Origin of the sequence: Actinoplanes sandaracinus, assembly GCF_030009775.1 — a bacterium.
GTDB lineage: Bacteria > Actinomycetota > Actinomycetes > Mycobacteriales > Micromonosporaceae > Actinoplanes > Actinoplanes sandaracinus.
Genome location: NZ_JASCTH010000020.1, coordinates 1 through 115,343, shown reverse-complemented (window position 1 = coordinate 115,343; position 115,343 = coordinate 1). Strand labels below are relative to the sequence as shown.

General features: G+C 71.6%; 89 protein-coding genes and 1 pseudogene (1 of these 90 running past the window's edge). 38 read left to right on the top strand and 52 right to left on the bottom strand.

Going from position 1 to position 115,343, the window contains the following annotated elements; all coding sequences use genetic code 11:
• Positions 1–1,752, top strand: the 3' portion of a protein-coding gene (locus QLQ12_RS28435) for an HAD-IC family P-type ATPase (protein ID WP_282763613.1). The gene continues 756 nt to the left of window position 1, outside the view; 1,752 of the gene's 2,508 nt are visible here — the last part of the coding sequence; its start codon lies off the left edge, out of view; the stop codon is at positions 1,750–1,752.
• 55 nt (positions 1,753–1,807) lie between these two features.
• Here the strand turns inward: QLQ12_RS28435 and QLQ12_RS28430 are convergent, their stop codons facing one another.
• Positions 1,808–2,386: a GNAT family N-acetyltransferase gene (locus tag QLQ12_RS28430; protein ID WP_407651601.1), complete on the bottom strand. Its 579-nt coding sequence runs from the start codon at positions 2,384–2,386 to the stop codon at positions 1,808–1,810.
• A gap of 216 nt (positions 2,387–2,602) precedes the next feature.
• Between QLQ12_RS28430 and QLQ12_RS28425 the strand changes: the two genes are divergently transcribed.
• The 5 genes from QLQ12_RS28425 to QLQ12_RS28405 all read left to right on the top strand — a co-directional run bounded on the left by QLQ12_RS28425 (position 2,603) and on the right by QLQ12_RS28405 (position 7,845).
• Complete coding sequence (locus QLQ12_RS28425) at positions 2,603–2,956, top strand: hypothetical protein (RefSeq protein ID WP_282763612.1); 354 nt, start codon at positions 2,603–2,605, stop codon at positions 2,954–2,956.
• Positions 2,957–3,064: 108 nt separating this feature from the next.
• Entirely contained in the window at positions 3,065–3,631 is a 567-nt protein-coding gene (locus QLQ12_RS28420; protein WP_282763611.1) for an RNA polymerase sigma factor, read from the top strand.
• On the top strand, positions 3,628–4,701 hold the full coding sequence (locus tag QLQ12_RS28415; RefSeq protein ID WP_282763610.1) for a hypothetical protein: 1,074 nt from the start codon (positions 3,628–3,630) through the stop codon (positions 4,699–4,701). The genes QLQ12_RS28420 and QLQ12_RS28415 overlap by 4 nt, the downstream gene beginning before the upstream one ends.
• A 135-nt stretch (positions 4,702–4,836) precedes the next feature.
• Positions 4,837–5,067 (top strand): hypothetical protein, encoded by a 231-nt coding sequence (locus QLQ12_RS28410; protein ID WP_282763609.1) that lies wholly within the window; start codon positions 4,837–4,839, stop codon positions 5,065–5,067.
• 318 nt (positions 5,068–5,385) lie between these two features.
• The gene (locus QLQ12_RS28405; protein WP_282763608.1) at positions 5,386–7,845 is read left to right on the top strand and encodes an ATP-binding protein; all 2,460 of its coding nucleotides are present in this window, start codon (positions 5,386–5,388) and stop codon (positions 7,843–7,845) included.
• Between the two features lie 112 nt (positions 7,846–7,957).
• Here QLQ12_RS28405 and QLQ12_RS28400 read toward each other — a convergent pair whose 3' ends face one another.
• From QLQ12_RS28400 to QLQ12_RS28385, 4 genes are all read right to left on the bottom strand, one after another.
• Positions 7,958–8,770: a siderophore-interacting protein gene (locus tag QLQ12_RS28400; protein ID WP_282763607.1), complete on the bottom strand. Its 813-nt coding sequence runs from the start codon at positions 8,768–8,770 to the stop codon at positions 7,958–7,960.
• A 17-nt stretch (positions 8,771–8,787) separates the two neighbouring features.
• Positions 8,788–10,527 (bottom strand): ABC transporter ATP-binding protein, encoded by a 1,740-nt coding sequence (locus tag QLQ12_RS28395; protein WP_282763606.1) that lies wholly within the window; start codon positions 10,525–10,527, stop codon positions 8,788–8,790.
• The gene (locus QLQ12_RS28390; protein WP_282763605.1) at positions 10,524–12,197 is read right to left on the bottom strand and encodes an ABC transporter transmembrane domain-containing protein; all 1,674 of its coding nucleotides are present in this window, start codon (positions 12,195–12,197) and stop codon (positions 10,524–10,526) included. The genes QLQ12_RS28395 and QLQ12_RS28390 overlap by 4 nt, the downstream gene beginning before the upstream one ends.
• 326 nt (positions 12,198–12,523) lie before the next feature.
• Complete coding sequence (locus QLQ12_RS28385; RefSeq protein ID WP_282763604.1) at positions 12,524–13,171, bottom strand: hypothetical protein; 648 nt, start codon at positions 13,169–13,171, stop codon at positions 12,524–12,526.
• A 161-nt stretch (positions 13,172–13,332) separates the two neighbouring features.
• On the opposite strand from QLQ12_RS28385, the gene QLQ12_RS28380 reads away from it, so the two are divergent.
• Positions 13,333–14,223 (top strand): TAXI family TRAP transporter solute-binding subunit, encoded by an 891-nt coding sequence (locus tag QLQ12_RS28380; protein ID WP_282763688.1) that lies wholly within the window; start codon positions 13,333–13,335, stop codon positions 14,221–14,223.
• Here the strand turns inward: QLQ12_RS28380 and QLQ12_RS28375 are convergent.
• The 4 genes from QLQ12_RS28375 to QLQ12_RS28360 all read right to left on the bottom strand — a co-directional run bounded on the left by QLQ12_RS28375 (position 14,213) and on the right by QLQ12_RS28360 (position 18,540).
• Positions 14,213–15,589 (bottom strand): sensor histidine kinase, encoded by a 1,377-nt coding sequence (locus QLQ12_RS28375; RefSeq protein ID WP_282763603.1) that lies wholly within the window; start codon positions 15,587–15,589, stop codon positions 14,213–14,215. The genes QLQ12_RS28380 and QLQ12_RS28375 overlap by 11 nt on opposite strands.
• A 102-nt stretch (positions 15,590–15,691) precedes the next feature.
• Entirely contained in the window at positions 15,692–16,351 is a 660-nt protein-coding gene (locus QLQ12_RS28370; protein ID WP_282763602.1) for a response regulator transcription factor, read from the bottom strand.
• A 252-nt stretch (positions 16,352–16,603) separates the two neighbouring features.
• Positions 16,604–18,076, bottom strand: coding sequence for an alpha-amylase family protein (locus tag QLQ12_RS28365; RefSeq protein WP_282763601.1), 1,473 nt, complete (start codon positions 18,074–18,076; stop codon positions 16,604–16,606).
• A gap of 41 nt (positions 18,077–18,117) precedes the next feature.
• Complete coding sequence (locus QLQ12_RS28360) at positions 18,118–18,540, bottom strand: cupin domain-containing protein (RefSeq protein ID WP_282763600.1); 423 nt, start codon at positions 18,538–18,540, stop codon at positions 18,118–18,120.
• A 158-nt stretch (positions 18,541–18,698) separates the two neighbouring features.
• Here QLQ12_RS28360 and QLQ12_RS28355 point away from each other — a divergent pair, with 158 nt between their 5' ends.
• Positions 18,699–19,967, top strand: coding sequence for a pyridoxal phosphate-dependent aminotransferase (locus QLQ12_RS28355; protein ID WP_282763599.1), 1,269 nt, complete (start codon positions 18,699–18,701; stop codon positions 19,965–19,967).
• 194 nt (positions 19,968–20,161) lie between these two features.
• Positions 20,162–20,734, top strand: a complete 573-nt coding sequence (locus QLQ12_RS28350; RefSeq protein ID WP_282763598.1) for a hypothetical protein — start codon at positions 20,162–20,164, stop codon at positions 20,732–20,734.
• A gap of 9 nt (positions 20,735–20,743) precedes the next feature.
• Here the strand turns inward: QLQ12_RS28350 and QLQ12_RS28345 are convergent, their stop codons facing one another.
• Positions 20,744–22,756 (bottom strand): ATP-binding protein, encoded by a 2,013-nt coding sequence (locus tag QLQ12_RS28345; protein WP_282763597.1) that lies wholly within the window; start codon positions 22,754–22,756, stop codon positions 20,744–20,746.
• A gap of 192 nt (positions 22,757–22,948) precedes the next feature.
• On the opposite strand from QLQ12_RS28345, the gene QLQ12_RS28340 reads away from it, so the two are divergent.
• Entirely contained in the window at positions 22,949–24,112 is a 1,164-nt protein-coding gene (locus QLQ12_RS28340; RefSeq protein WP_282763596.1) for a S8 family peptidase, read from the top strand.
• Between the two features lie 47 nt (positions 24,113–24,159).
• Here QLQ12_RS28340 and QLQ12_RS28335 read toward each other — a convergent pair whose 3' ends face one another.
• The gene (locus QLQ12_RS28335) at positions 24,160–24,591 is read right to left on the bottom strand and encodes a YybH family protein (RefSeq protein ID WP_282763595.1); all 432 of its coding nucleotides are present in this window, start codon (positions 24,589–24,591) and stop codon (positions 24,160–24,162) included.
• 102 nt (positions 24,592–24,693) lie between these two features.
• Between QLQ12_RS28335 and QLQ12_RS28330 the strand changes: the two genes are divergently transcribed.
• Together QLQ12_RS28330 and QLQ12_RS28325 are read left to right on the top strand one after the other, a co-directional pair.
• A complete protein-coding gene (locus QLQ12_RS28330) occupies positions 24,694–26,820 on the top strand; it encodes an ATP-binding protein (protein ID WP_282763594.1) in 2,127 nt (708 codons plus the stop codon).
• Positions 26,821–26,900: 80 nt separating this feature from the next.
• The gene (locus tag QLQ12_RS28325) at positions 26,901–28,397 is read left to right on the top strand and encodes a glycosyltransferase family 39 protein (RefSeq protein WP_282763593.1); all 1,497 of its coding nucleotides are present in this window, start codon (positions 26,901–26,903) and stop codon (positions 28,395–28,397) included.
• Between the two features lie 84 nt (positions 28,398–28,481).
• Here the strand turns inward: QLQ12_RS28325 and QLQ12_RS28320 are convergent, their stop codons facing one another.
• The 8 genes from QLQ12_RS28320 to QLQ12_RS28285 form a co-directional block, all read right to left on the bottom strand.
• Positions 28,482–29,075, bottom strand: a complete 594-nt coding sequence (locus QLQ12_RS28320) for a nucleoside/nucleotide kinase family protein (RefSeq protein WP_282763592.1) — start codon at positions 29,073–29,075, stop codon at positions 28,482–28,484.
• The gene (locus tag QLQ12_RS28315) at positions 29,072–29,944 is read right to left on the bottom strand and encodes a sulfurtransferase (RefSeq protein WP_282763591.1); all 873 of its coding nucleotides are present in this window, start codon (positions 29,942–29,944) and stop codon (positions 29,072–29,074) included. The genes QLQ12_RS28320 and QLQ12_RS28315 overlap by 4 nt, the downstream gene beginning before the upstream one ends.
• Positions 29,941–30,678: an ABC transporter ATP-binding protein gene (locus QLQ12_RS28310; RefSeq protein WP_282763590.1), complete on the bottom strand. Its 738-nt coding sequence runs from the start codon at positions 30,676–30,678 to the stop codon at positions 29,941–29,943. Before QLQ12_RS28310 ends, QLQ12_RS28315 begins: the two co-directional genes overlap by 4 nt.
• The gene (locus tag QLQ12_RS28305; protein ID WP_282763589.1) at positions 30,671–31,420 is read right to left on the bottom strand and encodes an ABC transporter permease; all 750 of its coding nucleotides are present in this window, start codon (positions 31,418–31,420) and stop codon (positions 30,671–30,673) included. The genes QLQ12_RS28310 and QLQ12_RS28305 overlap by 8 nt, the downstream gene beginning before the upstream one ends.
• Positions 31,417–32,430 (bottom strand): ABC transporter substrate-binding protein, encoded by a 1,014-nt coding sequence (locus tag QLQ12_RS28300; RefSeq protein ID WP_282763588.1) that lies wholly within the window; start codon positions 32,428–32,430, stop codon positions 31,417–31,419. The genes QLQ12_RS28305 and QLQ12_RS28300 overlap by 4 nt, the downstream gene beginning before the upstream one ends.
• Positions 32,431–32,523: 93 nt before the next feature.
• Positions 32,524–34,785 (bottom strand): FdhF/YdeP family oxidoreductase, encoded by a 2,262-nt coding sequence (locus QLQ12_RS28295; protein WP_282763587.1) that lies wholly within the window; start codon positions 34,783–34,785, stop codon positions 32,524–32,526.
• A 73-nt stretch (positions 34,786–34,858) separates the two neighbouring features.
• Entirely contained in the window at positions 34,859–36,061 is a 1,203-nt protein-coding gene (locus tag QLQ12_RS28290) for a hypothetical protein (RefSeq protein WP_282763586.1), read from the bottom strand.
• 29 nt (positions 36,062–36,090) lie between these two features.
• A complete protein-coding gene (locus QLQ12_RS28285; RefSeq protein WP_282763585.1) occupies positions 36,091–36,285 on the bottom strand; it encodes a hypothetical protein in 195 nt (64 codons plus the stop codon).
• A gap of 81 nt (positions 36,286–36,366) precedes the next feature.
• Between QLQ12_RS28285 and QLQ12_RS28280 the strand changes: the two genes are divergently transcribed.
• A complete protein-coding gene (locus QLQ12_RS28280) occupies positions 36,367–37,380 on the top strand; it encodes an SDR family NAD(P)-dependent oxidoreductase (RefSeq protein WP_282763584.1) in 1,014 nt (337 codons plus the stop codon).
• Here the strand turns inward: QLQ12_RS28280 and QLQ12_RS28275 are convergent.
• Positions 37,334–37,912, bottom strand: coding sequence for a TetR/AcrR family transcriptional regulator (locus QLQ12_RS28275; protein ID WP_282763583.1), 579 nt, complete (start codon positions 37,910–37,912; stop codon positions 37,334–37,336). The two genes, QLQ12_RS28280 and QLQ12_RS28275, sit on opposite strands and share 47 nt — an antisense overlap.
• A 179-nt stretch (positions 37,913–38,091) precedes the next feature.
• Between QLQ12_RS28275 and QLQ12_RS28270 the strand changes: the two genes are divergently transcribed.
• Entirely contained in the window at positions 38,092–38,940 is an 849-nt protein-coding gene (locus tag QLQ12_RS28270) for a hypothetical protein (RefSeq protein WP_282763582.1), read from the top strand.
• 79 nt (positions 38,941–39,019) lie between these two features.
• Here the strand turns inward: QLQ12_RS28270 and QLQ12_RS28265 are convergent, their stop codons facing one another.
• The 9 genes from QLQ12_RS28265 to QLQ12_RS28225 all read right to left on the bottom strand — a co-directional run bounded on the left by QLQ12_RS28265 (position 39,020) and on the right by QLQ12_RS28225 (position 50,208).
• A complete protein-coding gene (locus tag QLQ12_RS28265) occupies positions 39,020–39,316 on the bottom strand; it encodes a MoaD/ThiS family protein (protein WP_282763580.1) in 297 nt (98 codons plus the stop codon).
• The gene (locus QLQ12_RS28260) at positions 39,313–40,428 is read right to left on the bottom strand and encodes a WD40/YVTN/BNR-like repeat-containing protein (protein WP_282763579.1); all 1,116 of its coding nucleotides are present in this window, start codon (positions 40,426–40,428) and stop codon (positions 39,313–39,315) included. Before QLQ12_RS28260 ends, QLQ12_RS28265 begins: the two co-directional genes overlap by 4 nt.
• Before the next feature lie 152 nt (positions 40,429–40,580).
• Positions 40,581–42,101: a methyl-accepting chemotaxis protein gene (locus QLQ12_RS28255; RefSeq protein ID WP_282763578.1), complete on the bottom strand. Its 1,521-nt coding sequence runs from the start codon at positions 42,099–42,101 to the stop codon at positions 40,581–40,583.
• A gap of 70 nt (positions 42,102–42,171) precedes the next feature.
• The gene (locus tag QLQ12_RS28250; RefSeq protein ID WP_282763576.1) at positions 42,172–43,152 is read right to left on the bottom strand and encodes a Ppx/GppA phosphatase family protein; all 981 of its coding nucleotides are present in this window, start codon (positions 43,150–43,152) and stop codon (positions 42,172–42,174) included.
• Between the two features lie 8 nt (positions 43,153–43,160).
• On the bottom strand, positions 43,161–43,829 hold the full coding sequence (locus tag QLQ12_RS28245; RefSeq protein ID WP_282763575.1) for a response regulator: 669 nt from the start codon (positions 43,827–43,829) through the stop codon (positions 43,161–43,163).
• Between the two features lie 52 nt (positions 43,830–43,881).
• Positions 43,882–46,302, bottom strand: coding sequence for a DUF4118 domain-containing protein (locus QLQ12_RS28240; protein WP_282763574.1), 2,421 nt, complete (start codon positions 46,300–46,302; stop codon positions 43,882–43,884).
• A 6-nt stretch (positions 46,303–46,308) separates the two neighbouring features.
• A complete protein-coding gene (locus tag QLQ12_RS28235) occupies positions 46,309–48,093 on the bottom strand; it encodes a hypothetical protein (RefSeq protein WP_282763573.1) in 1,785 nt (594 codons plus the stop codon).
• A 129-nt stretch (positions 48,094–48,222) separates the two neighbouring features.
• A complete protein-coding gene (locus QLQ12_RS28230; RefSeq protein WP_282763572.1) occupies positions 48,223–49,527 on the bottom strand; it encodes a hemolysin family protein in 1,305 nt (434 codons plus the stop codon).
• Positions 49,528–49,593: 66 nt separating this feature from the next.
• Positions 49,594–50,208, bottom strand: coding sequence for a TetR/AcrR family transcriptional regulator (locus QLQ12_RS28225; RefSeq protein ID WP_282763571.1), 615 nt, complete (start codon positions 50,206–50,208; stop codon positions 49,594–49,596).
• Positions 50,209–50,335: 127 nt separating this feature from the next.
• Here QLQ12_RS28225 and QLQ12_RS28220 point away from each other — a divergent pair, with 127 nt between their 5' ends.
• The 9 genes and pseudogenes from QLQ12_RS28220 to QLQ12_RS28180 all read left to right on the top strand — a co-directional run bounded on the left by QLQ12_RS28220 (position 50,336) and on the right by QLQ12_RS28180 (position 60,871).
• Complete coding sequence (locus tag QLQ12_RS28220; RefSeq protein ID WP_282763569.1) at positions 50,336–51,901, top strand: CocE/NonD family hydrolase; 1,566 nt, start codon at positions 50,336–50,338, stop codon at positions 51,899–51,901.
• 524 nt (positions 51,902–52,425) lie between these two features.
• Positions 52,426–53,829: a serine/threonine-protein kinase gene (locus tag QLQ12_RS28215; protein WP_282763568.1), complete on the top strand. Its 1,404-nt coding sequence runs from the start codon at positions 52,426–52,428 to the stop codon at positions 53,827–53,829.
• A gap of 364 nt (positions 53,830–54,193) precedes the next feature.
• Positions 54,194–55,174, top strand: coding sequence for a 3-oxoacyl-ACP synthase III family protein (locus QLQ12_RS28210; RefSeq protein ID WP_282763567.1), 981 nt, complete (start codon positions 54,194–54,196; stop codon positions 55,172–55,174).
• Complete coding sequence (locus tag QLQ12_RS28205; protein WP_282763566.1) at positions 55,171–55,908, top strand: glycosyltransferase family 2 protein; 738 nt, start codon at positions 55,171–55,173, stop codon at positions 55,906–55,908. The genes QLQ12_RS28210 and QLQ12_RS28205 overlap by 4 nt, the downstream gene beginning before the upstream one ends.
• Before the next feature lie 10 nt (positions 55,909–55,918).
• Entirely contained in the window at positions 55,919–57,424 is a 1,506-nt protein-coding gene (locus QLQ12_RS28200; protein WP_282763565.1) for an AMP-binding protein, read from the top strand.
• Between the two features lie 106 nt (positions 57,425–57,530).
• A complete protein-coding gene (locus tag QLQ12_RS28195) occupies positions 57,531–58,292 on the top strand; it encodes a glycosyltransferase family 2 protein (protein ID WP_282763564.1) in 762 nt (253 codons plus the stop codon).
• 202 nt (positions 58,293–58,494) lie between these two features.
• Positions 58,495–59,715 (top strand): cytochrome P450 family protein, encoded by a 1,221-nt coding sequence (locus QLQ12_RS28190; RefSeq protein ID WP_282763563.1) that lies wholly within the window; start codon positions 58,495–58,497, stop codon positions 59,713–59,715.
• A 204-nt stretch (positions 59,716–59,919) separates the two neighbouring features.
• Positions 59,920–60,486 (top strand): annotated as a pseudogene (locus tag QLQ12_RS28185) (NAD-dependent epimerase/dehydratase family protein); the annotation flags it as partial.
• 193 nt (positions 60,487–60,679) lie between these two features.
• The gene (locus tag QLQ12_RS28180; RefSeq protein ID WP_282763562.1) at positions 60,680–60,871 is read left to right on the top strand and encodes a hypothetical protein; all 192 of its coding nucleotides are present in this window, start codon (positions 60,680–60,682) and stop codon (positions 60,869–60,871) included.
• Here the strand turns inward: QLQ12_RS28180 and QLQ12_RS28175 are convergent.
• The 4 genes from QLQ12_RS28175 to QLQ12_RS28160 all read right to left on the bottom strand — a co-directional run bounded on the left by QLQ12_RS28175 (position 60,835) and on the right by QLQ12_RS28160 (position 67,940).
• On the bottom strand, positions 60,835–62,013 hold the full coding sequence (locus tag QLQ12_RS28175) for a M20 family metallopeptidase (protein WP_282763561.1): 1,179 nt from the start codon (positions 62,011–62,013) through the stop codon (positions 60,835–60,837). The genes QLQ12_RS28180 and QLQ12_RS28175 overlap by 37 nt on opposite strands.
• Before the next feature lie 105 nt (positions 62,014–62,118).
• A complete protein-coding gene (locus tag QLQ12_RS28170; RefSeq protein ID WP_282763560.1) occupies positions 62,119–63,489 on the bottom strand; it encodes a hypothetical protein in 1,371 nt (456 codons plus the stop codon).
• A 133-nt stretch (positions 63,490–63,622) separates the two neighbouring features.
• Positions 63,623–65,371 (bottom strand): aa3-type cytochrome oxidase subunit I, encoded by a 1,749-nt coding sequence (gene ctaD / locus QLQ12_RS28165; protein WP_282763559.1) that lies wholly within the window; start codon positions 65,369–65,371, stop codon positions 63,623–63,625.
• Between the two features lie 643 nt (positions 65,372–66,014).
• Entirely contained in the window at positions 66,015–67,940 is a 1,926-nt protein-coding gene (locus QLQ12_RS28160; protein ID WP_282763558.1) for a DNA polymerase IV, read from the bottom strand.
• 521 nt (positions 67,941–68,461) lie between these two features.
• Here QLQ12_RS28160 and QLQ12_RS28155 point away from each other — a divergent pair.
• Entirely contained in the window at positions 68,462–70,582 is a 2,121-nt protein-coding gene (locus QLQ12_RS28155; protein WP_282763557.1) for a sigma-70 family RNA polymerase sigma factor, read from the top strand.
• A gap of 146 nt (positions 70,583–70,728) precedes the next feature.
• Here QLQ12_RS28155 and QLQ12_RS28150 read toward each other — a convergent pair whose 3' ends face one another.
• Complete coding sequence (locus QLQ12_RS28150; protein WP_282763555.1) at positions 70,729–71,211, bottom strand: hypothetical protein; 483 nt, start codon at positions 71,209–71,211, stop codon at positions 70,729–70,731.
• 96 nt (positions 71,212–71,307) lie between these two features.
• Between QLQ12_RS28150 and QLQ12_RS28145 the strand changes: the two genes are divergently transcribed.
• Entirely contained in the window at positions 71,308–72,549 is a 1,242-nt protein-coding gene (locus QLQ12_RS28145; RefSeq protein WP_282763554.1) for an NYN domain-containing protein, read from the top strand.
• A 99-nt stretch (positions 72,550–72,648) separates the two neighbouring features.
• On the opposite strand, the gene QLQ12_RS28140 is transcribed toward QLQ12_RS28145, so the two are convergent.
• Positions 72,649–73,197, bottom strand: coding sequence for a TetR/AcrR family transcriptional regulator (locus tag QLQ12_RS28140; RefSeq protein WP_282763553.1), 549 nt, complete (start codon positions 73,195–73,197; stop codon positions 72,649–72,651).
• A 172-nt stretch (positions 73,198–73,369) separates the two neighbouring features.
• Here QLQ12_RS28140 and QLQ12_RS28135 point away from each other — a divergent pair, with 172 nt between their 5' ends.
• Entirely contained in the window at positions 73,370–75,565 is a 2,196-nt protein-coding gene (locus QLQ12_RS28135) for a glycoside hydrolase family 3 C-terminal domain-containing protein (RefSeq protein ID WP_282763552.1), read from the top strand.
• Positions 75,566–75,567: 2 nt separating this feature from the next.
• Here QLQ12_RS28135 and QLQ12_RS28130 read toward each other — a convergent pair whose 3' ends face one another.
• Positions 75,568–75,942 (bottom strand): response regulator transcription factor, encoded by a 375-nt coding sequence (locus tag QLQ12_RS28130; protein ID WP_282763551.1) that lies wholly within the window; start codon positions 75,940–75,942, stop codon positions 75,568–75,570.
• A 185-nt stretch (positions 75,943–76,127) separates the two neighbouring features.
• Between QLQ12_RS28130 and QLQ12_RS28125 the strand changes: the two genes are divergently transcribed.
• A complete protein-coding gene (locus QLQ12_RS28125) occupies positions 76,128–76,361 on the top strand; it encodes a hypothetical protein (protein WP_282763550.1) in 234 nt (77 codons plus the stop codon).
• Positions 76,362–76,563: 202 nt separating this feature from the next.
• Positions 76,564–78,387: an anthranilate synthase family protein gene (locus tag QLQ12_RS28120; protein ID WP_282763549.1), complete on the top strand. Its 1,824-nt coding sequence runs from the start codon at positions 76,564–76,566 to the stop codon at positions 78,385–78,387.
• A 94-nt stretch (positions 78,388–78,481) separates the two neighbouring features.
• On the opposite strand, the gene QLQ12_RS28115 is transcribed toward QLQ12_RS28120, so the two are convergent.
• Both QLQ12_RS28115 and QLQ12_RS28110 read right to left on the bottom strand, forming a co-directional pair.
• Complete coding sequence (locus QLQ12_RS28115; RefSeq protein ID WP_282763548.1) at positions 78,482–80,089, bottom strand: Na+/H+ antiporter; 1,608 nt, start codon at positions 80,087–80,089, stop codon at positions 78,482–78,484.
• A gap of 51 nt (positions 80,090–80,140) precedes the next feature.
• A complete protein-coding gene (locus QLQ12_RS28110; RefSeq protein ID WP_282763547.1) occupies positions 80,141–81,160 on the bottom strand; it encodes a fatty acid desaturase family protein in 1,020 nt (339 codons plus the stop codon).
• 502 nt (positions 81,161–81,662) lie between these two features.
• On the opposite strand from QLQ12_RS28110, the gene QLQ12_RS28105 reads away from it, so the two are divergent.
• Complete coding sequence (locus tag QLQ12_RS28105) at positions 81,663–81,935, top strand: hypothetical protein (protein WP_282763546.1); 273 nt, start codon at positions 81,663–81,665, stop codon at positions 81,933–81,935.
• Between the two features lie 88 nt (positions 81,936–82,023).
• Here the strand turns inward: QLQ12_RS28105 and QLQ12_RS28100 are convergent, their stop codons facing one another.
• On the bottom strand, positions 82,024–84,651 hold the full coding sequence (locus QLQ12_RS28100) for an MGH1-like glycoside hydrolase domain-containing protein (protein ID WP_282763545.1): 2,628 nt from the start codon (positions 84,649–84,651) through the stop codon (positions 82,024–82,026).
• Between the two features lie 203 nt (positions 84,652–84,854).
• On the opposite strand from QLQ12_RS28100, the gene QLQ12_RS28095 reads away from it, so the two are divergent.
• On the top strand, positions 84,855–86,780 hold the full coding sequence (locus QLQ12_RS28095) for an amylo-alpha-1,6-glucosidase (protein ID WP_282763544.1): 1,926 nt from the start codon (positions 84,855–84,857) through the stop codon (positions 86,778–86,780).
• Between the two features lie 58 nt (positions 86,781–86,838).
• Positions 86,839–88,308 (top strand): GGDEF domain-containing protein, encoded by a 1,470-nt coding sequence (locus QLQ12_RS28090; RefSeq protein ID WP_282763543.1) that lies wholly within the window; start codon positions 86,839–86,841, stop codon positions 88,306–88,308.
• 52 nt (positions 88,309–88,360) lie between these two features.
• Here QLQ12_RS28090 and QLQ12_RS28085 read toward each other — a convergent pair whose 3' ends face one another.
• Both QLQ12_RS28085 and QLQ12_RS28080 read right to left on the bottom strand, forming a co-directional pair.
• Positions 88,361–89,038, bottom strand: a complete 678-nt coding sequence (locus QLQ12_RS28085) for a response regulator (RefSeq protein WP_282763542.1) — start codon at positions 89,036–89,038, stop codon at positions 88,361–88,363.
• Complete coding sequence (locus QLQ12_RS28080) at positions 89,035–90,633, bottom strand: sensor histidine kinase (protein ID WP_282763541.1); 1,599 nt, start codon at positions 90,631–90,633, stop codon at positions 89,035–89,037. The genes QLQ12_RS28085 and QLQ12_RS28080 overlap by 4 nt, the downstream gene beginning before the upstream one ends.
• A 214-nt stretch (positions 90,634–90,847) precedes the next feature.
• Between QLQ12_RS28080 and QLQ12_RS28075 the strand changes: the two genes are divergently transcribed.
• The 3 genes from QLQ12_RS28075 (at position 90,848) to QLQ12_RS28065 (ending at position 93,346) form a co-directional block, all read left to right on the top strand.
• Entirely contained in the window at positions 90,848–91,288 is a 441-nt protein-coding gene (locus tag QLQ12_RS28075; protein ID WP_282763540.1) for a DUF1707 SHOCT-like domain-containing protein, read from the top strand.
• 111 nt (positions 91,289–91,399) lie between these two features.
• A complete protein-coding gene (locus QLQ12_RS28070; protein WP_282763539.1) occupies positions 91,400–92,221 on the top strand; it encodes a metal-dependent hydrolase in 822 nt (273 codons plus the stop codon).
• Between the two features lie 3 nt (positions 92,222–92,224).
• On the top strand, positions 92,225–93,346 hold the full coding sequence (locus tag QLQ12_RS28065; RefSeq protein ID WP_282763537.1) for a hypothetical protein: 1,122 nt from the start codon (positions 92,225–92,227) through the stop codon (positions 93,344–93,346).
• Between the two features lie 36 nt (positions 93,347–93,382).
• On the opposite strand, the gene QLQ12_RS28060 is transcribed toward QLQ12_RS28065, so the two are convergent.
• Positions 93,383–94,567, bottom strand: a complete 1,185-nt coding sequence (locus QLQ12_RS28060) for a zinc-dependent alcohol dehydrogenase (RefSeq protein ID WP_282763687.1) — start codon at positions 94,565–94,567, stop codon at positions 93,383–93,385.
• A gap of 1,689 nt (positions 94,568–96,256) precedes the next feature.
• Here QLQ12_RS28060 and QLQ12_RS28055 point away from each other — a divergent pair.
• Positions 96,257–96,955 (top strand): helix-turn-helix domain-containing protein, encoded by a 699-nt coding sequence (locus QLQ12_RS28055; protein WP_282763535.1) that lies wholly within the window; start codon positions 96,257–96,259, stop codon positions 96,953–96,955.
• Positions 96,956–97,231: 276 nt separating this feature from the next.
• Here QLQ12_RS28055 and metH read toward each other — a convergent pair whose 3' ends face one another.
• From metH to QLQ12_RS28010, 9 genes are all read right to left on the bottom strand, one after another.
• Positions 97,232–100,909, bottom strand: a complete 3,678-nt coding sequence (gene metH, locus QLQ12_RS28050) for a methionine synthase (RefSeq protein WP_282763686.1) — start codon at positions 100,907–100,909, stop codon at positions 97,232–97,234.
• A 78-nt stretch (positions 100,910–100,987) separates the two neighbouring features.
• On the bottom strand, positions 100,988–102,652 hold the full coding sequence (locus tag QLQ12_RS28045) for a bifunctional 3'-5' exonuclease/DNA polymerase (protein WP_407651599.1): 1,665 nt from the start codon (positions 102,650–102,652) through the stop codon (positions 100,988–100,990).
• A 113-nt stretch (positions 102,653–102,765) separates the two neighbouring features.
• Positions 102,766–103,671 (bottom strand): carbohydrate ABC transporter permease, encoded by a 906-nt coding sequence (locus QLQ12_RS28040; protein WP_282763533.1) that lies wholly within the window; start codon positions 103,669–103,671, stop codon positions 102,766–102,768.
• 11 nt (positions 103,672–103,682) lie between these two features.
• Positions 103,683–104,582, bottom strand: a complete 900-nt coding sequence (locus QLQ12_RS28035; RefSeq protein WP_282763531.1) for a carbohydrate ABC transporter permease — start codon at positions 104,580–104,582, stop codon at positions 103,683–103,685.
• A 22-nt stretch (positions 104,583–104,604) separates the two neighbouring features.
• Positions 104,605–106,038: an N-acetylglucosamine/diacetylchitobiose ABC transporter substrate-binding protein gene (gene ngcE / locus QLQ12_RS28030; protein ID WP_282763529.1), complete on the bottom strand. Its 1,434-nt coding sequence runs from the start codon at positions 106,036–106,038 to the stop codon at positions 104,605–104,607.
• Positions 106,039–106,053: 15 nt separating this feature from the next.
• Entirely contained in the window at positions 106,054–106,911 is an 858-nt protein-coding gene (locus QLQ12_RS28025; protein WP_282763528.1) for a carbohydrate ABC transporter permease, read from the bottom strand.
• Positions 106,911–107,885: a carbohydrate ABC transporter permease gene (locus tag QLQ12_RS28020; protein ID WP_282763527.1), complete on the bottom strand. Its 975-nt coding sequence runs from the start codon at positions 107,883–107,885 to the stop codon at positions 106,911–106,913. The genes QLQ12_RS28025 and QLQ12_RS28020 overlap by 1 nt, the downstream gene beginning before the upstream one ends.
• Positions 107,886–107,959: 74 nt before the next feature.
• Positions 107,960–109,273 carry an extracellular solute-binding protein gene (locus QLQ12_RS28015; protein WP_282763526.1) on the bottom strand — a complete coding sequence of 438 codons (1,314 nt, stop codon included), beginning with the start codon at positions 109,271–109,273 and terminating at the stop codon, positions 107,960–107,962.
• 36 nt (positions 109,274–109,309) lie between these two features.
• Positions 109,310–110,308 (bottom strand): MurR/RpiR family transcriptional regulator, encoded by a 999-nt coding sequence (locus QLQ12_RS28010; RefSeq protein WP_282763524.1) that lies wholly within the window; start codon positions 110,306–110,308, stop codon positions 109,310–109,312.
• Positions 110,309–110,778: 470 nt separating this feature from the next.
• On the opposite strand from QLQ12_RS28010, the gene QLQ12_RS28005 reads away from it, so the two are divergent.
• Together QLQ12_RS28005 and QLQ12_RS28000 are read left to right on the top strand one after the other, a co-directional pair.
• Entirely contained in the window at positions 110,779–111,315 is a 537-nt protein-coding gene (locus tag QLQ12_RS28005) for a hypothetical protein (protein WP_282763522.1), read from the top strand.
• Positions 111,312–111,884, top strand: coding sequence for a hypothetical protein (locus QLQ12_RS28000; RefSeq protein WP_282763521.1), 573 nt, complete (start codon positions 111,312–111,314; stop codon positions 111,882–111,884). Before QLQ12_RS28005 ends, QLQ12_RS28000 begins: the two co-directional genes overlap by 4 nt.
• Positions 111,885–111,913: 29 nt before the next feature.
• Here QLQ12_RS28000 and murD read toward each other — a convergent pair whose 3' ends face one another.
• Positions 111,914–113,266, bottom strand: coding sequence for a UDP-N-acetylmuramoyl-L-alanine--D-glutamate ligase (murD, locus tag QLQ12_RS27995; protein ID WP_282763519.1), 1,353 nt, complete (start codon positions 113,264–113,266; stop codon positions 111,914–111,916).
• Positions 113,267–113,355: 89 nt separating this feature from the next.
• On the opposite strand from murD, the gene QLQ12_RS27990 reads away from it, so the two are divergent.
• Complete coding sequence (locus tag QLQ12_RS27990; protein WP_282763684.1) at positions 113,356–114,645, top strand: hypothetical protein; 1,290 nt, start codon at positions 113,356–113,358, stop codon at positions 114,643–114,645.
• Positions 114,646–115,343: the final 698 nt, after the last annotated feature.

Genomic DNA, 115,343 nt, shown 5'->3' with positions numbered 1-115,343 from the left:
CTGTCCGGCCTGGTGCCGTACGGGCTGTTCTTCCTGATCGCGCTCGCCTACACCGCCGGCGCGGTGCGGATCGCCCGCACCGGGGCGCTGGTGCAGCAGGTCAACGCCGTCGAGTCGGTCAGCAATGTGGACGTCGTCTGCACCGACAAGACCGGCACCCTGACCACTGGCCAGCTGACCTGCGAGGAGGTCGTCCCGCTCGGCGGCCACCAATACAACGAGTCCGCGGAGGCGCTGGGCGGGCTCGCGCACAACGCCACCAGCCCGAACCTGACCGCCCTGGCGCTCGCCGCGGCGCTGGGCGGGCCGGTCTGGCGGGTCCGCGACGAGGTGCCGTTCTCGTCGTCGTCGCGCTGGTCGGGAATGGTCGCCGAGGAGGGCGTCTGGGTGCTGGGCGCACCGGACGCGCTGGCCGGCCGGCTGCGGCAGCCGGTCCCGGTCGGTGAGGTCGCCGACCGGGCCGGGCGCGGGCTGCGGGTGTTGCTGCTGGCCCGGCCCGAGGATCCGGAGGCGGGGCTGCGCGACGCGGCGGGACGGCCGGAGCTCCCGATGCTGGAGCCGGTCGCGCTGGCCGTGCTCGCCGACGAGCTGCGCGACGACGTCGTCGAGACGGTCGCCCGTTTCCACGCCGACGGGGTGGAACTCAAAGTGCTGTCCGGCGACGATCCGCGCACCGTCGCCGCGATCGCCACCCGGGCCGGCATCGCCACCGGCGAGCCGGTACCCGGCCGTGACCTGGACGATCTCGACGATCCGGCTCTGGACCGGGTGGTGGCGAGGACCAGCGTGTTCGGCCGGGTCGCACCGGAGCACAAGGAACGCATCGTCCACTCGCTGCGCCGTCAGGGCCGTTACGTGGCGATGATCGGCGACGGGGTCAACGACGCCCGCGCCCTCAAACAGGCGCACGTCGGGATCGCCATGCGCAGCGGCAGCCCGGTCACCCGCGACGTCGCCGACATCGTGCTGGTCGACGACAACTTCTCGGCGCTGCCGCCGGCCCAGCACGAGGGCCGCCGGATCATCAACGGCATCGGCATCTCGCTCTACGTCTTCCTGGCCCGGGTGGCCAGTCAGGGCCTGGTCATCCTGGCGGTCACCATGCTCCAGCTGGGTTTCCCGTACTCCCCCACGCAGGTCGGGCTGACCATGTTCACCGTCGGCATCCCGACGATGTTCCTCACCTTCTGGGCCCGGCCCACCCGCCCGGACCCGCACATGCTGCGCAACCTGGTCCGGTTCGTGGTCCCCGCGTCGGTGGTGACGGCGACCTTCGGCACCGCGATCTACACGGCGCTCTACGACATGATCACGCACGGGTTCACCTCGGGCCGGACCCCGGGCCGGATCATCGACGAGTTCGAGAAGTACACCGGCCTCCAGTACGGCACGGACGCCGACTTCGCCACCGCCGCGGCCACGATCCTGGCGCAGACCGGCCTGTCGACGTTCTTCTGCTTCGCCTCGTTCCTGCTGATCAGTTTTCTCGCGCCGTACTCGCGGGCCTTCGCGGCGTGGACCCCGCCGACCGGCGACCGGCGGCCCGCGTGGCTGGTGATGGGGTTGATGGTGCTGTTCAGCGCGGTCCTGTGCGTACCGGTGCTGTGGAACTATTTCGGTCTGATGGGGCCGTCGAAGCCGGTGTTCCTGGTGGTCCTGCCGGCCCTGATCCTCTGGTACGGCACCCTGACGCTGGTCTTCCGCTTCCGCCTCTTCGACCGGCTGCTCGGCCTCGACGAACCCCGCGACTGAGAGGCGGGCGGCGGCGGGTGGGTGTGCTCCGCTCGCGGCACGCGCCGCTACCGCGTCACTGCTTCATGATCCAGAGGGGTACGGGCGCGCTCAGCTCGCACACCACCTCCCAGCCCGCCCCACGGTAGATCTCCACGTTCTTCGGGGTGCTCGTCTCCAGGATCGCGGGCAGCCCGTCCTCGGCGGCCCGGCGCAGCCCCTCGGCCATCACCGCGCGTCCCCAGCGGCGGCCGGCGCTCGCCGGGTGGGTGCCGAGCACTCCCAGGTACCAGAACGGCTCCCGCGGCAGGGCCGCGTGCACGGCGTCGTCGTACTCCCGCATCCGCGCCCGGGCGTCGGCGGGCAGGTCGATCTCCTCCGGCGGGGTGTCGCTGCCGGACGGTGGCTCCCAGATCGCCGTGGCGGCGCCGCCGTCGATCGTCCAGACGGATTCCCGGTTCACACGCTTGTCGAAGAGGTGGCCGAAGAAGGCCGCCGCGTGCCTCGGATAGTCCTCGGGGAACAGGAACCGCAGCACCGGGTCGGCGGGAAACGCCGCTACCAGCGAGTCGACGATGCGCCTACGGTCCGCCGGGGTGGCCACAGTGATCTCAGGAGCCGTCACGTCCCGGACTGTACTGCTCACCCTACCCATCCTAGGAGACTAGGTGCCCGCGGGTCCGCCTGGCGGGACGTCGTCCATTCTCGACCTCGCTCAGCCACGGAAACGGTTCTACCGGCTCGCCGCGGACCGGGTGGAAGCCGCCCGGGTCGCCGTCGGCGCCCCGCCGAGAAGCGAGCGGGCGCCCTCCGGCCGCGATTCGGTTTCCTCGCCACGCCCAGCGTCTGCTCGGCCGCGACCCCGGCGCCGATGAGCCGCCAGCACTGGATCGCCCTGGTCAAAGCAGAATCGATCATCCTGCTGTACGCGGTGCTCGGCGTCTGGGCGGTCCAGCTGCAAATCAACCCGCGGTACGTGGACGAGTTCACCATCGGCATCTGCGTGACCGCCGGCCTCCTCATGCTGTGGCAGGTTCCGCGCTACTACGTCGACCGCGTCTCCCTCACCAACAAGCGCCTGATCTGGTGCGCGGCGTGCTCCGAGGAGATGTACGAACCGCAGGCCGTCGAAGCCCGCCTCACGCCGCCGACCGGCGAGGAGGAGGAGGAGGCGCGGGCCGAGCCACGACGACCCCGCCGGCACACCCGCCTGGCTGGACCGTGAGAAGTAACGTACGGGACGTTCACCGGCCGCGCCCAGCGTCGGCATCCGGATCTCCGGCCGCAGAAATTCGGCTGTCACGATCCGCGCTCGACCGGACATGGAGAAGACGTGAGTTCCGGAACCGAGCACGAAACCCGATTCCGGCGCGTCTACGCGGACAACTTCGAGCCGCTGCTGGCCTACGCCATGCGACGTGTCGACGAGAATGAGGACGCGGCCGATGTCGTGGCCGAGACGTTCCTGGTCGCTTGGCGGCGCGTCGATGAGATCCCACCCGGCGACGAGGCCCGGCTGTGGCTGTACGGCGTCGCCCGCCGGGTGCTGTCCAACCATCATCGCGGCGGGGTGCGCCGGGAGCGGTTGGGTGAGCGGCTACGGCAACGACTGCGGGCCGCCGTCTCGGTGGACCCGGGCAACGAGGTGCCGCAGCGTCTGACTATTCGTGACGCGCTGGCCAAGCTGGGCGATCTGGACCGGGAGGTGCTGATGCTGACCTTCTGGGAGGGGCTGGAGCCGCGCGAGGCGGCGGCGGTCCTGGAGCTCGATTCGACGGTGGTCCGGACCAGGCTGTCGCGGGCCCGCACCAGGATGCGCAATCTTCTCGGTCACGATCTCGGTACACGCGGACATGTATTCGACGTCATGGCCACACGCACCCCGAAGGAGGCCCGATGACTGACGAGAACCTCGACCAGAGGATTCGCAACGCCGACATCTACCGACCCGGCATCATCGGCGACCTCGACGGGCCCGCACAAAGCCTCCTGGAGGAGATCATGTCTGAGCCGACTCTGAAGAGCGTCGCCGAAGCCCCGGGCCGGCGTTCCCGCACACGTCGCGGCATTCTGGGCGGGCTCGTCGGGACGGGCGTCGCGGCCTCCGTCCTGGCCGGCGCCGTCGCCGTTTCGGCCCTGAAGAACGACTCCGTCGACGTCCAGGCCGCCCCCGTGCCGGGCTCGTCCGCCACCGAGCAGGCGTACCCCGCCATGGTGCTCAAGGCGGCCGAAGCCAACCCGCGGCTGCTCATCGACGAGCCGGGCTGGAAGGCGACCACCGTCTACGGGTTCGCCAAGGACGAGGGCACCATCGCCTTCACCAAGGGCGAGCTGCAGCTGGAGATGAACTGGTACCCGGCCAAGCATTACGCCGGCTTCCGCAAGGACCGGCTGGAGGTCAGCAAGCCGGAGCCGGTGAAGGTGGCCGGTGCGACGGGCGACCTGATCACCTACAGCGGCACCGACTTCGCGGCGCTCCTCCCGCCGCGCGAGTCGTCCTACGTCGAGCTGCGCACCGGCGGCAAGTGGACGCGGGCGGAGTTCGACCGGATCCTGGACCGCATCATCCGGGCCGACGTGCGTACCTGGCTGGCCGCGCTGCCGGCCGACATCGTCACGCCGGAGAAGGTGCAGGACCAGGCCGCCAAGGTGCTGGCCGACATCCCGCTGCCGCCCGGGTTCGACAAGAGCGCACTTGACGGCCTCGGCACCAACGAGCGCTACCACTTCGGCGCCGAGGTCACCAGCCTGGTGGGCTGCGGATGGATCACCGAGTGGAACCGCGCGAAGAAGGCCGGCGACGCCGCCGCCGTCAAGAAGGCCACCGATGCGCTGCTCAGCAGCCGCAACTGGAAGATCCTGAAGGAGATGGAGGCCGAAGGCGACTGGCCGGAGGTCTTCTGGGAGACCGCCGAGGGCGTCACCAAGGGCAAGAACGTCGGGTACGAGGACGCGATCGGCTGCAAGTAGCCGATCGGCTGCAAGTAGCAACGGGCCTCAGTGGACACGGGGCCGACCCGGGACGACTGCCACCCATACGATAGGGACATCCGGCCTCGGGACACTCGGACGCCCAGGCCGACTGTTGCGGAGAGGTAGGAGGTCGTGATCAACGCCGAGTCGGGTGGCGATGCCTCGGGGCGGCCACGCGAGCGGGAGACGCGGGCTGAGCAGCGCGCCGGTCATGTCAGGGACATGCGGCTGCTCGGCGTCGTGGTGGGCGGCGCCGTGGTGTTCGCCGGTGCGGGCTCATGGACAGCGGTGCTGGTAGGCGTGGGTTTCACGCTGCTCTATGGCTGGATCGTGGGCCGGCTGCCCGACCACATGTACCGCTGACATCCACCCGGCACGGCCGGTCGACGAGCCACCACAGCTCAGATCGCGAGCGGTGAGTCGCAGTCCCGGATGGGATGCCGCCGGGCTATACCTCCTACCGATCATTGACACCCACTGCGGGTGTGAGCGACACCCGCAGTGGGTGTCAGATCTCCGGAGCACCCCACGACCGGGACGGGGCTGTCCGTCCCACCGGGCCGGCCACGGCGGGGCCGGGCACGGCGGGGCCGGGCACGGCGGGGCCGGGCACGGCGGGAGCAGGGCAGGACGGAGACCGGCGGCTCAGTGGTGGCCCCGGGTTGCCGAACGGTCTCAGTGATGGTGCAGAACAACGATCTGATCTCCGCGCCGGAGAGCACACTGCGGGCCGAGCGTGACGAGGCGTTGCGGGCCGCGTCACAGCTCCGGGCGGTGCTGGACGGCGCGCACGACGCCTACGTGTCGATGGACTGCGGCGGCCGGATCACCGCCTGGAACCGGGCGGCCGAGCACCTGTTCGGCTGGGCGGCCCACGAGGTGGTGGGCCGCCGGGCCACCGAGCTGATGATCCCGCCGCGGCTGCGCCAGGCACACGAGCAGGGCATGGCCCGGGTACGCCGGACCGGGGTCTCCCAGTTGGCCGGGCGCCGGCTGGAGCTGACCGCGGTCGATCGGAGCGGCCGCGAGTTCCCGATCGAGATGACCATCCAGGTGCAGTACGAGCCGGCCGGGCCGGCATTCCATGCGTTCCTGCACGACATCACCGCGCGGACCACCGCCCGCAGCGAGTTGCGGCAGGAGCGGGCGTTCCTGCAGGCGCTGCTGAACAGCCTGGACACCGGGGTGGCGGCATGCGGCGGCGACGGGCGGCTGGCCCAATTCAACCCGGCGATGCGGGAGATCCACGGGCTCGGGCAGCGGCCGGTCGGCCCGAGTGAGTGGAGCCGAACCTACCACCTGTACGAGCCCGACGGGTGCACCCCGTTCGATCCGGAGCGGCTGCCACTGGCCCGCGCCTACGCCGGCGAGGCCGTCCAGCACGAGGAGATGATGGTGTGCCCGCCGGGCCGGCCGCCCCGCCGCTTCCTGGCCAACGCCCGGCCGATCGACACTCCCGACGGGCGGCGCCTCGGCGCGGTCGTCGCCATGCACGAGATCACCGAGACGCACCGGGCCGAGATGTTGCGGCGCTGCCGGCTCGCGGTCGTCCAGGCGCTCGCCGAGGCGGTCTCGGCCCGCGACGCCGCCGTCGCGGCGGTCACCGCCGTCGCCACCGAGCTGTGCTGGGCGTGCGCCGAGTACTGGGAGGTCGACGAGGAGCAGAACCAGATCGTCCGGGTCAGCTCCTGGAGCCGGCCGGACACCGCCCTGGCCGAGTTCACCTCCGGTGAGCCGCTGTCGTTCGGCATCGGCCAGGGGCTGCCCGGAGCGGTGTGGAAGAGCGGCACCGACATCTGGAGCAACGACCTGCCGCACGAACTGACCGAACCGGGCCGGCTGCCGCTCGGGCACCGGCTCGGGCTGCGTGCCGCGATCGGCATGCCGGTGCACAGCGGACCGGGGGTGGCCGGTGTGCTGGCGTTCTTCATCGACACCGGGGTGACCCGCGACGACGACATCCTGGCGATGCTGCGTGACATCGCGGCCCGGATCGGCCGGTTCGTGGAACGCCGCCGCGCCGAGGACCTGACGCTGGCCCTGGCCGCCGCCCGCCGCGACTTCAGCCGAGTCGTCGAGCTGGTCAACGACTGCGTCTGGAGCGTGCGGTTCGAACCACCGGACAACCTGCACGTGGTCTACATCAGCCCCGGCGGGGACAACGTCTTCGGCGGTCCCCTGCCCCCCGGCGAGACCCTGCCCACCATGATGGCCGAACGCATCGTTCCGGAGGACCGGCCGCAGTTGCGGCACTACGGCGACGAGCTGACGGCCGGGCGGCCAGCCGAGTTCGAGTGCCGGGTGATCGGTTACGACGGCGTCATCCGGTGGGTCTGGTGCCGCGGGTTCCCGCGCGACGAGGACGGCGTCCTCTACGTCGACGGGATCACCACCAACGTCACCGAACGGCGCGAACTGGCCGACCGGCGGGAGGCGCTGCTGGCGCGGGAGCAGGAGCAGGTACGCCGCCTGCAGGATCTGGACCGGATGAAGGACGAACTGGTCGCGGTGGTCAGCCACGAGATGCGCAACCCGCTGGCGATCATCGCCGCCTACACCGACTCGCTGCTGGAGGAGCCGGAGTTCGCCAGCCGGACCGAACTGGCCGCCATCGAACGCACCAGCGCCCACCTGGTGCACCTGGTCGATGACCTGCTCGACCTGGCCCGGTTCGAGAGCGGGCCGGCCCTGCTCGACCAGCGGCCGCTGCGCCTGGACCGGCTGCTGTGCCAGGCCGTCGAGGAGCACCGGCTCACCGCGGCGGTCACGCTGGTCACCGAGATCGGCGCGCTGCCGGAGGTGTCCGGGGAGTCGGCGCGGCTGCGACAGGTGCTGGACAACCTGCTCTCCAACGCGATCAAGTACACGCCGACGGGTGGCACCGTGACGGTCAGCGCGTACGCCGACCACGAGACGGTGACGATCGACGTGACGGACACCGGCATCGGCATCCCCGCCGAGCAGTATCCGCAGCTCTTCACCCGCTTCTTCCGGGCCAGCACCGCCGTCGACCGCAAGATCAAGGGCACCGGGCTGGGGCTCGCGGTCACCAAGGCGATCGTCGAGGCGCACCGCGGGACGATCACGGCGGCGCCCGGGCCGGGCGGCGGCACCCGGTTCACCGTGACGCTGCCCCGGTGAGGCCCGAACCCGTCCCGGCCACACCGGCACGGTGCGGCAGCGAGACGGGGGCAGCGGCACTGAGGGGTAGCGGGATTGAGGGGCAGCAGGACGGAGGGCCAGCGCGCGACGGTCACATGGCGGCGTGGCCGTGCCGCCAGTAGCCGATGAAGTCGATGTTGTTCTTCGGCACGTTCCGCTCCTCGACCAGGTGCCGACGGCCGCCGGTGACCAGCGCGGACTCGCCGACGAGGTAGGCGTACACCGATCCGGCGGGCAGTTGCGCCGCCCGCAGGGCCGCCAGCGCCAACCGGCCGGGCACCCCGTCGTCGCCGTCGCGGGCCACCCAGCGCAGGTCGACGCCCGGCGGCACCCGGAAATCCTGCCGGTCCTCCGATGTCGGCACCTCGACGATCGCCACACCTTTGGCGTCCTCGGGAAGCGACTCGCAGACGCCGGCCACCGCGGGCAGGCCGGTCTCGTCGGCGACCAGCAGGGTCCAGTCGTGCTCGGCCCGCGGGTTGTAGCCGACGCCCTGGTCGAGCAGACCGGCCTGGTCACCGGGGTTGGCGGCGAGGGCGAACGCGCTGGCCGGGCCGCTGTGCCCGTCGGCGTCCACGTGCACGACGAAGTCGACGTCGAGACCGTCCGGCCGGTACGCGCGAACCGTGTAGTTGCGCACGTAGGGCCGCTTCGGCTTGGCGGTGGCCAGGTACTGCGCGTACCACAGCATGCCGGAGGTGCGGGTCGGCAGCTTGAGGGTGTCCTGGCCGGGGCGGGGCAGGAAGAGCCGGAACCACTGGTCGAAGCCGAGCGGGGTGAACCGGTCGAGCCCGTCGCCGCCGAGGGTCACGCGGACCACGTTCGGCGAGATCCGCTCGCTCTTGGTCACCTCGAGGAGCAGAACGTGGGGATCGACCGGCTTACGGAGTTTGAACGTCGCCATAGTTAGGCAAACCTAACCTAAGGGCTCCAGGCAGTCCAGAGACGGGCGTATCTGCCGTCAGCGCGCAGCAACTCCTCGTGCGTGCCCTCCTCCGCCACCCGCCCGTGGTCCAGCACCAGGATCCGGTCGGCGCCGGCCGCCTGGGTCAGCCGGTGCGCGACGATCAGCGTGGTCCGGCCCTCGGTGGCGGCCGCCGCGGCGCGGTCGAGCTCTCGGGCGCCCGCGCTGCCGGCCTCCGCGGTGGCCTCGTCCAGCACTGCCACCGCCGGGCCGGCGAGCAGCAGCCGGGCCAGGGCCAACTGCTGCGCCTGGGCGGCGGTGAGCCGGTGACCGCCCTCGCCGACCTCGGTGTCCAGCCCGTCCGGCAGGGCGCCGAGCCAGCCGGTCGCGCCGGCCCGGTCCAGCGCCTCGGCGATCTCGGCGTCGGTCGCCGACGGGCGGACCAGCCGCAGATCCTCGGCGAGCGGCCCGGCGAAGACATGGACCTCCTGGCTGACCAGGGCGATCCGGCGGCGGGTCCGCTCCTCACCGAGATCGGTCAGGGGTACGCCGCCGAGCCGTACCGTGCCGGCGGCCGGCGCGATGATGCCGGCCGCGATGGCGGCGAGGGTGGTCTTGCCGGCCCCGCTGGCCCCGACCAGCGCCACCCGCTCACCGGGCGCGATTCGCAGCGTCACATCGGCCAGCACCGTCGGCCCGCCGTCGTAGTGGTGCTCGGTCACCACCACTTCGAGACCGCTGTCGGCCGGCTCGGCGACGTCCGCCAGCGCGGCGGGCACGGGCAGCGTCGCCACGCCGATCATGCGGGCCAGGGCGGCGTTGACCTGCATCACCGTGTCCGACTCCATGAGCAGGACGCCGATCGGGTTGAACAGCCGGTGGAAGTAGAGCGCCGCCGACGTGGCCGCGCCCACCGTCGCGAGGTTGTGACGGACCAGCAGGAACCCGGCGATCAGGACCGCGGCGAGTCCCAGGTATTCGGCCCGGTTCATCCGCGAGCTGAACCGGGTGTAGAGCCGGAACACCTCCAGGGACAGGTCCCGGGCGGCGGCCGAACGGTCCGCGATCCGGCTCACGTGGGCCGGCTCGATCCGGTACGCCCGGACCGTCGCCGCCCCGTGCAGCGCCCCCGCCATCGCCTGTGCCCGCTCCCCCGCCGCGATCCGCTCCCGCGCGTAGTAGGGCGCCGACCGGGGCAGATACCAGTGCAGGGCCAGCACATACCCGGGCACGGCGGCCAGCCCGGCCAGCCCGAGCCGCCAGTCCAGCGCGAACAGCCCGGCGACGGTCAGCACCACCGACAGCAGTGAGCCGGCCAGGACCGGGCCGCTGCCGTTGAGAGCGTTCGCGACCAGCGCCACGTCGTCGCCGGCCCGGGCCACCAGGTCACCGGTGCCGGTGCGCTCCAGGGTGGCCGACGGCAGGTGCAGCGCCCGGTCCAGGACCCGCTCGCGGAGCCGGGCCACCACGGTCTCGCCGAGCCGCGCGGCCACCGCCGCGCCGGCCGCGGTCAGCAGCCCGCCGACGATCGCGGCCGACGCGATCACCGCGGCGTGGGTCAGCACCCGGCCGGCGCCGGCGCCGGCGATCACGTCGTCGACCAGGCGGCCCAGCACCCATGGCGCCACCAGGCCGGCGGCCGCCGATCCGACCAGCAGCGCCGCCGCGACGGCGCTGAGGCGGGGCAGCTTCGCGAACTCGGCGCCGAAGGCCCGCCAGGTCTGCCGGGTCCCGGCGACGGGAAGGAGGTCACTCATCGGAGCACCGCCGCACGGTAACGCTCGTCGGTCGCGACGAGCCGGTCATGGGTTCCCTCGGCGACGACCCGGCCGCCGTCCAGCACCGCCACCCGGTGCGCGGCCCGCAGCAGCGCGGGGCTGCTGGTGACCACCAGGGTGGCCCGCTCCGGCCCCTTCCGGGCGCCGGCGAGCCGGTCGGCGATGAGCCCTTCGGTGACCGCGTCGACCGCCGTCGTCGGGTCGTGCAGCACCAGCACCGGCGGGTCCGCGGCCAGGGCCCGGGCCAGCGCGATCCGCTGCCGCTGGCCGCCGGAGAGGTTCGCGCCGCGCTCGACGAGCTCGTGGTCGAGCCCGGCGGTCAGCACGTCCTCGGCGGCGGCCGCCTCGGCGGCGGTCAGCACGGCGGAGTCGGGCAGGTCCCCCGAGGTGTCGATGTTCTGCCGCAGCGTTCCGGCGAACAGGGTGACGTCGTGCTGCTCCACCAGCACCACACCGCGGGCCGCCTCCAGCGTCAGCTCCTCCAGGGGCACGCCGTCGATGTGGAGGGTCCCGCGGTAGTCCGCACGGGACACCGTCGCGGCGAGCAGGGCCAGCAGCTCGCCGGCGTCCCGGGGCGAGACGGCGAGCACGGCCAGCATCTCCCCGGCCTCCAGCCGCAGACAGAGGCCGTCGAGTCCGCCGTACCCGATCCGGTCGAGGGCGACCCGCGACGGCGCCGGAACCGGCGTGCCGGCCGTGCCCGGATCCACCATCGGCGCCGCCTCCAGCACCCGGGCGACCCGCCGGCCTGAAGCCTTCGCCGAGGCCCACTTCCGCACGCAGAAACCGAGCAACTGCACCGGCTCGGCGATGAACTGCGCCAGCCCGACCACCGCGACCAGCTCACCCACGGTGATCCGGCCCTGCAGCGCGAACCAGCCCGCGACCCCGGTGATCAACGCGAGCAGCAGCCCGTTCACCGTGGTGGTCAGGCCGAGATGCAGCCCTTTCGTGTCGGCGGCCCGCAGCGTGTCGGTCAGCGCTCGACCGCTCGCGGCGGCGTAGCGGCGTGCCGCGTGGTGTTGCGCGCCGAGGCCGCGCAACACCCGCAGGCCGCTCACGAGATCCACGGCCAGGGCGGTGGTGGCGGCCAGGGCCGCCTGCTGGGCCTCACTGCGGCGGCTCATCATCGGCGCCAGCGACTGCAGACCCAAAACCACCAGGGGTACGCCGAGGAGCACGCCGAGGCCGAGAAGCGGCTCCACGACGATGAGCGCCACCGCGGCCACCGTGAGCGCCGTGCCGGCCGCCATCGTCAGCGCGCCCGCGCGCACCACCTCCGCCGCCTGCTCGGTGTCCGAGGCGGTGACCGACAGCAGTTCCCCGTCCCGCAGGCCGGAGCGCTGCCCGCGCGGGTCGAGGGCCCGGCCGGCGATCTCCACCCGCATCAGGTGGGCCTCGTGCTCACCGGCCGCGTTGCCGAGCCGCGCGCCCATCCGCCAGGCGAACGCGAGCACGGTGAACAGCACGGCCAGCGCGGCGAGGGAGATCAGCAGGGCGCCGGTGTCCGAGGTCGCGACCGCCCGGTCGATGATCAGGCCGATCGCGACCGGCACGAGTGCCTCGGCGGTCTGGTGCAGGCAGAGCAGCGCCACTCCGGCCACGATCCGGCGCCGCTGGCGCTGGAGGGCCCGTCTCAGAACGGTCATGGCCTGCTTTCCGGACGCGGCGAGCTGGTCAGGACGGTGTCCGTCCGGCCGGCGAGCCGGATGCCGGCGCCGGCAGGGGCGCCCGGGACGGCCGGATGAACCCGGCCGGGCGCACCGCGGGAGGATTCTTCCATAGACGAGTGCCGATGTGCGTGAGGGCGGCCGGGGTAGCGGGCGCGCCGCCCGCCCCCGCACGGGTCAGGACGGCGACGGGCCGGGCCGATCCCCCGCATGCGTCACCACCCCTCTCGAAAGAAGGACAGGCTAACCTGACTCGCCGCGCTCGCTCCCGGGGCACCGTGCGCCGGGCGTACCCCCGCCTGGTCTCAGCAGAGCGCGCCCGCCCGCAGCCGCAGGCGAGGCGGCGTCGCGGGAAGCGCGGCCGCCTCGTCCACGGCGACGGTGACCACCAGGCAGCCCGGACGCCGGGCGACCTCTGCGGTGACCCCCATCAGCCGGGCCGCCCGCACCAGCACCGCAGCGATCTCCTGATCACGCAGCGTCACCCAGAGCAGATGGCCGCGCCGGCGCTGGCCGGCCGCCAGCAGCGCCGCACGCCAGGCGGCCTGTGCCATGATGAGCCGCTGCACGTGCCGCGGAGAGGAGGCGCCGAGTTGCTCGGTGCCGAGCAGCGCCTGCCGGCCCTGACGCCACGCCGCCGCCAGCATCAGGCTGGTTGCGAGGCGCTGCGATTCGGGTACCAGTACGCGATGCACCTCGTAGCGGCGGCGCCCGCCCCCGATCCTGATCTCGCGCGCCGCCTCACAACCGAGCCCCTCCAGCAGATAGACCAGTCGATCCGCCGCGTCCTCCCGGTCGAACTCGGCCAGCGCCTCCCCGGCTCGCGGGACCGGCGCGGGCAGTGACTGCCGCTGAGGGCGAGTGGGTTCCACACACTCCACCAGGCAGGCCGACTCGAACGCGCTCGGGAGCGCGTCGGCGAGGACGACCGTCCGTATCGAAGTCTGGTCCATCGGCTTCTCCCCTCCGGCGGTTATCCGACACCGTGGCTGATCGGCCGTTCGGCCGGTACACCTGCGGCGCAGACTTGAGGGAAACTTGCGCGGACCGGGCCGTCCCGCGTGGGGAAACAAAGGTGACCGTTCGAAGCAGCCGCCGTGCGGCACTCGCCGGGATGGTCGCGATGCTGACAGTCACAGCGTGTGGCGGCGGCACTGCGCAGAAGCGCCGTGTGCGCATCGCCACCGGCAGCCCCACCGCGGTCTACCACGCCATCGGCAGCGCCATGAGCGAGCTCATCGAGCGGGAACTGCCGGGCATCGAGGCGAGCGTGCTGGCGACCGCGGCCTCGGCCGAGAACATGGAACTCGTGTCCCGTGGCGACGCCGAGATCGGGTTCGCCCAGGCGGACGTGCTCGTCACCGGCGGTGAGCCGGCACCCGCGCTGGTCGCGCTCGCCCGGGTCTACGACGACCTGCTGCACCTGGTGGTCCGCGCGGACAGCCGGATCTCCACCCTCGAAGACCTCAAGGGCAGAAGGGTGTCGGTCGGCGCCCGCGGCTCCGGAACCACCGTCACCGTGGGCCGCCTCCTCGCCGCCGCCGGCATGCCCGACGCCGTCCAACGGCGCGAGCTCAGCCTCGACGACTCGATCCTCGGGCTGGAACGCGGCGAGATCGACGCCTTCTTCTTCTCCGGCGGGCTGCCGGTGACCGGCATCAAACAGCTCGGCGACGACGTCGGCATCCGCATCGTCGACCTGGCGAGGTGGGCCGGTGACCTGCGCCGGGCCTACAGCGACGTGTACGTGGTGCGGGACGTCCCGGCCTCGGCGTACTCGCTGCCGCCGGTCGCGACGATCGCGGTGCCGAACCTGCTCGTGGTGTCGCGGACGATGCCGGAGGACCTGGCGTACGACCTGACCCGGCTGCTGATGGAACGCCGTGGGGACCTGGCCGCCGCCCATCCGGCAGCCGAGCGCCTCGAACTGCGGGCGGCGATCGCCACGTCGCCGGTGCCGCTGCATCCGGGGGCGGCGCGGTACTACCGCTCGGTCAAACCCTGAACCAGATCGTCGCCGCCAGGCCCTTGCTCTCCGCGTTCTCCGAGCTCGAGGCGGGGCTCAGGGTGAAACGACCGCCCGAGGCCTCCACCAGCACGGTGACGATGGACAGGCCGAGGCCGGCGCCGTCGACGTTCTGCGCGTCCGGTGCGCGCCAGAACCGTTCGGTGGCCTGCCGGCACTGCTCCTCGGTCATTCCCGGGCCGGTGTCACGGACCGTCACCTCAGCGCCGCCGTCGCGGGCCTCCAGGGTCACCTCGACCCGGCCGCCGGGCGGCGTGAACTTCAGCGCGTTGTCGATCAGAGCGTCCAGCGCCTGGTCCAGCGCGGTGGCGACGAGCCGGGCCGGCACCGGCTCCCCCGGCAGTGCGGCGACCAACTCGACGTCACGGCGAACGGCCAGCGGTTGCCAGGCCTTGACCCGGTCGGCCGTCAGCGCGGTGGCGTCGGCGACCTCGATGCGGTGCCGGCCACGCTCGGCACGGGCCAGCGCGAGCAGGCCGTCGAGCACGTCGGCGAGCCGATCGGTCTCCTCCAGGGCGAACTCGTGGTCGGCGCGCAGCTCCTCGTCCTCCAGCCGGCTGCCCAGGTCCTCGATCCGCAGCCGCAGCACGGTCAGCGGGTTCCGCAACTGGTGACTGGCGTGCGCGACGAACGAACGCTGCCGCTCCATCGCCTCGGCTACCGCGTCCGCCATCTCGTTGAAACTGGCCGACAGCCGCCGCAACTCGGGCGGCCCCAGGCCCGGCTGCACCCGGGCCGCGCTGTCCCCGGCGGCGATCTCGTGCGCGGCGGCGTCCAGCCGGGTCACCGGCCGCAGCACCCAGCCGGCCAGCCGGTGCGCGGTCGTCAGGCAGGCCGCCACCGCCAGCACCCCCACGAGCGCCAGCACCAGCCAGACCGAGAACACCGTGCGGCGGCTCCGGTCCGTCGGCGAGACGGTCAGCACCACTCCCAGCACGGCGCCGCCGTCACTGATCGGCACCGCCACGACCAGGGGGTCACGCACCCACGGCCACAACGTCTCCGGCGATCCCACCTGGTGCCCGGCGAGCGCGCCCCGGACAGCGGCGGCCCGGTTCGCCGGCGACGCGCCGAACTCGCTGAGAATCCGCTGGTCCTGATCGACGAGCAGGGTGCCGATGCCGTAGAGCTCCTGGTAACGGCGTAACTCGTCGTTCAGCGCGGCCAGATCCCCGCTGCGCACCGATGGCGCGGCCAGCGAGGCGAACCGCGTCGCGTCGGCGAGCCGGTCGGCGACGGCCCGGTCGGTCTCACGGCTGGCGACGGTGACGGCGAGCGGAATCTCCAGGGCGAGCAGCACCATGAACAGCAGCAGCAGGTAGGTGATCACCAGCCGCCTGCGCACGCCGGCCCCCTGTCACGCCGCTGTCCTCACGCCGTTGTCAGGCCTCGCGGCCCGCTGTCACGCCCACGACGGCGCTGCCCGCGGCTTTCGGCACGCCGTTTCTCATGACGCGCGCAAACGGTAGCCCACTCCGCGGACGGTCTCCACCAGGCCGGGGTCGCCGAGTTTGCCGCGCAGTGAGGCCACATGGACTTCCAGCGTGTGTTTGCCGGACCAGGTGGTCTGCCAGACGTCCAGCATGATCCGCTCCCGGGAGAGCGCGACCCCCGGCTGGCGTGCCAGCGAGGTGAGGATGTCGAACTCCTTGCGGGTCAGCGAAACCGGCTCCCCGCCCACCTGCACGGTCCGCGCCGCCGGATCGATGCGGATCGGCCCCACCTCGACGATGTCACCGGAGACCGGCGTCTGCCGCACGGTCCGCCGCAGCAGCGCCTCGATCCGCGCCTGCAGCTCGGCCATCGAGAACGGCTTGACCACGTAGTCGTCCGCGCCCACCCGCAACCCGGTCACCCGGTCACGTTCCTCACCGCGGGCCGTCACCGCGATGATGCCCAGATGCTCGCTGCGCGCCCGCAGCGCCCGGCACACCTCGAGCCCATCGCCGTCCGGCAGGTTCAGATCGAGAAGCACCAGGTCACAGGGCGCGGCCTCGAGCGCGGCGGTAGCCGTGGCGGCGTGCTCCACCGAGTAACCCCGGCGCTGCAACATCGAGGTCATCACCGCGCCGACGCGGCGGTCGTCCTCCACGAGCAGTATCCGCATGGGCCACCCCGCCTACCCTTCGTTCGATGCCCGGACGGTAGCCGCAGATTGTTTCCAGCGGGAGCGTCCCGGGCAGGTCTGGCACGGACCGGTTCCCGGCGAGGGCCTCGCGGGCAACGCCGGCACGCCGTTCTCGCGACCATTCTGGCAGTCTCCGGCAATTCCGTCGCGAACCCGACCGCCACCGCTCGCCGCGGCTTGCGGCGCCGTGACGCCGGGCGCGGGCCCCGATGGCGCCGGGTGCCGAGCCGGTCAGGCGGGTTCGACGGTGAGGATGTGGCCCGCCCAGGGGGCGAGGTCGACGAAGAGGCCCTCGGTGGCCAGCTCGTCGCCGTCACGGTCGAAGACGCGGCCGTCCAGGAGGTCGGTGAGTTCCCAGGAACGACCGGCCAGGCCGGGCCATGGCAGGGCGACGCGGGCCTGCGCCTGGGTGTCGCCGTAGTTGACGACGACCAGGTGACGGGTGGCGCCGAGGTGCCAGGACCAGGCGAGGACGTCGCGGTGGGTGGGGTTGTCGGGCCACCCTCGGGTGTCGAGGAGCTGCCACTCGCCGCGGCGGACGCCCGCGGCCACGGCGAGGAGGCGGCGGTGGAAGGAACGCAGGTCGGGATCGGCCGGCTCGTCGGGGTAGCGGCCGAGGAAGACCGGCAGGTGGGTGCGGCGGCCCTCGAACTGGCCGTCGTGCCAGAGGGTGCCGCCGGGCAGGGTGGCGACGGCGAGGGCGGCGGCGCGGGAGCGACCACCGGGCATCGTCGCGGCGGCGCGCGGCTCGTCGTGGTTCTCGACGAACCGCAGCAGCCCGTTCTGGTAGTCGCGGTCGGCGATCAGGTGCTTGCGCACCGATGAGGCGTCCTCGTGGACCAGCCGGTCGTAGAGCCGTTTGTCGTAGCAGAAGTCGAAGCCCTGCCGCTGCAGGGTCCATTCGGTGTCCCAGTACGCCTCGGCGATCAGCACCAGCCCGGGGTGCGTCGCCCGGACCCGCTCGATGATCGGCGGCCAGAACTCGTCCGCCGGGACGTCGCCGGCGTACCGGCCCCAGGTGCCGGCGAAGATGTCGTTGGTGACCAGCATCGCCATGTCGCAGCGGACGCCGTCGCACTGGTCGCCGATCCAGGCGAGGGTGGCGACGGTCGCCTCGCGCAGGCCCGGGTCGAAGGCGTTGAGCTGGGCGACGTCCGGCCACGGCGGGAAGTACGGGTCGCGGCCGAAGGCGAGGATCCGGCCGGCCGCCTCGAACCAGCCGGTGGGATCGGCGGCCAGGTCGGCCTCGGCGCCCTGGATGAACCAGTTCGGGTGGTCGACGGTCGCCGGATGGTCGGGCGCCACATGGTTGGGCACGTAGTCGAGGATCAGCTTGAGGCCACGCCTGTTCAGTTCGGCGCGGGCGGCGGCCAGGCCGGTGGGTCCGCCGAGGGCGTCGTCGGCCCGGTACCGGCGCACGCAGTACGGCGAGCCGACGATGTCGGCGCCGGCCAGGTCGGGCAGCGCCGACCGGAAGGCCCGCTGCAGTGGCGCGTTCTGCCGGGCCACCGCCAGGCCGGCGGGGCTGCGCTCCCAGACCCCCATCAGCCAGACCGCGTCGACGCCCGGCGCGGCGACGTCGTCCCACACTTCGCCGGGCACGTCCCCCAGGGTCACCGGCCGGCCGTAGCGCCGGCTCAGCCCGGCCAGCCACGGCCAGGTGCCGATCTCGTAGATCGCCGGCGCGGTCGGCCACCCGGTCATCGCTGCCCCCCTCGTCAGTCACCCCATGCTAGGCGGGATGATCAGCAACCGGGGTCGGCGGCGTCTGTGGAGAGCGGCACACCCTGGGGGCTCGCATAGACGACGTCCAGGATCAGCGGCTCGCCGCCGCGGTTCTCGCCCATGTGGGCGCGGGGCTCCTGCGGTTCCTCCATCAGGCTCTCCCCGGCCTTGTACCGGCGCACCGTGACGCAGTCGGCCATCAGGTGGGTCAGGGTGCCCCGCCGGACGTTGGCGAAGACCAGGCCGGGATGCCGGTGCCAGCCGGTGCTGCCGCCGGGCGTGATGGTGATCTCCCGCAGCACGTAGTCGGTGTCGTCGACGGTCCACTGCCAGACGACTTTCGCGGTCACCCCGCGGCCGGTCGTGGCGTGGGCCGGGCTGGCCGTCATCACCGCCCCGGAAACCACCAGTCCCGCCAGAAACAGCCTGATCAACCCACGCATTCCAGTTCCCTCCGTGACGTCCACCTGCGGAGAGAACGAGCTAGTTGATCATTAGATGCGGGGAGCCCTTCCTTTCCTCCGCATTAAGGCTCGAACGATCGGGTCTCGGCGCCCGTACCCGGTGGCGGCACCATCACCGAGGGGTTCGGGAGGACACCGTGGCGCGCACCGGAATCGATACGTCGATCCTGCACAAGGGGGCGCACAGCGCTTCGTACTTCGACCTGGCCCGGGCGGCGGGCGAGGGCGCGGAGATCGTCGACTTCTGCATCCCGTGCAACCCGTACTTCCCGACCCCGGAGATGTTCGACGAGCTGTCGCGTGATCTGAAGAGCATCCTCAAGTACTACCCGAGCGACTCGGCCACCATCACCAAGAAGCTCGCCAGCGTGCTCAACCTGCATCCGCAGACGGTCGCGATGGCGAACGGCTCGACCGAGCTGATCACCTGGATCGACCACCTGCTGATCAAGGAGAGCGTGGCGATCCCGATCCCGACCTTCGGCCGGTGGACCGACCAGCCGATGGAGACGGGCAAGCGGGTGGACATGTTCCCGCTGCAGGAGCGCGACGGGTTCCGCCTCGACCTCGAGGAGTATGTGGAGTTCATCCGCCAGCGCAAGTCCCGGGTCGCGGTGGTCTGCAACGTGAACAACCCGGACGGCCACTACATCCCGCGGCGCGACGTGATCCGGTTCATGGACACGCTCAGCGACCTGGATCTGGTCGTGGTCGACGAGTCGTTCATCGACTTCTCCGACGCCGAGCGGTACCCGTCGGTCGGGCCGGACGCGGTGATCCGCCCGAACGCGGTGGTGCTGAAGAGCCTGGGCAAGAACTTCGGACTGCACGGCATCCGGTTCGGCTACATGCTGGCCAACCCGGCGATCTCCGGGAAGGTCGCCAAGATGCTGCCCAAGTGGAACCTGAACTCCCTCGCGGAGAAGGTGGTCCACATGATCTCCGACCACGAGATGGAGTACGAGGAGAGCCTGCGCCTGCTCAGCCGGGACCGCCGCTCGATGGGCCGGGAGCTGCAGCGCATCCAGGGCATGACGGTCTTCCCCTCGCAGGGCAACTTCTTCCTGGTCAAGCTGCCGAGTGAGTGGTCCGGTGTGGCGCTGCGCGACTACCTGGTCGCCAACCACGGCATCATGACCCGGGAGTGCGGCAACAAGCTCGGCATGACCAGCCAGTTCATGCGCCTGGTGGTGCGGCCGGCCGCCGACGTGGACCGTCTCGTCGACGGGATGATGGAGTACGCGCAACGGTTCCACAGCCGGTCGGCGTACGACAGCGACCCGCTGGAGAGCACCGGGCGGCGCTGGGCCGAACCGGCCTACGACGAGCAGCCGGACAACCTCATCCCGTACCCGGGCCAGCGCGGCGCCGGCGAGTACACCGCACGCCGCGCCGCCGCCGGCTAGGCCGCCGAAGCCGGGCAGGCCGCGCGGAACCGGGGCAGTTCGGCGGTTCCGCTCAGCTCGACCGACGCCCCGCCGAAGAGCAGTCGTGGAGCACGAAGACGAGCACCGCGGCACGATGACGGTGACCGGTACGCCCACCGGCGCCACCGCCCGCGTGACTCCGCCGGCCGTCGCGTAGCCCCTAGGGTGGAGGGATGGAGCAGCCCGGCGCCATGCGTGTCGACGACGTCGTGGCCGTGATCATCCAGCGGCTGGCGGAGCAGCGTCAGGTGGTGCCCGACTACGTCGTCCGGGATGCGATCGAGGCCGCTCTGCGCCGGCGCGCCCCCGGCCTCGACATGGTCCCGGCCGACGTCGCCGAGGAACTGATCAACGGATTCTGCACCGGCATCGCCGCGCCCGAGGACGACTCGGCCACCATGCCGGCGGTGCTCAGCGGCGACGAGACCGGCCGCCTGATGACGGCGCTCGGGCTGGCCGTCCACGTGGCGGCGTTCAACCTGGACCGCGACCGCCTGCACGTCGCCCAGGTCCTCAACGGCGCCGCGGCCGCCCTGGTCGCGCTCGGTTCCGCGGCCCGCGCCGCGCACGCCGACGGCACCTCGGCGGTGTTGCTCTCTCCGGTGACGCTGCGGACCGTGCGCACGACGGTGGTCGGGGTGCTGCAAGGCCTGCAGGACCGCGGCTGGCAGGCCCAGCACCTCGATCAGGCCGGCACGACGGCCCTGTTCGGCGGCGTGCTGGACCTGCTCGGAGCGGTTCCTTAGGAGCCGTCTCTATTGGCTGGCGGCGAGGGTCCGGGCATACGCGGACCGTCCCGCCGGCAGGGTGAAGGACATCCGGGTGCCGGTGGCGTACGGATTGGCGGTCGCCTCGATCGTCCCGCCGTGCCGCTCCACGATCCGCTTGCAGATCGCCAGTTCCAGACCGTTGGAGGCGGAGCCCTTCTCGCGGTGGAAGTTCGTGAAGATCTCGTGCCGCTTGCCCGGCGGGATGCCGACGCTGTTGTCCAGGATGTCGATGCGCAGCAGCCCGTTCGGCGCCGGCTGGCAGGAGATCGCCAGGTACGGCCCCACTCCCGGCCCCATCATCCGCAGCGAGTTGTCGATCAGGTTCTCCAGCAGTTGCCGCAGCAGCACGGGGTCCGCCTCGACCGGGTCCAGCCGGCCCACCTCGAAGTACGGCGGCGCCGCCCCGGTGCTCTCGGCCTGGTCCAGGCGGCTGTTGATGACGTCTCCGACGAGCAGCGCCAGGTTCACCGTGGTGGGCATCAGCTTGCCGTCGCGGGCGGCGGTGTAGGACAGCAGCCCGTTCAGGAACGTGCGCATCCGGGCGGCCGCGCGCTGGATCCGTTCCACCCGTTCGACCGGCTGATATCCGGCCAGTTCCTGCTCCAGGACCTCGGACCAGCCCTCGATCGTGGTGAGCGGGTTGAGCAGGTTGTGCGCGACCCGCCCGGCGAAGGACATCAGCTCGTCGCGGTGCCGGCGGTCGGCGGTGACGTCGTGGAAGACCACCACCACGTGGGACGGGCCCGCGCCGAGCGCCAGCCGGGCCACGTTGAACCGGACCACCCGGCCCTCCGGGACCGCGCTGTTGCGGATCAGGATGTCCATCGGCGCGGCTTCCTCGCCGGCCAGGGCTCGCACGTGGGGCAACTCGGCGTCGGTCAACGGGGTGCCGTCGGGCTGGAAGAATCCGTGGTCGCTGCCGAGGGCCACCCCGCCGGTGACGGTGTGCACGGCGCCGAGGAGACGGCCGGCGGCCGGGTTGCGCAGGACGAGCCGGCCGGTGTGGTCGAGGATGGCCAGGCCCTCGGTCATCGAGTTGACCACCGTGGTCATCATCGTGGCCTTGTCGGTCGCCTCCTCCTCGGAGGTCTGGAGGCGCTGGATCAGCGTGTCACGTTCGTCGCGGCTGAGGGCGAGGGCGAGGCCGACGGAGGCGAGGACGCCGGCGTAGAACTGGATCAGCAGCATGCTGAGATCGGTGTCCTGCACCGCCGCGTACGGGCCGTGACCGGTCCGGGTGTAGCTCAGGGCGACGCAGCTGAAGACGACGGCGTGCAGGATGACGAGCGGGGTCGGCATCCGGATGGCCGCCCAGACGGCCAGCGGGATCAGGACGAACCCGATCGGCAGCTTCTCCTGGCTGAACACGGCCCAGTAGGCGGCTGCCGAGACGGCGAAGACGGCCCCGCACTCCAGCCAGCGCGCCGTCGGCAGCCCGGTGAGCCCGTGCCGGTGGCCGCGGACCAGATCGACGATCAACAGGGTGGCCGAACCGAACACCAGGACGGCGACCACGTCGCGAACGATCAGAGCGGCCACGGCGGCCGGCGAGAACGCCCACGTCTCGGCGAGCAGCAGGCCGCCGGCGGTGCGCGTCAGGGTGGCGGCGGTCGCGGCGAGGACGGCGCAGAGCATGAGCCGCCACAGGTCGAGCAGGTTCGACAGCGGGGCGCCGCCGTCACCGGGCAGCCGGCGCCCGGCGGCGACCGTGAAGACCAGTGCCCCGACCGTCGCCGCCGGCGCTTCGGCCAGCGCGGAGGGCACGCCGGTGCCGGCGGCGATCAGACCCGCCACGGTCAGCAGCGGGACGGCCGCCAGTTCGGCCCAGCGCCATCGCGACTCCCGGCTCACCGCCATCCAGATCGCCGCGACACCGATGGCGGGCCAGATCATCAGCGCGCCGGAGTCCCCCATCGTGGTGCGCGCGCCGGCCACGACGGCGATCAGATAGAGCGCCGCGAAGCCGACAACGGGCGGTACGGCCATCGGAAGTCTCATCGGCTCGCCTCGTATCAGGATGTGACCCTTTCCTCCCTCTTGTCGGCAACCCGGGCCGAACACTGAGCCAAAGATATATACAGTTCGATATATAGATGTGAACGACTGTCACGCTTACGCTCGGCGCAGAGCTGTCGAGTGATGAGCATCCATCCCTGTGCTCGCCGCCGGCAGGCCCGAGGGAGGAAGAACATGGCGATTCGACGCAGTGGCGGCCGCATCCTGGCCGCCGGACTGTTCGCACTGGCGGTCGTCGCGACGGGCACCCCGGCCGCGGCCGCTCCGGCCACCGGCCAGATCCGGCTCGCCGGCACCGCGAACGCGATCCCCGGTAGCTACATCGTCGTCCTGAAGTCCGGCGCGCAGGAGGCCGGCGTCACGAAGTCCTACGGCGGGGCCGTCCAGCGCAGCTTCGGCACGGCGCTCAACGGTTACGAGGCCACCCTGACCGAGGCGCAGGCCAAGCGGCTGGCCGCCAACTCCAAAATCGCGTACGTCGAACAGAACCAGGTGGTGTCGCTGAACGCCACGCAGACCAACGCGCCGTGGGGCCTGGACCGCATCGACCAGCGCGCCCGTCCCCTGAGCACCACCTTCACCTACCCGGTGACCGCCTCCAACGTCACCGCCTACATCATCGACACCGGCATCCGTTACACGCACAGCCAGTTCGGCGGCCGGGCCACCGCCGGTTACGACGCGGTCGGCTCCGGCGCGGTGGACTGCAACGGCCACGGCACGCACGTGGCGGGCACGGTCGGCGGCAGCACGTACGGCGTGGCCAAGGCCGTCCGGCTGGTCGGCGTCCGGGTGCTCAACTGCTCCGGCTCCGGCACCACGGCCGGCGTCGTCGCCGGCGTCAACTGGGTGACCCAGAACGCGGTCAAGCCGGCGGTCGCCAACATGAGCCTCGGTGGCGGCGCGAGCAGCACCATCGACACCGCGGTCCGCAACTCGATCGCCTCCGGCGTCACCTACGCGATCGCCGCCGGCAACTCCAACGCCAACGCCTGCAACGCCTCACCGGCCCGCGTGCCCACCGCGATCACCGTCGGCGCCACCACCAGCACCGACGCCCGGGCCAGCTACTCCAACTACGGCACCTGCCTGGACATCTTCGCGCCGGGCTCGTCGATCCTCTCGGCCTGGTACAACAGCAACACCGCCACCAACACCATCAGCGGCACCTCGATGGCAGCCCCGCACGTCGCCGGCGCGGCCGCCCTGGTCCTCTCCCGTAACACCGGCTACACCCCCGCCCAGGTGGCGTCAGCGCTGACCGGCAGCGCCACTCCCAACGTGGTGACCAACCCCGGCAGCGGTTCCCCGAACCGCCTGCTCTTCGTCGTCCAGTAACACCTCGCGGAAGGCGGGGGACACCAGTCCCCCGCCTTCCGTGGTGGTCAGGAGGCGGAGCCGAAGGGGTTGTTGATCAGGTAGCGCCACCGGCCGTCGGCTCCCCGGCGGAGCACGTCCGTGGCGACGCCGGCCATGTCGAGCGGAAAGCCCTGCCGCGCGGTGCCCCGCATCGACCAGTCCACCACGGACAACGCGATGTCACCGGCGACGTAGAGATGTCTGGTCCGCGCGAGCATGGGGACGCCGAACCCGAGCAGATGCTCATAGGCGGCACGGCGCCCGGCCGGACCCGTCACCGGCATGCCCGGTTGCGGGACGAGAACAGCGTCCGTTTCGTAGAACCGGTCGACGAGGGCACTCGACCCCGTGGCGAAGGCCGTGCCGTAAAGGGCCACATGCGCGCCGGGATCGGTGGCCGGAGCGATCCGCTCGGCCGGCATGTCATCTCCGCCGATGGACGGCTGAAAATCTGTCATGCCCTCCTAGAATAACCCCGCCGCCTGCTCACGCGCTGTCCCCTCCGCACCGGCGGCTGAGCACCGCTCAGTCGTCCGGCTCGGCGACCCGATAAGGCAGGGGTGAGGGGGAAGCGGACGGTCATCAGCGCTCTGGTGGCCCTGGTCGGCTGTGGTCTGGCGCTGGGCGTCGGCATCGTGCTGGAGCGGCACGAGTCGTCCGCCGGCGCGATTCAGATGGATCGCCGGACCGCCACCGCGGCCGAGGCGGTGCGCTCGGAGACGCAGCGTTATGTCGACACCCTGCTCACCACGGCGGCCGCTGCCGGTGCGCAGGACGAGCTCACCATGGCCGAGTACACGGCCCTGACCGAGCCGCTGAAGTCGATGAACCTGGCGGGCGCCACCTCGGTCGCCCTAGTCGTGCCGGCCTCCCACGACCAGGTGCCCGAGGTCCAGCAGCGGTGGCGGCAGCGGGGACTGCCGGGTCTGGAACTGCTTCCGTACGGCACCGGCGACCACCTCTTCTCGGTCTATGTGACCCCACTGGACGGCAATGACGTGACGCCCGGCACGGACCTGATCCGGGCCGAGGCGCCGGCCGCGGCGATGGCCGACTCGCGCCGCAGCGGCGAGGTGACCGTCTCGGACACCTATCACCTGATCGTCGATCAAGGGCTGCCGCCGGAGCGGCGGCAGAGCTCGTTCGTCCTGACCGCCCCGGTGCATCAGGGTCCCGACCAGCGTTTCCTCGGCTGGATCGTCCTCGGCGTCCGCGGCCAGGACTTCATGGGCGCGACGTTGGCACAGGCCGGCCAGGGCCTGCTGGATCTGGCGTTGCGCGCCGACGATCCGGAGCGGCGGGAGGTCATCGTCGCCTCGTTGCGGGCGGCGGTCCCGGGCGAGCGGGACCTGCGCCGTACGGTGACCGTCGAAGTCGCCGACGGCACCTGGGCCCTGCATCTGGCCGCGGTGGGTGACCGCCTGCCGGGCGCGGCGAGCGCCCTGCCCCTGGCCGTGGCCGGCGGCGGGCTGTGCCTGACGCTCCTGTTGACGATGTTGGTGTGGGTGCTGGCGACCGGCCGGGAGCGGGCCGAGGCGCGGGTCCGTCTGGCGACCGCGGAGCTGCTCGCCGGTGAGGAGCAGTCGCACCGGCAGGCCCGGCTGCTGACGGCGGTGCTGGACGGCATCAGCGACGGTGTGGGGGTGGTCGGGCCGGACGGGCGGTTCCTGCTGCACAATCCGGCGGCCCGGCGGATCCTCGGTGAGGGTGGGAAGTCCGCGGGCCCGGGCGCCTGGCCGGATCACTCCGGCCTGTTCCGGCTGGACGGCGTCGCCCCGTACCCGGTGGAGGAGTTGCCGTTGACCCGGGCTCTGCGCGGGGAGGACAGCGACCAGGTGGAGATGATCGTCCGCAATCCGCTGCACCCGGACGGCCGGGTGATCAGCGTGTCGGCCCGGCCGATCGACACCGCCGCCGGGGAGCGCGGCGCGGTCGCCGTCTTTCACGACATCACCGACCGCAAGCACGTGGAGAACGAGTTGCGGGGGTTCGCCGGGGTGGTGGCGCACGATCTGAAGGCGCCGCTCACCCTGGTGCACGGGTACGCCGAACTGATCATCGAGGCGCTGGCGGAACCGGGGGCCGGGCCGGACGCCGTGGAGGACGCGCTGCGCAGCGCCGGCAAGGTGATATCCGGCGCGGACCGGATGCAGAACCTGATCACCGAGCTGCTGGACTACACCGCGGCCCGGGACGCGACGATGCGGATCGCCGACGTGGGTCTGCGGGAGCTGGTGGACGACGTGGTCACCACGCGAATCGACGCTCCGGGCGTCCCGGAGGCCGCGCCGGACGTGTTCGTCGGGTGCCTGCCGCATGTGCGGGGCGACCGGGTGCTGCTCCGGCAGGTGTTCGACAACCTGGTCGGCAACGCGATCAAGTACACGCCCCCGGGCCAGGCGCCGCGCATCGACGTGACGGCCGAGGTGGACGACGCCGGGACGGTCTGCGTGCAGGTCGCCGACCGGGGCATCGGCATCCCGGACGGCGAGCACGCCGCGGTCTTCGACAGCTTCCACCGGGCCAGCAACGGCCGCGGCACGCCCGGCACCGGCCTCGGGCTGGCCATCTGCCGCCGGATCGTGGAGCGGCACGGCGGGCGCATCGAGGCGCTGCCCAATCCGGGCGGCGGCACGATCTTCGCCTTCACTCTGCCGACCGAGTGCGTCCTCACGCCCACCGCCTGAGCAAGCCGGGGCGGCCGAAGGGAACCGCACCGGGCGTTCACGGACTGTTCCCTCCCGGCGTCCGGCGCCACGTCGCCGTCGTGCCTACGCTGGCTGTCCACAGCCGCGCCCAGGAGATCGTCATCAGCGTCGTCACCGCACCGAGCCCGCAGAGCCCCGCCCGGACCGCACCGCGGCGGCCGTTGCGGGGGCCGTACCCGCTGATCTGGGTGGCGCCTCCGCTGGTCATGGCCGCCGTCGGCGGGTGGCGGATGCGAGGGGCCTCGCTCTGGGCGGACGAACTCGCCACCTGGGGCGCGATCCGGCTCGACTGGGATCAGCTGTGGCGGCTCGCGGGGTCGGTGGACGCGGTGCTCACGCCGTACTACGCGGCTTTGAAGGTCTTCGCCGCTGTCGCCGGAACCGGCACCTGGGCGATCCGGTCGCCCTCGCTGATCGCCGCCGTCGCCACCACCGTGGTGGTCGTCGCGCTCGGCCGCCGGGCCGGCGGCGACGCGGTGGGCCTGCTCGCCGGCCTGCTCTTCGCGGTCCTCCCGGTCTCCTCGCGCTACGCGCAGGAGGCCCGGCCGTACGCGATCGTCGTGTTCCTCGCCGCGCTGGCCCTGCTCGCCCTGGTCCGCCTGCTGGACCGCCCGTCACCGGGCCGGGCCGTCGCCTACGGGCTCGTGGTGGCCGTCACCGGCGTGTTCCATCCGCTCAGCGCGCTGCTCATGGTCGCCGGGCACGCCCTCGCCGGCCGAAGCGCGATCCGTGCGTGGCTGCCGGCCGCCGCGCTGGGCAGCCTGCCCGCGCTGGCGCTCGGCCTGTACGCGACCCGTCAGACCGCGCAGATCTCCTGGATCGGCCTGGTCGGCACCCCGACCGTACGACTGCTGCCCGCCCAGCTCTTCGTCTCCGCCGTCGTCGGCGGCATGGTGCTGGCCCTCGCGTTCGCCGGCCTGCGCCGTGACCGAATGGGCTGGTCACTGGCCGCGGCCGGCCTGGCCCCGCCCGCGCTGCTGCTGGCCGCCGGCGCCGTCACCGAGATCTGGGTGGCCCGCTATGTGCTGATCGCGATCCCCGCGCTGACCGTCCTGGCGGTGTGTGGCGCCGCCCGCGCGGGCCGCCCGCAGGCCGCGGCGATGGTGGCCGTCGCGGCGTTCCTCGGGTACCCGGCCCAGCTCGACGTCCGGGAGTCGGCCGGCCACGGCCAGGACTCGGCCCGCATCGCCCAGATCATCGCGCCCCGTCACCGGCCCGGCGACGTCGCGGTCTTCACCGACGGCCATCCCAGCCTCGGATGGGCGGCCCGCGACGTCTACGAACGCTATCTGCCGCGGCCTCGGCCCGCCGACGTCCTCGCCGTGGCCGGGCAGCGGGTGGACGGCCGGTTCCTGGCCCGGGAGTGCCCGGAGGCGGCATGCCTGGGCGCCCCGCCGCGCATCTGGGTGATCCGGGTCGACTCCCCCGCCGATCCCCTGCAGAACATGTCGGCGCCCAAACGCGACCGGATCGCCCGCGACTACCGGGTCGTGGAGCGCTGGAGTCACCCGCTGCTCGGCGTCACGCTCATGGAACGTGAGCCGCGGACCCCCTGACCGGGACCGCACGACCGGCCGCGGCGGCCCGCGATCACTGATCACGCCGAACCCGGCGACCGGCCGCGGGTTCGCCCGATGAGGTCAGCGGCCCGGGTTCTCGACGATCAGGTCCGCGGTCTCCCGGACCTGATCGGCCGCGTAGTACGCGTCCTCCTGCCGGGCCCACCGGTCCCAGTGCGGGGCATAGGTCTCCCCGTCCCTAGCGAGAGCGCGCCGCTTGCGCACCGCGGCGGGGCTGTCCACCCAGACGACCCCGCGCAGGTACGGCCTGAGCACCCGCGCACCGGCGCCGACTCCCTCGACGACCAGCCAGTCACCGTCCGGCACCGGATGTTCTTCGGCGTAGGCGCCGGCGGTCCAGTCCCAGCGTCGCCAGGTGGCCGGTTTCCCGCCGGCGAGCGGCTCCAGCACCCAGTCGCACAGCACGCCGACGCCCTCCCGGAGGCCGTCCCATCCGGCGTACAGGTCGTCCATGTGGATCAGCGGCGCACCGAGCCGGTCCGCGACGGCCCGGGCCAGGGTGGTCTTGCCGGCCCCGGACCGGCCCTCGATCGCGATCATGCGCCGGCCCTCGTCCACGGGAAGGCCCCGCGCCCAGGCCACCACCCGGGCGGCGACGGCCTCCGGCCAGCTCGTTCCCCGGGCGACGGTTCCCGGCCGGGGCGGTGTGCTCATCGGCCCAGCTCGATCGGCAGTTCCGGGTCGGCGGACCACTCCTGGAGCGAACCGTCGTAGAGGGCCACGTCGTCCCGGCCGAGGACGGTCAGGGCCAGCCCCAGCGTGGCCGCCGAGATGCCGCCGCCGCAGTAGAGCCAGATCGGCGCCGGATCGGCGAGCAGGTCACCGAGCATCCGGCGCAGCTCGGGTTCGGGACGGAACCGGCCGTCCGGGCCCAGCAGGGAGCGTGCCGGCACGTTCCCGGTGCCGGGGATGTGGCCACGCCGTGAGTATCGGGTCGGGACCTCACCGGCGTACGCCTCCGGGCTGAGCGCGCACAGCACGGTCGCCTGGACGTCCTCGGCGAGCCAGCGCTTCAGGTCCTCGCGCCCCACCCACCGCCCGTCCCGCACGACGGGCGTGCGGAGCGGGGCGGGCACGAGGTCCGCATGTTCCGCGGTGGCGGTGGCGGTGACCGGCAGACCCGCGGCCCGCCAGGCGGACAGGCCGCCGTCGAGGACGTAGGCCTCGACGCCGAGCCAGTCGAGCAGCCACCAGAGGCGGGCCGCCCAGATACCGCCGGCCCGGTCGTAGGCGACGACCGGAACACCGTCACGGACACCGCGTTCGGCCAGCCGGGCGGCGAGGACGCCGGCGGACGGGCGGGCGAAGTGGTAGGGCGCGGACGGGTCGCTCAGGTCGTGCAGCAGGTCGGCGTGCCGGGAGCCGGGAATGTGGGCCTGTTCCCAGCCGGGACGGCCGGACGACGACCGGTGGTCACCGTCGTGGCGCGGTGCTTCCAGCGCCACCGTCGCGTCGAGGATGACCAGGTCACCGTGTTCCCGGCGGACGACCAGATCGGCCGGCGAGAGAAGCGGACCGGTCATCGGGGAGCACCTGTCAGGAGGTCGGTGAGGTGGCGGCGCAGCTTGACGAACGCGGGGTCGTCGACGACGGCGTCGCGGCGCGGGCGGCCGAACGGCACGGTGATCTTCTCCAGGATCGTGGCGGGGCGGCGGGAGAAGACGTAGACGGTGTCGGAGAGCAGCAGCGCCTCCTCGATGTTGTGGGTGACGAAGAGGACCGCCCGGCGGTTGGCCTCCCAGATGTCGAGGAGCCAACGGTGCATCTCGATCCTGGTCATGGCGTCCAGGGCGCTGAACGGCTCGTCGAGGCAGAGCAGCGGCTGGTCGGAGAGCAGGGCGCGGAGGAAGGCGACGCGCTGCTGCATGCCGCCGGAGAGCTGATGGGGGTACGACTTGGCGAACCCGTCGAGGCCGACCCGGGCGAGCCACTCCCGTGCGGCCGGCTTGTCGGCCTTGCCGCGGATCTCCTGCGCCAGGACGACGTTGGCCTCGATGGTTCGCCACGGCATGAGGGCGGGCTGCTGCGGCATGTATCCGATGAGGCCACGCCTGGCCGCCTGCCCATCGACCGAGATCTCCCCAGCCGACGGCGTGATCAGGCCGCCGATCAGGTGGAACAGCGTGCTCTTCCCGCTGCCCGACGGCCCGACGATGGAGACGAACTCCCCGGGCGCGACATCGAGCGAGACGTCGGAGAGGACGGACAGGTCGCCGAAGGCGTGCGAGAGCCCCCGGACGGTCAAGGCGTCAGCCACGACGGCGCCCCTTCACGGTCCACTTCTCCACGAGGACGACCAGGCCGAAGACGGCCAGGGACAGAACGATGACGATGGCGATCGCGACGAACATCCGGTCCGCCCGGAACGCCGACTTCTGGATCATCATGTACTGGCCGATCCCCTTCTCCGCGCCCAGCCACTCGGAGATCACCGCGCCGAAGACGCTGTAGGTCGCCGCGATCTTGAGTCCGGAGAACATGGTGGGCAGCGCGTGTGGCCACTGCAGCTTGGTGAAGAGCTGTCGCCGGTTCGCCCCGCTCATCAGCAGGTAGTCGGCGATCATCGGGTCGCTGCGCCGGAGCCCGTCCAGGGTGGCGACCGCGACCGGGAAGAAGCAGACCAGCACGATCACCACGATCTTCGGGGCCAGGCCGAAGCCGAGCCACACCACGAGCAACGGGGCGATCGCGATGACCGGCACGTTCTGGCTGATCACCAGGAGCGGGTAGACGGCGTCCCGGAGCACCGGCGCCAGATGCAGCAGGACGGCCACGACCAGGCCGGTGGCCACGCCCGCGCCGAAGCCGTACACGGTCAGCTCGGCCGTCGCCATGGTGTGCTCGGTGAGCGCCTCGCGCTGCAGGAGCGCGGCGTCCCAGATGCCCTTCGGGCTGGGCAGCAGCCAGGCGTCGATGCCGGAGACGCTCGTGTAGATCTGCCACCCGGCGATCAGCAGGACCAGCGTGACCGCCGGGGGCAGGGCTCTGCGGAAGGTCACGCCACCGGCAGGAAGTCGTTGGTGTACGCCTTCGCGCCGTCGACCTTCGTGGAGATCACCTTCTGCTGGTAGAGCCAGTCGGAGAACCCGGTCCAGATCTCGGCCTTCTGCTCGCCCCAGCGGGGGGCGTCGTCCTGGTATTTGGGGCTGAGCCACTCCTGGCTCTTCTTGACCAGTTCGGCGTTCAGGTCGGGAGCGGCCTTGAGCAGGATGCCCGCCGACTCGCCGGCGTTCTTCGCGGCGTAGGTGTAGCCCTCGGAGACCGCCGCGGTGAACTGCTTGACCAGGTCGGCGTCGCCTGTGACCCGCTTCTCGTTGGTGATCAGGATCGGGGTGTAGAAGTCCAGTGCCGGGTCGTACTCCTTGACGTACTGGATGTTCACCGGCTCACCGCGCAGCTCGGCCTCGATGCCGGTCCACCCGTAGAAGATCCACTGGAAGTCGATCCCCTTCTTCGTGGCCGCGAAGAAGTCGGAGTCCCCGACGTTGACCGTCTTGACCGTCGCCGCGTCGCCGCCGTCGGCCGCCACGATGGTCTTGAGCAGCGGCGCCTCGATCGGGCCACCCCAGCCGCCGTAGGTCTTGCCGGCGTACTGGGCGGGGCGGGTCAGGTTGCGGTCCTTCGGCGAGGCGAAGCCGGACGTGTTGTGCTGGATGACCGCGGCGATGGAGACCAGCGGCGCGCCCTCGGCGCGGGCCTGGGTGAGCGCCTCCTGGGCGCTGATCGCGAACGGGATCTTGTCGGCGGCGACCAGGGCGGACGGGTCGGCGTCGCCGGGCTGGACGATCTCCACCTCCAGGCCGTGGGCGGCGAAGAAGCCCTTCTCCTTCGCCACGTAGAGGCCGGTGTGGTTGGTGTTCGGGGTCCAGTCCAGGGCGATCTGAACCTTCCTCACCCCGGGCTCCATGGTGCCGGACTTGTCCTCGTCACCACAGGCGGCGGTGGCGAGGACGAGGGACGCGGCGGAAAGGACGGCCAGGGCACGGCGCCTGGTGATCGCGTTGCGCATCGGAGACTCTCAGGTCGGGAACAGAGTGGTGATCTTAACTTTGCTTGCTCACGCTGCGTATTCGGCCTGTTCCTTGGCGGCGGCCGGTATGGATCAGGCGGGCCGTTCCAGGCGCACCTGCACCCACTTGGACGTGGGGGTTCCGCTCTCCTCGGCCTGCGAGTCGAGCGGGACCAGCGGGTTCGTCTCCGGATAGTAGGCGGCCACGCAGCCCTTGGGGGTGTCGTACTCGACCAGCCGGAACCGGTCGGCCCGCCGCTCGACGCCGTCGGACCACTCCGACACGAGGTCGACCATGTCACCGTCGGCGAAGCCCAGTTCGGCGAGGTCGGCCGCGCTGATGAACACCACCCGGCGGCCGGACCTGATCCCCCGGTAACGGTCGTCGAGTCCGTAGATCGTGGTGTTGAACTGGTCGTGACTGCGCAGCGTCTGCAACACGAGCCGCCCTTCCGGCACGGTCATCACCTGCACCGGGCTGACCGTGAAGACGGCCTTGCCCTCGGGCGTCGGGAAGGTCCGCGAGTCACGCGGCGGGTGCGGCATGGTGAACCCGCCGCCCTGGATCTTCGCGGCGTAGTCGTCGCAGCCCGGCACCACCCGGCCGATCCGCTCCCGGATGCGCTCGTAGTCGGCGGCGAAGCCGGCCCAGTCGATGCCGTACCGGTCGCCGAGCGTGGCGGCCGCGAGCCCGCAGACGATGTCCACCTCGGAACGCAGCAGCGGCCCCACCGGTTCCGAACGCCCGCGGGAGGCGTGCACCGCGGACATCGAGTCCTCCACGGTGATCCGCTGCACCCGGCCGCCGGTCAGATCCTGCTCGGTACGGCCCAGGGTCGGCAGGATCAGCGCGGTGCGCCCCGCCTCCACGTGGCTGCGGTTCAGCTTGGTGGAGATCTGCACGGTCAGCGTCGCGCCCCGCATCGCCGCGGCGGTCACCTCGGTGTCCGGCATGGCGCCGACGAAGTTGCCGCCGAGCGCGACGAACACCTTCGCCCGCCCGTCGCGGAACGCCTTGACCGTGTCGACCGCGTCGTGGCCGTGCTCCCGCGGCGGCTCGAACCCGAACTCGTCCCGCAGCCGGTCCAGGAAGAACGCCGGCGGCTTCTCCCAGATGCCCATGCTCCGGTCGCCCTGCACGTTGGAGTGTCCGCGCACCGGGCACAGGCCCGCGCCCGGCTTGCCGATCATGCCCTGGAGCAGGGCGACGTTGACGAATTCCTTGATCGTGGCGACCGCGTTGCGGTGCTGGGTGATGCCCATCGCCCAGCAGTGCACGATCCGTTCCGCCGACGCCAGCATGTCGGCGGCCGCCTCGATCTCGGCCCAGGTCAGGCCGGTGGCGGCGAGCACCAGGTCACGGTCGATCTCGGCGACGTGCGCGGCCCAGGCCTCGAACCCGACGGTGGACGACGCGATGAACTCGGAGTCCGCCACCCCCTTGCGCAGCAGCAGGTGCCCGATCGCCTGCCAGAGCGCGAGGTCGCCATTGGACCGGATCCGCAGCAGCCGGTCGGCCAGCGCGGTGCCGCGCCCGGCCAGGCCGCGCGCCTTCTGCGGGTTGTCGAAGCGGATCAGCCCCGCCTCCGGCAGCGGGTTGATGGCAAGGATCTTCGCGCCGTCCCGCTTGGCGATCTCCAGCGCGGTCAGCATGCGCGGGTGGTTGGTGCCCGGGTTCTGCCCGGAGACCACGATCAGGTCGGCCTGGTGCAGGTCGTCCAGAGTGACCGAGCCCTTGCCGATGCCGATCGTGCGTGTCAGGGCGGTGCCGGTCGACTCGTGGCACATGTTCGAGCAGTCCGGCAGGTTGTTCGTGCCGAACGCCCGGGCCAGAAGCTGATAGACGAAAGCGGCCTCGTTGCTGGCCCGCCCCGAGGTGTAGAAGGCCGCCTCGCCGGGACTGTCCAGACTCCGCAGAACGGAGCCGGCTAGGGCGAACGCGTCGTCCCAGGAGATCGGCTCGTAGTGCGTGCCGCCCGCCCGGCGGACCATCGGGTGGGTGAGCCGCCCCTGCTTCTCCAGCCAGTGGTCGGTGCGCCCGGCCAGGTCGGCGATCGAGTGCCCGGCGAAGAACTCCGGCCCGACGGTGTCGCGCTGGCCCTCCCAGGCGACGGCCTTCGCCCCGTTCTCACAGAACTCGGCGGCGTGGCGGCGGCCCTGCGGGTCCGGCCAGGCACAGCTCATGCAGTCGACGCCGTCGTGCTGATTGAGGGTGCGCAGATTGCGCACCGTCTTGCGCACACCCATCTTCTGGACGGCGTTGGCCAGGCTCAGCCGCACCGCCTCCAACCCGGCCGCATGGTCGGCCGGCGGCCCCACCCGCAGCCGGGCCTCTTCGTCGTCGAAGGCTGCCAAGAGGACCTCCCCAGGTCACGACCATACGTCAGGGTGCAGTCTCCCTTCCTGGGGAAGCCTTCCACCAGGCGGCCTAATCCAGGCGGTGATCGCGCAGGTCGGCGAGGGTCTCCGGGGCGGGCCAGCCGTCGACGCGGTAGCGGGGCGGGGCCAGCAGCGGCTCCGGCCGCAGGCCGGTGTGCTGTTCCACGACATGCCAGGCGGCACGGAACTCGACGCCGGCGCCGGGGCGGTGGAAGGCGATCGAGTCAGCCCGGGGAAGCAGGGCACTGACGCCCTCGGTCCAGGTGGTGATCGTCTCGGCGGGACCGCCGCCCGGAGGCTCGACCGCCACCAGGTCGCCGATGTGGACGTCGACGCCGGCCTTCGCGTACTGCTCGGCCAGCCAGTCGGTCTGGTTCGAGTACTCGGTGAGGGCGAGCACGGCGTCGGCGCGGCGGGCCGGGAGGTGGTGCGGATGGCCGGGAGGCGGCGCGTACGGGACGGCCCGCCCCTCGGGGCCGGCCACGTAACCGACCGGGGACAGGTAGCGGACCGCCTCGTTGAAACTGTGCTCCACGACGGCGTAGATCTGGTCGACGCCGGCCTCCGGGAGCGGCATCACCAGCAGCGTATTGTTGTCGGGCACGAAGGCGACGGCCGGGCTGCCCATCCGCTCGCCCAGCTCGGCCAGCCAGCCGGGCGCCAGCAGCAGCGAGGTGAAATATCCGTCGCCGTCGTCGAGCATGCTGACCGCGGCGCCGTCGCGCCACTCCCGGTCGAGGGTGTCGCGGGCGATCGCGGCCAGGTTGCGGCGAGCCGCGGCGAACACCTCGTCGACCGGCACACCCCACTCGTCGACCCGGTCCGGGAGCACGTACGCCATCGCGTCCGGTGAGTCGATGACGACCAGCTCACGAAGGAACGGCATGGCCGGGCGGGACAGCGGTGGCCGCATCCCGGCGGGACCGGCGACGCCGAACGTCACCGGCCGGACCACCGGGCGCAGCTTCGGGCGTACCGTCTCCCAGTCGTCGTCCGGCGCCGGCGCCATCAGCCGCAGGAGCTTCTCCAGCCGTTCCCGGCGTTCCGCCGGGGAGGCGTCCGCGGTCTCGCGGAAGACGTTCGAGAGGTAGAGGTGGGCGGGGCCGTCGGCCCCGGTCCGATGGACGGCGATGGCGAAATCGTCGGCCTGGTAGACCGCGCGTTCCACGCCGGGGGTGCTCCGAGCCACCCGGAGAGCGAGATGGGCGAAGCGGCGGCGCGGGGAACCGGCGAACCTGTCCAGCAATCCCATTGGAGGACCCTAACGGACGCGATGCGCGGTCACCGGCGTACGGGGGCGGCCGGATCCTCATCGACAAGGCGGCCGGAGATGGTGCTCAGAGCCTGGTCCAGCAGCGCTTTGTCGCCCGCGCCGGACATCGTGATGTCGCCGAGGCGCGCGCCGAGCCATGCGCGCCAGGCGTGTTTCACCCGTTCGAACCGCTCCGGCCCGGCGCCGGTGAGGGGCACGGCCAACGGAGAGAGGATTACTCGTCCCGCGCAAGTAAACTAAGTTCACTTTCGCTTCCCCTCCCCCGAACCGAAGGGTCTTCCCCCATGACCGACCCGTCGAAGCCGCTGACCGCGAACAGCTCGATCGGCGCGTGGCTGGACCACCCGGAGGGCGGACCGGCCCTGGGCGGGCTGCTCGCCGCGGGCGGCGCGGATCCCTCGATGCTCGCCCCGATCCGGGGCCTGCCCCTCCAGCAGATGGTCGAACTCAGCCAGGGCCGGATGCCGCAGTCGGCGGTCGACGAGCTGGTCCTGCGGGTCAACGGCGGGGTCACCCCCGTCGAGGACGGCGAGAGCGGCGGCTGGACGGAGAAGATCGTCGCCGGCCGCTTCGACGGCCGGACCGTGATCGTGACCGGCGCCGCGTCCGGCATCGGCCGGGCCACCGCCTCCCGCATCGTCCGCGAGGGCGGCCGGGTGATCGGCGTCGACATCACCGCCGACAAGCTCCAGGAGGCCGAGGCCGACCTGGGCGAGTCGTTCGTCGCGGTGGCCGCCGACATCACCGACGCCGGCGACATCGCCCGGATCGTGGCCGCGGCCGGCGACCGGATCGACGGCCTGGCCAACATCGCCGGTGTGGTCGACGATTTCAGCCCGGTCCACGAGACGTCCGACGCCGTCTGGGAGAGACTCTTCGCGGTCAACGTCGACGGAGTCTTCCGGCTCACCCGCGCGGTCGTCCCGTCGATGCTGTCGGCGGGCCGCGGCTCGATCGTCAACGTGGCCTCCGAGGCCGCGCTGCGCGGCAACGCCGCCGGTGTCGCCTACACCGCGTCCAAGCACGCGGTCGTCGGCATCACCAAGAACACCGCCTTCATGTACGGCCAGCAGGGCGTCCGGACCAACGCGGTGGCACCCGGCGGGGTCGCCACCGGGATGACCCCGGTCAACCAGTCCGAGTTCGGCCGGGGACGGACCGGTCCGTTCCTGCAGCTCATCCCCGGTATCGCGCAGGCCGCGCACCTGGCCGCCTCGATCACCTTCCTGCTCAGTGACGACGGCGTGAACCTCAACGGGGTGGTGCTGCCGTCGGACGGGGGCTGGTCGGTCCAGTGAGGGCCTGCTGGAGCAGCGCGCCGTAGCGGGCGATCAGCTCATCGCGGTCCGCGGCGAGCAGTGCCTCGTCCTCGACCACCCACAGGGCGTACAACAGGCCGCCGACGACGGCCGCGGCGATCCGGGCCCGCACGTCGGCGTCCGGCCCGGCGAGGCGGGCCCGCACCGGCTCGACGAAGGTGCGCTCGTGGATCGCCTGCAACCGGACCTTGATCTGGGCCTCGTTGCTGCCGCGGACCAGGGCCAGGTAGACCCCGCGGATGTCGTCCTGCGAGAGCACCACGTCGATGAACCGCTCACCGAACCGCTCCAGCGGGACATCGAGCAGCGGCTCGTCGTCGATGGTGAACCGCATGGTGTCGAGGAACAGGAGCTCCTTGGTGCCGAAGTGCCGAATCACCAATGCCGGGTTCGTCACCGCCAGGGCGGCGATGTCCCGAACCGAGGTGCGCGCGAAACCTCGCTCCCGGAACAGACGTGCGGCCGCGACACGAATCTCCTCGCGAGTCGCCTCGCCGCTGCGCCTCACCATGCCCCGATCGTAGGCGTGGGGCCGCCCCACCGGTCTCCCGCCGTCACTCCTGCCACAGCCGGGTGACCCTTCGGGGCCGGGCACCATCCGAGTGGACACAGTTTTGTGAACCTCGCCCCGCCTTCCGGACACCGTGCTCAGCTATGCGGGACAGGCACGACTTTTCGGAAAGGTCCGACATGCGAAGAGCAACACGGGGATTGATCACCGCCTGCGCCGGGCTGGTAGCCGGTGCCGCGTTCGGGTCCACGCCGGCCCTGGCGGGGCCGACCTGGGTACCGCCCGGCCACATCCTCGGCTACTACGGTTCGCCCGACGACTGCACGTCGTACGCGGCGTCGCTGGTTCTCTGGGACGACGACTACGACTGCGACTACCGGCCGCAGAGGGTCGCCCTGCCCTACGTCCTGGTCATCCAGAGGCCGGTCCTCATCACCCAGCCGGGCTTCGACCACAACCCTCCCCAGGGTCAGCCCGACGAGCCGATGGCTCCGGCGCCGGGCATGAAGGAGCCGGCCGGCAACGAGGCGCCCGTTGTCGAGGAACCGGCTGGCGAGAAGCCGCCCCCCATCGACATGGTGCCCGCGCCCGGCGTCAAGGAGCCGGCCGGCGGCGCCCTGTCGGAGAAGCCCGCCAAGGCGCACGACAAGGCCAAGCCGAACAAGCCGAACAAGCCGAACAAGCACCACAACAAGATCAAGGCGCTGGCCGACGACCCGGTCGCCGAGCAGCCGGTCGCCGAACAGCCAGTCGCCGAACAGCCAGTCGCCGAACAGCCGGTCGCCGAGCAGCCGGTCGCCGAGCAGCCGGTCGCCGAGCAGCCGGTCGCCGAGCACCCGGGCTGCCCGCCCGTGGTGGACGAATGCACCGACGTCCTGGCGGTGCCGGTGGCCACGCCGGTGCAGCTCGTGGCACCGGTCCGGCCGGTCGTGCCGGTGGTCCGGCCGGTCGTGCCGGTGGTCCGGCCGGTCGTGCCGGTGGTCCACCACCCGCTCGTCGGACCGTGGCACCACCCCTGGCCCCTCTGAGTAACCGAACGGATCCGCGGCGGCCGGGCTGAGCCCGGCCGCCTTCGCGGTCCACATGCCGGCGCTCGACTGAGGGCGCTCAGCCGCCGGCCATCGCCCCGACGATCAGGAACGGCTCCTCGCCCTTGACCACACGGTCCGGCAGCGGGGTGTCCGGCGGATCGTTGGAGAGGTCCTCCTCGCAGGCGAAGAAGCGGACCAGCGGGCGCCGCTTCCCGGTGGCCCGGTCCCGCATGGTCCCGAGCAGCATCGGGAAACGCTCCTCCACCGCGTCGAGGACCCGGCGCTGGGTCACCTCGCCGCTGACCTCGACCCGCACCTCCCCGGAGACGTGCGCCAGGTTGCGCAGGTGCGGGGGCAGCACCACGCGGATCACGGCAGCACCTGCACTTCGACGGAACAGACCGGCGGCAGGTCGCGGACGATCGCCCGCCACGTGTCGCCACTGTCGGCCGAGCCGTAGACCTGGCCTCCGCTGGTGCCGAAGTAGATGCCGCACTCGTCGAGGGTGTCCACGGCCATGGCGTCACGCAGCACGTTGACGTAGCAGTTCTCCTGCGGCAGGCCGGTGGTCAGCGGCTCCCACTCCTGGCCGCCGGTCCGGCTGCGGTAGACGCGCAGCTTGCCGTCCATCACGTAGTGCAGGTAGTCGCTGGTGATCGGGACGACATAGATCGTCTCCGGTTCGTGGGCGTGCACCGCGATCGGGAAGCCGAAGTCGGTCGGCAGGTTGCCGCTGACCTCCCGCCAGTTGGCACCGGCGTCGTCGGTCCGCATCACGTCCCAGTGCTTCTGCATGAACAGCGTCTCCGGCCGGGACGGGTGCATGGCGAGCCGGTGCACGCAGTGCCCGACCTCGGCGTCCGGGTCGGGGATGCCCTCGCTCTGCAGGCCGCGGTTGATGGGCTGCCAGGTGACACCGCCGTCGTCGGTGCGGAAGGCGCCGGCCGCGGAGATCGCCACGAAGATCCGGTCCGGGTTCACCGGGTCGAGCAGGATGGTGTGCAGGCACATGCCACCGGCTCCGGGCTGCCACTTCGGGGCCGACGCATGGGTGCGCAGCCCGGTCAGCTCCTCCCATTTCTGGCCGCCGTCGGTGCTCTTGTAGAGCGCCGCGTCCTCGGCACCGGCGTAGACCACGTCCGCTTCGGTCCGCGACGGCTCCAGGTGCCAGATCCGCTTGAACTCCCAGGGACGGGACGTGCCGTCGTACCAGAGGTGGTCCCCGACGTCCCCGTTGTAGGTGAAGTCACTGTCGACCTGGTTCCAGGTGGCGCCGCCGTCGTCGGAGCGCTGGATCAGCTGGCCGAACCAGCCGCCGGACTGCGACACATAGATCCGGCCGGGATCGACCGGCGATCCGTTCGCGTGGTAGATCTCCCATCCGCCGAAGTGCGGGCCGTCCACCTTCCAATCCTCGCGCCGAGCATCCGAGGTCAGGATGAACAGTCCCTTACGGGTACCGACCAGCAATCGAACACCACTCACGTTCCACTCCTCTCCAGGCCTTGTCCGCCCGGTCGCCAGAGTGGTCCCGGCGGCGCCGAGACGGTCCCGACAAGCAGACGAACCCATAGACGCATCATGGTGTGCTTCGCGTCACCCTGGGGAGTCTAGGACGAATGTTCGATCGGAAGGGGTCATCCCTGCAGGGCGTGTGCCATCTCGGCCTGCTCGGCGAGAACGTCGTTCATCCGCGCCTGGACGGCGTCCATCTTCCCGATCGTCTCGCTCGTGGTGTGGATGCCGCTGGCCACCGTCTCGGCGCTGGCCTGGATCCCGGCGATCTGCTCGGCGACCTTTTGGGTGGCCTCGGCGGTCTCCCGGGCCAGTTCCTTGACCTCGCCGGCGACCACGGCGAAGCCCTTGCCGGACTCACCGGCTCGGGCCGCCTCGATGGTGGCGTTGAGGGCGAGCAGGTTCGTCTGCTCCGCGATCGATGAAATGATCTTGAGGACGTCCCCGATCGCGGTGGACGCCTGGCCCAGCGCGGCCACCTCGGCCGTCATCGCCGACGCCCGGGTCACCGCCTGCTCGGCCACCGAGGTGGCGTCGTCGCTGGCGCTGCGCAACCGCTGGACGGTGTCCAGCAGGTCACGGGCGTTGGCGGCGGCCCGCTCCGAGACGCGCACCACGTCGAGCCGCTGCGAGACCAGTTGCTGCACGTTGCGCAGCGCCGTCGCCCGGGACTCGGAGAGCTCGATGTGCTCGGTGGTGAAGAAGTCCATGGTGCCGACGACCCGGTCCCCGCTCATGATCGGGAAGCAGACGCCGGAGCGCACCCCGGCCCGCTGTGCCGCCGGCGCCCGCACGCAGTCGGTGAGCTCCGCCAGCTCCCGGACGAACACCAGGTCCCGGGCCCGCCAGGCACGGCCGGACAGCCCGACGCCCTCGGCGAAGGTGGCGGCCAGGGTCACCCGGCGGAACTCGTCGCCGGCCGACCCGGACTCCAGCTGGAACTTCAGCACCCCGGCCGCCGGGTCGACCTCCCAGTACGACCCGTACGCCCAGCCGAACGCGGTCCGTACCGCGTCCAGGGCGGCCCGGATCGTGGTCTGGCTGTCCGACGCCGCGCCGACCCGGCTCACCACCGAGGTCACCGCCTCCCGGTCGCTGGCGATCTGGCGCAGCTCGGCGGCGGCGACCGCGCTGGACCGGGCCCGCTCGGCGATCCGGATGATGGCCGCGAACTTCTCCTTGCGCGCGGTGTCGGCATGGACCGGGGTCGGCGAGTAGTACTCGAAGACGGCGAGCACGTCGGCGCCCTTGGTGTCCGGCAGGATGACCGCGGCCGACATCCCGGCCCGGGCCGCGGCCTGCCACCGCCGGCAGCCGGAAGCGCCGGCCGGATCCTCGTCGAAGACCGCGGCCCGGCTGCGGAAGGCCCGCGTCACCAGCTCGGAGTCGGCGGTTCCCCGCATCTGCGGGACGAGCGGCCCGACCTCGTGCAGCATCCGCAGCCGGCCGGGCCCGTCCGGCACCCAGACGGCGCCGTACCCGAAGGAGTAGAACCGGACCGTGCTCTCCACCGTGATACGCCAGGCGCTGTCCTCGTCGGTGGCGGCGTCGAGGGCGAGAACCAGCTGTTCCAGCGCTTCCACGTCCCGTGGGATCGGCCGTGCCACGTCGGGGCTCGCCGCCCGGGAACCGAACAACCGCACGCTGTGTCTCCTTCGCCTAGGCGGATCCGGACAACAGCCCTATCGGCGTGTTTCCTGGCGCAGTGAGCCGTCAGTTCCAGGGCACCCAGGCGGCGTTGACCAGGGGCGGCTGCTGAGACTCCAGCTCGCGCAGCAGGATGCCCTCCCGCAGGCCCCACGGGCAGATGATCAGCGAGTCGACGCTGAGGCGGCGCATCACCTCGTACGCGACGATGGAGCCGGCCAGGATCTGCCGGGCCCGGTGCGGTGAGACGCCGGGCAGCGCGGACCGTTTCGGACTGGGCATCGCGGCCAGCCGCTTCATCCACGGCCGCAGCGCCGAGGCGCGCAGCACGCGCGGGACGAACGGGCCGAGCCGGAGCGGCGGGGCGCCGGTGAGGCGGGCCAGTTGCTGGAAGGTCTTGGACGCGGCCACCGAGGTGCGCGGGGACTCCCAGGACGTGCGGGCGGCCACCTCGGCGAACTGTTCCCGCACGTGCCGCCGCAGTCGCCGGACGGCACGCGGGGAGGGCGGATCGCCGTCGGCCAGGAACTCCCGGGTGAGCCGGCCGGCGCCGAGCGGCAGCGACACCGCCGACTCGGGCAGCCGATCACGGCCGAACGCCACCTCCAGGCAGCCACCGCCGATGTCGACCATCAGCATCGGGCCGGCCTGCCAGCCCAGCCAGCGCCGCGCCGCCAGGAACGTCATCCGGGCGTCCTCGATCCCGCTGAGCGTGCCCAGCCGTAACCCGGTGGCCTTCTCGACCTCGGTGAGGACGTCCTCGCGGTTCGGCGCGTCCCGGACCACCGCGGTGGTGTAGGCGAACATCCGGTTCACCCCGGCCCGCCGGGACTCCGCGACCGCCTCGTCCACCGCGGTGATCATGCGCTTGAGGGCGTCCGGCCCGATCGTCCCGTCGGCCGGCAGCCGGTGCGCGAGCCGGGGACGCCGCTCCCACGTGTGGACCGGCAACGGCAGTCCCGAGCCGGCCTCGGCGACCACCAGATTGACCGTGTTGGAGCCCACGTCGAGCACACCGAGCCGCATGGAGGGCCGACTACCCGTCAATTCCGCGATCATGGGCGGAACCGGTATCCCATGCCGGGCTCGGTGAGCAGATGCCGGGGCCGGGCCGGATCGGTCTCCAGCTTGCGGCGCAGACGTGCCATGTACTGCCGCAGGTAATTGGTCTCGGTGCGGTACTGCGGGCCCCACACGTCCTGCAGCAGCTCACGCTGGGTGATCAGCCGGCCGGGGCGGCGCAGCAGGTGTTCCAGGAGCTGCCACTCGGTCGGGGTGAGCCGCACGCCGTCGGAGACCGAACGCTCGGTCAGGTCCACGCTGAACCTCCCGATCGTGACGACCGGGGCCACCTCCTCGGCCGGCCGGCCCCGGCGGGTGACCGCCCGGATCCGCGCCAGGAGCTCGTCCACCCCGAACGGCTTCGTGACGTAGTCGTCCGCGCCGGCGTCCAGCGCCCCCACCTTGTCGGCGCTGCCGTCCCGCCCGGACAGCACGATGATCGGGACCGCGGTCCAGCCGCGCAGGCCGGCGATCACCTCGGCGCCCTCCATGTCGGGCAGCCCCAGATCGAGCACGACCAGGTCGGGATGGGCGCCGGCGGCGGCGCGCAGAGCGCCGGCGCCGTCGGGAGCGGTGTCCACGTCGTACCCCCGGGCCTTGAGATTGATCCGCAACGCCCGCAGGATCTGCGGCTCGTCGTCGACCACCAGGACACGGGTCATCCGGCGCCGCCCGTGGGAAGCGGCTCGCGAGACGCCACCGTCACGACGCGGGTCATCCGGCGGCGCCTGTGGGGAGCGCGAGGATCATGGTTAGGCCGCCTCCAGGAGTCTCGTCAGGGGTGAGCGTGCCGCCCATCGCCTCGGTGAGGCCGCGGGACAGCGCCAGGCCCAGCCCCACACCGTTGTGGTTGTCGCGGTCGCCGAGCCGCTGAAACGGCAGGAACACATCCTCCCACCGGGAGGCCGGGATCCCCGGACCGTGATCGATCACACGCAGCTCGACGACGTCGCCGTGACTGCTGCCGGTGACCATCGGCGGGCGGCCGGGCGGGCTGAAGCGCAGCGCGTTGCCGATCAGATTGACCAGCACCCGTTCCAGCAGGCCCGGGTCGGCGTGCAGCACCGGCAGGTCGTCGGGGACGCGCACGGCCACCTGCCGGGCCGCCGGCCCCAGCTCCTCCAGGGCCATGGGCACGACGTCCTCGGCGCCGACGTCGATCGCGGCGACGCCGAGCGCCCCGGCCTGCAGGCGGCTCATGTCGAGCAGGTTCGCCACCAGGCGGCCCAGCCGGTCCAGCGACTCGTCGGCGGTGGCCAGCAACTCCGCCCGATCCTGCTCGCCGAACCGCACCTCCGGGCTGCGCAGGCTCGCCACCGCGGCCTTGGCGGACGCGAGCGGCGTACGCAGATCGTGGCTGACGGCGGCGAGCAGGGCGGTGCGCAACCGGTTCGCCTCGGCGAGAGGCTTCGCGGTGGCCGCCTCGGCGGCCAGACGTTCCTGCCGCAAGGCGACCGCCGCCTGCGCGGCGAACGCCTCCACCACCCGGCGATCAGAGGCTTCGAGGGTACGGCCGGCGAGCAGCACCGTCACGTCCCCGCCGGCGGCGACGGTGACGTCCGCGTCCGCGGGCCCCAGCCCCGGCTCCCCCACCTCGGCCACGACCGTCCCGGCCTCCAGCAGCGCGACCGACACCAGGCCGAACGTCTCGCGCAGCCGGTCCAGCAGGGCTAGCAGGGGCCGCTGGCCGCGCAGCACCCCGCCGGCCACCGTGGCCAGGGTCTGCGCCTCGGCCGACGCCTGCACCGCCTGCCGGGTGCGCCGGGCCGCGGTGTCGACCACCCAGCTCACCGCGACCGCCACCAGCACGAAGATCGCCAGAGCCAGCAGGTTGTGGCCCTGCGCGATCGCGAACCGGCCGTACGGCGGTGTGAAGAACCAGTTGAGCAGCAGCGACGCGGAGACCGCCGCGAACAGCGCCGGCCACAGCCCGCCGATCAGCGCCACCCCGACCACCACGACCAGGAAGAGCAGGATGTCGTTGATCAGCGGCGGGTCGGGCAGCGCCAGCAGCACCCCGGTGAGCAGCGGCAACGCCACCAGGGCGACCGCCAGTCCACTGAAACGGCGGGCCCGGGACAACGCCGCCGGCATCCGCTTGCGCCGCGGCCCGTTCTCCGCCTGCTCGAACGTGACCAGGTGCACGTCGATGCCGCCGGCCGCGGCGCTGACCCGCCGCCGCGTCCGTCCCCGGCGGGAGAACCCGAGCACGACCTGGGTCACGTTGGCGGCACGGGCGAAGTCCAGCAGCGCCCTGGCCACATCCGCGCCGGACACCAGGTGGAACGTTCCGCCCAGGCTCTCCACCAGCAGCCGCTGCCGCGCCAGCCCGGCCGGGTCGGCCCCGTCGGTGACGTGCACCGCCATCAGGTCGGCGGCGCCGCGCGCGGCGATCCGGGCGGCCCGGCGGATCAGCGTCTCCCCCTCCGGCCCGCCGGACAGGGCGACCAGAACCCGCTCCCGGGTCTCCCACACGGTGTCGATGCCGTGGTCGGCGCGGTACCGGTCCAGCCGCTCCTCGACCTGGCCGGCGAGCCACAGCAGCGCCAGCTCGCGCAGCGCCGCCAGGTTTCCGGCCCGGAACCAGTTCCCGAGCGCCGCGTCGATCCGCTCCGGCGGGTAGACGTTGCCGTGCGCCATCCGCCGCCGCAGCGCCTCCGGCGTCATGTCGACCAGCTCGACCTGCTCCGCGCCGCGCACCACCACGTCGGGCACGGTCTCGGACTGCGCGACCCCGGTGATCCGCGTGACCACGTCGGTCAGCGACTCCAGATGGTGGACGTCCACCGTGGTCAGCACGCTGATCCCGGCGTCCAGCAGTGCGGCGACGTCCTGCCATCGCCGAGTGTGCGCGCCGCCCGGCGCGTTGCGGTGCGCCAGCTCGTCCACCACGGCGACCTCGGGACGGCGCGCCAGCAGCGCGTCCAGGTCCATCTCGGCCGCTGACTCGCGGCGCGGCAGCACCTCCAGGCCGCCGACCATCGCGGCGGTGTGCGGGCGACCGTGCGTCTCCACCAGGCCGACCACCACGTCGGTGCCGCGCCCGGCACGCCGGTGCGCCTCTTCGAGCATCGCGTACGTCTTACCGACCCCGGGCGCCGCACCCAGGTAGATCCGTAGTTCGCCGCGTGCCACGCCCGCTCAGCCGGTGAGCCGCACGCTGCTGAGGGTCTGTGGCCCGTCGGACACCGCGCGCAGGAAGGCGGGCTCGGACTTCGGAATCTTGAAGGGCTCGTCCTCGTCGTCCGGGGCCTTCGGGACCAGCGTGAAGGTCGCGGTGGCGCCCGCCGGAAGAGTCGCCGGGCCGGTCCGCACCTGCCAGAACTCGGCGATCGTGACGCCCGTGACCACCGAGAAGTGCGGTGTCACCGGCTCGTCCGACCGGTTCGTCACCTCGACCGTGAGCGCGCTGAGGACCTCCCCCCGCACGACCGGCGAGGTGACGGTGAACCGCAACGGCTGCGGGGTGGCGGCGGCGACCACGAAACACACCGCGGCCGGCAGGAACACGGCCACGGTGGCCGCTTTCAGGACGCGGCTGCTCAGCGGGAACCGGTACGCGCCGGCGAAGTCCGCCCGCGACGTGGTGACCAGCGCGACCAGCCACAGCGGCATGGTCAGCAGCCAGTACCCGTCCTGCGAGCGCGTCGACACCATGAAGATCATCCAGGGCAGGACCGCGATCGCCGGGCCGATCGAACGCAGGTGGAACGCGAACGTGACCAGCAGAGCGGCCAGTAGGGCGATGGTCGCCCGGCCGTACAGGTCCAGCGCTCCACTGCCGCCGATCACGTAGTGGGTGATGCCCATCAGGCCCTGTCCGTGCGGGACCGCGTGCTGCAGCAGCGGCTCGAACACCCCGGTCAGCCAGGCCTGCGGCGACTTCACGATGAACGGCACGCTGACCAGCACGAACACCGCCAGCGCGGTCGAGCCGTACCGGAGCAGCAGCAGGAACGTGGCCCGCAGCGACAGCTCCCGCAGCCGCAGCACGACCAGGCCCACCACCAGGAACAACGCCAGGAACCACCCGAGCTGGTGAATCGAACAGGCGGCGCCCAGCGCCACCGCGCGGCCGACCCCGCCGCGCCCGAGCCGGCCACCCCGGCCGATCGAGGGCCAACTCCACAACGCGAGACAGAGGAACGGCAGGGCGATCACCGACGGGTACGCGTTGTCGGCGTACGCCGTGAACGTCCCCAGCCCGAGCACCCCGAGCGTGGCGATCGGCCGCAACGGCTGCGGCGCCACGAAGAACACGAACAGCACCGTCGCCAGCAGCGCCAGCCACGCCACCAGCACGATCCCCACCAGCGACGGGAAGATCCGCTGCACCACCGCGCCGATCTCCACACCCAGCGGCGGATAGCCGAAGTCGAAGACCGTCCGGCCGTCCATCAGCTGCGTCGGCAGCCCGGGGTCGATGTTCGGCCACTGCGACGTGTACGGGTTACGCCCCTTCGCCAGACCGCGGGCCGCCGCGTTCATCAGCATGCCCTCGTCGACGGTCAGCTTCTTGGCGCCGCTGACTCCCGGCCACGCCGCCACCATCTTGATCACGATCGCGGTGGCCAGCACCCCGACGTCCAGCCGCGCCAGCGTCCGGTGCCGGCTCGCGCAGAGGCCGATCACCGCCGCGATCAGCATCGCCAGATAGGCGCCGGTGATCACCAGCGCCAGCCCGGGACGGACCAGGACGTGCGCGTTCCAGAAGCTGCGGGTGTTCACGATCAGGCCCATGACGGCGGCGATCGTCAGCGCGCGGTGCAGCCACAGGATCAGATCAGGCCCGGTCTTGGCAGCCGTCTCCCGCGACCCGGCCCGCTCCGCCTCGGCTTCACCGGAGGGCCGCTGAGGCACGGATTCACCGGCCGGCTGCCCCGCAGCCGCGCCGTGCCGGTCGTCACCCAAGAGATCTCGAACCACCGGGGCATCGTACAAGCGTGCCGCTGCCAACCTCCGCACCGTCACGGTAACCCCCGCTCATCCGCGATCTTGATGCGTCAGCCACCGATTCGGGTGGCCAGCACACCAAGATCACGGTCAATGTCACGACTAGTCGTTGGGGTCCGCCTCGTCGGGGCTGCTGGGCAGGGGCCGCAGCCGCAGCTTGGTGATCGCCCGGCCGGTGATCTCGACGACCTCGGCGGTGTGGCCGTCGACGGACACCGTCTCACCGGGGACCGTCGGGATGTGGCCGAGGCGGGCCAGCACCAGGCCCGCCACCGTCGTGTAGTCGCCGGCGTCGATCTCCTCGATGTCGACGCCGATGTCCGGCAGGTCGTGGATCGGGAACGTGCCGGGCAGCAGCATCACCCCGTCGGCCTCGTGGATCACCGACTGCACGTCCCGGTCGCTCTCGTCGTAGATCTCGCCGACGATCTCCTCGACGAGGTCCTCCATGGTGACGATGCCGTCGATGGCGCCGCGCTCGTCGACCACCATGGCGAACTGCTGGCGCTGGACGCGCAACTGGCGCATGGCGTCGGAGACCTTCAACGTCTCGGGGAGGAACAGCGGGGTGAACATGTGGTCGCGGACCAGGCCGTCGGCGGTGATCAGGTCGCGCAGGTGCACCACGCCCAGGACGTCGTCGAGACCCATCGGGCCGGTGACCGGCGCCCGCGAGTGACCGACCTTGACCAGCCGGGCGAGGGCCTCGGCGGCGGGCAGGTCCGCCGGGAGGATCAGCACGTCACGGCGGGGGATGAGGATCTCCCGCAGGATGCGGTCGGCGATCTCGAAGGCGCCGCTGATGATGGTGCGCTGCTCGGCGGTGATGTCCTGCTGGGCGGCGACCATGTCGCGGATCTCCTCGGTGCTGACCTCCTCCCGGCCGGCGTCGGGATCACCGCCGGTGAGGCGCACGACCAGGTCGGTGGACTTGCCGAGCAGCCAGATCACCGGCCGCGACATGGTGGCCAGGACGTCGAGGGGGCGGGCCACCAGCATGGCCCAGCCCTCGGCCCGCTGCATGGCGACCCGCTTGGGCGCCAACTCGCCGACGACCAGGGTGAAGAAGGTCAGGACGATGGTGACGAGGACGATCGAGATCGGTTCCGCGGCGTCGCCGAGGAAGCCGAGGGGTTTGATCAGCGGCTGTGCCAGCGACACGGCCGCGGCCGCCGAGGCGAGGAAACCCGCCAGGGTGATGCCGATCTGAATGGTGGCCAGGAACCGGTTCGGGTCCCGCGCCAGCTTGGCGAGGGTCCTTCCGGTGCGGGACTGCCGCTCGAGACGCTGCAACTGGCTCTCCCGGAGCGAGATGAGAGCCATCTCGCTTCCCGAGAACGCCGCGTTGAGCAGCACCAATACCGCAACAAGGACAACTTGCCAGCCGTATCCGCCCACGGCGGACATCAACTCCTTCACGAAGGGACGAAGGTCCCAGGCTACCGGGGATCGCTGACAGGATTCCCAGCGAGATCAGGACCTACGCGCGTTCGCGTCAGGACTACTGAGGCCGTTGCTCAAGCCCGGCGACAGGAAGACGCCTTCGAGTACGAGGTCCACGGAGCGGTCGGCGGCCGCGCGGGCGGCCGCCACGTCGTCGGTCGCCTCGGCGACGCCCTGGACCATCGTGAAGAGCAGGGAGAGGTCTTCGGGGACCAGGTCGGCGCGGACGTACCCGTGCTCGCGGGCCTGGCGCAGCGGGGCGACGAAGGCCGTGATCACCCGTTGCCGGTAACGCTCCTGCTGGGTGGCGTCGAACCGGCGCACCAGCTTGACCAGGCCGCGCAGCTCGATCTGGAAGTGCAGCACCTCGCGCAGCAGCTCGCGGAACCCCTCCGGGTGCTCGGCGTGGCCGGCGACCCGGGCTTCCAGGATCTCCAGCTGATAGTTGAGGACGGCCGCGACGAGGGCGGCCCGGTCGGGGAAGTGGCGGTAGAGGGTGGCCTGGCCGACGCTGGCGCGACGGGCGATCTCGGGCATCAGGGCCACCGTGTCGCCCAGCGCCAGCACCTCGCTGGCGGCCTCGAGGATGGCCGCGCGGTTGCGCTGGGCATCACGTCGACGTGCGGTCGGGGTTCCGTAGAGCAACCTGCACACCCCCTTGCTACCGGCGAGTTACGTTACCCGCTGGTAACGAGAATGTCACCACCTTCAAATTCTCGGAACCGATTCCTAGGCTGCCGCCACGTTCGCTCCCCTGCATCGAGGAGTGTTGATGGCGCTTCGCCGTTGGCTCACCCTGTTCGCCGCCGTCGTCCTGACGGCGACGACCCTCACGTTCACCTCGCCGGCCCACGCGGCCGGCGCCACCACCGGGTTCAAGGCCGTCGACATCACCGGCGACGGCGGAGTCGTCCTCAAGGCCAACGTCATCGCGCCCTCGGCGGCCGGCCGCCATCCCACCGTGATCCTGCCGGCCAGCTGGGGCCTCAACGACCTGGAGTACGTGGCCCAGGCCAAGATCCTGGCCGGGCGCGGGTACGTCGTCGTCTCCTACACTCCGCGCGGATGGTGGCTGTCCGGCGGCGAGATCGACACCGCCGGGCCGAAGGACATGGCCGACCTGAGCAGGGTGATCGACTGGACGATCGCGAACACGGCCGCGGATCCGGCACGGATCGGGGCGGCCGGCGTCTCCTACGGCGCCGGCATCAGCCTGCTCGGCGCCGCCCACGACAGCCGGATCCGCGCGGTCGGGGTGATGAGCGGCTGGACCGACCTGGTCTACTCGCTCTACGCCGACTCGACCCGGCACCGCCAGTCCTCCGGCCTGCTGGAACTGGCCGCGCAGATCGTCGGCAGGCCGAGCGCCGACCTGACCGACCGGATGGCCGACTTCAACGCCGGCCGGGACGTCGCCCAGGTGATGACCTGGGCGAAGGCCCGTTCGGCGGCGACCTATCTCGACGCGATCAACGCGAACAACCCGGCGGTGCTGATCGCCAACGGCTGGGGTGACACGTTCTTCCCGCCCAACCAGATGGTCGACTTCTACGCCGGCCTGACCACCCCGAAGCGGCTCGAACTGCGGCCCGGCGACCACGCGATCGCCGAATTGACCGGCGTGCTCGGGCTGCCGAACGAGGTGTGGACCAGCCTGTACGCCTGGCTCGACCAGCACCTGGCCGGCACCGGCACGACCCCCGCGAACCCGGTCCGCCTCAAGCCGCTGAACGCCTCCGCCGAGAGCTGGCCCACCTGGGCGGCGCAAACCTCGACGACCCGGCGGTACGGCCTCGGCAAGATCCGCGGCCTGGACGGGACCGGCCTGCTCGGCGGCGCGGTCAGCTCCGGCTGGACCAAGAAGCTGCCCACCGACGCCGACACCGTCGCGAACGGCGGCATCACGCTGATCACCAACGGGGCCGCGGCGATCACCGGCATGCAGCCGCGGATCTGGCTGCCGTTCGTGGACCGCGGGAGGGCCGGCGTCTGGGCGGCCGAGCGGCCCTCGTCGGCGCAGCGCATCCGTGGCATCCCGAAGCTGCACCTGGAGCTGTCCGGCACCGCGGCCGAGGGCACCGTGGTCGCCTACCTCTACGACCTGGACGTCATCGGCAACGCCAAGCTGATCACCCACGCCCCGGTGTCCTGGCTCAACGGCCCGGCCGGAGCCCGCAGCGTCGACGTGCGGATGCCGGCGGCGAACTACGACCTGCCGGCCGGGCACTCGCTGACCCTGGTGGTGGACACCGTGGACCCGCTCTACTACGACGAGAACAAGCCGGGCGACTCCGTCACCGTGGGCGGCGGATCGTACCTGGACGTGCCCTTGCGATAGATCACCGCGGAACGACACGGAAAGGGACCACCGGATTCGGTGGTCCCTTTCCGTGTGCCCGCTCATCACCGGTCCGCGGTGGATCGCGGCGCCGCTCCGCCCTTTTCGCACACGACCTGAGGCCGCCGGGCAGTGACGGCGGCCTCCGTCGTGTTCCGGACAGCCTCAGCCACGCCCGCCGGGGCGGCGTCATGATGTCAGCGCGGCGGTGGCGTCAGGCCGCGCGGCGGGCGGCATCCGTTCGGGACGTGTTGCCCGCTTCGCCCCATCACTCGGATCGCGGGTAAACACCGGCATCGGATTTCCGCGTGGCACCCGAAAGATGGACACCGCGCTGGTCACAGTGGATAGTCAGGCGGTCGCCGAGAGTTACGTCACCCCCATCGCGGTGGCCTGCTCGGGGTAGCGTCGTGAGTGGACTGACCAGCGTAAACAGCGTAGTGATCCGAGGTGAGGGCATGGCCGTCGCAGGAGAGGTAATCGGGGGGCGATACCGCCTGATCCGCCCGCTGCCCTCCGGTCAGATGAGCCGAGTCTGGCTGGCCTTCGACGAGACCACCGATCTCGCCGGGTCCCGTCCGGCGCACGTGGTGGCGAAACACTGCACGATCCCCCGGGGCCTGTCGCCCGGTCAGCACGAGCTGGTCCGCGACTGGGCGCTGCCCGAGGCCGCCGCCGCGTCCCGGGTCCGCCACCCCAACGTGATCCGCACCCTCGACGTGCTGCCCTCACGGGACGGACCGTGGCTGATCATGGAGCATCTCGCGGCCCGCTCGCTGCACCGGATCGTCGAGGAGTCGGGACCGGTCTCACCGGCCCGGGCCGCGGTGATCGGCCTCGCGGTGCTGTCCGCGCTGGAGGCGGCCGGGCACGCCGGCGTGCTGCACCTCGACGTGAAACCCGGCAACGTGCTGATCGCCGCGCGTGGCCGGGCGGTGCTCACCGACTTCGGCCTCGCGGTGACCCCGGCCGGGGTGCGGACCCTCGCCGACGCCGGCGTCATCCTCGGCTCCCCCAAGTACATCGCCCCCGAGCGGGTCTTCGAGCACGTCTCCGACGCGCGGTCCGACCTGTGGTCGCTCGGGGCGACCCTCTACTACGCGGTCGAGGGCCGGTCACCGTTCCGGCGGGCCACCACCGCCGAGGTCCTGCAGGCGGTCGGTGAGGCCCGGCCGGAGCCGCCACAACGGGCCGGCCCGCTCCTGCCGGTGCTCGCCGGGCTGCTGCGGCGCGACCCGGCGGACCGCATCACGGCGGCCGAGGTGGAAACGCACCTGCGCGGCATCGTCGAGGCGGGGCGGCGCCGGCCCCGGGCGGTGGCGCTGCGGCGGATCCCGGTGGTCGTGGCGGCGGTCGCGGTCGCCGCCACGCTCTCGGCGGTCGCCGCCACGGCCGAGGGCGTGACCCGACCAGGCGCGATGGGCGCCGCCCCCGGCTCGCCGGTGACCGTTCCGGCCATCCGCCCCAGCATCGCGCCCCCGCGGGTGCCGGCGCCGCCGGACGGCTACACCTGGCGCACCGGCCCGGGCGGCTACCGGGTGGCGGTCCCGGCCGGCTGGCGGCAGGTCAAACCGTCGCCGTCGCCGGACGGCGTGACGTTCAGCGGCCGGAAACACCGGGCGGTGCTCGGCATCACGCCGCTGGCCGAGCCACCCGGCGACGTGCTGGCCGCGCTGAGAGCCGCCGAGACGGAGTCCGATCTGGCCGGTTACCGGCGGCTGCGGATGGAGACGCTGCCGGAGCCGTCCGCGGCCGTCTGGGAGTACACGTTCGAGGATCCCGACGGCACGCCCATGCACGCGCTGCGCCGGCTGACCAGCAGCGGTGGCCGGACATACATGATCGAGTGGCGCGCCACCCGTGAGGCCTGGCCCACCGAACTGGCCCGTTTCACCGTGGTCCTCGCCTCCTTCAGCCCCGCCGCCTGACCTCGGCCGGCTGTCAGTGCTGATATCAGCACTGACAGCCGGCGGGAGCGCGTGGCCGGTGATGGGGGACTCCGCCCGAGAGACGCGCCGGGGCCGTGAGCGGGCCGGGCGTCGCGGGGAGCCGGCGGGACGGTCCCGGTTCGGTGGGGGCGGGGTCGCCCGTACCCGTTGATGATCTTCTCGGCGGGGACCACCCCGGCGATCTCGCGCAGCGGGTCGTGGGCGGTGAAGGGCTTTCTCGCCGAAGGCGCCGGTGTGATCATGGTGCCCAGGTTTCCCCAGCAGGAAAAGCTGTTCCGGCACGGTCGTGCTGTCGGACACTGGACCGTCATGCTGAGGGGCGCCGAGAGCCAGTGGGGGGACAGTGCGGGTCGGAATCACCGGGGTCGGCGCCCATCTGCCGGAGCACGAGGTCACCACGGCCGCGTTGCAGGAGCGGATCGGCGAGTTGCCCCGCGGCCTGCTCGCCCGGCTCACCGGCATCGAGCGGCGGCGGATCGCGGCCGGCGACGAGTACGCCTCGACGCTCGGCCTGCACGCCGCCCGCGCCGCGCTCGCCACGGCGGAACTCGATCCGCTCGATATCGACCTGCTGCTCTTCGCCTCGGCCAGCCGGGACATGGTCGAGCCGGCCACCGCGCACATCCTGCAGGACGGCCTCGGCAGCCGGGCCCACGCCATGGACGTCACCAACGCCTGCAACAGTTTCGTCAACGGCATCGACCTGGCCCGCTCGATGATCATGGCGGGGCGGGCGCGGCGCGCTCTGGTCGTCACCGGCGAGACGCCGAGCCGGGTGATGCGTCCGCGCGTGTCGGGGATGGCCGAGATGCGGCAGGCGTTCGCGGGTTACACGTTCGGCGACGCCGGGGCGGCCGTGGTGGTCGAGCCGGTGTCCCGGGGCGGCATCCTCGACATCGACACGGAGACGTTCTCCGAGCACTGGACGGTCGGCGGGATCCCGGGCGGCGGCTCGCGGCATCCGCGGGGCGACGAGCACAGCTACTTCACCGGGGACGGGCACCGGTTGCGGGGTGTGTTCGAGAAGATCGGCGGGAGCATCCTGGACCGGGTCCGTTCGCGGACGGGCCTGGAGTTCACCGATTACGCCCGCGTTCTGGTGCACCAGGTGACGTTGCCGTACCTGGAACGGTTCATCGAGGTGACCGGGGTCCCACGGGACAAGCTGGAGATCACCGTCACGTCGCTGGGGAACATGGCGAGCGCGACACTCGGGGTGCAACTCGATCGGATATTTCCGGGCCTGGCGGCCGGGGACCGCGTTCTCCTCGTCGGGCTCGGCGGCGGCGTCAGCATGATGACCATGGTGTGGGAGCGGTCGTGACGGAGCTCTGGGTCGTCGTCCCCGCCTACAACGAGGCCACCCGGATCAGCGCCACCCTGCACGCCCTGGCCGCACAGACCGACACGGCGTTCACCCTGCTCGTGGTGGACAACGCCTCGACCGACAGCACCGTCGCCGCGGTCGAGGCGTTCACCGCGGGCGCGCCGTTCCCGGTGCGGGTGCTCACCGAGACCGAGAAGGGGGTCGGCTGCGCGGTCGACACCGGGTTCCGGCACGCCATCGCGGCGGGCGCCACCATGATCGCGCGAACCGACGCGGACTGCCTGCCCCGGCCCGGCTGGGTGGTGGCGGCACGGGCCGCCCTGTCCGGCGGCGCGGACATGGCGTGCGGGCGGATCACCGCGCGGCGCGACGAGCACGGACCGGCCGGACGCGCGGCGTTCGCGCTGCTGGTGGCGCTGGCCACGGCCTTCGGGCGGGTGCGGCCGGAGCACCGCGGCAGCGGGTACCTGGCGCCGTACCGGATGCACGCCGGCAACAACATGGCGATCACGGCGGCGCTCTACGAGGCTTGCGGCGGCATGCCCCGGCAGCCCTCGCCGACGGATCGGTTGTTTCTCAATCGCGTTCGGCGGACGACCTCATCGATCACCCGGAGCCGGTCGATGGTGGTGGAGAACTCGACCCGGCGGCTGCGCGCGTACGGGGTGCTGCGGACCGCCCGCTGGTACCTCGACCGTGGCAGCGGCCCCCTGACCCCCGACCCCCGATGACAGGAGCCCCTTGCTCGACGAGCTGAGCCACGGTCTGCGGACCGGCGACGACGCCCCAGCCCTGCTCAGCGGTCGGCGGACCGTCACCCGCGGTCACCTCGCCGCCCTCCGCGACCGCTACGCGACCGCCCTGCACGCCCGCGGCCTGCGGGGCGGCGACACGCTCGGGCTGGCGATCCGGCCCGGTCCGCGGGCACTGGCCATGGTGCTCGCCGCCTACCGCCAGGGCATCCGGGTCGCCCTGCTCGACCCGACTGCCGGCCCGGACGTGCTCATCGCCCGGCTCTCCCTGGCCCGGCCGGCCCTGATCGTCGCCGACGCGGCCGCACAGGCGGTCGCCGGATGGGCCGCTCCGCTGGCTCGCCGGGCCGGGCTGGCGCTGCCCGACTTCGCGACGATGGCGCCCACGGTCACCGTCGGCCGGCGGCTGCCCGGCAACGCGGCCGCCCTCGCGCTGCCGTCCGGCCCGGTTCCGCCCGCGTTCGACGGCGACGGCGACGCGGTGATCATCTTCACCTCCGGGACCACCAGCAGCCCGCGCGCCGTCGTGCACACCCGGGCCGGCCTCGCCACCGGGTTCCGGGCGGTCGCCGACCTGGTCCGGCCGTTCGCGGGCGTACCCGTCCTGGGCGGCACGTTCTTCGTGACGGTCCCGTCGCTGGCCGCCGGCGCGCCCGTCGCGGCGCCCGACCGCCGGCCCCGCGCGCTCGCCCGCCAGGTCACCGGGTTGCGCCCGCAGGCCACCTATCTGACGCCGCCGCAACTGCGGGCCGCTCTGGACGCCGGGGTGCCGTTGCGCGGACGGGTCTACAGCGGCTCCGCGCCCGTCTCGGCGCACCTGCTCGACCGGGTCCGCGCGGCCGGCGCCGACGAGGCCTGGGGTGTCTACGCCCTCACCGAGGTCTTCCCCGCCGCCGCCGTCGAATCCCGCGACAAGGCCGCCTTCACCGGAGACGGCGACCTGGTGGGGATGCTGCTGCCGGGGGTACGCGCCCGGCTGGACGAATCGGGCCAGCTTCTGCTCGCCGGAGCCGGCGTCTGCGACCGCTATCTGGGGGCCGAACCGCACGAATGGGTCGCCACCGGCGACCTCGCCACCCTCCCGGACCTCTCCCCCGCCGGCCCGGCCGCGTCGCACGGCGGCGGAGGCCGCGTCGTCCTCGCCGGCCGCTGCAAGGACATGATCCTGCGGAAGGCCGAGAACATCTATCCCGGCCTCTACGAGCCGTCCCTGCACGTGCCCGGCGTAGCGCTCGCCGTCCTGGTCGGCGTCCCCGCCGGCGACGGCGACGAACACATGGTCGCCTTGATCGAGACCACCCCCGGCGCCGACCGGACCGCCGTCGAGAACGCCCTCCGCGAGCCGCTGCGCCGAATGGGCACGGCCCGCCCCGACCGCGTCATGTTCGCCCCGATTCCGCTCGCCGGCCGATCCCGCAAACCCGACCGGCCGGCGGCGGCCTCCCTCGCCTCCGGCATCCCCCGCCAGAGAAGACCTTTCGGGGTACGCACGTGACCGTCCACGCCGAACCGGGACCGTCCCGCCCTGCCCAGGGTCTGACGACCGTACCGGCGGCCCACTGCGGCTTCCGCCGGTCCACGCCGCCCCTGCGGGAGGCGCCGTGCTGAGCGGACTCGCGGTCGTGGTGCCGGCCTACAACGAGGCGGCCTCGATCGGTGGCACGCTGGCCGCGCTGGCCGCCCAGACCGACCACGCGTTCCGGCTGGTCGTCGTCGACAACGCGTCCACCGACGGCACCGCCGGGCTGGTCCGGCGGTTCGCGGCCACGGCGCCCTTCCCGGTCGAGGTGGTGACCGAGACCGAACCCGGGGCCGGCACCGCCGCCGACACCGGCTTCCGGCACGCGATCGCGACCGGGGCCACGCTGCTGGCCCGCACGGACGCCGACTGCCTGCCCGCCGCGAACTGGGTGGCGACACTCCGGGCGTACCTCGACGCCGGCGGTGAGATGGTCTGCGGCCGCAGCGTGCCGCGCCGCGACGAGCGACCGTCCTGGGCCGAGGCGAACGTCTTTCCGGCCGCCGTGCGGCTGGCGGCCCTCTACGGCCGTTACCGGAAGAAGCATCGCGCCGCCGAGTTCCGCACCCCGTTCGTCCTGGTGCACGGACACAACCTGGCCCTGACCGCCGACCTCTACCGCCGCTGCGGCGGAACCGCCCGCGAGGCCCTCGAAGACGGTTCCGAGGACGTGACGCTGCTCAACCGCGCCCGCCGGTGCACCGACCGCATCATCCGCGCCGAGGACGTGGTGGTGGAGGCCAGCCTGCGCCGGCTCCGCGCGTGGGGCGCCCGCCGGACCCTCATGTGGTACTGGGACCGCCGGTACCGTCCGCCCACCTCCCCGCAGGTCCACGTCCGCTGACCAGCTCGCCGGCCGGCGGGCCGCGGTCAGCGCCTCGGGTGACATGCGGGCGCGATCCGGCGCCACGGCGCCGATGCCGGGCGCACATGGCCCCCGCTGCCCCGCTCCGCACGCGGCCGACGCCGGGCCGCCCACGACCCGCGACCGCACCCCGGGCGGAGCCGATGGCGGGTGCTCCGGGCGGGGGTGCGAGAGTCGACCGGTGAGAACGCGGGCCCGGGCCACCGAGATGTCGCAGGAGCGGGCACGCCGCCGGGACCGGCTGGTCTACCTGCGGAGTCATCCGGTGCTGTTCGCCCTGCTCGCCGCGACGCGCCGCGTTCCGGCCGTCCGGCTCGGCGCGACCGTCATCGCGCACTCCCGCGACGCGTTCACCGACGGCCTCACCCGGATCCCGCTGGACCGGACCGCCGACGGCACCACCGGCGGCGCGGCGGGCCGGCTGGCCGGCGGCGGCCTCCTCTTCGACCAGGAGGGCGACGACCATCGAGGCTCCCGCCGTGGCCTGGCCGAATCGCTCGGCGCGGACGGTGTCGCCCGCCTCCGCCCGATCTGGACCGGGGTGCTCGGCCGCCGGTTGGCCCCGCTCGCCTCCGGCCACCCGATCGACCTGGTCGACGTGGCCGCCGAACTCTCCGGCGCGACCGCCGCCGCCCTGCTCGGGCTCGATGTCGACCCCCGCGAGCTCGCTGCCGCGGCCCGTTCGGCCGCCGCGGCCGGAGCGCGCGAACATCTTCCCGGCCCCTCGTTGCCCGGCCGCCGCCGGGACGCCCGCCTCGCGGCCGCCGGCCTGAACGCCCTTCTCACTCGCGGCGGTCCACCCGGCCCGGCTCTCTCCAGCGGCCCGCCCAGCCCCGCCGCACCCGGTGGCTCACCCGGCCCGGCTCTTTCCAGCGGCTCACCCAGCCACGCCGCCCACGGCGACGCGGCCGACGGCACCGGGCTGGCGGCCATGCTGGCGGTGGCCGCGATCAACACGACCGTCGCCGGCCTGCCGCGCGCCGCGGCGTGGTGCGCCGACGCCGATCTCTGGGGGTACGCCGAAACCCACCCCGAGGCCCTGACCAGCGAACTGCTCCGCGTCACCGCCCCGACGCCGCTGCTGCCCCGGGTCGCCGCCGCCGCGGGCACGATCGCCGGACGCCCGGTGCGGCGGGGCGACCGTCTCATCCTGATCGCCCGGCACGCCGTCGGCGCCCACGACCGTGACCCGTCCCCCACGGACCCGGTCGCCCCGCAGGTCGCGCAGTTGGTCTTCGGGGCCGGCCCGCACGCCTGTCCGGGCGCACGCCTGGCCCGGGCCCAGCTCACCGATGCGCTGGCGGCCCTCGCCCCGTACCGTCCGGTCGTCCGCGCCGCCCGCGTCGACCGGCACAGCGCCCTCCCGAGCTGGGCGTCCTTGATCGTGACACCCACCGTCTGATCGAGGCCCGGACCGGCGGGCCTGACCGAGGCCCCGCGCCGGCGGGCCGATACGCGGCAGGAATACGCGAAACCGTCGAGAGACGCGCCCGGGAGGCCGCCGGACCCGAGGCGGACGCATCCGGCCCGTCCGGCAGCGGCTCACCAGGGCGAACCGTGGTGAACCCGGCGCCGAGCCCCGGCTCCGGGATGGGAGGATCGCCCGATGCCGCCCGCCCGTATCGCCGTGACCGGGGCCAGCGGCTTCTGTGGAGGTGCGGTGGCACGGGCCGCCGCCGGAGCCGGCGCCCGGGTGATCTGTCTGGGCCGGCGCCCCGGACCGGTCGGGGAGCACCGGTACTGGGATGCCACCCGTACCCCGCCGGATCTGACCGGCACCGACATCGTGCTGCATCTCGCGGCGGCCGTCGGTGACCCGCCGCCGGGCCGCGCGTCCGAGACCGCTTTCCGGGCGGTGAACGTGGACGGCGCCGCCCGCCTACTCGCGTCCGCCGGGGGCCGGCCGGTCGTGTGGGTGAGCAGCGCCAGCGTCTACGCGCCCGGTCCGGAACCGATCAGCGAGGACCATCCGCTGGGTGGCCGGACGGCCTACGGGCGCACGAAGGCGGCCGGCGAGCGGCTCGCGCTCGGCGCGGGCGCGGTGGTCCTGCGTCCGCGGGCTGTCTACGGGCCGGGTGATCCGCATCTGCTGCCGAGGTTGCGGCGGGTGGTGCGCGGTGGGCGGGCGCTGCTCCCCGGACCGGACATATCACTCAGCCTGACCGCGGTGGAGAACCTGGCCGATGCCTGCCTGGCGGCGGCGCACTGGCCGTCCGGCGCCTACAACATCGCCGACGCGGCCGCCTACCGGCGCGACGCGGTGGTGGAGGCGGCCTGCGGCGTACCGGTCGCCCATCTGCCGATCCCCCTGGTCGGGGCGGGCCGCGCGGGCCCCGGGGCCCCCGCGTCTCACCCGCCGGCAGCCGGTGCTTTCCCGGTACGCCGTCCAGCAGCTCACCAGCCCGGTCGTCCTCGACATCAGCCGCGCCCGCGCCCAGGGCTGGGTCCCGCATCGCGCCTTCGCCGACTTCCTGCCCGCCCCGAGCGTGGCCGGCGGGTCCGCACGCCGCGCCGGAGGTGGTCAGGACGGGCCGCGCTTGCGGTGGTGGACGACGTAGACGTCGCGGCGTTCGGCGTCGGAGGCCAACGCGACGGCGGTGCGAGCGAGCAGCTTGGCCGCGTGCAGCAGCGCCTCGTCACCGGCCGGGCTGACGGCCTGCGCGGCGAACTCGTGCGTGTGGGGCATCGCGGTCACGCCGCGCAGCCCGATCATCGGGTGAATCGACGGCATCACATGACTGACATTGCCCATGTCGGTCGAGGCCGCCGTGATCCCGCCCGGCAGCGGCGTCGCCGACCGGCCGAACGCCGGCAGGTGGCCGGCCCAGGTGTCGATCAGCCAGGCGTCGTTGCGCAGGTTCAGATAGTCCGGCTCGGTGCGCCGGAAGTGGACCGTCGCGCCGGTGGCCAGCGCTCCCGCCTCGAAACAGGCGTGGACCCGCCGCCGCAGCACGTCGAGTCGCCCGGAGTCGGGGGTGCGGACCTCGTACTCCAGGACGCTCCGCTCCGGAATGATGTTGGTCCTCTGCCCGCCGGAGCGGACGAACCCGGCGATCCGGTGACCGGCCGGCGTCTGCTGGCGCAGCAGGCCGATCGCCACCTGCGCGATCACCGCCGCGTCGGCCGCGTTCACCCCGTCCCACGGCGCGCCGGCCGCATGCGCCGGGCGGCCCTCGAAGACCACCTCGAACCGGGTACACGCCTGGGTGCTGTCCCCCGCTCCGGCGGTGTCGACGGCCGGGCCGGGGTGGGCCATCATCGCCACGGTGACATCGTCGAAGGCGCCGCGATCGAGCATCAGCTGCTTGCCGCCGCCGCTCTCCTCGGCGGGCGTGCCGAGCAGTTTGACGCGGAACCCGTACCGGTCGGCGACGGCCCGTAGCGCGATCGCCGCGCCGGCCGCCGCCGCGCCGATGATGTTGTGGCCGCACCCGTGACCGATTCCGGGCAGAGCGTCGTACTCCGCGCACACCCCGACCGTCAGATCGCCCTCGCCATAGGTGGCTGTCAACGCGGTCGGCAGCTCACACACGCCCTCGTCGACAGTGAAACCGGCCGCACGCATCAGGGCGGCCAGTTTCGCCGCCGAGGCGTGCTCGGCGAACGCCACCTCCGGCTCGGCGTGCAGGCTATGACTGAGACCGATCAGCCGGGCCTGCCATTCGTCCACCGTGGCGTCGGTGCCCGTCCCCCGTGACATGCGTCAATCCTAGGACCGGCTCGCCGCCCCACCGGACCGTTCCGGGCCCACCTGACCGTCTCGGGACAGTGCCGCGAGCCGGCCCGGACCCCGGGGCGCGCGAGGTCAGCCGCGGGCGGGGCGGCGGGTGAGCAGCAGCGAGATGAGGCCGGCGAGGACCAGGCCGGCGCCCGCGAACCCGAAGATGCTCACATCGGCGCCGGTCAGAGCGAGGTCGCCGCTCGTACCCCCGGAAGGTTCGGCGGGTCCGGCGGGCTCGGGGGCCGATGCCGCAGGCGGGGAGTCACCCGGAGCCGGGGAACCGGCGGGCTGCGCGACACCGACCGGTGGCGGGAGCAGCGAGCCACCGTCGCGCGGGCGCGGCTTGTCACCGCGGACCGGCGCCGGCGCGCAGGCCGCCACCGACAGGTCGCCGAGGGTCACGTCGAGCAGGTGCGCCATACCCACCTTGACCTCGACCCGCACTGTCGCGGCCTCGGCCTGGACCTGGCGGCCGCCCCCGGACTGTCTCACCTCACCGAGCGACAGCCGTACCTCGAGCGCCACAGGGCTGCCCCGGTCGACGCCGCCGAGCACGCCGAGCGAGACGACGGCACCGGCATGCTCGAGCAGGTCGGCCGGTCTGCCGGCCGTGGTCACCCGCAACACCGCCGGCCGGTAGGTGACCTTGGAGCGGGCCCGGTCACCGCCGGCGACGACCTCCAGCTCGGGCTGGCTGACGATCTTGACGGAGATCTCCTGCGGGGTGCCGGCGAAGAGGCTCAGGTCGCCGAGGTCGGCGCCGGCGTGGGAACGTACGCCGGTCCGCCCGTTCCCGAGAGGCACCAGATCGGTCGCGCTCCGGGCCGAGCCGGTCGGCCCCATCCGCAGCAGACTGGTGCGGAGAGCGCCGGCCCGCATGGCCGGGGTGTCGCCGCCGAGGACGGACAGGCCGCTGAGCATGGTCGCCGATCTGGTCAGCGGCCCGGTCTTCGCGCACCGGTAGCCGTCGTCCCACAGGGCGTGCGCCGTCGATCTGCCGACGTCGGCGGTGGCGAGCCCGGCCGCTTGAAAGGTCACCAGGTCCCTCACGTCCGGCCCGCCGCGGCTCGGCGCCGCGTGTCTTGCGGCGGCCCCGCCGGCCGGCAGTCCGAGGACCCTGGCGTCGGCGTGCCGGCCGGCGGCGATGCTCTTGTACGGGCGGGCGGCGCTGTCCACACTGCCCTTCGCGGAGGCGAGCCGGACGTCGGCGAGCGTGGGCAGGCCGGTGGCGAGCGGTCCCGGATCCAGCAGGGTGATCTTGGCGAGGTCGGCCTGGGCGCGTGCGGTGAAATCACCGGCGGCGCAGTCCCGGGCGGCCGGGGAACCGGGCGACGCGGTGGCGGGAACTGCCGGGATGGCCAGGGCGGCCACCAGCGAGACGACACCGGCGGTCACCGCACGCGAGCGGAGCGGCGAGCAACGGGGCAGGGGCGCGAAGCGGCGGGTGATCGGCATGAGATCCCTTCCGGCAGGGGGATTGTCCGATCTTTCATCGCTACGCACGGTTTGCGGGGTACGGGGCTTTCGATCCCTCCCCGCCATGAGCACTTATCGACAAAGCGGGCAGAAACCCCGATAACCGCATACCTCAACGATCGGTACGGTCCTCCGGATAGCTGGCGCCGCCGGTGGATTCCTCGGTGAGCGGCCGCGCCCCACCCTCCGGAGGGCCGGCCGCGGACTGCCCACCGGCCGCCAACTGCGGGAACTTGTGATCGAACGCCGGCCGCTCGGAACGGATCCGCGGCATCCGGTCGAAGTTGCGCAACGGCGGCGGGCTGGACGTCGCCCACTCCAGCGAGTTCCCGTGCCCCCACGGGTCGTCCTCGGTCACCACCCGTCCGGCCCGGTACGACTTCCACACGTTGAAGAGGAACGGCAGCGTGGCCACCCCCAGCACGAACGAGCCGACCGTCGAGATCATGTTGAGCGTGGTGAAGCCGTCGTTCGCCAGATAGTCGGCGTACCGCCGGGGCATGCCCTCGTTGCCGACCCAGTGCTGCACCAGGAAGGTGGCGTGGAAGCCCAGGAAGGTGAGCCAGAAGTGCACCTTGCCCAGCCGCTCGTCGAGCATCCGCCCGAACATCTTCGGGAACCAGAAATAGACGCCGGAGAACACCGCGAACACGATCGTGCCGAACAGCACGTAGTGGAAGTGCGCGACCACGAAGTAGCTGTCGTGGACGTGGAAGTCGACCGGCGGGGACGCCAGCAGCACTCCGGTGAGCCCGCCCAGCAGGAACGTCACCATGAACCCGACCGCGAACAGCATCGGCGTCTCCAGCGTGATCTGGCCACGCCACATGGTGCCGATCCAGACGAAGAACTTCATCCCGGTGGGAATCGCGATCAGATAGCTGAGTAGGCTGAAGAACGGCAACAACACCTGACCGGTGGCGAACATGTGGTGGGCCCACACGCTCATCGACAGCATCGTGATCAGGACCGTCGCCGCGACCAGGGTCTTGTAGCCGAACACCGGCTTGCGGCTGAAGACCGGCACCACTTCGGTGATGATCCCGAAGAACGGCAGCGCGATGATGTAGACCTCGGGATGGCCGAAGAACCAGAACAGGTGCTGCCACAGCATCGGCCCGCCGGTCTCCACATTGAAGACCTGCGCGCCGAGCACCCGGTCGGCGGCCAGGGCGAAGAGCGCGGCCGCCAGGAACGGGAAGACCAGGACCACCAGTACGCTCGTGAGCAGGATGTTCCAGGTCATGATCGGCATCCGGAACATGGTCATCCCGGGCGCCCGCAGGCACAGAATCGTGGTGATCATGTTGACCGCGCCGAGGATGGTCCCGACACCGGAGAGCGCCAGCCCGACCACCCACATGTTCCCGCCGTAACCCGGCGAGTGCTGCCAGGTGCTCAGCGGCGTGTACGCCGTCCAGCCGAAGTCCGCCGCCCCACCCGGGATCAGGAATCCGCCGAACGCGATCAGCCCGCCGAAGAAGTACAGCCAGTAGGCGAACGAGTTGAGCCGCGGGAACGCCACGTCCGGCGCGCCGATCTGAATGGGCACCACGAAGTTGCCGAACGCGAACACGATCGGCGTCGCGAAGAACAGCAGCATGATCGTGCCGTGCATGGTGAAAAGCTGGTTGTACTGCTCCGGCGAGAACATCTGCATGCCCGGCCGGCCCAACTCGGCCCGCATCAGCAGAGCCATCAGACCACCGATCACGAACCACGCGAAAGCCGTGGCCAGATACATGATCCCGATCTGCTTCGCGTCGGTGGTGCGCAGTGTCCGGGCGAGCCACGAACCTCTGATCTGACGCCGCACCGGCCATTGCCGCGTCTGCACGGGACGAGGGGAAACAGCGGTCATCGAAAGTCCTCCCTGGACCGTTCGTACTCCCCACCGCCCGGGTTGCCAACCCGCGCCACATTCATCACCGCGGATCAAGCCCCCGGCCGTGCACCATCCGCACAACCCGGCGGGGCACCACCACCAGTCGGGTGTACCCACCGACGCCCCCGTCATTCCACAGTCCCAACAGACCACCCACCACCCACCCATCCACCCCAGAACACCAGAGCCCCTCACCCCCGCCCGCGCCCCTCGCTCCGCGATCCGTGCTGCTCAGTCGTCGCCTGAGCGTGTCCCCTGAGATCGAGAACCAACGTCGTTCGGCACAGTGCCGATCAACCCCGCCACCTCGAAAAACTTGACACCTGGCGTGGGTGTACCAACGCCCACAGCGGGTGTCGACTTCTCGGACGGCTCCATCGCAAGGGACCTACTATCGGCATCCAGCACCACCAGCGAATGCCTCGTCGCCGGGTGAACGCGACACCGACCCCATATACGTGGGTTTTCCGGGTGAGTTGATCTGCTGGCCGTGCGAAAGCGCTGCCTCACGTCAGTTCTGACCGCGAATTCGCACGGCAACCAAGCCGTACTTGAGCCGTCTCCCGGGCCAGCCAGAGCACCACTGAGCGACGTAGGGAGAGCGGTGCAGTGAGGTAGGTCACGGTGGCCCGTCGGGGGCGGGAACGGTCCAGTCAGGTGGGTCCGCCGGGTGCAGGGCGGGGTCGTCGACGAAGAACGTGCGCACCCGGCCCGGTGGGGTGTGTGGCCCCTCGAAGCGGACCGTGACCCGCCCGATGCCGCTGCCTCGCACCCAGCCGGCGCCGTACTCGTCGTGCCGCACGTCCTGGCCAGGACGCCAGACCGGCGCGGTGGGCGGCGCGGGCGGCCCGGAGAGAGCGGGCGGCCCGGAGAAGGACACAGGGGCAGACGATGGCGACGCGGAGGACGAAGCGGCGAGCCAGGGCGACCCGGAAACGCGAGCAGCGGAGGAAGAGGAGTCGGAATCCGGAACGGCAGGCAGAGCCGCACCAGCCACCGACGGCGTGGCGGCAGGCGGCGTCGGCGTGGCTGGAGAGGAAGCCGGCGTGGCTGAAGACGAAGGGGCAGGCAGAAGCGGGGCGGCGGTTGGGACCTCGAACGAGGGTGGCGCCGGAGACGAGTCAACAAATGGGGGCGGTGTCGCCGCCGAGGCGGCAGACGGCGACACCGAACCACCAGACGACGACTGCGCGACCGAACCAGCGGACGTAAGCCGCATCGCGACCGACGCAGCCGACGACGACACCGCATCAGCGGACGACAGCGGCATCGCGGCCGACGCAGCAGACGGCGACGGTCCAACCGCGCCAGCAGACAAGGACGACGGCTTAGAGGAGAGCGGCGTCGCGGAGGGAACTGGGACCGGAGGCGCGGAGAGCGACGGGAGACCCGCAGCGGTAGGGGATGGTGCGCCGGCGGGCGAGGCCTCCTCGGCCGGGGAGGGGAAGGAGTAGAACGGCGGGTCCTCACCGGCGGCGGTGAACAGGTCGTCCTGGGCGAAATCGGCCAGCGTGGACACGCCGACTCCGAGCAGGCGCACACCACCCGAGGTGTTGAGCTCGGCGAGGAGGCGGCGGGCCAGCTGGGCGATCAGGCGGCCGTCGTCGGTGGGCTGGTCGCGAGTCACCGCGCGGGTCACCGTGGTGAAGTCGGGGTGGCGAACCTTGATGTTGACGGTACGGCCGGTGAGGCCGGACCGGCGCAGGCGGCCGGCGACGCGGGTGGCGAGCAGGTCGAGTTCGCGGTTGAGGCGGCCGGGGTCGTTGAGGTCGACGTCGAAGGTCTCCTCGGCGGAGACGGACTTGGCCTCGCGCTCACTGACGACGGGACGGTTGTCCTCGGCGCGGGCCAGGCGGTACAGGCCGTGGCCATGAGCGGTGCCGAACCAGTCGACCAGGTCGTCGAGGGGCCTGGCGGCGAGGTCGCCCACGGTGCGGATGCCGGAGCGGTGCAGGCGCTGCTCCGTGGCGGGGCCGACGCCGCCGAGGCGGCGGACCGGCAGGGGATGCAGGACGGCCAGTTCCTCACCGGCGGGAACGATGGTGACGCCGTCGGGTTTGTTGAGATCGGAGCCGATCTTGGCGAGGAGTTTGCTGGAGGCGGCGCCGATCGAGCCGGTCACCCCGCCGGTGACGACGGCGATCTCCGCTTTCAGCCGGTGGGCGAGCTCGGTGACACCACGCAGGCTGAGGTCGTGGCCGCCGGCGGCGAGATCGACGTAGGCCTCGTCGATGGAGACCTGCTCGACCAGGGGTGACACTCCGGCCAGCAGTTCCATGACGACCGCGCTGGTCCGCTGGTAGGCCGGGAACCGGGGGGACAGGAAGGCGGTGTTCGGTGGGCAGAGCCGGCGGGCCTGGGCCATCGGCATCGCGGAGCGCGCGCCGAATCTGCGGGCCTCGTAGGAGGCGGTGGCCACCACGCCGCGCCCGGCGACTCCGCCGACGATCACCGGAATCCCGCGCAGCGACACTTTGTCGCGCTGCTCGACCGCGGCGAACATCGCGTCGAGGTCGACATGCAGGATGCTCGGTTCCCTCCTCACCAACGCAGCCTAAGCATGGGGTACGACAAAAATCACCGCCCGAACGCAAAGCCCACCGGCGACCGGTACGACGGCGAGCGGCACAACGACATCCGCCAGGCCGTGCCGGAGGCATGTCCCCACCGGGGACCGAGTCGGGGCGTAAACCCAGGGGGCAGGACGCCGTACGCCATGGCGCCGCGAGGCACCGTCGCGGGGCGCGCCGCGACGAGCCGACGCGCATGCTCCGTCCGGACGACATGGGGGGCTCCTCTCACCGGTGAACGCCGCCTCTGGCGAAGGTGGCAGAGAGTAGATGCACGCCCGTGGGAGCGATAACAAAAATCCGGAGAACCGTGACGACGGCCGCTTTACAGGCTTCCGAGGGCTGTGCCACGATACGGCTCGATCACGATCAGAAGCATGTTGTCGCAGCTAGCAGGCATGGACCCGGATCAAGACACGCATCACCTTCGATTTCCGCCGATCAGCGGGGGCACTCCAACGAAGAGAGCGAGACGGTGACGGAGAGTCACACAGCGGTGGCGCGAAGCGTCGCGGACCTGGTCCGTCAGGCTCAGGGTGGGGACGTGCCCGCCCGCGACCAGCTGATCACCGGCCATCTGTCGCTGATCTACAACGTCATCGGCCGCGCGCTGCACGGGCACCCGGACGTCGACGATCTGGTGCAGGACAGCATGCTCCAGGCGATCAACGGGCTGGGTGGCCTCCGTGACCCGGAGCGGTTCCGGTCGTGGCTGGTGGCGATCGCGTACCGCCGGGTCCAGATGCACATGCGCTCGCGCAAGATGACCCTGACGCGCCACCTTCCGGAGCCGGTGGACGTGCCCGACCCGGTCGGCGACTTCGCCGAGCGGACCACCGCCGAGCTGGTCGTCGCCGAGCAGCGGCGGGAACTGGCCGAGGCCGCCCGCTGGCTGGAGGCCGGCGACCGGGAGCTGCTCGGCCTCTGGTGGCAGGAGGCCAGCGGCGACTTGACCCGGGCGGAGCTGGCGGCCGTGCTCGATGTCAGCGCGAAGCACGCCGCGGTCAAGGTGCAGCGGATGAAGGCCCAGCTGGACCTCTCCCGCGGGGTGGTGCGGGCGCTACGGGCCAAGCCGCTCTGCACGGAGTTGTCCGGCATGATCCGTCTCTGGGACGGGACCGCCGACTCGGTGTGGCGCAAACGCCTGGGCCGGCACGTCCGGGACTGCCCGAAATGCCGCGTCCACCAGTCCGGGATGGTCTCGCCGGAACGGCTGTTGCTCGGCTTCGCCGCGCTGCCGGTGCCGGTGGCGCTGTGGGCCGGCATCCAGGCCGCGGTCCAGGGTGGAGCGGCCACCCCGGCACTGGTCACCGGCACCTCGCTGGTCGCCCATGTGCAGTCGCTGGCACATCACAAGGGCCTGATGGCGGCCGCGGTGGCGGCGACCGTCGCGGCGGGTGGCGGCCTGACCCTGGCCGTGGTGAACGAGCCGGAGGCTCCGGCGTCGCTCGGTCCGGCACTGACGATCACCGCCTCGCCCGGGGTGACGGCGACGGCGGGGCCGTCGACCGCGGCCAGTCCCGGTGTGAGCGCTGCCTCCGCCGCCCCGAAGGCCACCCCGGCCGACCGGGCGGCCCCCGGCCTGGGCGTGAGCGGGGCCGACGTCTACGTGGCGCCGAACGGCTCGGACGACGGTGACGGCAGCCTGGCCCGCCCGTTCGCCTCGGTGGCCAAGGCGGTCTCGGTGGTGAAGCCGGGTCAGACGATCGCGCTGCGCGGTGGCACCTACCGGCCGACGAGTCCGATCTCGATCAGTACGAGCGGGACCGCGTCGCAGCGGGTGACGCTCAGCGGGTACGGCTCCGAACGCGCGGTGATCGACGCCTCGGGCATACCGGCCGACCAGTGGGCGATCACTCAGCGGGCGTCGCACTGGACGGTGCGCGACATCGAGGTCACCGGCGCACGCAATGCCACCTGGACCTGCCTGGCCTGCACGAACAACGTCTTCGAGCGGCTCGCGGTGCATGACAACGCCGGTGTCGGGCTGATGCTGCGCAACGACGGGACGACCGGCAACCAGGTGCTGGACAGCGACTTCTACGCCAACCGGGGCTCCGGGCTGTCGGTGCAGTTCGGCGCCGGCGAGGGGAACACGCTCCGCGGCAACCGGGTGTTCCGCAACGGTCAGGACGGCATCGATCTGGGTTCGTTCCGCGGCCGGGTGTCGGTTCAGCACAACTGGTCGTACCGCAACGGGGCGAACGGGTTCGCGCTGGGCGGCGGGACCCCGGCGGTGAACGCGGCCCACACGCTCCGGCACAACGCCTCGTGGGGCAACAGCGGGCACGGCTTCGTCGACGAGGGCAACACCGCGGCGATCGAGCTGGGCAACAACACCGCGTTCCGGAACACCGGCCTCGGCTTCGCGCTGAGCACCGCCCCGGCGGTGCTGCGCAACAACGTGGCGGTCGGCAACGCCCAGGGCGAGAACAGTCTGTCGGCGGGCGCGAAACCGAGCGACAACAGCTGGCAGGCGCCCCGTTTCACCGAGACGTCGTTCCGGTCGGTGGATCCGGCGGCGGCCGAGGGCCCGCGGACCGCACGGGCCGGGCTGCCCGGCACCACTTACCTCTCCACCGGCAATGGCATGGGAGCGTCCATGTCCGACTCCTGAAACGGCTTCCCGGCGACGAGAAGCGACAGGTGACGCACGCCGGCGACAAGGAACGAACGCCCGCGACAGGAAACGGTCGCCGGGGTCAACGAAAAAGAGCATTCACGGACAAGGTACGAACGTCCAGCGGCGAGGACAGTGCCGGTTCAGCCCCCGCCGGGGATCCGCCAGTCCGGGTAGGGCTCCTCCTCGGGGGCGCGTTCCGGCCCGCCTGCGGCGGTCGCGCGCAGCAGCAGCGAGGTGCCGTCGGCGCAGACGATCCGCAGCCCGCGCGGCACCTTGCCACGTTCGTCGGACGGGCCGAGGTCACGCAGCGCGACGAGTCGCCAGGACCGGAAGCCGGCCGGACGGGCCGCGTCGAGCAGCAGCGCGGCGAGGACCGCGACACGGTCCGGGCGACGGCCGGCCGGTGGCGGCAGCGTCTCCGGGGTCGGCAGGTCCGTCTCCGACGGCCAGACCGCGCCCCAGAGGTACGCCAGAGCGCCGTCGACGTATCGGATTCGGACACCGGACGGGGACGGGCCGCCGGGCACGGTGTCCGAGCCGAAGCGTTCCACCGCCTCGATCTCCGGGTGCCCACAGGCCTGGAACAGTGTCTCGATCACATCGAGGACCTGAGCGAGGTGCAACGGCGGCTCCTTCGGCGGCGGCGGTGTCACCTCAGCAAACCGTGTTTCGGAGCGTGCCAGCCGCCCTCGATGTGCGACGCGGGGTAGGTTTCGGACATGGATCGCGTACGTGCCGCGCTGTACCTGGACTTCGACAATGTGTTCAGCGCGCTGATCAGGCAGGACCCCGACGTGGCGATCCAGTTCGCCGAGGAGCCGGGGGCCTGGCTGTCCCGGCTGACCACGTCACTGACGGTGGAGGGTCCGCGCCGCTGGTTGATCCTTCGGTGCTACATGAACCCGGGTGGCTGGGTGCCGCACCCCGATCCGGCGAGCGGCCTGCAGCGGCTTTACTACTCGCGTTTCCGGCCGTTCTTCGTGAACGCGGGTTTCGAGGTGATCGACTGCCCGCGGCTGACGCACACCAAGAACGCCGCCGACATCCGGATGGTGGTCGACGCGGTGGACGCGCTGGCCGATCCGGTGCCGTACGAGGAGTTCGTGATCGCGTCCGGCGACTCGGACATGACGCCGTTGCTGGTGCGGTTGCGACGGTCCGACCGGCGGACCACGATCGTCTCCCCGGCCGACGCGGCGCTGGCTTTCACCTCGGTCGCCGACCGGCTGATCACCAGCCAGGAACTGCTGGAGCTGGTGCAGGGCGAGCCGGTCGACAGCGAGGACCCGGTGGTGGTCGTCACGCCCGGCGAGGCCGAGCCGGAGGCCTCCTACGAGCAGTTCCGTGACCTGGTGAGCTGGCGGTTCACCGCGGCGCCCGGCCCGCTCAACCTGGCGTCGCTCGCCCACGACCTGCGCAGGCAGCTCGGCAGCGGGGTGGACGACACGAACTGGTTCGGGTTCGGTGGTTTCGTCCGCGCGCTGGAGAGCCTGCGGCTTCCGTACGTCAAGTTCTCGAATCATTTCGTCTGGGACGACAGCCGGCACGGCCCGCCGGAGACGGCGGGTTCGACCGGTCCGGCCCCGGAACCGGTGGTGCGGCTCAGCGCGCCGCTGGGACTGCCGCGGCTGCCGCGTGAGATGTGGCCACCGGTCTATCGCGCGCTGGCGGACTACGCGGCGTCGCACCACTTCAACCTGACCGAGGCGACCCGCTGGGCCCGGGATCTGCTCGCCGAGCAGGGGGTGGACGTGAGCCGGTCGGCGATCGCGTTCGTGACCCGGGGCACCGCCTTCGGTGGCGCCCCGCTCTATCGGCAGCCGCCGCCGGACGCCGACGAGATCGCCGCGGCGTTCGCCGACAACGTGCTCAACCGGGCGGACGCGGCCGCGATCGCCCTCACCGACGAGGAGTGCGCCGAGGTCCGCTCCTGGCTGGGCGCCGACGACCCGAAAGCCTAGCGGCCCGAGAACTCAGCGACCCGGAAGCCCGGCGCCCCGAGAACTCAGCGACCCGAAAGCCCGGCGCCCCCGAGAACTCAGCGACCCGAAAGCCCGGACTCACCGGAAGAGGCCGGCGAAGAGCCGGCCGGCGGCCGCCTCCCAGGCGGTGATCAGGTCGATCGTCTCGGGTTCGCGCAGCCAGAGGATCTGCAGGCCGTCCATCAGGGCGACGACCTGCCCGGCCAGTGCCCGCGGGTCGGGCACGTGGCCCTCCGCCAGCGCGGACATCGTGGTGAGGATGCGCCGCTGGCGTGCCCGGAAGTAGTCGTGGGCGGGGTGGCCGGGGGCGAGCGACTCGGCCTCCAGCACGGCGAAGAGCCGGACGATCTCGGGCTGCCCGGCGTTGCGCCGGACCAGCGCCGAGCAGATCTGCGGGAGCGTGACGCGGGGCGCCCCTTCGGTCCAGAGCTGGTGCACGGGCACGCCGAGCTGCTCGGCGAGGGATGTGGCGTCCTGTTCGTCACGGTGTTCCAGCACGGCGACGAGCAGGCTGTCCTTGGAGCCGACGTGGTGCAGCATGCCGGGGACGGTCAGGCCGCAGCCGTCCGCCACGTCCTGCATCGACAGACCCCAGAAGCCGCGCTCGGCGATCAGTTTCGTGGTCACCTCAAGGATCTGCCGACGGCGTTCGGCAGCGGGTAACCGGGCGCGTTCGCGTCGGAACGCTGGGGAACTCTGCACAGGTACTTACTACCAGCCACCTCTTGTCACACGGCCGCTGACCTGGCTATGTTTCGTGCTAGTTAATACCTAGTAGGTACTCAGTAAGGCGGAGCCGATGGAACTCAGCACCTCGGAACAGGCAGCGATCACCAGCGGCGGCGACTTCTGGAGCACCGAGGCGATCGAGTCCGCGGGCATTCCCGCCGTCACCGTGACCGACGGCCCGCACGGTGTGCGCATGCAGGCGTCCGGCGGCGACCTGCTGGCCGGCGTCCCGGCGACCTGCTTCCCGCCCGCGGTGGCCGGCGCCTCCACCTGGGACCCGGAGCTGCTGCACCGGATGGGCCGGGCGCTCGGCGACGAGTGCCGCGCGCAGGACGTGGCGGTGCTGCTCGGGCCGGGCGTCAACCTCAAGCGCAGCCCGCTCGGCGGCCGCAACTTCGAGTACTTCTCCGAGGACCCGATCCTGACCGGCGTGCTCGCCACCGCGTGGGTGCGCGGCCTGCAGAGCCGGGGCGTCGGCGCGTCGCTGAAACACTTCGCGGTCAACAACCAGGAGACCGACCGCATGCGGATCAGCGCCGACGTCGACGAGCGCACGCTGCGGGAGATGTACCTGCGGGCCTTCCAGAAGGTGGTCACCCGGGCCCAGCCGTGGACCGTCATGTGCGCCTACAACAAGATCAACGGGGTGTACGCGAGCGAGCACCACTGGCTGCTCACCGAGGTGCTGCGCGGCGAGTGGGGCTTCGAGGGCCTGGTCGTCTCCGACTGGGGCGCGGTGGTCGACCGGGTGCGGGCGGTCGCCGCGGGTCTCGACCTGACCATGCCGGGGCCGGACGCCGCGGGCGACCGCGCGCTCGCCGACGCCGTCGAGGCGGGACGGCTCGACGCGCGGACGCTACGGCTCAGCGCGGAGCGCGTACGCAAGATGATCGAGAAGGCCGGGGAACGGCCCGCCGGAAGCTATGACGCCGAGGCGCACCACGCGCTGGCCCGGGAGATCGCCGCCAGGGCGATCGTCCTGCTGAAGAACGACGGTGACCTGCTGCCGCTGGGAGAGAACCGGACGCTCGCGGTGCTCGGCGAGTTCGCGCGCACGCCGCGTTACCAGGGCGGCGGCAGCTCGCAGATCACCCCGACGAGGCTCGACGACGCGCTCACCGAGATCACCGCGTCGACCGGCGCCGAGGTCGCGTTCGCCGCCGGCTACACCACGCAGGGCGACCCGGACGAGAGGCTGCTGGACGAGGCCGTGGCGGTCGCGGCCGGCAAGGACGTGGCGATCGTGTTCGTGGGCAGCGTGCACGAGACCGAGGGCGCCGACCGCGAGTCGATCGACCTGCCGGCCGCGCAGCTCGCGCTGATCGAGCGGGTCGCGGCGGTCAACCCGAGGACAATCGTGGTGCTCTCCAACGGCGCGGTCCTCGCGACGAAGCCCTGGGACGAGAACGTGCCGGCGCTGCTGGAGGGCTGGCTGCTCGGGCAGGCCGGCGGCAGCGCCATCGCCGACGTGCTGTTCGGGCGGGTCAACCCGTCCGGGCGGCTCGCCGAGACGATCCCGGTGAAGCTCGCCGACCACCCGTCCTACCTGGACTTCCCCGGCGAGCACGGCCACGTCCGGTACGGCGAGGGCCTGCACGTCGGCTACCGTGGCTTCGACGCGCGCGGCCAGGAGGTGGCGTACCCGTTCGGTTTCGGCCTGTCGTACACCACCTTCGGTTACGGCGCGGTCCAGGCCACGGCGACCGCGGCCGGCGTCGAGGTCGGCGTCCCGGTGACCAACACCGGCGGCCGGGACGGGCGCGAGGTGGTGCAGGCATATGTGAGCCTGCCCGGTTCCCGGGTGCGCCGGGCCCCGCGGGAGTTGAAGGCGTTCGCCAGCGTGCCGGTCACCGCCGGGGACACGGTCGAGGCGCGGCTGGTCATCGAGCGTGCGGATCTCGCGTACTGGGACACCCGGCTCGGCCGGTGGATCGTCGAGGGCGGCGAGTACCTGATCGAGGTGGGTTCCTCGTCGCGAGACGTGCGCGCCTCGGTGACCGTGCGCGTCGCCTGCGACCCGGCCCGGGTGCCGCTGACCCGCGAGTCCAGCGTCGGCGAGTGGCTGGCCGACCCGCGCGGCGCCGAGGTGCTCGGCGCGGCGTTCGCCGCGGCGGCGGGCGCGTCCGACGGCCCGACGGCGGCGATGACCGCCAACCCGGAGGTGTTGATGATGCTCGGCAGCCTGCCACTGAGCCGGATGGCGTCCTTCCCCGGCAGCCCGCTGAACGCCGGCGACCTGGACAAGATGGTGGAGGCCGCGAACTGACGTCAGGTACGCGCCCGCGTGAGCAGCGCCTGGATTCGGGAGACCAGCTCACGCGGGCTGAACGGCTTGGTCACATAGTCGTCGGCGCCGGCGTTGAACCCGCCTTCGACGTCCTGTTCCTGCACCCGGGCGGTCAGCATGATGATCAGCATGCCCGCGGTGGAGGGCTCGGCGCGCAGCGCCCGGCACACGTCGATGCCCGAGAGCCCCGGCATCGACACGTCCAGCACGGCGAGCGCCGGAAGGTAGGCCCGTGCCGTCTCCACGGCGGCTTGACCGTCACCGACCGCCAGGACTTCCAGCCCCGCCTGCTCCAGCTTGAACGCCACCAGGTCGCGGATGTCGGCGTCGTCATCGGCCACCAGGACGGTCGTCACGCGGCTTCCCCCGATCCGTTGGACTGTGTGCTCGGACCATATACCGATAAAAGCCCTGATGAGGGTGGTCTTCGCCAAGTGCTCCGCAACCGTGCCGCACCCGGGCGCGACCGGAGTTGCAGCCGGCGTGCGGTGTGCTGATCTCCAGACCGGCACCGGCACCACCACCGCTGGGGAGGAAACCGATGAACGCGACGATCGATGACGTGCGCTGCGAAGCGCTCTTCGCATCTGACCTGCAACGGTCATGGCGGCCGACGGCGGAGACGATCCGGGCGACGGTGACCGACGTGGTCGGCCGGCTCGGCGAGGACGGCTGCGCCGAACTGGTCGCCCAGGAGTACGGCGAACACCCCGACTGCGCGATCGGGCGGATGCGGTGGGCCCGCGACGCGGTCCGCTCGGCGTTCGCCGTCTGAAGACCGACCGCCACGCGTACTGGCGCAACCTGCGGGCCGGCCGTAAGCTTTCCGCCATGCGCGCACGTTTGACCATGTGGTGGCCCGCCTGAAAGGCGGCCACCTTCCGCGCGTTGACCAACCGCGGCCGCCTCGCTGAGGCGGCCGTTTCGCGTTGTGGCCGGTCCTCGGCCCGGCGGCTTCCCAGCCGAAACGAGGACCCATGCCATTCGCCCTGCTGCACCGTGACGGCGCCGACCACGTCGAAGTTCTCACCGGGGACGTCGTCACCGTCGCCACGCTCGCCGACATCCCGATGGTCCCCGGCACGCCCGTGCTCGCGGTGATCCCCTACCGACAGGTCACCGAACGCGGCTTCGACTGCGTCGACGACGGCGCCCCGCTGGAGTGCCTGCTGGTGACGTCGCGTCATACCGAGCCGCTGGCGAATTTCCCGGCCGGGCCGCTGACCCTGCGTGACGGCGGCTTCGATCTGTCCGACGACGAGTACGGCCGGGTCGTCACCGACGTGCTCGCGAACGAGATCGGCCACGGCGCCGGCGCCAACTTCGTGATCCACCGCGTCTACCGGGCCGCCGTCGAGGGTGATCCGCTCGCCGCGGCGCGTGCCGCCTTCGGCCGCCTGCTCACCGGAGAGCAGGGCACCTACTGGACGTTCCTGGTCGACACCGGCAACCGGATCCTCGTCGGGGCGACCCCCGAACGGCACGTCAGCGTCCTCGACGGCATCGTCATGATGAACCCGATCAGCGGCACGTTCCGCAACGGCTCCGGGGACCTCCTCGACTTCCTGCGCGACCCCAAGGAGATCGAGGAGCTCTACATGGTCCTCGACGAGGAGCTCAAGATGATGGCGACCGTCGCCGAACACGGCGGCCAGGTCGCCGGCCCCTATCTGAAGGAGATGGCCCGCCTCACCCACACCGAGTATCTGCTGGCCGGCCGCGGTTCTCTCGACGTCCGCGAGGTGCTCCGGGAGACCATGTTCGCCCCCACCGTCACCGGCAGCCCGATCGAGAACGCCTGCCGCGTCATCGCCCGCCACGAACGCCGCGGCCGCCGCTACTACGCCGGCGTCCTCGCGCTGCTCGACCACGACGCCGACGGCAGGCAGACCCTCGACGCGCCCATCCTGATCCGCACCGCCGAGATCACCCCCGACGGCGTCCTTCGCGTGCCGGTCGGCGCCACCCTGGTCCGGCACTCCACCCCGGCGGGCGAGGTCGCCGAGACCCACACCAAGGCGGCCGGCCTGCTGTCCGCGCTGGGCGCGGTCGACTCTCACCCTCTGCCGGTACGGGGTACCGCACAGTCGGAGGAGGTGCGGGCCCTGCTCGCCGCCCGCAACGACGACCTGGCCCGATTCTGGCTCGACTCGCGCGCGCCGGGCGCCCTGACGGTCCCGGCCCTGGCCGGCCGGCACGCGCTGGTCGTCGACGCCGAGGACACCTTCACCGCGATGCTCGCCCACCAGCTGAAAGCCCTGGGCCTGACCGTCACGGTCGTGCCCTGGACCGCCGCGGCCGCTCTCGGCCGAGCCGGACTCGACGACGCTGATCTGGTGGTGTTCGGGCCGGGCCCCGGTGACCCCTCGGACCTCGGCGACCCGAAGATGGCGGCGTTGCACGGTCTGCTCGGCTCCCGGCTCGCGGCCGGCCGCCCACTCTTCGCCGTCTGCCTGGGCCAGCAGATCCTCGCCTCGCTGCTCGGGTTGTCGCTGGCCCGGCGCGACTCGCCCTATCAGGGCCTGGCCCGTGACATCGACCTGTTCGGGACGGTCCGCCGGGTCGGCTTCTACTCCAGCTTCTCCGCGGTCGCCCCCGGAGACGTGGCCGTCACCGGCCACGGGCCGGTGGAACTGGCCGTGGACCCGGCCGACGACACGGTCCACGCGCTGCGGGGCGAGGGTTTCGCCGGCGTCCAGTTCCACCCCGAGTCGGTTCTCAGCCGCGACGGTGTCGACATTCTCCGCGAACTTCTTCCACCGCTTCTGTCCGGTGTGGTTAGCCCGGCGATTACCGGGTAGCGAAACAAGTACCGGTGGTCCAAGGCGATCGAGAGCCTCTCCTTGGGCCACCGGCCCTGTCACCGGTTCTTGTTCCGGGCTCTATTTCGGGGCTCTATTTCGGGGGCAGCATGTGCTCCTCGTGGTCGAGTTCACGCTCCAGCACCCGCATGCCCTCGTCGGGCAGCCGGCCGGCGTCCCGCCAGCGCAGCAACTCCTCCCGCTGTGCCTCGATGGTGACGTGCCGCATCCGTGACTCCTCCTGATAGTCGGCCGACGACGCGGCCCCCACCTCGGCGCCGGACCGCAGCGAGTCCAGCCGGCCCTGATAGCGGCGCAGCCGGGTGTGCAGCCTCTCCCTGGTCCGGGCGATCAGCCGCGGATCGGCGTCCGGCTCGTCGGTGTCCATCTCGTCCAGGCGGATCAGCGCCGCGTGCACCGACGCCGACCGGGCCTCGTTGCGCAGCACGGCCTGATCCGCCTCGCTGGCGTGCAACCGCAGGACCCGCACCAGCCAGGCGAAGGTCAGGCCCTGGCCGAGCAACGTCACCAGCACCGCGACCAGGGTGCAGAACACCAGCAGGTCGCGCAGCGGGAACGGATCCCCGGCCGTCGTGGTCAACGGCACGGTGAAGATCGCCGCGAGGCTGATCACGCCACGGGTGCCCGCCCAGCTGAGCGCGATCACCTCGCGGCCGGACAGCGCGTCCGCGGCCCGGAACCGCCGGGAGATCGCGGCCGGCACCGTCTGGGTCAGAACCAGCCACAACGGCCGGAACAGCACCACCACGCCGACCGTGACCGCGACGGCCGGAACGATCGTGCCGGCGTCGTACTGCCGCAGCCCCTCCAGGATCTGCGGCAACTGCTGGCCGATCAGCAGGAAGACCAGTCCCTCCAGCAGGTAGTCGACGAGGCGCCAGACCGCACCGGTCTGCAGGCGGCTCGCACCGGACGCCCAGCGCGGGGCGTCGTGGCCGATGATCAGACCGGTCACCACGACGGCCAGCACACCGGAGACGTGCACCCGCTCGGCGAGCAGGTACGCCACGTAGGGGGTGACCAGCGAGACGGCGTTGGCGGTCAGCGGCTCCTTGGCCACGTGCCGGAGCATGCGGACGGCGTACGCGACGATCGTGCCGGCGACGATGCCCCCGGCGGCCGACAGCAGGAACTGGCCGAGCGCGGAGGGCGCCGAGAACCCGTCGCCCTCGGCCGCGACGACGGCGACGCTGAGCAGGGTGAGGGCGGTGGCGTCGTTGAGCAGGCCCTCCCCCTGGATCAGGGTGACCAGCCGGACCGGCAGCCCGGAGGTCCGGGCCACGCCGAGCGCCGCCACCGGATCGGGGGGCGCGACCGCGGCCCCGACCGCCACCCCGGCGGCGAGCGTGGCCCCCGCCACGAACCACGTGAAGCCGACCCCGATGATCAGGGCGGTGAACACCACCAGCAGCACCGACAGGCTGATCACCGTGGTCAGGTTGCGGCGGATCGCCAGCAGCGAGGAGTCGAGCGCGGCGCTGTAGAGCAGCGGCGGGATCACGAAGGCGAGGACGTACGACGGGTTCAGCGGGATGTTCGGCCCGGGCAGCACCGAGTAGGCGATCCCGGCGATGGTCAGCAGGGCCGCGGACGGCATGCCGGTCCGCTCCGCCGTCCACCGCACCGCGACCACCACCGCGACGGCGGCGACCACGAACAGAAGTACGGTGTCTGCTCTCACCGTCTCGATTCTTCTCCGAGAGCACCGGCCGCCGGACGCGGCCGGTCCGGATCAGCCGGCCGGGGTCCGGCCGACGGTGTCGAGGTGCCGCACCGCCTGCGCGTAGGAGGCGACCAGGCTGGTCTCGAGGTAGGAGATCTCGCGATCCCGGCAGAAGTCCCGGACGATCCGCTGAGAACGGCGCAGGTTCGGCCGCGGCATCGACGGGAACAGGTGGTGCTCGATCTGGTAGTTGAGGCCGCCCAGCAGGATGTCGGTGGCCCAGAACCCGCGCACGTTGCGGGAGGTGAGAACCTGCCGGAGCAGGTAGTCGGCGGCGTCGGCCTCACTCAGCGAGGGCATGCCCTTGTGGTTCGGCGCGAACGCGCAGCCGAGATAGAGGCCGAACAGCCCCTGGTGCACCAGGATGAAGACGACCGCCTTGAGCGGGGAGAGCACCAGGAAGACCAGCGTGAAGTACGCGGCGAGGTGCACCGTGATCAGCGCCAGCTCCCGGATCTCGCGCGAGCCCCGCTTCTGCAGCAGGTAGGTGACGCTGGAGACCCGCAGGTTCAGCGCCTCCAGCAGCAGCACCGGGAAGAACAGCCACGCCTGGAACCGGTGGAAGAACCGGGCGACCGGGGCGGCCCGCCGCACCTGCCCGGCGGTGAAGGCGAGCGGGCCGGCGACGCCGACGTCCGGGTCCTTCTCCTCGTCGTTGGGGTGCGCGTGGTGCCGGTTGTGCTTGTCGGTCCACCACTCGTAACTGAACGCGACGCCGAGATTGGCGAGCAGCGTGCCCGCGGTCCGGTTGGCCCGGCCCGAGGTGAAGATCTGGCGGTGCCCGGCGTCGTGGCCGAGAAAGCCGAGCTGCGTGGAGAGCACCGCGAAGACGACGGCCACGGCCATCTGCCACCAGGAGTCGCCGATCAGGACCAGGGCCAGCAGGGAGGCCACACAGGCGGCCCCGAGGAGACCCGCGTGAACGATGTAATAACCCGGGCGGCGGTCGAGCAGGCCGGCCTTCTTGATCAGGCGGGAGAGTTCCGCATAGGCGCTGCCACGTGATGTAGCGGTTTCGATGATGTCCATCCCTCGGTCCAGTCTCGCTGCGGCATCGATGCCACGCCGGGGTCCGGGGCGAGTGACTCAGCCTCTCACGGTACAGCTCACCGCTGGAAAAGTTCGGGGACGGATCTCACATCGCCACGACCAGGTGTGCGACCTCGCCCAACCGCCGGTTGTGGCGGCCATCCACCCCGTTCGCGAACCCCGCCGAGAACCCGGGCCTGAAACCGCCGGGTCTCCTCGGTTCGCGCGTCGCGGGGTCGTACGCCTCCACGCGAGCGCTGGTACCGAAGTTCGCCGCCCGGTCCCGCGAGGGGACGGCGACCGGACGAGTCCGCCCGGCGGCCCGCTCATCGACCACCCTACGCGTGACGGCCCGGATTCCGGCCCGCGAGGTGTGCCACGACCGGCCCTCCGGGACCGGGTAATCCTTGGAGGTGAACGTACGCGGGAAAGCCCTTTCCGGGTTTACCGCCGCCGGGCGCGCGGGTATCCGGCAGGCGTCGCTGACCTCCGGAGGGAAACCTTGACCGAGCCGCATGTCACTCTCGACCCGCAGTCGCTCAACCCCGTGGAGGAGAAGCTGCGCGGTCCGCTGGAGGATCAACTCAGCTCCGCCCTGCAGGCCGCGACCGTGAAGGTCGGGCAGCACTACTCCGGGGAGAGCGTCGAGCAGGTCACCAGCATGCTCCTGGAGCAGGCCAGGGCCGGCCTGCACCCGGACATCGCCGCCGGCTTCCACCCCGACCACGAACAGTTGCGCCACGTGGCCGAGGTGATCGTCACCCGCGCCCACTGACCTGACCGGTCACCGTGCGCGCTGCCCCGGCGGGCGGCGCGCACGCCGGTTTCCCGAGACACGGGCCTCAGGACCTCGAGTCCGGGCCTCAGCGAGGAGACCTCAGGTTGAAGACCAGGTCGATCACCAGGGCGGTCCACCCGGTCTGGTGCCAGGCGCCGAGCCCGGCCCCGTTGTCGCCGTGGAAGTACTCCGGGAAGGCGACCAGGTCCTTCCAGTCGGGATGGTTCTGGAACAGTTCGGTCGCCCCGTAGATCGGGCGCCGTCCGTCGGCGTCCGGCACGAACAGGCCGATCAGCCGGCGGGACAGGTCGTCGGCGATCTCGGTGAGCCCGGCCTTGCGCTGCGAGCCGGTCGGGTACTCGGCCTTCAGATCCTCGCCGTAGAACTCGGCGTACTCGCGCAGCGCCTGGATCAGCAGGTAGTTGACCGGCATCCAGACCGGCCCGCGCCAGTTGGAGTTGCCGCCGAACAGGCCGCTGGTGCTCTCGGCCGGCTCGTAGCCGACGGTGAAGTCCGAGCCGCCCAGCGAGACCGTGAACGGCTTCTCCAGGTGGGAGCGCGACAGCGTGCGCAGCCCGTACGGCGAAAGGAACTCCTCGGGGTCGAGCAGACGTGCCAGGATGCGCAGCAGCTGATCCTGGCCGACCATGCTGAGCAGGCGCTGCTGGCGCCGGTCGGCGCCGCCGAGCCGCCGCGCACTGATCACATCACCGAACTCGCCCTGATGGTGGAGCATCCACCGGACCCGCGAGTTGATCTCCGGTAGCCGGCTGAGGGTCTCCGAGGTGAGGCGGGTGGTGGCCGCCAGCGGCAGCAGGCCGACGATGGAGCGGGCCTTCAGCGGCACCTTGTGGCCGTCCGGCAACCGCAGCACGTCGTAGAAGAAGCTGTCCTCCTCGTCCCACAGCCCCTGCCGGTACGCGGCCTCCGCGATGTACGTGAAGTGCTCGAAGAACTTGGTCGCCATGTCCTCATAGGCGCGGTCGTGCCGGGCCAGCAGGATCGCCATGTCGAGCAGGTTGAGCGCGTACATCGCCATCCAGCCCGTGCCGTCGGACTGTTCGAGCACCCCGGCGACCGGCAGCGCGGCCGACCGGTCGAACGGGCCGACGTTGTCGAGGCCGAGGAAGCCGCCCTCGAAGACGTTGTTGCCGCCGACGTCCTTGCGGTTGACCCACCAGGTGAAGTTGAGCAGCAGCTTGTGCATCACCCGAGAGAGGAAGTCGAAGTCGCGGGAGCCGTCGATCCGGAACACCTGCAGCGCCGCCCAGGCGTGCACCGGCGGGTTCACGTCGGAGAACGACCACTCGTACGCCGGGATCTGCCCGTTGGGGTGCATGTACCACTCGCGCAGCAGCAGTGTGAGCTGCGACTTCGCGAAGCCGGGATCGACGCGGGCGATGCTGACACAGTGGAACGCCAGGTCCCAGGCGGCGTACCAGGGGTACTCCCACGGATCCGGCATGCTGATGACGTCGAAGCTGTTCATGTGCCACCAGCCGTTGTTACGCCCGTAACGCCGGCCCGGTGGCGGCGGCGCGTTGCCCGGGTCGCCGCGCAGCCACTGCTTCACGTCGAAGTGGTAGAACTGCTTGCCCCACATCAGCCCGGCGACGGCTTGGCGCGCCACGTCCTTCTCGTCCGCGGTCGCCGCCTCCGGCAGCACGTCGTCGAAGAACTCGTCGGCCTCGGCGCGCCGGGCGCGCATCACCCCGGCCCAGCCGTCCCCCAGGTCCGCCGAGGGCAACGGCTTGTCACTCTGGGTGAGACGCAGCCGGAGGGTGCGGGTCTCGCCCGCCCCCATCCACAGCCGGTAGTGCAGCGCCCCCTTGGTCCCGGTCCCGGCCGGGTTCACCGTGGGCGCGCGGTGGATCAGGTGGTCGTTGATCCCGTCCTTCGGGTACGGGCTGCGCCCGGGCAGTCCCCACAGGCGCTGCGCGTTCGTCTCGTTGTCGCACATCAGCGCGACCGGCCCGCCCTGGCCCTCGAGAGACAGGTGGCCGAGCGACTGGTGCTGTCCGTCGATCCGTCCCGGAACACCGGTCATGGCCGGCGCGTGACGGCCCGGCAGCCCCCAGGCCCAGGTGTTACGGAACCAGAGGGTGGGCAGCACGTGCAGGACCGCCGGGTCGGGCCCGCGGTTGCTGACGGTGATCGCGATGCAGACGTCGGTCGGGGAGGCCTTGGCGTAGTCGACGGTCACCGCCCAGAACCGGTCGTGGTCGAAGACGCCGGTGTCGACGAGTTCGTACTCGCCCTCGTTGCGCGAGCGCGCCCCGTTCACCCGGACCAGCTGGTCGTAGGGGAACTCGGCCTGCGGATAGTGGTAGCGCCAGCGCATCCACGAGTGGGTGGGTGTGGAGTCCTGGTACCACCAGTACTCCTTGGCGTCCTCGCCGTGGTTGCCACCGTCGCCGCCGAGGCCGAACATCCGCTCCTTGAGGATCGGGTCCTTGCCGTTCCACAGGGCGAGCGCGAAGGCGAACGTCTGCCGGTCGTCGCAGAGACCGGCCATGCCGTCCTCGTTCCACCGGTACGCCCGGGAGCGCGCGTGGTCGTGCGGGAAGTAGTCCCACGCCGTGCCGTGCTCGCTGTAGTCCTCCCGGACCGTGCCCCAGGCGCGCTCGGCGACGTACGGGCCCCACGCGCGCCACGGCTGCTCGCCGGAGTCCGCCTGGGCCAGGCGTACGCGCTCCGACACGTCCGTTCTCACCCCCACAACCCGATATCCCCCACTGGCCGCAATTCCTCCCCGGAGTCGATCACACTGAGGTTGTCACGCTCATGTGTCAAGTGAGGCTTGTTCGCGACCTTCCTCGAGACCGGATGTCCGAAGCCACCACGGCGTCCGCACCGACGCGACCAACCTCATCGTGCAACGGCCGACCGATTCCGCCCACGGTTGGGGGTACTCCCTTGGCAACTGCCCGCCCGATCACCTTCGGACCCCAGGTCTGCGCCCGCCTCGCTGAGGGCGCCACCCGGGAATGGCTCGTACCCGACGGAGTCGGCGGCTATGCCATGGGAACGGTCAGCGGTTTACGAACCCGCAGGTACCACGGCCTTTTGGTGGTCGCGGACCACACGCCGGCGTCCCGAAGGCTGGGACTGGCGTCGCTCGACCCGGTCGTCACATGTCCGTCCGGCGCCGTGGTGCGACTCGGCGTGCACGAGTGGGCCGACGGCGCGATCTCCCCCACCGGGCACCGCCTGCTGGCCGGTTTCGCACTCGTCGACGGGGTGCCGCGATGGCGATGGCGGCTCGGCGAGGTGGTGATCGAACGGGAGATCGCCGCGGTGCACGGCCGGCCGGCGGTCGCGATCGTGCACCGGCTGGTCTCCGGCGGTCCGGTCCGGCTCACCCTGGAGGCCCTCTGCACCTGGCGGGACGCGCACGGCGAACGTACGGCGAACGGCCCGCCTCCGGCGGTGACCGCCGTCGCGGACGGCTGCGTCGTCGAGAACGCCTACCGGATCAACGGCCCGGGCTTCACCCCGGGCGGCGACTGGTTCCGCGACGTCCGGCACCGCACCGAGGAGGAGCGGGGCCTCACGTCAACAGAGGATCTCTGGTACGCGGGAAGCTTCCACGTGACGCTGGACCGTCCCGGCGAGATCGCCGAGGTGTCGGCCTGGGCCGGTGACCTGAACGATCCGCCGCCACCGGCCGGACCGGCCGTGGCCGCCGCCCGGCTCCGCAACCGGGCCGTGGTCGCGGCCGCCGCTCCCGCCGACGACATCCAGGCCACCCTGGCGCTGGCCGCCGACGCGTTCGTGGTGCACACCGTCAACGGCCCGGACGTGGTCGCCGGCTATCCCTGGTTCGGGGCCTGGTCCCGGGACACGATGACCAGCTACGAGGGCCTGTTCCTGGCCACGAACCGCTCCTCCGAGGGCCGGGAACTCCTCCGGGCGTACGCCGGCACCCTTTCCGAGGGCATGCTGGCGAACACCGCCGACACCGGCGGGGTCGAGTACAACACCGTCGACGGCACGCTCTGGTTCCTGCACGCGGTCGGCCGGCACGTGGCCGCCACCGGTGACGACGACCTGGCCGTGGAGTTGCTGCCCGCGCTGCGCGACATCGTCGCCTACCACCTGGCCGGCACCCGCTACGGCATCGGCGCCGACCCGGCCGACGGCCTGCTCCGCGCCGGCGCCCCCGGTGAGGCCCTGACCTGGATGGACGCCCGCGTCGACGGCGTTCCGGTGACCGCCCGCGCGGGCAAGCCGGTCGAGGTGAACGCGCTCTGGATCAACGGCCTGGCCACGGTGCTGGAACTGTCCGCCCGCACCGGTTCGCCACCCGGTCCCGCCGAGCGGGCCTGCCCGCAGGCCCGGGAGGGGTTCGCCCGGCTCTTCCCGGCGCCCGGCGGCCTGCTCCACGACGTGGTCGGCGACCCCGGCCCGGCCGCCTCGATCGCGAATCCCGTGCTCCGCCCCAACCAGTTGCTCGCCTGGTCCCTGCCGCACGCCCCGGCACGCCCGAACCGGGCCGTCCTGGACCGGCTCGGCGCCACCCTGCTGACCCCGCTCGGGCCGCGCAGCCTGGCGCCCGGCGAGGCCGGGTACTCGGGACGGCACCGGGGCACGCCCGCCGAACGAGACCGGGCCTACCACACCGGCACGGTCTGGCCCTGGCTCACCGGCTCGTGGGCGACCGCCCTGCACCGGCTCGGCCTCAGCGGATCCGACCTGCTCGCCGACATCGAAGGGCACCTGGCCGAACACGGGCTCGGTTCGATCTCGGAGACCGCCGACGGCGACCCGCCGCACCGGGCCACCGGATGCCCGTTCCAAGCCTGGTCGGTGGCCGAGCATCTGCGGGCCAGACGACTCTGACACCGAGCGATGCCCGGAACGCACCCGTTCCGCAACCCACGGCAGAGAGGCTTCTCCGGTGCGACGTGATCGGTGGACCGCAATCGCCTGGCTGGGTGTGCTGGCGTTCTGTGTCGGGCTGCGCGTCCACCTCGGCTCGAACGGCAGCTCCGAACTGGTCGCGCAGCTACCCTACATGGCGGTCAGCATCGGGACGCCGTTCGTGATCGTCTACGGCACGATCCGGCACCGCCCGCCGCACCGGGCCGGCTGGTTCGTGCTCGCCGCCGCGCAGGTGTTCTACGCCATCGCCGACGGCGTGAGCGTCGCCGACGAATGGCTCTCCGGCGAGTTCCTCGAACCCACCCCGGCGGACCTGCTCTACTTCACGTACTACCTGCTCATCTCGGCCGCGGTGCTGGTCTTCATCCGGCGGCGCACCCCCGGATGGGACCTGCCCAGCGGAATCGACGCCCTCGTCGTGGCGATCAGCGCCGGCCTGCTGAGCTGGATCTACATCCTGGAGCCGCTGACCGCCGACTCGGAGCTGCCGCTCAACGCGAAACTGACGCAGTCGGCGTACCCGGTCCTCGATCTGATGCTGCTCATCCTCGCGGTCCGCCTGGTGATGGGCCAGGGCACCAGGGGCGCCGTGCTCTACCTGCTCCTGAGCAGCCTGACCCTGATGCTCGGCGTGGACACCGCCTACCTCGCCACCTCCATCGCCGACGGCACATCGGTGACCGTGGTCTACCTGGACGCCGTGTGGATGGTGTCGCTCGGGCTGCTCGGCAGCGCCGCGCTGCACCCCGCGATCCGCCACTTCGACCAGCGCAGCGACACCGCGCTCCCGGACGCGTCGCCGGCCCGGCTGGGCGTGCTCTCGATCGCGGTGCTGATGGCCCCGGGAGTCCAGCTCATCCAGTGGCTGCGCGGCGACCCGGTAAGCGTGCCGCTGATCAGCGGCGCCTGCGCGGTCATGTTCCTGCTGGTGCTCGCCCGCATGTCCGGGCTGGTCTCGGCGCAGCGCAAAGCCGCCGTCACGGACGGCCTGACCGGCCTGCGCACCCGGCGGTACTTCTCCGAGGTGCTGGCCGTCGAGTGCCGGCGGGCCGCCCGCACCGGTCACGGCGTCGGCCTGCTCATGATCGACGTCGACCACTTCAAGCGCATCAACGACGGGTACGGCCACCCGGCCGGAGACCGGGTGCTGCGCGAGGTCGCGCACCGGCTCAACGCCGGGAACCGGGCCGGCAGCGTGGTCGCCCGGTACGGCGGTGAAGAGTTCGTGGTGCTCGCCCCGCACACCGGCCCCGAGGAACTTTTCGCCCTCGCCGAACGCCTGCGCTCGGAAGTCGGCGGACTGCCCGTCGACCTCGGCGGCGACCTCCTCGCCGTCACCGTCTCGGTCGGCGCCGCGACGCTCAGCCGTCCTCAGCCGGACGCTCTGCTGAACGCCGCCGACGAGGCCCTCTACGCCGCCAAGGCGGCCGGCCGCAACCGGTCGGTCCTCGCGGCCCCCCAGCACCTGGCCGGCAAGGTGGCTTAGGGCCGGCGTCGTGCCCGCCGCCCCTGAGCCCGCCGCCCCGCGGCCCGCTCTCTCAGCCCGCCAGCCAGCCGGGGCGGATCAGGCCGGCCTCGTAGGCGTGGACCACCAACTGGGCGCGGTCCCGTGCACCCAGTTTGATCATCGTGCGGCTGACGTGGGTCTTGGCGGTGGCCGGGCTGATCACCAGGCGTGCGGCGATCTCGTCGTTCGACAGCCCTTCGGCGACCAGCGCCATCACCTCCCGTTCCCGGTCGGTGAGCTGGTCCAGTTCGGGAGGCGGCTCCGGCCGCCGGCCGTGCGCCGACGCGGTCGCGAACGAGCCGATCACCCGGCGGGCCACGCTCGGCGACAGCAGACCGTCCCCGGCCGCGACCGCCCGCACCCCGCGCAGCAGGTCGACCGGCTCGGTGTCCTTCACCAGGAAGCCGGAAGCGCCGGTGCGCAGCGCCTCGAACACGTACTCGTCCAACTCGAACGTCGTCAGGATGACCACCCGGGTGGCGGCCAGTGCCGGATCGGCGGCGATGCGGCGGGTCGCCTCCAGGCCGTCCACGCCCGGCATACGGATGTCCATCAGCACGACGTCCGGCCGGGTCGCCCGGACCATCTCCACCGCCCGCAACCCGTCCGCCGCTTCGCCCACCACGTCGATGTCCGGCTCGGCGTCGAGCAGCGCCCGGAACCCGGCCCGGACCAGCGCCTGGTCGTCAGCGATCACCACCGAGATCATCGGTCCCCCTCGGAGCGCCGCGCCGCCACCCGTGGCTGCCCGTGCTGCCCGGGCCGCCCCGGGGCGGGATGCACGGCCGCCGGCTCCTCGACCGGCTCCGGACCGGCTCCAGGGGATGACGCGGCGTCCGGCACCACCGATGACCCCCAGGACGCGGCATCCGAAAGCGCCGGTGATCGCCCGGGCGAGGGTGCGGCGCCCGGCGAGGCGGGCAGCGTCCCCTCCGGCGGAGGCCCGGCTCCGGGTACCGGCGGGGACGGCAGCACAGCGATGACGCGGAAGCCGCCGTCGGGTTCCGGCCCGGCCGTGAGCCGGCCACCCAGGCTCTCCGCCCGCGCCCGCATCCCGGCGATGCCGCTCCCCTGCTGGAACCGGCCCTTCGCCGGACCGCCGGCGACACCGTCACCGCCGTCACCGGCCGGGCCGGTGTTGCTGATCGACAGGTGGAGCGCGTCGCCCCGGTAAGTGATCTCGATGAGCACGGCCGGCCCGGAACCGGCATGCCGACGGACGTTGGTGAGCGCCTCCTGCACGATCCGGTAGGCGGCCCGGTCGACCTCGGCCGGCAGCACCCGCGGCTCGCCACCGATCCGGGTGCGCACCGGGAAACCGGCATCGGCGGTCAGCGCGGTGAGCCGGTTGAGACCGAGCGCGGGCTGCCTGGGCGCGGCCTCCCCCTCGGTACGCAGCACGCCCAGCACCGACCGCACCTCACGCAAGGCCTCCGCGCTCGCCGTCTTGATCGCGGAAAGCGCCTCGCGAGCCTGCTCCGGCCGGTTGTCCATGAGATGCAAACCCACTCCCGCCTGGACGCTGATCAGGGAAAGGTGATGGCCCAGCACATCGTGCAGCTCCTGCGCCATCCGCAGGCGCTCCTCCGAGGCCTGCCGCCGTTTCTGCTCGCTCTCGGCCCGCTTCTGCTCCTCGGCGGCACGCTGCTTCTCGTCCCGGGCCTGCGCCAGAGCGGCCACCTGGTCACGGTGGACCTTCGCGACCGCGCCGGCGAGAACGCAGCCCAGCAGCCCGGCCCCGGCCAACAACGACTCGCGCGGGCCGGGCCGTGCCCCGGCGGGCAGACCCCACGGCCCGGCCAGGCCCACGGTCACCACCAGATAGGTCACCCAGGCGATGGCCGCGGCGATACCGGCCGCGGTCCGCCGGCCCTGCTTGGCCAGAGCGAACAGGGCCATGCCAGGTGCGACGGCGTACATCCAGTGGGGATCGGCGCGGGTGGCGACGACGAGGGACGCGGCGGCGGCGACCACGAACCCCACGAGCGGGGCCCGCCGCCGCCAGAGCAGCGCGAGCGGGCCGATCAGCAGCAACGCGTAGACCGGCGGGGTGAGGGCCATGTGAAGGCCGCCGCGTTCGGCGAGTTCCCGGACCCCGGCGATGTGGAAGATCGAGGCCACGATCGCGGCGCCGGGCGGCCAGCCGGAGTGCGGCCCCCGCCTCGTCCGCTGCCACGGCGCGGCCGACAGCCGCTCGTCCAGCGGCCCCGCGAGGCCCGGAGACTCGCAGGGGCCGGATGTGGGCCGCCACCACCGCGCCCGGCCACGCCGGCCCGGCACGCCGTCACGGCCCGAATGCCTCATGAAGCGAACGTACGGCACAGGACCGGCCCCGGTCATCGGCGTGTGGACGTACTTCCGGCGGCGCACACGCCATGGTCCCGGTACGCCCGGGGGCGTACGACCGTGGCCGGCGACAGGGCCGGCTGCGCCGCACGAATGCGCCGCTGGGCCGACGCGTGCCGGTCCCGCCACAGCCCACTCTGGTGTGTGCAAGCCCCGAGCGAAGGAGAAGACGATGCAACCCCACGCCACCACCCCCGCCCCTACCCGGCTGCGCACCTCCGACACCGAGCGCGAGCAGGTCGCCGAGATCCTGCGTGCCGCCATGGCCGAGGGACGCCTCGATCTGGCGGAGGGTGAGGAGCGCCTGGCCACCACGTACGCCGCGAAGTTCCGCGACGAGCTCACCGGTCTGACCGTGGACCTGCCCGGCGGGGGCCGTCACGCTCTCGCCCGCACCCCGGGCGCCCGCGCCGCGACACGCCGGTCCCTGCACCGGCACGGCAGTTTCATCCTGATCGCCGCCGGTGTCCTGACCGGACTGTGGCTGCTCTCCGGCGCCGACTTCTTCTGGCCGATCATTCCGCTGGCGTTCCTGGTCGTCGGCCTGTTCAAACACGCCAGGTACGGCCGTTGGAGCCCGGAGTACAGCTTCGGGCACTGGGCGCGGCACTGACCGCCGGCTGTCGGGTGGCCGACCCCACGCGCGACATACGGACCCGGTCGTTGATCTTCTTCGCTGGCTCTGCCACAGTGGCCGAGTTTTGTTCGGGGAGGGACAACGCCAATGATGGGTCCGTCGCACGCGCTATCGGGCGCGGCTGCCTGGCTTGCCGGGAGCTGGGCTCTGCACCAGTTCGCCAATGTGGCCCAGTCGCCGCTGGAGGTGGCGGTCGGCACGGCGATCTGTGCGGGCGGCGCGCTCCTGCCCGACCTCGACATGTCCGGTAAGGTGACCCGCAACCAGGGCGGCGCGACCGTGGCCCGCACCTTCGGGGTGGCGTCGCTGTTCGTGGCCGAGGTGGTGGAGAAGTTCTCACTGGGCGTCTACACGGCCACGAAACTGAGCCGTGACCCGCGCCGGGACAACGGGCACCGCACCTTCACGCACACGCTGCCGTTCTGCGGGCTGATCGGCTGGGGCACCACCGCCCTGTGCGCCGGTTACGGCTACTGGGCGGTCATCGGCATCGTCTTCTTCATGTCCGGCCTGGCCCTGCGAGGCCTCTTCGACAAGTGGGCGGAGCGGGCCGGCTGGGTCATCGTGACCCTCGCCTCGGCCGTGATCGCCTGGTTCACCGCCGCCAACCTGCCCACTGACCGCGGCTATCCGCTGCTGGGCGTCGCGGTCGGCGTCGGCTGTTTCGTCCACATCCTCGGCGACATGATCACCAAGAACGGGGTGCCGATCCTCTGGCCGATCCCGCTCAACCGCCGCATGTGGAGAATGGTCGGCATCCCGAACAGCATGGCCGTCAAGGTCGGCGGCAAGGTCGAGGTGGTCGTGCTGCGGACCGCGTTCACGGTCATCTCGCTGCTCTCCATCGCCGGCCTGTTCGTGCCGGGAGTGCTGGAGCGCTTCAACCTGGACGTCTGGGCGAGCAAGTAGCCCGTGCCCACCGAGGAGACCACCGCCACCCCGCAAGTGGCGGCCGCCGCCGTGATCCCGCCGCAGCCGCAGGGCCCACCGAAAACGCCGGCCCCGGGCCAAGCACAAACCCCCACGAAGGGCCAGGCGCAAGGCCGAGCGAAAAACCCCACGGCGGGCCAGGCGAAAGGCCCCACGGCGGACCAAGCAAAAGGCCGAGCGGAAACCCGGGCCGACGGCCAGGCGCACGGCCCGGCCGACGGCTGGGCGGAAAAGCTTCCGGATGAGGTACGGGCGCCGCAACGCCCCGCCTCCGACCTACTTCCCGCCGCGACGCCGCAACGCCCCACCTCCCACCCACTTCCCGGCGCAGCACCGCAACGCCCCACCTCCCACCCACTTCCCGGCGCAGCACCGCAACGCCCCACCTCCGACCTGCTTTCCTACGCGGCTCTGGGCGCCCTGCCGGTGGCTTTCGTCCTCGGCGCGCTGGCGCTGCTGATCGACGGCGCCCCGCGCGTTGCCCCACTCGCCGGGACGGCCGGGGCGGCGCTGCTCGCAGCGGCCGGGTTCGGTGCCGCGACCGCCGTCCGGAGGCGGCGGGCCGGTGAACAGTCGCCGGCCGCACGACGGTCTGCCCCATTCGTGCTGTCCGTGTTGCCGCTGGCGGGTGGGCTGCTGGCGGCGGTGGCGGTCCTGGCGGCCGGCGGTAGCCTCCAGGTCGCCTGCTGGGCCGGCGCAGTGACCGCCGCGCTGGAACTCCTCACCGGCCTGACGATCCTGCGCTCCCACGCCGAACGCACAGAAGACGAACAGGCAGACGACACAGGCGCACTCACCGAACGCATGAAGGCACAACGCGCAGCCGCCGCACGGGCAGACGCCCAACACGCCGCGGCCGAACAAGCAAAAGCCCACCACGCGGCCACCGCACTGGCGAAAGCGCAATACGCAGCCACCGAACGCGCAAAGGCCCAACGTGCAGCCGCCGCACGGGCAAACGCGCAGGCTGCAGCCGCCGCAGGGGCGAACGCGCAGGTCGCAGCCGCAGCACGGGTAGACGCGCAAGGTACAGCCGCCGGACGGGCAGACGAGCAACGCGCCGGCGCCCCGCGTGCCGACATCACACGCCGGGACGAGTACTGACCGTTCCGGCACTGATCGCCGGACGGTCACTGACCGCTATGGCTTGAGCACCACCTTGATGCAGCCGTCGTCCTTCTGCTTGAAGATTTCGTAGCCGTGCGGCGCCTGCTCCAGCGGCAGGCGGTGGGTGACCAGGTCGTCGACGCCGAGCGGATCGTCATCGCCGGTCAGCAGCGGCAGCAGGTCGTCCACCCAGCGCTTCACGTGGGCCTGTCCCATCCGGATGGTCACACCCTTGTCGAAGAGATCCATCATCGGGAACGGGTCGGCATTGCCGCCGTACACGCCGATGATCGAGATGGTGCCGGCCCGCCGGACCACGTCGAAGGCGGTGCGCAGCGCCGCCATGCGGTCCACGCCGAGGGTCTCGGTGGCCTTGCGGGCGATCGGGCCGGGCAGCATGCCGGCCGCTTTGACGGCCGCGGCCTGGAACGGTGAGCCGTGCGCCTCCATGCCGACGGCTTCGATCACACCGTCGGCGCCACGGCCGTGGGTGAGCTGCCGGACGGCTTCTCCGACGTCATCGACCGCACCGGTGTCGATGGTCTCGATGCCGTGCCGCTGCGCCATCGCGAGGCGCTCGGCCACGCTGTCGATCCCGATCACACGCTCGGCGCCGAGGTGCCGGGCGATCCGGGCGGACATCTGACCGATCGGCCCGAGCCCGGTGACGACGACGGTGTCACCCGGCTCGACGTCCGCGTAGCGGGCCGCCTGCCACGAGGTGGTGAGCACGTCGGAGAGGAAAAGATAACGCTCGTCAGGATGCTGCTCGGGCACTTTGATCGGCCCGAACTGGGCCTGCGGCACCCGCAGGTACTCGGCCTGACCACCGGGCACCTGGCCATACAGCTTGGTGTAGCCGAACAGCGCCGCGCCGGAGCCCTGCTCGCGCACCTGGGTGGTCTCACACTGCGCGAAGTAGCCGCGCGTGCACATCCAACAGTGCCCACAGGAGATGTTGAACGGGATCACCACCCGGTCCCCGGGCCGGATGTGGCTGACACCGGGCCCGACCTCCTCGACGATGCCCATCGGCTCGTGGCCGAGAACGTCGCCCTTGTCGAGGTACATTCCCAGGACGTCGTAAAGATGCAGGTCGGAGCCACAGATCGCGGTGGAGGTGATCCGCACGATCGCGTCGGTCGGCTGCTCGATCTTAGGGTCGGGGACGTTCTCCACGGACACCTTGCCGGTGCCCTGCCATGTCAACGCTCGCATACCTCGCGCTTGCCCGCGAGACGCCCACCTAACCCTCCCCGCTCCCTCACCCTCCCACCCGCTCACCACCCCACCACTCCCCGCCCGCCGCAACGTCACACCACCGCCAACCGCCACCACGTCGCCCCGCCCCGACACCACCTGCCACTCGGGCCCGCCACCACGTCGCCCCGCCCCGACACCACCTGCCACTCGGGCCCGCCACCACGTCGCCCCGCCCCGACACCACCTGCCACTCGGGCCCGCCACCACGTCGCCCCGCCCGGACACCACCTGCCACTCGCCGCCCGCCGCCACGGCACCGCCTACCGCCAACTCCCCCAGCCACCGCCGCTACCTCATTCAGCGCTCGCCGCCGCCTACCGCCACGTCCCATCCCGCCGCCACCCCATTTGCCGCTCGCCGCTCGCCGTTAGCTGCGACGGCGCCCTGCCGCCCCGCTACCACGCCGCCGAACCGCTCGCCGCCGCGCCACCTACCGCCACTTCCCGCGGCCTCCGCCACAACCTCATTCAGCGCGCGCCGCCGTGCGCCGCCTGCCGCCCGCCGCTACCCCACCTGCCACTGCTATCCGCTACTCGCTACTCGCCGATCGCAGCGACGAGCCATGCCGCCCCGCTACCACGCCACCGAGCCGCTCGTCGCCGCGCCGCTCACCCACGACTGCCCCCTCACTTGCCGCCACGCCGCACGCCGTCCGCCGCCCCGCAACTCTCGGGCCTCCATAGCGCCCCGCGCCCGACCGCCCGACCGCGATAGGTGTGTCCTTGAAAGCTGACACCCGTTGTGGGTGTCAGCTACACCCACAACGGGTGTCGACATTTCTCAAGACACCATCGCCAGCGGCCGGTTATCCACAGGTCGGATCCAGGGGGTCGCCAAGGACGCTCGAAAATCGCAAAATCATCGGCGGGACAACGAGTGCGAGCGACAAGCCGAACCACGACGACATGAGCCGGGCCGGTGCGTGCCGAACCGCGACGGCGGCCGGAAAGGCGGGCCGTCTGACAGCCGCCGGGTCGGCTGGCCTAACCGTCTAACGGCCGGCCGGCGGACTGTCAGACGGCAGGCAGGCTAGCTGGCAAGCGGACTGGCGGGCAGGCGGGCTGGCTGGCCTCGCGTCTGCCCGCCAGTCCGCCGTCTGACAGCGGACAGCCCGGCTGCCTGGCCTTCTGGGCTAACCGTCTGACGGCGGGCGAGCTAGCCTCCGCGCCTGGCTGGGCACCTGCCCTCGCCGGACGGCGACCAGGTGGGCAGGCGGGCGGATGGGCGGACGGGCCCAGCTGCGTGATCGGCTGGGCTAACCGTCTGACGGCGGGCTGACTGGCCTCGTGTCCGCCTGCCTGGCCGACGGAGGGCTGGGCGGCGGGCTGCCATACCCGGCTGCCTCACGGCGGGCGGGCTGCCTCACGGTCGGCGGGCTGGCCGACGGTCGGCAGGCTGGGGATGCCTGGTTGACGGCGAGTGGGCGGCGGGCGGGCGCACTCACTGGTGGGTTGCCTGACGGTGGACAGGCGGGCGGCTGGCTAGCCAAAGCGGACGGCTGACGGGCGACGACGGGATGGGTGCACGGGGCGGTACCGGCGGTGCCAGCAACACGGACGGCACGGGGCGGTACCGGCGGTGCCAGCAACACGGACGGCACGGGGCGGGACCGGCGGTGAGCATCGAGGCTTGGGTGGAGGGGACATGGTTGGTGGGCAGGGGCGGTTGGCCACACGGGTCGGGCTGGTTGTGCAAGCGGCTCGCGCTCAGGCCGGGTGGAGCCAGCGGACGCTCGCTGAACGCGCCGAGACCAGCCAGCAGTGGATCTCCCGGGTGGAGCGTGGTGAGGTCGACCTGCGCCTCAGCCGAATCGAACGACTGCTCAACGTGCTGGATCGGCGCCTCGTCGTCGAGTCGGCCGGCATTGCTGACGTCGCGGCGGACGACTCGGACACGGTCGACCATGTGGAGGCCGCCGAGTTGCTGACCTTCTACGTGTCGACCTGCGGCATCCTGTGGCGCCGGCTCGACAAAGTGCCCTATGTCGTCTCGGGCCGGCTCGCTGCCCTGGCCCAGGGCATGCTCGTCCGGCCGACGCGAGTGGACCTGCGTATCGCGGCGGATGACGTGCTGGCGGCCAGCCGCGCGCTGTCGACGCTCAGGATGCCGCGCTGGCATGAACGCCTGCAGATGTACGTCGGCCAGGACCCGATCCTGGACGCGCCGGGACCGCGCCGCTGGTTCGCCGCCGATATGACTGAGATGCGCGTCGACATCGTGCCTTCGATCGAGCCCGGGGTGACCGTCGCCGTCGAGGGCCGTTCGCTTCCGGTGGTGCCGCTCGGTGAGTTGCTGGTGGCTGATGCCGACATCGCGGAACTGCGGCGCCGCGCGTCCTCGTGACCGTCCAACCGCGCGACCTCATCACCGTCCGAGCACACGCCCACACCGCCCGAGCACACGCCCGCACCGCCCGAGCGCACGCCCACGACGTCCGAGCACACGGTCGCGCCATCGACCGCACGCCCGGCATGTCCGAGCACACGGTCGCGCCATCGACCGCACGCCCGGCATGTCCGAGCACACGGTCGCGCCATCGACCGCACGGCCGGCATGTTTGAGCGCGCGGTCGCGCCGTCACCGCCCGGGTTTAGGGCGGTGACGGTGTCGCTCGCGGGGTCAGTCGATCGAGTAGGCGAGGTTGGGGCGCAGCCAGCGCTCGATCTCGGCGACCGGCATGCCACGGCGGGTCGCGTAGTCCTCGATCTGGTCCTTGCCGAGGCGGCCGACGGTGAAGTACTTCGCCTCGGGGTGGGCGAAGATCAACCCGCTGACGGCGGCGGCCGGGGTCATCGCGTACGACTCGGTGAGGCCGATGCCGATCGAGGAGGTGCCGAGCAGCTCGAAGAGTTCCTTCTTCTCGCTGTGGTCGGGGCAGGCCGGGTAGCCGAGCGCGGGCCGGATGCCCCGGAACCGTTCGGCGTGCAGGTCTGCCAGCACCGGCTGGGCGTCCGGCTCGAACCAGTCGCGCCGGGCCTTGAGGTGCAGGTATTCGGCGAAGGCCTCGGCGAGCCGGTCGGCCAGGGCCTTGACCATGATGGCCCGGTAGTCGTCGTGCTCGGCCTCGTACTTCTTCGCCAGGGCCTCGGCGCCGTGGATGGCCACCGCGAAACCGCCGAGGTGGTCGCGTTCCGGCGCGATGTAGTCGGCCAGGCAGCGGTTGGCGCGGCCGGCCGGCTTCACGGTCTGCTGGCGCAGCATCGGGAACGACATCCCGTTCGCCAGCTTGATGTCGTCGCCGTCGGCATGCGCGGGCCAGAAACCGTAGAGCCCGCGAGCCTGGAACGAGCCCTCGGCGATGATCTGGTCGAGCAGCGTGTTGGCGTCGTCGAACAGCTCCTTCGCGACCGGCTGCTGCAGGATCGCCGGGTACTTGCCCTTCAGTTCCCAGGCCAGGAAGAGGAACTGCCAGTCGATCATCCCGCGCAGTTCGGCGATGGTGGGCGCGACCTCGCGTACCCCGGTGAACTTCGGGGTGGGAAGGTCGCTGAAATCGATCTTCTCCCGGTTGGCCCGCGTCTGGGCGAGAGTGAGCAGCGGCTGTGAGTGCCGCTTCTCGTGCTGCTCGCGCAGCCGCTGCTGCTCGTCCCGGTTGGCCTCGTCGAGTTTCACCGACCGGTCGGAGTCGAGCAGGTCGGAGACCACGCCGACCACCCGGGACGCGTCCAGCACGTGCACGGTCACGCCGTCGTACGCCGGAGCGATCCGCACCGCCGTGTGCTGCTTGGACGTGGTCGCCCCGCCGATCAGCAGGGGCAGCTTGAGGCCGCGCCGCTGCATCTCGGCGCCGACCGCGACCATCTCGTCGAGGGAGGGGGTGATCAGGCCGGAGAGCCCGATGGCGTCGGCGCCCTCGGCGATCGCGGTGTCCAGGATCTTCGCGGTCGGCACCATCACGCCGAGGTCGATCACCTCGTAGTTGTTGCAGCCCAGCACCACGCCGACGATGTTCTTGCCGATGTCGTGGACGTCGCCCTTGACCGTGGCGAGCACGACCTTGCCCTGCCCACGGTCGGCCTCGACGCGGCCTTCCAGGCGGGCCTGCTCCTTCTCCGCCTCCATGTACGGCAGCAGGTAGGCGACCGACCGCTTCATCACGCGGGCGCTCTTGACCACCTGGGGCAGGAACATCTTGCCGGAGCCGAAGAGGTCGCCGACCACCTTCATGCCGTCCATCAGCGGGCCCTCGATGACGTCGAGCGGGCGGGGCAGTTTCTGCCGGGCCTCCTCGGTGTCGGCCTCGATGAAGTCGACAATGCCGTGCACGAGGGCGTGGCTGAGTCGCTCCTCGACCTCGGTCTCCCGCCAGGACAGGTCGATCTCGCGCTTGGCGCCGGAGCCGGTGACCGTGGAGGCGAACGTGACGAGCCGGTCGGTGGCGTCCGGCCGGCGGTCGAAGATCACGTCCTCGACGAGTTCCAGCAGCTCGGCGGGGATGTCCTGGTAGACGGCGAGCTGTCCGGCGTTGACGATGCCCATGTCCAGCCCGGCCTTGACCGCGTGGAACAGGAACGCCGAGTGCATGGCCTCGCGGACCACGTCGTTGCCGCGGAAGGCGAACGACAGGTTGGAGATGCCGCCGCTGGTGCGAGCGCCGGGGCAGCGCTGCTTGATCAGCGGAAGGGCGTCGATGAAGTTCTTCGCGTAACCATTGTGCTCGGCGATGCCGGTCGCGACGGCCAGCACGTTCGGGTCGAAGATGATGTCGGTCGGGTCGAAGCCATCGCCGACCAGCAGGTCGTACGCCCGGCCGCAGATCTCGACCTTGCGCTCGGTCGTGTCGGCCTGGCCCTGCTCGTCGAAAGCCATCACCACGGCGCCGGCGCCGAAGTCGCGGATCCGGCGGGCCTGGGCGAGGAACTGCTCCTCACCCTCCTTCAGGCTGATCGAGTTGACCACGCCCTTGCCCTGGACGCACTTGAGGCCGGCCTCGAGAACGGTCCACTTCGAGCTATCGATCATGATCGGGATCCGGGCCACCTCCGGCTCGGTCGCGATCAGGTTCAGGAAGGTCACCATGGCCTGCTCGCTGTCGAGCAGGTCGGCGTCCATGTTCACGTCGAGCAGGTTGGCGCCACCGCGCACCTGCTCCAGGGCCACGTCGACGGCGGCCTGGTGGTCGTCGGCCTCGATGAGCCGGCGGAACTTGGCCGAGCCGGTGACGTTGGTCCGCTCGCCGATCATCACGAACCCGGTGTCCGGGCCGATCTCGAACGGCTCCAGGCCGCTGAACCGGGTGGTCGGCTTCGGCGGGTCGATCGCCCGCGGGGTGGCGCCAGCGACGGCCGAGGCGACCGCGGCGATGTGCGCGGGGCTGGTGCCGCAGCAGCCGCCGACGATGTTGACCAGGCCGTCGGCGGCGAACCCGGCGAGCAGCTCACCGGTCTCCTCCGGGGTCTGGTCGTAACCGCCGAAGGCGTTCGGCAGGCCGGCGTTCGGGTGCGAGGCGACGTAGACGTTCGACAGCCGGGCCAGGTCGGCGACGTGCGGGCGCATCTCGGTCGCGCCGAGCGAGCAGTTCACGCCGACGACCAGGGGCTCGGCGCGCTCGATGGAGCGCCAGAACGCCTCGACGGTCTGGCCGGAGAGGGTCCGCCCGGACAGGTCGACGATCGTGACCGAGATCCACAGCGGGGTCTCCGGCGCCACCTCGCGTGCCGCCGCGATGGCCGCCTTCGCGTTCAGCGTGTCGAAGATCGTCTCGACCAGCAGGAGGTCGACGCCGCCTTCGACCAGGGCCGAGATCTGTTCCGCGTACGCCGCCTTGACCTGGTCGAACGTGACCGCGCGGTACGCCGGGTCCTCGACTTTCGGCGACAGCGACAGGGTGACGTTGAGCGGGCCGATCGATCCGGCCACGAACCGGAGCCGGCCGTCGGACGCGAATGCCTCGTCGGCGGCCTGCCGGGCCAGCCGGACACCCTGCACGTTCATCTCCCGCACCAGGTGCTCCAGCCCGTAGTCGGCCTGGGCGATGCTGGTGGCGGTGAACGTGTTCGTCGTGGTGATGTCGGCGCCGGCCGCGAGATATTGCCGGTGGACGTCGAGGATCACGTCCGGCCGAGTCAGGATGAGCAGGTCGGGGTCGCCGGTGACGTCTTTCGGGTGATCGGCCGGGATCAGGTCGCCGCGGTAGTCGGCAGGTGTCAGCCTCGCGCCCTGAAGCATGGTGCCCCAGGCCCCGTCCAGCACCAGAACCCGCTCGGCGAGCAACTCACGCAACGTGGCGACGGTCGAAGCAACTGCACGGTTCGAACCCAACACTGCACCTCCGAATAGTCGGAGGCGCCCTTGCATCGGGTGGTTCACCGGTCGAGCGTGACGGGTGGCCCGCTGCAGCGCCTCTCGGCCGGTCCGTCAACGATACCGACTTTTTCATTTGGCGTCGGCGTAGGCACCAACCACTGAGACGTCTAACGGAAATCGCACCGTGGTGGCGCCGAAGAGCAACCGGCCCGCCGTGGCGGCGCTCTCGTGGACCGCCGCGACGACGCTGTCGGCCTGTCCGGCCGGGCAGTGCACCACTACCTCGTCGTGAACGAACAGGACCAGTTCCGCGGCGGTGCCCTCCAACGCGGTCCGCAGCGTGGCGAGGAGCACCAGCGCCCACTCGGCGGCCGTGGCCTGGATCACAAAGTTTCGGGTGAAACGGCCACGTGCCCGCCCGGGCGGCGGGGCCACCTCGTCGGGCGGGTCCAGACCGGCGTCACGCCAGGCGCCCGCGGCCGGTGGGCAGGTGCGGCCCAGCCAGGACCGGACCAGGCCACCCACCTCACCGGTGCGGGCGGCTGCCTCCACATATTCGAAGGCGGTCGGATAGTGCCGCCGGAGCACGGCCAGGGCGGGGAGGGCGTCGCCCCCGGTCTGCCCGTACATCGCCCCGAGCAGGGCGATCTTGGCTTTGCCGCGGTCGCCGTCGAACGAGTCGGCGGCCAGCGCGGCGTAGAGGTCGCCCGCGGCTGCGGCCCGGGCCAGTCGCTCGTCGCCGGAGACGGCGGCCAGGACACGGGGCTCCAGCTGGCCGGCGTCGGCGACCACAAACCGCCAGCCGGGATCGGCCACCACGGCCCGGCGCACCACCTTGGGCACCTGCAGGGCGCCGCCGCCCCGGGTGGCCCAGCGGCCGGAGACGACGCCTCCCGGCACGTACTCCGGGCGGAAGCGGCCGTCACGCACCCAGGAGTCGCACCAGGCCCAGCCGTGCGCGGTCCAGATGCGGTAGAGCTCCTTGAATTCCAGCAGCGGGGCGACCGCCGGGTGCTCGACCTGCCGCAGCACCCAGCGCCGGGTGTTGGGCACGTCGATGCCGGCCCGGTGGAAGGCGCGAATCACCTCGGCCGGCAGGTCGGGATGCAGGCCCTGGGTGCCGAACGCGGCGTTGATCTCGGCGGTCAGCTCGGCCAGCCGGCGGGGCGGGCCCATCGGCTGAGGCGGGCCGAGCAGCTCGCGCAGCAGCTCGTCGTGCAGATCGGACCGCCAGGGCAGGCCGGTGTGGCCCATCTCGGCGGCGATCAGGGCGCCCGCGCACTCGGCCGCCACCAGCATCCGGAAACGGCCGGGATGGCCTGTTTCGCCGATGCGGCGCAGCTGTTCGCCGTACACCTCGATCAGGTCGTTGATCTTGATCTGGCCGGCTGGAATCGACTCGAAGAGCGCGCCCTGCGCGAAGCCCGGCGGCTCGGCGTCGGGCCGGAGCGGGTCGGGCGGGACGGGAAGCCCGCGCAGCCGGGCGACGGCCGCGGCGAGCCCGCGTGGCTCACCCCACCGCCCGGCCTGGCCGAGCAGCAGCGCCTCGGTCAGCTCGACGTCGTGGCAGCGGGCCACGCGCACCCCGGCGCGCAGCAGGGCCGGATAGATGTCGGCGGTGGCCGCCCACACCCAGCGTGGCCGGTCGGCGGCCTCACGCTCGGCGACCGCGGCCGCGAGATCAGGGACGTGCCGTGGCTCGGAGGGAGGGGCCGCCCCCGGGCCGGGGGCAGCGGTCAACTCGGCGAGACGGCCGCCTCGGCCGTCCGGATCGGGCACCACCGCAACCAGCACCCCGCCATTCTCGCCGCGGGGTATGACAACTTCTCATGCCCCGGCGCGGCTCACACCTGCGGGCGTGGGCTAAGGGATCGTCACCGCCCGGCCCGGACCGGCCGAGCGGTGGCCTACTTGACGGCGCCGGCGGTCAGGCCGGCCTGGATCTGCCGCTGGAAGATCGCGTAGACGACGATCATCGGGAGGATGCTCAGGGTCAGAGCGGCGAACAGCGTCGACCATTCGGCGTGGTACCCGGCCTGCGTCGAGATGTTCGCGATGCCCTGGGTGAGCACCCACTTCTCCTCGGCGCCCTGCCCCTGCATGATCACCAGCGGCAGAAGGTACTGGTTCCACTGGCCCACGATGTTGAAGATCGTGATGCTGACCAGGCCGGACTTCGCCATCGGCATCATGATCTGGAAGAACTTGCGGGTGTGCGAGGCCCCGTCCACGGTCGCCGCCTCGTCGATCTCGTGCGGCAGCGTCTTGAAGAACGCGGCCAGGAAGAACACCGTGAACGGCAGCGAGTAGGCGATGTAGACCAGGATCAGCCCGAGGTACGAGTTCAGCAGCCCCATGTTCTTGAGGATGTGGAACAGCGGGCCGAGCGCCATGAACGTCGGGAAGGCCAGCCCGGAGACGAACAGGTAGTAGAGGAAGCGGTTGCCGAAGAACGAGTACCGGGCCAGCACGTACGCGGCCATCGACCCGAACAGCATGGTGCCCGCGGTGCTGATCACCACGACGAGGACGCTGTTGAGGAAGTACTGCCCGATGTGCGCCTGGTCCCACGCGGAGAGGTATGTCTCCAGCGAGAACGTGCTGGGCAGCGCGAACGGCTCACCCAGGAAGATCTCGGTGTTGGACTTGAACGAGGCCAGCACTACCCAGAGCAACGGGCCGGCGGTGACCAGCGCCCAGAAGATCAGGGCGAGGTGCGCCAGGCCGTTGAAGGCCCGCAGCTCACGGTGGGTCTTCTCGGCCTTCGGGGTGACTACCGTTTCCGAAGGCGCGGTCGCGGTGAGGTTGCTCATGTGCGGGCCTCTCAGACGGCGTCGCGGCGGGTGACCCGCAGGGTCAGCGCGGCGAAGGTCAGGGTCAGGAAGAACAGCACCACGCCGAGTGCGGAGGCGTAACCGACCTGGGAGTACTCGAAGGTGTTGCGGTAGATCATCATGGCCAGCACCGAGGTCGCGCCGTCCGGGCCACCCCGGTCCACGGTCATGATGTTGACCAGGGCGAACGCGTCGAACGCGGCGATGCCCAGGTAGACCCAGCCGGTCTGGATGGTGTTCCAGAGCAGCGGCAGGGTGATCCGGAAGAACAGGGTGACCCGGGTGGCGCCGTCGAGCGCCGCGGCCTCGTAGATCTCCTCGCCGATGGAGCCCATGCCGGCCGAGAAGAGCACCACGTAGAAGCCGACCGCCTGCCAGACCAGCACCGCCAGGATGCAGGTCAGGGCCCAGCGTTCGTCGGCCAGGAACAGCCACGGCGACCAGGAGTCCGGGAAAAGGCCGTTGAGCATGCCGCTCTTGTCCGAGGAGAACACCCGGCCGAAGATCACCGCGACGATGGCCAGGGCCATGAGCTGCGGGAAGAAGAAGATCACCCGGTAGAACTTGGAGCCCCACACACCCCGGGTGACGCCGCCCTTGGTGCCGCCGCCGACGTTGAGCAGGAACGCGAAGACCAGAGCCAGCGCGATCGTCAGGATCGGCAGCAGGAACAGCAGGTACGCGTTGTGGCGCAGCGACTTCCAGAACAGCTCGTCTTCCCACAGTTTGACGAAGTTGTCGAAGCCGACGTACTTGATCACCCCGAACCCGGACCAGCTGGTCAGTGACAGCTGGAAGGTCTGGACGTACGCCGCCACCACGAAGGTGGCGTAGAGCGCCACCGGCACGGCGAGGAAGCCGATGATGAAGGGATACTTACCGTGCCGCATGGCGCTCTACCTCACCTACTGACTAGCTACGGGTCTGCTTCTTGACCGAGGAGTCCTTGGCGAGCGCCTGGGCGGCGGTCTCCATCCGGTCACAGAACTTCTGGGCGTCGCCGCCGTTGAACATCAGGTCGTTGACCGCGCTCAGCGACTCGTCATGGAGCTTCTTGTACCAGGTGTCGAACAGGTAGCCCATGAAGACGTCCTTGCCGGCCTTGGTGATCGCGTCGTTGGCGCTGTTCAGGCCGGGGGAGATCTCGATGCCGTCGGAGGCGCCGGCCACCACGGTCAGCGACTTGGTGAGCTTGGTGAACTCGAGCGCGGCCTGCTTGGAGAGCATGACGCGCAGGTACTCCATGCCGCCGCGGGGGTTCTTCCCCTTCGACGAGGCGAAGTAGATCTCGCCGGCCGCCGCGTTGATGGCGGTCGCCGGGAGCTTGTCCGAGGCGGTCACGCTCGGGTAGGGCGCCACCGCGTACTTGAAGCCGGGCGGGGTGTCCTTGGCCTGCTCGTTCTCCAGCCAGGAGCCGCACGGGTAGAAGGCGATCTTGTCCTGGTTCTGGCGCAACTGGACCTCGGTGTGCTTGAGGCCGAGGAACGACTTCTCCAGGTACTTGGTGCCGATCTCGCCCCAGGCCTTCGCGGCCTCGAGCACGGCCGGGGCGGTCCACGCGCCCGGCTTGAGGTTGTCGATGTCCTTCAGAACCTGCTCGGTGCCGATCTTGCCGGCGCTGGTGAGCAGGGCACGGACCATGTAGTACGCCGCGTTGCTGCCGGCGTAGCCGAACGGGACGACGCCCGCCGCCTTGATCTTGTCGCACAGGGCGGTGAAGTCGGCCCAGGTCGCCGGCACGGTCCAGCCGTTCTTCTCGAACAGCGTGGCGTTGTACCACAGACCGAACACGGTGTAGGAGTAGTTCACCGCGAACGGCTTGCCGTCGTAGGAGCCCTGCTCGACGGCGCCCGGCACCAGCGTCTGGGCGACGGTCTTGCCGGGGATGTCGAAGGACGGGGCGGCGAACAGCTCGCTCAGGTCCTGCGCCTGGCCGGCGGCGACGATCGCGCCGAAGTCCATCATCTTCGCGCCGGAGTTGTTGATCATGTCGGGTGCGTCGCCGGCGTTCAGCCGCGGCTGGACGATCGTCGATACCTCCTGGGTGGCGGTGAACTTGACCTCGGACTCCGGCCACTTCTTCTTGTACATCGGAGTGTCGACGTCGGTGGCGTACTTGGTGCCCAGACCACCATCGAAGATCACGATCTCGACCGGCTTCTTGGGGTCGATGCCGAGCGGGTTGTCGGCCGACTTCGTACCGGTCGCCTGGTTGGCGGTCTCCTCGGCGCCGCCGCCGACACAGGCGCTGAGCATGCCCACCGCCGGGGTCGCCGCCAGGCCGACCGCGGCGGCACGGCGCAGCAGGCTACGACGGTCCAGCTCGGATTTCGTTATCTCAGACATCGATGTCCTTTCAGATCAACCCTTGACGGCGCCAGCCGTCAAACCGGTGGCGATGTTGCGCTGAATGATCAGGAAGAAGATCACCACGGGGATCGAGGTGATGATCGCACCGGCCATGAGAGGACCCCAGGCGGTACCGCGTTCGGTCTGGTTGTAGAGCAGCCAGGCCATCAGGTTCTGGTTCTTCGGGTCGTTCAGCGTGTTGATGATGATGAATTCGTTCCACGCCTGGATGAACCCGTAGACCGATGTGGCGACCAGCCCGGGCCCGGTGAGCGGCAGGATGATCCGCCAGAACACCTGGGCGCGGGTGCAGCCGTCGATCATCGCGGCCTCGTCCAGTTCCCGCGGGATGCCGGAGATGAAGCCGCGCAGCGTCCACACCGTGTACGGCAGCAGCAGGACCAGGTACACCAGGGCCACGCCGACCAGTGTGTTGGTCAGGCCGGCGCCCTGCAGCATGAGGAAGAGGGGGATGAGCAGCGCCAGGAACGGCACCAGTTGAACGGCCAGGACCACCAGGATGATCGCCCTGCGCCCGTAGAAGCTGAAGCGGGCGATCGCGAGCGCCGCCAGGAAGCCCACGACCAGCGCGGCGGCCACCGCCAGGGCGGTGATGATCAAGCCGTTGATCATGCTCGGGATGAAGAGTTCCTCACCGAGCGCGGATCTGAAGTTGTCCAACGTGAACTCGTGCGGCCAGAACGTCGGCGTGAAGCTGCGGACCTCCTTGTCCGGCTTGAACGCCGTGTTCAGCACCCAGTACACCGGGAAGAGCATGACCAGTCCGAAGACGATCCCGGTGCTGTTCGCGAAGAACGTACCGACACGGCTGCGCCCCACGGTGACGACGCCCTCGTCGTGGCGAGCCATCAGTCCACCTCTCCGATTTTGAACATCTGGCGGATATAGAAGATCATCACGCCGAGCATCAGCAGCACGGTGATCACCGCGATCGCCGAGCCGTAGCTGTAGTTGGAACGCCCGAACGCCTGCGTGTACGAGAAGGTCGCCAGAGTCTGGTAGACCGGCTCCGGATGGCCGTCACGCAGCGCCCAGTTCTGGGTGAAGAGGCCGAAGTTCCAGATCACCGACAGCGTGGTGACGATGGTCAGCAGCGGCTTCAGGATGGGCAGGGTGATGTTGCGCAGCGCCTGCCACGGCGTGGCGCCGTCCACTGTCGCGGCTTCCAGCAGCTCCTTCGGCACCTGAGTGAGGCCGGCGCTGAGCGAGATGGCCAGGAAGGGGATGCCGGCCCAGACCACCAGCACGGTGATCACCGTCCAGCCCTCCCACGGGTTCACGAACCAGCTGTGGGTCGCGTAGTCCAGCCCGAGCTTGGTGAGCACGTAGTTCAGGACGCCGAAGTCCGAGTCGGTCAGCCAGCGGAACGACTGCGCGGCGACCAGCTGGGGCAGCGCCCAGACGAACATCATCGCGACCATCATGAAGATCCGGACCTTGCTGTGCACCCGGCGCATCAGCAGCGCGATGCCGAGTCCGGCCAGGACCGAGAGCGAGACCGAGACGACCGTGAAAGCGGCGGTACGGCCGACGACACCCCAGAACACACCGTCGGTCAGAGCCTTCGTGTACTGGTCGAAGCCGGCCCACGGCGGAGTCGCGCCGGAGAACAGCTCCTTGAGCCGCATGTTCTGGAACGACAGCACGATCATGCGGTAGAGCGGGTAGGCCAGCATCGCGATCAGGATCACGAGCGTGGGCAGGGAGAGCAGCCAGGCGACACGGGCCTCCCGCTGGCTGCGGCGGCGCACCGGCTTCGCGTGCTGCGCAGGCGGGGTCTGCGGCGACCGGGCCGGGGTCGGCGGTGAGTCGACGGCGTACATCCTCGAAATCCTCTTCCACCATCAGAGGGTGTGCCGCCCGCCCAGCAGAAGGACGGACGGGCGGCACCTGGTCGTCAGGCCTCGTTGAGCGTCGCGGCGATCTGCTCGTCCGCCCACTTGGTGCCGTCGGCCACCGACTTCTTACCGGTCAGGATGTCCGTCAGCATGGTCTGCAGGATGCTGGCCTTCTCGACGTCGGCCCACTTCTCGGCGTTCGGCGGGAACCAGCTGTTCTTCGCGGCGAGCGCCGCCGGCGCGATCTTCGGGTTGTCGGTCGCGGCCTTGTCCAGCAGGTTGGTGGCGTTCGGCAGGGCGCCGGCCTTGGCCAGCCCCTCCATCGCCTTGCTGTCGGTGAAGGCCTTGACCCACTGGGCGGCGAGCTCCTTGTTGGCGCTCTTGGCGGTCACACCGAGGTTGGAGCCACCGAGGAAGGACGGCACCTCGGGCAGCGGAGCGGCGGCCAGCTTGCCCTTGACCGGGGTCGGGATCAGCTCGGACGTCGGGTCGTTCGGGTCCTTGCGGGTCTCCTCGGCCGAGCCCTGCTCCCAGGCGTTGCCGTAGAACATGCCGCCGGAGCCCTGCGCGAAGATGCCGGCCTGCTCGTTCTCGTTCTTGGTGACGTCAGCCTTCGAGTACGTCTTGGTCAGGTCGACCCACTTCTGCAGGCCCGCCTGCGACTGCGGGGTGGAGAGCTGGCCGGCCCACTTGCCGCCCTCCTGCTTGGCGATCTCGCCGCCGGAGCCCTTCACCCACGACATGGCCGCGTACCAGTACTGGCCCGGCATGTAGAAGGCGCTGAACTTGGGGTCGCCCGCGTTGCCGGCCTTCAGCTTCTCGGCGGCGGCGGTGAAGTCCGCGTAGGTCTTCGGGGCGCCGGTGATACCGGCCTTCTCGAAGAGGTCCTTGCGGTAGATCAGGACGCGAGCGCCGGCGTAGTAGGGCACGCAGTAGACCTTGCCCTCGGACTCGCAGGCGCCGGAGAGACCGGGCAGCCAGGTGCCGGAGTTCTCGAAGTCACCCTTGTTGAGCTCGGCGAAGCCACCGCTGAAGACGTACTTGGAGAACTCGGTGTTGCCGAGCTCGACCACGTCCGGAACGTCCGAGCCGGCCAGCGTGGCGTCCAGCTTGGTGAGATGGTTGGCCCACTGCTGGTACTCGACGTTCACCTTCGCGCCGGTGGCCGCGGTGAATCGCTGGGAGGCATCGTCGACGACGCCCTTCCACGCGGTCTCGGCGTCGACCATGAGCCAGACCTTGATGGTCTTGCCGGCGCCGTCGACCTTGCCGGCGGCCGAGGTCTTGGCGTCGTCACCGCCACTGTTTCCACATGCGGCGACGCCGAGCATCGACGCGGCGAGCGCCGCGGCGACCACGATCTTGCGCTTCACAATTCCTCCCGAGGGATTTTCATTCGTCACAGGGGTTCAGCTGTCTTTCGCGGCCTTGTGCCCGTGCACCGCTTGAGCGGTGCGCTGGAACGCGGCGTGCGACCGTTCGTGGGTTCGTTGCGCGACGGCGACGTACAGCAGGTCGAGAACCACCAGCTGCGGGTGGCGGGCGCTGAGCGCGTCCGGCCGGAAGGTCGTCGCCTGGGTGGCGGTGAGCAGGACGATGTCCGCCAACTCGGCCAGCGGGGATCGGGGGAAGCTGGTGAGCGCGATCGTGGTGGCGCCCCGGCTGTTCGCCTCCGCGAGCAGCTCGATCGTCTCGCCGGTCTCGCCACTGTGCGAGATGCCGAGCGCGACGTCGCCGGGCCTGGACAAGGCGGCGCTGGCCAGACCGTTGTGCACGTCGGTCCAGGCCCACACCGGGATGCCGATGCGGTGCAGACTGAACTGCATCTCCTCGCCGACCAGCGCGCTTCCGCTGGCGCCGAAGATGTTCACCCGCGGCGCGACGGCGATCGCCCCCGCGGCCCGCTCCACCTCGCCCAGATCCAGCAGCGCGGCGGTGTCGTGCATGGCCCTGGTGTCGGCGGCCATGATCTGGCCGAGCACCCGCTCCAGGGGGTCGTTGGGCTGGATCTCGCGGCCGATGTCCACGGTCCAGCCGGCCGAGCGGGCCCGCCCGGTCTCCGACGCGATGCCGAGACGCAGGTCCGCGTACCCGTCGAAGCCGACCGCCCGGCAGAACCGGGTGATCGTCGCGGGCGAGGTGCCGCTGCGCTCGGCCAGCTCGACGATGGTCGCCCGCGAGGCGCCGGCCGGGTCGGTGAGCACCTGCTCGGCGACCCGCTGCAGCGCCCCGGTGAAGTCCGGCAGCAGCGTCCTGACCCGAGCGAGCACCCCGTCGGCGGGAGGTCGGTTCACACCGTTCGTGATGATTCGCTCGCCCCCGTGGTCGTTCCCGTAACGGGCGGCGCCGCGAACCAGCGAGTCGGCGACCGCGGTCAACGCGGTGCCGTCCATCTCCGGCTCAGCCATCGGACACCCTTTCAGGAAGGACTGTTTACTGTCGCGGTAAAAGTTCTTACTAATGCCCCCCTGCTGTCAAGACTGTGAAGGAAGTTTTCAGAACCGTTACCCACCAGCCCGAATGAACTGATGTTTCGAGCCCGCCGAATGGCAGCTATCAATCCCCAAATGGCCGTTACGACGTGACCGCCATCACATGTACGCATTTGGACGATTTCCACCTGGCCGTTGGGCGGACTACGGGATGACCGTTCGGCCATCGCAGCGCAGACGATCGGGCCATCTCAGTGACGGTGCGAAACCTCGTCGTCACTTGAAAGCAAGATCAAAAAAATTTCCGGTACGGCGTACGCGCCGGGCGGGCCTGGAATGCGACGGCGGGGGTCATCCGAATGGCCGGGATTCTTACCTTTGGCCAGGCCCCGCGCACTGCCGTGAAAACATCGGGTGACCCGCTTCGCAAATCAGGAGAAAAGGGCATGCGACTGCTTCCCGTATTGATCAGCGCGGCCGTCGCCGGCAGCCTCTCGAGTGCCGCCCCGGCCCGGGCGGGGGTGACCTTCGACTTCCATACCAACACCGGATACGTCGACGCGGAGGACGTGCTGCGGGGCCTCAAGTGGGACGGCGCGAAGCTGTCGAGGGAGGCCGCGAAGATCAAGTTCGAGCACAACACCCACGTCGTCGAGACCTGGTCGGTCACCTGCGACGACGGCCGTCCCTTCGACGCCGCGCGCGCCCTTCAGGGGATGACGGAATTCCTGGCCGCCTCGGTCACCTACCGGGCGGGCGGGACCGAGGTCGCCGGCTTCCGGCTCACCGGCTCGAACATGGGGATGTCCAGCACCACCGTGGAACCCGTGCCCGGTGTCCCGTGCCCCGACACCGCCCACGGAAAGACCATCCGCTCATCACGCCGCCTGGCGACCACCACCACCGAGCACCTGATCGCCGAGTTCGCGACGACGTACGCCTCGCTCGCCGAACTCCGGACCGGCCCGGAGGCGCCCGAATGATCCGGCCCATCGCTTTCGCGGCCGCCGGGCTCCTGGCCGGAGGCATCGTCGCCCCGGCCGCCGCCGGGGAGATCCGGTTCTACCCGGCCGCCGCTGCGGAGATCCGGTTCGATCCGGCCACCAAGACGGGGTTCGTCGATGCGGAGGACGTCCGGAAGGCCTTCGGCTGGGACGCGGCGACCCTCGCACGCAACGCTCCGGACGTCGGCTTCACCTACCACCTGGGCAAGGAGGAGATCTACACCGTGTTCTGCGACCGCGACGTGCGAGCCGAGGTCAGCCGCAATCCGGGCAGCACCAGCGACAGCCTGATCGTCGTCGTCACGGCCGGCCCCGGCGCCGGGAGCCTGGAGGGCTTCCGCCTCACCGGGGCGGGCGCCGGCGCCTCCAGCATCGAGGCCCTGCCGGAGGCCGGGCACCCCTGCCCGGACGAGCGCGGAAAGGTCGTCCGGCGGGTCACCTACGTGCACACGAAGATCACCGAGGCGCTCTCCGCCGAGTTCCGCGACACCCAGGCCTACCTGACCCGGAACCAGACCGTCAGCACGTCACCGCCGGCCGGCGATTGACGCCCATCCGGCCGGACGGTGGCCGCGCGTCACTCGGCCGTTTCGCGCACCGCCTGAGCGAAGACCTCCGAGCGGTGCTCGAAGTTGCGGAACCGGCCATAGCTCGGCGCGGCCGGCGACAGCAGCACCACTCCCCCGGCTGGAGTGATCTTGCGAGCCAGCCGGACCGCGTCGAGCAGATCCTCGGCCGGCTCGGTGCGCACCCGGGGCAGCCGCGCCAGCGCCTCCAGGATGCGCGGCCCGCTGTCGGGCAACCCGATCACGGTGAGTTCCCGCTCGGCCAGAAACTCTCGTAACGGGGAGTAATCGAGGCCACGGTCGTTTCCGCCGACCAACACGGTGAGTGGCCGGTTCTCGTACGCCTCGATGGCGTGCATGGCCGCGTAGGGACTCGTCGACAGCGTGTCGTCGACGAAGGTCAGCCCGGACGGGTCAGCGATCTCGGCGAGCCGGTGCGGCAGCCCCGGGAACGACCGGACGGCCGCTTCGAGCGTCTCGCGCTGTCCCGCCACGTCCACGCCCATGCCGTCCAGCACGGCCAGGGCGACGCACAGGTTGCCGCCGTTGTGGCGGCCCTTCAGCCCCAGGGCGTCCCGGCTGAACAGCGCCTCGTCGCCGCACCACACCTGACCGTCCTCGACCCGGAACCGGGAGTCGGCGGCGGCCGCCGGGACGGGCGGGAAACGGTTCGCGTCGGTGACCCCGCGGATCTCGTCACGCAGCCGCTCGTCGGTCCCGTTCACCACGATCAGCTCCGGCCCGTACCCGAGAAGGTTGAGCTTGTCGCGGTAGTACTCCCGCTCGCCGCCGTGCGCGTCCAGATGCTCCGGGAACAGCGAGGTGACCACCGCCACCCGCGGCGAGTCGGTCAGATCGGCGCACTGGTAGCTGGAGAGCTCCAGCACGTACAACTCGGCCTCGGGCATGTCCAGCAGGGGCACGCCGATGTTCCCGCCGTACGCGTTGGGCCGGCCGACCGCCGTGAGCAGGTGGCTGATCAGGCTCGACGTGGTGCTCTTGCCCTTGCTGCCGGTCACCCCGACAGTCCGGGCGGCGTGCTCGGCCATCCACAGCGCGCTGCCGCCGGTCACCGTGATCCCACGCTCCCGCAGCTCGATCATGTACGGGTGGGTGGACGGCACCCCCGGCGAGCGGACCACCACGTCCGCGCTGACCAGAGCGGCGAACGCGTGATCCCCACCGGCCAACGGGGCCAGTGCGGCCAGCTCGCTGGTCCACTCGACGGACAGGTAGTCGGCACGGTCGTCGACCGCGATCAGGCGGGACGGCTGGTGACGGGCGATCGCGGTCACCGCGGCCCGGCCCTCCCGGCCGGTACCCCAGACCGCCACCGAACGGCCGCGCAGGTCTGCCAGGCGCACGTCGTCTCTCCCCACGTCACTCTCGGACCGGACGAACTAATATTGCCCGTCGGCCAGATGACAGGAGTTCCCGGGTGCAGTTCGACGTCATGCGCTTCCCCTCGTACTCGTTCGATCCGGCGACGGGGGTGGTGGCATTCGACTATCTGCTGGACGGCCCGGAGCCACTGCGTTTCACCGAGACCGTCACCTTCCCGGTCCCGACCGGCCGGGACGTCCCGGAGACCTTCCACCGCGTGCTCGACCTGCTGCACGTGGTCGCCGGGGTGAGCTACTTCAAGGTCGGCGCGCCGGCCCGGGTGGTCGCGCCCAAACCCGTTCCGGCCGAGGTCGCCGCCTTCTTCACCGCTGTCTACACCAAGGGCATGGCGGAGTACGCCTACCGCAACCGCCTGCCGCACGTCCTGGAACTGACCGTCGAGACGCCCGGCGTGATCCCGGCCGCGGCTCCCGTCGAGGTTCCCGGCGCCCGGCCGCTGTCGGCCGTCGGGGGCGGCAAGGACTCGATCGTCACGCTGGAGATCCTGCGTGCCGCAGGGCTCGACCCGGTGCCGTTCTCGGTCAACCCCAACCCGGTGATCGAGAACGTGAACGCCGCGTCCGGGCTGTCCGCTCTCGCCGCCCGCCGCAAGCTCGACCCGCGGCTCTTCGAATTGAACAAGGCCGGCGCACTGAACGGGCACATCCCGGTCACCGCGATCAATTCGCTGATCTCGATCGCCACCGCCGCCTGGCACGGCCTCGGACCGGTGGTGATGTCCAACGAGCGTTCCGCCTCCGACCCGAACCTGATCTGGAACGGACACGAGGTCAACCACCAGTGGTCCAAGGGCGTTCTCGCCGAAGGACTGCTGAGGGACGCGGTCGCAGCCTACGCCGGGTTGACCGACCCGTACTTCTCCCTGCTGCGGCCCCTCTCCGAGCTGCACATCGCGCAGTTGTTCGCCGGTCACACCGCGTATGATGACGTCGTCACCAGCTGTAACAAGGCGTTCAAGCTGCACGACCCGACCGCCCGGTGGTGCGGTGACTGTCCGAAGTGCCGTTTCGTGTTCCTGGCGATGGCGCCCCACATGTCGCGGGAGCGCCTGGCGCACATCTTCGGCCGCGACCTCTTCGCCGACGAGGCCCAGGTACCCGGCTTCCTCGAACTACTCGGTGTCGACGCGCACAAGCCGTTCGAGTGCGTCGGCGAGGCCGAGGAGTGCCTGGTAGCGCTCGCCATGCTGACCGACGACGCACCGGTGCTGGTCGCCCTGCGCGCCGCCGTCCCCGCCTCCGCGTGGACGGACGCGTCCCGGTCCAGCGTCTTCACACCGGGCGGCCCGGATCACCTGCCCCCGGCATACAAGAAGATCCTCAACGAAGCCCTCGCCTGACCACATCCGCCTCAGCGGAACCTCCGCTGACGCACCTCACCCCGCCTCACCCAGCAGGCTCGAACGTCGCCGACACCGCCTACGTCGCCGACACCGCCTACGTCGTCTACGTCGTCTACGTCGCCGCGCCCTCCGGAGCAGCGACGCGCTCCCCACGGCGGCCACGCGCTCATCGATGCCTGCACCAATAGCGTCGGAGCGCTCCATCCGGTCAATCCCCGAGCGGTCGGCACGATGAACTTCGCCAGCCCACTCGCCCGCCGGCCGGATGGCCGGATGGCCGGATGGCCGGATGGCCGGATGGCCGGATGGGATCGGATCGGATCGGTCGAGGCAGGTCGGTCTAAGCGGTCGGCCAACCCGATTGGGCAGGGGCGAATCGGTCCGGTCGGTCCGGTTCGGTGACGTCGGTCCGGGTGATCCGCCGAGCCGGTCAGGCGGGTGGAATCGAATCAGTCCGGTCAGTCCGGTCGGTGACGGCGGTCCGGGCGATCCGCCGGGGCCGATTGGGGCCAGGGGGATCGGCCGGTGCCCTCGGTCCGGCCGATTGGATCGGCCGGGGCGATTGGGGCGAGCGGGGTCGGGGGGCCATCGGGGCCAGTGGGATCGGCCGGGGCCGTCGGTCCCGCCGATCGGGGCCGGTGGGATCCGCCGGGGCCGTCGGTCCCGCCGATCAGGGCCGGTGGGATCCGCCGGGG

Bases quoted from the DNA above. Each gene is read 5' to 3' on its own strand.
- QLQ12_RS28430 (WP_407651601.1), bottom strand. From the start codon at position 2,386: ATGGGTAGGGTGAGCAGTACAGTCCGGGACGTGACGGCTCCTGAGATC.
- QLQ12_RS28425 (WP_282763612.1), top strand. From the start codon at position 2,603: ATGAGCCGCCAGCACTGGATCGCCCTGGTCAAAGCAGAATCGATCATC.
- QLQ12_RS28415 (WP_282763610.1), top strand. From the start codon at position 3,628: ATGACTGACGAGAACCTCGACCAGAGGATTCGCAACGCCGACATCTAC.
- QLQ12_RS28405 (WP_282763608.1), top strand. From the start codon at position 5,386: ATGGTGCAGAACAACGATCTGATCTCCGCGCCGGAGAGCACACTGCGG.
- QLQ12_RS28400 (WP_282763607.1), bottom strand. From the start codon at position 8,770: ATGGCGACGTTCAAACTCCGTAAGCCGGTCGATCCCCACGTTCTGCTC.
- QLQ12_RS28395 (WP_282763606.1), bottom strand. From the start codon at position 10,527: ATGAGTGACCTCCTTCCCGTCGCCGGGACCCGGCAGACCTGGCGGGCC.
- QLQ12_RS28390 (WP_282763605.1), bottom strand. From the start codon at position 12,197: ATGACCGTTCTGAGACGGGCCCTCCAGCGCCAGCGGCGCCGGATCGTG.
- QLQ12_RS28385 (WP_282763604.1), bottom strand. From the start codon at position 13,171: ATGGACCAGACTTCGATACGGACGGTCGTCCTCGCCGACGCGCTCCCG.
- QLQ12_RS28380 (WP_282763688.1), top strand. From the start codon at position 13,333: ATGGTCGCGATGCTGACAGTCACAGCGTGTGGCGGCGGCACTGCGCAG.
- QLQ12_RS28370 (WP_282763602.1), bottom strand. From the start codon at position 16,351: ATGCGGATACTGCTCGTGGAGGACGACCGCCGCGTCGGCGCGGTGATG.
- QLQ12_RS28365 (WP_282763601.1), bottom strand. From the start codon at position 18,076: ATGACCGGGTGGCCGACCGCGCCGGCGATCTACGAGATCGGCACCTGG.
- QLQ12_RS28360 (WP_282763600.1), bottom strand. From the start codon at position 18,540: ATGCGTGGGTTGATCAGGCTGTTTCTGGCGGGACTGGTGGTTTCCGGG.
- QLQ12_RS28350 (WP_282763598.1), top strand. From the start codon at position 20,162: ATGGAGCAGCCCGGCGCCATGCGTGTCGACGACGTCGTGGCCGTGATC.
- QLQ12_RS28345 (WP_282763597.1), bottom strand. From the start codon at position 22,756: ATGAGACTTCCGATGGCCGTACCGCCCGTTGTCGGCTTCGCGGCGCTC.
- QLQ12_RS28340 (WP_282763596.1), top strand. From the start codon at position 22,949: ATGGCGATTCGACGCAGTGGCGGCCGCATCCTGGCCGCCGGACTGTTC.
- QLQ12_RS28335 (WP_282763595.1), bottom strand. From the start codon at position 24,591: ATGACAGATTTTCAGCCGTCCATCGGCGGAGATGACATGCCGGCCGAG.
- QLQ12_RS28320 (WP_282763592.1), bottom strand. From the start codon at position 29,075: ATGAGCACACCGCCCCGGCCGGGAACCGTCGCCCGGGGAACGAGCTGG.
- QLQ12_RS28315 (WP_282763591.1), bottom strand. From the start codon at position 29,944: ATGACCGGTCCGCTTCTCTCGCCGGCCGATCTGGTCGTCCGCCGGGAA.
- QLQ12_RS28300 (WP_282763588.1), bottom strand. From the start codon at position 32,430: ATGCGCAACGCGATCACCAGGCGCCGTGCCCTGGCCGTCCTTTCCGCC.
- QLQ12_RS28290 (WP_282763586.1), bottom strand. From the start codon at position 36,061: ATGGGATTGCTGGACAGGTTCGCCGGTTCCCCGCGCCGCCGCTTCGCC.
- QLQ12_RS28280 (WP_282763584.1), top strand. From the start codon at position 36,367: ATGACCGACCCGTCGAAGCCGCTGACCGCGAACAGCTCGATCGGCGCG.
- QLQ12_RS28275 (WP_282763583.1), bottom strand. From the start codon at position 37,912: ATGGTGAGGCGCAGCGGCGAGGCGACTCGCGAGGAGATTCGTGTCGCG.
- QLQ12_RS28270 (WP_282763582.1), top strand. From the start codon at position 38,092: ATGCGAAGAGCAACACGGGGATTGATCACCGCCTGCGCCGGGCTGGTA.
- QLQ12_RS28245 (WP_282763575.1), bottom strand. From the start codon at position 43,829: ATGACCCGTGTCCTGGTGGTCGACGACGAGCCGCAGATCCTGCGGGCG.
- QLQ12_RS28230 (WP_282763572.1), bottom strand. From the start codon at position 49,527: ATGTCCGCCGTGGGCGGATACGGCTGGCAAGTTGTCCTTGTTGCGGTA.
- QLQ12_RS28220 (WP_282763569.1), top strand. From the start codon at position 50,336: ATGGCGCTTCGCCGTTGGCTCACCCTGTTCGCCGCCGTCGTCCTGACG.
- QLQ12_RS28215 (WP_282763568.1), top strand. From the start codon at position 52,426: ATGAGCCGAGTCTGGCTGGCCTTCGACGAGACCACCGATCTCGCCGGG.
- QLQ12_RS28175 (WP_282763561.1), bottom strand. From the start codon at position 62,013: ATGTCACGGGGGACGGGCACCGACGCCACGGTGGACGAATGGCAGGCC.
- QLQ12_RS28170 (WP_282763560.1), bottom strand. From the start codon at position 63,489: ATGCCGATCACCCGCCGCTTCGCGCCCCTGCCCCGTTGCTCGCCGCTC.
- ctaD (WP_282763559.1), bottom strand. From the start codon at position 65,371: ATGACCGCTGTTTCCCCTCGTCCCGTGCAGACGCGGCAATGGCCGGTG.
- QLQ12_RS28145 (WP_282763554.1), top strand. From the start codon at position 71,308: ATGGATCGCGTACGTGCCGCGCTGTACCTGGACTTCGACAATGTGTTC.
- QLQ12_RS28135 (WP_282763552.1), top strand. From the start codon at position 73,370: ATGGAACTCAGCACCTCGGAACAGGCAGCGATCACCAGCGGCGGCGAC.
- QLQ12_RS28125 (WP_282763550.1), top strand. From the start codon at position 76,128: ATGAACGCGACGATCGATGACGTGCGCTGCGAAGCGCTCTTCGCATCT.
- QLQ12_RS28120 (WP_282763549.1), top strand. From the start codon at position 76,564: ATGCCATTCGCCCTGCTGCACCGTGACGGCGCCGACCACGTCGAAGTT.
- QLQ12_RS28110 (WP_282763547.1), bottom strand. From the start codon at position 81,160: ATGGACATCATCGAAACCGCTACATCACGTGGCAGCGCCTATGCGGAA.
- QLQ12_RS28085 (WP_282763542.1), bottom strand. From the start codon at position 89,038: ATGATCTCGGTGGTGATCGCTGACGACCAGGCGCTGGTCCGGGCCGGG.
- QLQ12_RS28080 (WP_282763541.1), bottom strand. From the start codon at position 90,633: ATGAGGCATTCGGGCCGTGACGGCGTGCCGGGCCGGCGTGGCCGGGCG.
- QLQ12_RS28075 (WP_282763540.1), top strand. From the start codon at position 90,848: ATGCAACCCCACGCCACCACCCCCGCCCCTACCCGGCTGCGCACCTCC.
- QLQ12_RS28070 (WP_282763539.1), top strand. From the start codon at position 91,400: ATGATGGGTCCGTCGCACGCGCTATCGGGCGCGGCTGCCTGGCTTGCC.
- QLQ12_RS28060 (WP_282763687.1), bottom strand. From the start codon at position 94,567: ATGCGAGCGTTGACATGGCAGGGCACCGGCAAGGTGTCCGTGGAGAAC.
- QLQ12_RS28055 (WP_282763535.1), top strand. From the start codon at position 96,257: ATGGTTGGTGGGCAGGGGCGGTTGGCCACACGGGTCGGGCTGGTTGTG.
- metH (WP_282763686.1), bottom strand. From the start codon at position 100,909: ATGCAAGGGCGCCTCCGACTATTCGGAGGTGCAGTGTTGGGTTCGAAC.
- QLQ12_RS28040 (WP_282763533.1), bottom strand. From the start codon at position 103,671: ATGAGCAACCTCACCGCGACCGCGCCTTCGGAAACGGTAGTCACCCCG.
- QLQ12_RS28035 (WP_282763531.1), bottom strand. From the start codon at position 104,582: ATGCGGCACGGTAAGTATCCCTTCATCATCGGCTTCCTCGCCGTGCCG.
- ngcE (WP_282763529.1), bottom strand. From the start codon at position 106,038: ATGTCTGAGATAACGAAATCCGAGCTGGACCGTCGTAGCCTGCTGCGC.
- QLQ12_RS28025 (WP_282763528.1), bottom strand. From the start codon at position 106,911: ATGGCTCGCCACGACGAGGGCGTCGTCACCGTGGGGCGCAGCCGTGTC.
- QLQ12_RS28020 (WP_282763527.1), bottom strand. From the start codon at position 107,885: ATGTACGCCGTCGACTCACCGCCGACCCCGGCCCGGTCGCCGCAGACC.
- QLQ12_RS28010 (WP_282763524.1), bottom strand. From the start codon at position 110,308: ATGGCTGAGCCGGAGATGGACGGCACCGCGTTGACCGCGGTCGCCGAC.
- QLQ12_RS28005 (WP_282763522.1), top strand. From the start codon at position 110,779: ATGCGACTGCTTCCCGTATTGATCAGCGCGGCCGTCGCCGGCAGCCTC.
- QLQ12_RS28000 (WP_282763521.1), top strand. From the start codon at position 111,312: ATGATCCGGCCCATCGCTTTCGCGGCCGCCGGGCTCCTGGCCGGAGGC.
- QLQ12_RS27990 (WP_282763684.1), top strand. From the start codon at position 113,356: ATGCGCTTCCCCTCGTACTCGTTCGATCCGGCGACGGGGGTGGTGGCA.